94 protein-coding genes, 2 tRNA genes, 1 rRNA gene and 1 pseudogene are annotated in these 91,330 nt (G+C 38.5%); 16 read left to right on the top strand and 82 right to left on the bottom strand.

The annotated features are described in order from the left end of the window. The 3 genes from BLP50_RS11570 to BLP50_RS11560 form a co-directional block, all read right to left on the bottom strand. Positions 1-612, bottom strand: a 612-nt coding sequence (locus BLP50_RS11570; protein ID WP_090154902.1) for a hypothetical protein, incomplete at its 3' end; no start/stop codon positions are given. Positions 613-639: 27 nt separating this feature from the next. Then, positions 640-1,044 (bottom strand): hypothetical protein, encoded by a 405-nt coding sequence (locus BLP50_RS11565; RefSeq protein WP_090154900.1) that lies wholly within the window; start codon positions 1,042-1,044, stop codon positions 640-642. 239 nt (positions 1,045-1,283) lie between these two features. Beyond that, complete coding sequence (locus tag BLP50_RS11560; protein WP_090154898.1) at positions 1,284-2,459, bottom strand: iron-containing alcohol dehydrogenase; 1,176 nt, start codon at positions 2,457-2,459, stop codon at positions 1,284-1,286. 192 nt (positions 2,460-2,651) lie between these two features. On the opposite strand from BLP50_RS11560, the gene BLP50_RS11555 reads away from it, so the two are divergent. Continuing rightward, positions 2,652-3,578: an aldo/keto reductase gene (locus BLP50_RS11555; RefSeq protein WP_090154896.1), complete on the top strand. Its 927-nt coding sequence runs from the start codon at positions 2,652-2,654 to the stop codon at positions 3,576-3,578. Between the two features lie 83 nt (positions 3,579-3,661). Here the strand turns inward: BLP50_RS11555 and BLP50_RS11550 are convergent, their stop codons facing one another. From BLP50_RS11550 to BLP50_RS11520, 7 genes are all read right to left on the bottom strand, one after another. Then, complete coding sequence (locus BLP50_RS11550; protein WP_090154894.1) at positions 3,662-4,792, bottom strand: family 8 glycosyl hydrolase; 1,131 nt, start codon at positions 4,790-4,792, stop codon at positions 3,662-3,664. A gap of 6 nt (positions 4,793-4,798) precedes the next feature. After that, the gene (locus BLP50_RS11545) at positions 4,799-5,698 is read right to left on the bottom strand and encodes a carbohydrate ABC transporter permease (RefSeq protein WP_090154892.1); all 900 of its coding nucleotides are present in this window, start codon (positions 5,696-5,698) and stop codon (positions 4,799-4,801) included. A gap of 12 nt (positions 5,699-5,710) precedes the next feature. Then, positions 5,711-6,628 (bottom strand): ABC transporter permease, encoded by a 918-nt coding sequence (locus BLP50_RS11540; protein ID WP_090154890.1) that lies wholly within the window; start codon positions 6,626-6,628, stop codon positions 5,711-5,713. Positions 6,629-6,745: 117 nt separating this feature from the next. After that, entirely contained in the window at positions 6,746-8,416 is a 1,671-nt protein-coding gene (locus BLP50_RS11535) for an extracellular solute-binding protein (RefSeq protein ID WP_090154888.1), read from the bottom strand. Positions 8,417-8,556: 140 nt separating this feature from the next. Next, positions 8,557-10,140 (bottom strand): response regulator, encoded by a 1,584-nt coding sequence (locus BLP50_RS11530; protein WP_090154886.1) that lies wholly within the window; start codon positions 10,138-10,140, stop codon positions 8,557-8,559. After that, positions 10,115-11,746, bottom strand: coding sequence for a sensor histidine kinase (locus tag BLP50_RS11525; RefSeq protein WP_090154884.1), 1,632 nt, complete (start codon positions 11,744-11,746; stop codon positions 10,115-10,117). The genes BLP50_RS11530 and BLP50_RS11525 overlap by 26 nt, the downstream gene beginning before the upstream one ends. After that, positions 11,743-12,366, bottom strand: a complete 624-nt coding sequence (locus BLP50_RS11520) for a DUF624 domain-containing protein (RefSeq protein WP_090154881.1) — start codon at positions 12,364-12,366, stop codon at positions 11,743-11,745. The genes BLP50_RS11525 and BLP50_RS11520 overlap by 4 nt, the downstream gene beginning before the upstream one ends. A 228-nt stretch (positions 12,367-12,594) precedes the next feature. On the opposite strand from BLP50_RS11520, the gene BLP50_RS11515 reads away from it, so the two are divergent. The 3 genes from BLP50_RS11515 to BLP50_RS11505 are packed head-to-tail and all read left to right on the top strand — an operon-like array spanning position 12,595 to position 14,256. Continuing rightward, the gene (locus BLP50_RS11515; protein WP_090154879.1) at positions 12,595-13,482 is read left to right on the top strand and encodes a CPBP family intramembrane glutamic endopeptidase; all 888 of its coding nucleotides are present in this window, start codon (positions 12,595-12,597) and stop codon (positions 13,480-13,482) included. Further along, positions 13,439-13,873, top strand: a complete 435-nt coding sequence (locus BLP50_RS11510) for a LytTR family DNA-binding domain-containing protein (protein WP_176753769.1) — start codon at positions 13,439-13,441, stop codon at positions 13,871-13,873. Before BLP50_RS11515 ends, BLP50_RS11510 begins: the two co-directional genes overlap by 44 nt. Further along, positions 13,873-14,256 (top strand): hypothetical protein, encoded by a 384-nt coding sequence (locus BLP50_RS11505; RefSeq protein WP_090154874.1) that lies wholly within the window; start codon positions 13,873-13,875, stop codon positions 14,254-14,256. Before BLP50_RS11510 ends, BLP50_RS11505 begins: the two co-directional genes overlap by 1 nt. Positions 14,257-14,405: 149 nt before the next feature. Here BLP50_RS11505 and BLP50_RS11500 read toward each other — a convergent pair whose 3' ends face one another. The 19 genes from BLP50_RS11500 to BLP50_RS11410 all read right to left on the bottom strand — a co-directional run bounded on the left by BLP50_RS11500 (position 14,406) and on the right by BLP50_RS11410 (position 26,156). Beyond that, positions 14,406-14,837, bottom strand: coding sequence for a flavodoxin (locus BLP50_RS11500; RefSeq protein ID WP_090154872.1), 432 nt, complete (start codon positions 14,835-14,837; stop codon positions 14,406-14,408). A 24-nt stretch (positions 14,838-14,861) separates the two neighbouring features. Beyond that, positions 14,862-15,470 (bottom strand): DUF3793 family protein, encoded by a 609-nt coding sequence (locus BLP50_RS11495; protein WP_090154870.1) that lies wholly within the window; start codon positions 15,468-15,470, stop codon positions 14,862-14,864. 262 nt (positions 15,471-15,732) lie between these two features. Then, entirely contained in the window at positions 15,733-16,521 is a 789-nt protein-coding gene (locus BLP50_RS11490; RefSeq protein WP_090154867.1) for a class I SAM-dependent methyltransferase, read from the bottom strand. Between the two features lie 38 nt (positions 16,522-16,559). Further along, complete coding sequence (locus BLP50_RS11485; protein WP_090154866.1) at positions 16,560-16,943, bottom strand: VOC family protein; 384 nt, start codon at positions 16,941-16,943, stop codon at positions 16,560-16,562. A gap of 34 nt (positions 16,944-16,977) precedes the next feature. Beyond that, complete coding sequence (locus BLP50_RS11480; protein WP_090154864.1) at positions 16,978-17,163, bottom strand: hypothetical protein; 186 nt, start codon at positions 17,161-17,163, stop codon at positions 16,978-16,980. Positions 17,164-17,182: 19 nt separating this feature from the next. Beyond that, entirely contained in the window at positions 17,183-17,731 is a 549-nt protein-coding gene (locus BLP50_RS11475) for a putative ABC transporter permease (RefSeq protein WP_090154862.1), read from the bottom strand. Positions 17,732-17,785: 54 nt separating this feature from the next. Continuing rightward, a complete protein-coding gene (locus BLP50_RS11470) occupies positions 17,786-18,247 on the bottom strand; it encodes an HD domain-containing protein (protein ID WP_090154910.1) in 462 nt (153 codons plus the stop codon). A gap of 20 nt (positions 18,248-18,267) precedes the next feature. Continuing rightward, positions 18,268-18,708, bottom strand: coding sequence for a DUF5680 domain-containing protein (locus tag BLP50_RS11465; protein ID WP_090154860.1), 441 nt, complete (start codon positions 18,706-18,708; stop codon positions 18,268-18,270). Between the two features lie 45 nt (positions 18,709-18,753). Next, positions 18,754-19,563: a GNAT family N-acetyltransferase gene (locus tag BLP50_RS11460; RefSeq protein WP_090154858.1), complete on the bottom strand. Its 810-nt coding sequence runs from the start codon at positions 19,561-19,563 to the stop codon at positions 18,754-18,756. 105 nt (positions 19,564-19,668) lie between these two features. Continuing rightward, positions 19,669-20,415 (bottom strand): MerR family transcriptional regulator, encoded by a 747-nt coding sequence (locus BLP50_RS11455; RefSeq protein WP_090154856.1) that lies wholly within the window; start codon positions 20,413-20,415, stop codon positions 19,669-19,671. An 87-nt stretch (positions 20,416-20,502) separates the two neighbouring features. Further along, positions 20,503-20,673, bottom strand: coding sequence for a chorismate--pyruvate lyase (locus tag BLP50_RS11450; protein WP_090154854.1), 171 nt, complete (start codon positions 20,671-20,673; stop codon positions 20,503-20,505). An 18-nt stretch (positions 20,674-20,691) separates the two neighbouring features. After that, positions 20,692-21,138, bottom strand: coding sequence for a GNAT family N-acetyltransferase (locus BLP50_RS11445; RefSeq protein ID WP_090154908.1), 447 nt, complete (start codon positions 21,136-21,138; stop codon positions 20,692-20,694). 52 nt (positions 21,139-21,190) lie between these two features. Continuing rightward, positions 21,191-21,607 carry a hypothetical protein gene (locus tag BLP50_RS11440; RefSeq protein WP_090154851.1) on the bottom strand — a complete coding sequence of 139 codons (417 nt, stop codon included), beginning with the start codon at positions 21,605-21,607 and terminating at the stop codon, positions 21,191-21,193. A gap of 24 nt (positions 21,608-21,631) precedes the next feature. Further along, a complete protein-coding gene (locus BLP50_RS11435; RefSeq protein ID WP_090154849.1) occupies positions 21,632-22,099 on the bottom strand; it encodes an NUDIX hydrolase in 468 nt (155 codons plus the stop codon). A gap of 130 nt (positions 22,100-22,229) precedes the next feature. After that, positions 22,230-23,408, bottom strand: coding sequence for an iron-containing alcohol dehydrogenase (locus BLP50_RS11430; RefSeq protein WP_090154847.1), 1,179 nt, complete (start codon positions 23,406-23,408; stop codon positions 22,230-22,232). 91 nt (positions 23,409-23,499) lie between these two features. Next, a complete protein-coding gene (locus BLP50_RS11425; RefSeq protein ID WP_090154845.1) occupies positions 23,500-23,952 on the bottom strand; it encodes a GNAT family N-acetyltransferase in 453 nt (150 codons plus the stop codon). Between the two features lie 28 nt (positions 23,953-23,980). Next, positions 23,981-24,817, bottom strand: a complete 837-nt coding sequence (locus BLP50_RS11420; protein ID WP_090154843.1) for a histidinol-phosphatase HisJ family protein — start codon at positions 24,815-24,817, stop codon at positions 23,981-23,983. A gap of 9 nt (positions 24,818-24,826) precedes the next feature. Next, complete coding sequence (locus BLP50_RS11415; RefSeq protein WP_090154841.1) at positions 24,827-25,645, bottom strand: MBL fold metallo-hydrolase; 819 nt, start codon at positions 25,643-25,645, stop codon at positions 24,827-24,829. Between the two features lie 10 nt (positions 25,646-25,655). Further along, entirely contained in the window at positions 25,656-26,156 is a 501-nt protein-coding gene (locus tag BLP50_RS11410) for a GNAT family N-acetyltransferase (RefSeq protein WP_090154839.1), read from the bottom strand. 231 nt (positions 26,157-26,387) lie between these two features. On the opposite strand from BLP50_RS11410, the gene BLP50_RS11405 reads away from it, so the two are divergent. Both BLP50_RS11405 and BLP50_RS11400 read left to right on the top strand, forming a co-directional pair. Further along, positions 26,388-26,708, top strand: coding sequence for a hypothetical protein (locus tag BLP50_RS11405; RefSeq protein ID WP_090154837.1), 321 nt, complete (start codon positions 26,388-26,390; stop codon positions 26,706-26,708). Between the two features lie 102 nt (positions 26,709-26,810). After that, positions 26,811-27,098 (top strand): hypothetical protein, encoded by a 288-nt coding sequence (locus tag BLP50_RS11400; RefSeq protein ID WP_090154906.1) that lies wholly within the window; start codon positions 26,811-26,813, stop codon positions 27,096-27,098. Between the two features lie 32 nt (positions 27,099-27,130). On the opposite strand, the gene BLP50_RS11395 is transcribed toward BLP50_RS11400, so the two are convergent. From BLP50_RS11395 to BLP50_RS11355, 9 genes are all read right to left on the bottom strand, one after another. Further along, positions 27,131-27,655, bottom strand: a complete 525-nt coding sequence (locus BLP50_RS11395; RefSeq protein WP_090154835.1) for a nitroreductase — start codon at positions 27,653-27,655, stop codon at positions 27,131-27,133. A gap of 34 nt (positions 27,656-27,689) precedes the next feature. Further along, positions 27,690-29,111: an urease accessory protein UreH domain-containing protein gene (locus BLP50_RS11390; protein WP_176753768.1), complete on the bottom strand. Its 1,422-nt coding sequence runs from the start codon at positions 29,109-29,111 to the stop codon at positions 27,690-27,692. A 94-nt stretch (positions 29,112-29,205) separates the two neighbouring features. Further along, entirely contained in the window at positions 29,206-29,616 is a 411-nt protein-coding gene (locus BLP50_RS11385) for a flavodoxin family protein (protein ID WP_090154831.1), read from the bottom strand. 161 nt (positions 29,617-29,777) lie between these two features. Continuing rightward, a complete protein-coding gene (locus BLP50_RS11380; RefSeq protein WP_090154829.1) occupies positions 29,778-30,296 on the bottom strand; it encodes a hypothetical protein in 519 nt (172 codons plus the stop codon). Position 30,297: 1 nt separating this feature from the next. Continuing rightward, complete coding sequence (locus tag BLP50_RS11375; RefSeq protein WP_090154827.1) at positions 30,298-30,720, bottom strand: DUF4430 domain-containing protein; 423 nt, start codon at positions 30,718-30,720, stop codon at positions 30,298-30,300. A gap of 46 nt (positions 30,721-30,766) precedes the next feature. Continuing rightward, positions 30,767-30,997 carry a hypothetical protein gene (locus BLP50_RS11370; protein WP_090154825.1) on the bottom strand — a complete coding sequence of 77 codons (231 nt, stop codon included), beginning with the start codon at positions 30,995-30,997 and terminating at the stop codon, positions 30,767-30,769. A gap of 68 nt (positions 30,998-31,065) precedes the next feature. After that, positions 31,066-31,812 carry an alpha/beta hydrolase family protein gene (locus tag BLP50_RS11365; protein WP_090154823.1) on the bottom strand — a complete coding sequence of 249 codons (747 nt, stop codon included), beginning with the start codon at positions 31,810-31,812 and terminating at the stop codon, positions 31,066-31,068. 75 nt (positions 31,813-31,887) lie between these two features. Further along, the gene (locus tag BLP50_RS11360) at positions 31,888-33,330 is read right to left on the bottom strand and encodes a C40 family peptidase (RefSeq protein WP_090154821.1); all 1,443 of its coding nucleotides are present in this window, start codon (positions 33,328-33,330) and stop codon (positions 31,888-31,890) included. Further along, positions 33,327-34,202: an AraC family transcriptional regulator gene (locus BLP50_RS11355; RefSeq protein WP_090154819.1), complete on the bottom strand. Its 876-nt coding sequence runs from the start codon at positions 34,200-34,202 to the stop codon at positions 33,327-33,329. Before BLP50_RS11355 ends, BLP50_RS11360 begins: the two co-directional genes overlap by 4 nt. Positions 34,203-34,368: 166 nt before the next feature. Between BLP50_RS11355 and BLP50_RS11350 the strand changes: the two genes are divergently transcribed. Genes BLP50_RS11350 through BLP50_RS11335 form a run of 4 tightly spaced genes read left to right on the top strand, consistent with a single transcriptional unit; the run spans position 34,369 to position 38,226 of the window. Then, entirely contained in the window at positions 34,369-35,412 is a 1,044-nt protein-coding gene (locus BLP50_RS11350) for an iron-siderophore ABC transporter substrate-binding protein (RefSeq protein WP_090154817.1), read from the top strand. Then, entirely contained in the window at positions 35,409-36,407 is a 999-nt protein-coding gene (locus tag BLP50_RS11345; protein WP_090154815.1) for a FecCD family ABC transporter permease, read from the top strand. Before BLP50_RS11350 ends, BLP50_RS11345 begins: the two co-directional genes overlap by 4 nt. Beyond that, on the top strand, positions 36,404-37,423 hold the full coding sequence (locus BLP50_RS11340) for a FecCD family ABC transporter permease (protein WP_090154813.1): 1,020 nt from the start codon (positions 36,404-36,406) through the stop codon (positions 37,421-37,423). The genes BLP50_RS11345 and BLP50_RS11340 overlap by 4 nt, the downstream gene beginning before the upstream one ends. Next, positions 37,423-38,226 (top strand): ABC transporter ATP-binding protein, encoded by an 804-nt coding sequence (locus tag BLP50_RS11335; protein ID WP_090154811.1) that lies wholly within the window; start codon positions 37,423-37,425, stop codon positions 38,224-38,226. The genes BLP50_RS11340 and BLP50_RS11335 overlap by 1 nt, the downstream gene beginning before the upstream one ends. On the opposite strand, the gene BLP50_RS11330 is transcribed toward BLP50_RS11335, so the two are convergent. The 6 genes from BLP50_RS11330 to BLP50_RS11305 form a co-directional block, all read right to left on the bottom strand. Continuing rightward, complete coding sequence (locus BLP50_RS11330) at positions 38,214-39,380, bottom strand: PP-loop family protein (protein WP_090154809.1); 1,167 nt, start codon at positions 39,378-39,380, stop codon at positions 38,214-38,216. The genes BLP50_RS11335 and BLP50_RS11330 overlap by 13 nt on opposite strands. Positions 39,381-39,389: 9 nt before the next feature. After that, on the bottom strand, positions 39,390-40,022 hold the full coding sequence (locus BLP50_RS11325) for a precorrin-2 dehydrogenase/sirohydrochlorin ferrochelatase family protein (protein WP_090154807.1): 633 nt from the start codon (positions 40,020-40,022) through the stop codon (positions 39,390-39,392). Between the two features lie 13 nt (positions 40,023-40,035). After that, the gene (locus BLP50_RS11320) at positions 40,036-41,646 is read right to left on the bottom strand and encodes a spermidine synthase (protein ID WP_090154805.1); all 1,611 of its coding nucleotides are present in this window, start codon (positions 41,644-41,646) and stop codon (positions 40,036-40,038) included. Positions 41,647-41,750: 104 nt separating this feature from the next. Next, positions 41,751-42,188, bottom strand: coding sequence for a Fe-S cluster assembly scaffold protein NifU (nifU, locus tag BLP50_RS11315; protein ID WP_090154803.1), 438 nt, complete (start codon positions 42,186-42,188; stop codon positions 41,751-41,753). Between the two features lie 14 nt (positions 42,189-42,202). Further along, on the bottom strand, positions 42,203-43,408 hold the full coding sequence (gene nifS, locus BLP50_RS11310; RefSeq protein ID WP_090154801.1) for a cysteine desulfurase NifS: 1,206 nt from the start codon (positions 43,406-43,408) through the stop codon (positions 42,203-42,205). A 145-nt stretch (positions 43,409-43,553) separates the two neighbouring features. Then, a complete protein-coding gene (locus tag BLP50_RS11305) occupies positions 43,554-44,120 on the bottom strand; it encodes an ECF transporter S component (RefSeq protein ID WP_090154799.1) in 567 nt (188 codons plus the stop codon). Positions 44,121-44,241: 121 nt separating this feature from the next. Here BLP50_RS11305 and BLP50_RS11300 point away from each other — a divergent pair, with 121 nt between their 5' ends. Further along, positions 44,242-45,513, top strand: coding sequence for an aminotransferase-like domain-containing protein (locus tag BLP50_RS11300; RefSeq protein ID WP_090154798.1), 1,272 nt, complete (start codon positions 44,242-44,244; stop codon positions 45,511-45,513). On the opposite strand, the gene BLP50_RS11295 is transcribed toward BLP50_RS11300, so the two are convergent. Both BLP50_RS11295 and pgeF read right to left on the bottom strand, forming a co-directional pair. Continuing rightward, on the bottom strand, positions 45,504-47,675 hold the full coding sequence (locus BLP50_RS11295) for a zinc ribbon domain-containing protein (RefSeq protein WP_090154796.1): 2,172 nt from the start codon (positions 47,673-47,675) through the stop codon (positions 45,504-45,506). The genes BLP50_RS11300 and BLP50_RS11295 overlap by 10 nt on opposite strands. 27 nt (positions 47,676-47,702) lie before the next feature. After that, on the bottom strand, positions 47,703-48,524 hold the full coding sequence (gene pgeF, locus BLP50_RS11290) for a peptidoglycan editing factor PgeF (RefSeq protein ID WP_090154794.1): 822 nt from the start codon (positions 48,522-48,524) through the stop codon (positions 47,703-47,705). Positions 48,525-49,231: 707 nt separating this feature from the next. On the opposite strand from pgeF, the gene BLP50_RS11285 reads away from it, so the two are divergent. Genes BLP50_RS11285 through larC form a run of 4 tightly spaced genes read left to right on the top strand, consistent with a single transcriptional unit; the run spans position 49,232 to position 53,174 of the window. Further along, on the top strand, positions 49,232-50,362 hold the full coding sequence (locus BLP50_RS11285; RefSeq protein ID WP_090154792.1) for an aldo/keto reductase: 1,131 nt from the start codon (positions 49,232-49,234) through the stop codon (positions 50,360-50,362). A gap of 18 nt (positions 50,363-50,380) precedes the next feature. Next, a complete protein-coding gene (gene larE / locus BLP50_RS11280) occupies positions 50,381-51,199 on the top strand; it encodes an ATP-dependent sacrificial sulfur transferase LarE (protein ID WP_176753767.1) in 819 nt (272 codons plus the stop codon). A gap of 3 nt (positions 51,200-51,202) precedes the next feature. After that, the gene (gene larB, locus BLP50_RS11275; RefSeq protein ID WP_090154788.1) at positions 51,203-51,946 is read left to right on the top strand and encodes a nickel pincer cofactor biosynthesis protein LarB; all 744 of its coding nucleotides are present in this window, start codon (positions 51,203-51,205) and stop codon (positions 51,944-51,946) included. 16 nt (positions 51,947-51,962) lie between these two features. Continuing rightward, positions 51,963-53,174 (top strand): nickel pincer cofactor biosynthesis protein LarC, encoded by a 1,212-nt coding sequence (gene larC / locus BLP50_RS11270; RefSeq protein WP_090154786.1) that lies wholly within the window; start codon positions 51,963-51,965, stop codon positions 53,172-53,174. Here larC and BLP50_RS11265 read toward each other — a convergent pair whose 3' ends face one another. The 22 genes and pseudogenes from BLP50_RS11265 to BLP50_RS11160 all read right to left on the bottom strand — a co-directional run bounded on the left by BLP50_RS11265 (position 53,175) and on the right by BLP50_RS11160 (position 73,282). After that, on the bottom strand, positions 53,175-54,116 hold the full coding sequence (locus tag BLP50_RS11265) for a LysR family transcriptional regulator (protein WP_090154784.1): 942 nt from the start codon (positions 54,114-54,116) through the stop codon (positions 53,175-53,177). 2 nt (positions 54,117-54,118) lie between these two features. Further along, on the bottom strand, positions 54,119-54,889 hold the full coding sequence (locus tag BLP50_RS11260; RefSeq protein ID WP_090154781.1) for a tRNA threonylcarbamoyladenosine dehydratase: 771 nt from the start codon (positions 54,887-54,889) through the stop codon (positions 54,119-54,121). 133 nt (positions 54,890-55,022) lie between these two features. Continuing rightward, positions 55,023-55,892: a MetQ/NlpA family ABC transporter substrate-binding protein gene (locus BLP50_RS11255; RefSeq protein WP_090154779.1), complete on the bottom strand. Its 870-nt coding sequence runs from the start codon at positions 55,890-55,892 to the stop codon at positions 55,023-55,025. Between the two features lie 60 nt (positions 55,893-55,952). Further along, a complete protein-coding gene (locus tag BLP50_RS11250; protein ID WP_090154777.1) occupies positions 55,953-56,615 on the bottom strand; it encodes a methionine ABC transporter permease in 663 nt (220 codons plus the stop codon). A gap of 88 nt (positions 56,616-56,703) precedes the next feature. Next, a pseudogene (locus BLP50_RS11245) lies at positions 56,704-57,393 on the bottom strand (methionine ABC transporter ATP-binding protein); the annotation flags it as partial. Positions 57,394-57,757: 364 nt separating this feature from the next. Next, positions 57,758-59,278 (bottom strand): alpha-N-arabinofuranosidase, encoded by a 1,521-nt coding sequence (locus BLP50_RS11240; RefSeq protein WP_090154773.1) that lies wholly within the window; start codon positions 59,276-59,278, stop codon positions 57,758-57,760. Between the two features lie 123 nt (positions 59,279-59,401). Further along, a complete protein-coding gene (locus BLP50_RS11235) occupies positions 59,402-59,650 on the bottom strand; it encodes a DUF6171 family protein (RefSeq protein WP_090154771.1) in 249 nt (82 codons plus the stop codon). A gap of 38 nt (positions 59,651-59,688) precedes the next feature. Then, a complete protein-coding gene (locus BLP50_RS11230; protein WP_090154768.1) occupies positions 59,689-61,203 on the bottom strand; it encodes a sodium/proline symporter in 1,515 nt (504 codons plus the stop codon). A 24-nt stretch (positions 61,204-61,227) separates the two neighbouring features. Beyond that, positions 61,228-61,980 (bottom strand): amino acid ABC transporter ATP-binding protein, encoded by a 753-nt coding sequence (locus BLP50_RS11225; protein ID WP_090154766.1) that lies wholly within the window; start codon positions 61,978-61,980, stop codon positions 61,228-61,230. 28 nt (positions 61,981-62,008) lie between these two features. Further along, a complete protein-coding gene (locus BLP50_RS11220) occupies positions 62,009-62,665 on the bottom strand; it encodes an amino acid ABC transporter permease (RefSeq protein ID WP_090154764.1) in 657 nt (218 codons plus the stop codon). A 13-nt stretch (positions 62,666-62,678) separates the two neighbouring features. Beyond that, entirely contained in the window at positions 62,679-63,500 is an 822-nt protein-coding gene (locus tag BLP50_RS11215) for a transporter substrate-binding domain-containing protein (RefSeq protein WP_090154762.1), read from the bottom strand. Between the two features lie 173 nt (positions 63,501-63,673). Continuing rightward, positions 63,674-64,492 carry a phosphatidylserine decarboxylase gene (locus BLP50_RS11210; RefSeq protein WP_090154759.1) on the bottom strand — a complete coding sequence of 273 codons (819 nt, stop codon included), beginning with the start codon at positions 64,490-64,492 and terminating at the stop codon, positions 63,674-63,676. Beyond that, complete coding sequence (locus tag BLP50_RS11205) at positions 64,493-65,188, bottom strand: CDP-alcohol phosphatidyltransferase family protein (RefSeq protein ID WP_090154757.1); 696 nt, start codon at positions 65,186-65,188, stop codon at positions 64,493-64,495. It abuts the gene before it with no gap. Next, positions 65,172-66,218, bottom strand: a complete 1,047-nt coding sequence (locus tag BLP50_RS11200) for a lysylphosphatidylglycerol synthase transmembrane domain-containing protein (protein ID WP_090154755.1) — start codon at positions 66,216-66,218, stop codon at positions 65,172-65,174. Before BLP50_RS11200 ends, BLP50_RS11205 begins: the two co-directional genes overlap by 17 nt. A gap of 49 nt (positions 66,219-66,267) precedes the next feature. After that, positions 66,268-67,332: a tRNA 2-thiouridine(34) synthase MnmA gene (gene mnmA, locus BLP50_RS11195; RefSeq protein WP_090154753.1), complete on the bottom strand. Its 1,065-nt coding sequence runs from the start codon at positions 67,330-67,332 to the stop codon at positions 66,268-66,270. Between the two features lie 13 nt (positions 67,333-67,345). Next, positions 67,346-67,939 (bottom strand): HD domain-containing protein, encoded by a 594-nt coding sequence (locus BLP50_RS11190; protein ID WP_090154751.1) that lies wholly within the window; start codon positions 67,937-67,939, stop codon positions 67,346-67,348. 64 nt (positions 67,940-68,003) lie between these two features. Beyond that, positions 68,004-68,816 (bottom strand): TrmH family RNA methyltransferase, encoded by an 813-nt coding sequence (locus tag BLP50_RS11185; protein ID WP_090154748.1) that lies wholly within the window; start codon positions 68,814-68,816, stop codon positions 68,004-68,006. A gap of 12 nt (positions 68,817-68,828) precedes the next feature. Further along, positions 68,829-69,722: a DMT family transporter gene (locus BLP50_RS11180; protein WP_330386087.1), complete on the bottom strand. Its 894-nt coding sequence runs from the start codon at positions 69,720-69,722 to the stop codon at positions 68,829-68,831. Beyond that, positions 69,706-70,188: a hypothetical protein gene (locus BLP50_RS11175; protein WP_090154746.1), complete on the bottom strand. Its 483-nt coding sequence runs from the start codon at positions 70,186-70,188 to the stop codon at positions 69,706-69,708. Before BLP50_RS11175 ends, BLP50_RS11180 begins: the two co-directional genes overlap by 17 nt. Next, positions 70,175-71,236: a leucine-rich repeat domain-containing protein gene (locus tag BLP50_RS11170; RefSeq protein ID WP_090154744.1), complete on the bottom strand. Its 1,062-nt coding sequence runs from the start codon at positions 71,234-71,236 to the stop codon at positions 70,175-70,177. The genes BLP50_RS11175 and BLP50_RS11170 overlap by 14 nt, the downstream gene beginning before the upstream one ends. Positions 71,237-71,288: 52 nt before the next feature. Beyond that, entirely contained in the window at positions 71,289-72,647 is a 1,359-nt protein-coding gene (locus BLP50_RS11165) for a hypothetical protein (protein ID WP_090154742.1), read from the bottom strand. Between the two features lie 38 nt (positions 72,648-72,685). Continuing rightward, positions 72,686-73,282 carry a hypothetical protein gene (locus BLP50_RS11160; RefSeq protein WP_090154740.1) on the bottom strand — a complete coding sequence of 199 codons (597 nt, stop codon included), beginning with the start codon at positions 73,280-73,282 and terminating at the stop codon, positions 72,686-72,688. 286 nt (positions 73,283-73,568) lie between these two features. Here BLP50_RS11160 and BLP50_RS11155 point away from each other — a divergent pair, with 286 nt between their 5' ends. Next, entirely contained in the window at positions 73,569-73,961 is a 393-nt protein-coding gene (locus BLP50_RS11155; RefSeq protein ID WP_090154738.1) for a pyridoxamine 5'-phosphate oxidase family protein, read from the top strand. Between the two features lie 52 nt (positions 73,962-74,013). On the opposite strand, the gene BLP50_RS11150 is transcribed toward BLP50_RS11155, so the two are convergent. The 14 genes from BLP50_RS11150 to BLP50_RS11085 all read right to left on the bottom strand — a co-directional run. After that, positions 74,014-74,325 (bottom strand): YbjQ family protein, encoded by a 312-nt coding sequence (locus BLP50_RS11150; RefSeq protein WP_090154736.1) that lies wholly within the window; start codon positions 74,323-74,325, stop codon positions 74,014-74,016. Then, complete coding sequence (locus BLP50_RS11145) at positions 74,306-74,950, bottom strand: MerR family transcriptional regulator (protein WP_090154734.1); 645 nt, start codon at positions 74,948-74,950, stop codon at positions 74,306-74,308. Before BLP50_RS11145 ends, BLP50_RS11150 begins: the two co-directional genes overlap by 20 nt. A gap of 81 nt (positions 74,951-75,031) precedes the next feature. Then, a complete protein-coding gene (locus BLP50_RS11140) occupies positions 75,032-75,841 on the bottom strand; it encodes an alpha/beta fold hydrolase (protein ID WP_090154732.1) in 810 nt (269 codons plus the stop codon). Further along, entirely contained in the window at positions 75,822-76,637 is an 816-nt protein-coding gene (locus BLP50_RS11135) for a YhfC family intramembrane metalloprotease (RefSeq protein ID WP_090154729.1), read from the bottom strand. Before BLP50_RS11135 ends, BLP50_RS11140 begins: the two co-directional genes overlap by 20 nt. Before the next feature lie 109 nt (positions 76,638-76,746). Then, positions 76,747-79,947 carry a carbamoyl-phosphate synthase large subunit gene (gene carB, locus BLP50_RS11130; protein WP_090154727.1) on the bottom strand — a complete coding sequence of 1,067 codons (3,201 nt, stop codon included), beginning with the start codon at positions 79,945-79,947 and terminating at the stop codon, positions 76,747-76,749. Further along, complete coding sequence (locus tag BLP50_RS11125; protein ID WP_090154725.1) at positions 79,947-81,017, bottom strand: carbamoyl phosphate synthase small subunit; 1,071 nt, start codon at positions 81,015-81,017, stop codon at positions 79,947-79,949. The genes carB and BLP50_RS11125 overlap by 1 nt, the downstream gene beginning before the upstream one ends. A 144-nt stretch (positions 81,018-81,161) precedes the next feature. Continuing rightward, entirely contained in the window at positions 81,162-84,962 is a 3,801-nt protein-coding gene (locus BLP50_RS11120; protein ID WP_090154723.1) for a phosphoribosylformylglycinamidine synthase, read from the bottom strand. A 109-nt stretch (positions 84,963-85,071) separates the two neighbouring features. Then, positions 85,072-87,570 (bottom strand): ATP-dependent DNA helicase, encoded by a 2,499-nt coding sequence (locus BLP50_RS11115; protein WP_090154720.1) that lies wholly within the window; start codon positions 87,568-87,570, stop codon positions 85,072-85,074. A gap of 71 nt (positions 87,571-87,641) precedes the next feature. Next, positions 87,642-87,869 carry an HPr family phosphocarrier protein gene (locus tag BLP50_RS11110; protein ID WP_090154718.1) on the bottom strand — a complete coding sequence of 76 codons (228 nt, stop codon included), beginning with the start codon at positions 87,867-87,869 and terminating at the stop codon, positions 87,642-87,644. Positions 87,870-88,066: 197 nt separating this feature from the next. Beyond that, on the bottom strand, positions 88,067-89,293 hold the full coding sequence (locus BLP50_RS11105) for an EAL and HDOD domain-containing protein (protein ID WP_090154714.1): 1,227 nt from the start codon (positions 89,291-89,293) through the stop codon (positions 88,067-88,069). 133 nt (positions 89,294-89,426) lie between these two features. Continuing rightward, complete coding sequence (locus BLP50_RS11100) at positions 89,427-90,281, bottom strand: LysR family transcriptional regulator (RefSeq protein WP_090154712.1); 855 nt, start codon at positions 90,279-90,281, stop codon at positions 89,427-89,429. Between the two features lie 306 nt (positions 90,282-90,587). Continuing rightward, positions 90,588-90,658: transfer RNA gene (locus BLP50_RS11095), tRNA-Trp, on the bottom strand. A gap of 177 nt (positions 90,659-90,835) precedes the next feature. Continuing rightward, positions 90,836-90,908 (bottom strand) — tRNA-Ala (locus BLP50_RS11090). 119 nt (positions 90,909-91,027) lie between these two features. Further along, a 23S ribosomal RNA gene (locus BLP50_RS11085) occupies positions 91,028-91,330 on the bottom strand; the annotation flags it as partial.

Raw genomic sequence — 91,330 nt, 5'->3', positions numbered from 1 at the left:
CATATCTTTCAACTGATATTTTTCAGGCAAATATTTACCAAGTATCATTCCCAAATTTCCCGGTACTATAACTTCTACATATGTAATAGAAGTTCCTTCTGAATCCGGTTTAATAGCATATACTAATCCAAAATCTTTATCTGCGTCGATTGCAAGAATTGAATAATCCTCTGGTTCTCCTGACACATTAAACAGGCCTTTATATTGATCATGTTCTTTTTGATATAGTCGCTCCAATTCTGTTTCATATTCTTCTTGCGAATAAGTTACAGTAAGATACCCAACATATTGTGCGTCCCTAGGATTGTAATATGTAAAACTAAACTCATCTACATTCATTGAATCTGTAATTTGTTCTGGAAATATACTTTCATCCATTCCCCTTTTATTAGAATATTCATCTTCACAATTTACACCAATATAGTTTGTATAGTTTTCAACATCGGTATATGTGTGTTTTCTTGAGAACATTGCATCACCAATCAAAATAAACATTGCAATGAAATAACCGACTATTTGAAAGAGTATAAATAAGGATATGATACCCACTATAATTATTCCAACTTTAGCGGGTAGTGATTTATTTGAAAAAAAATTTTTTTCTTTACCCATAGTAACCCTCCCCTTCTTCATAAATTATTATGCTACTCCTAAATACCAAACAATATTATATGCTTCCACTCGTCCTGAATCTAAGTTGTCATCTAAATCAATTCCGTCTGCTCCATGATTAGCAATATCCAAAATTCCCTTTGCAGCAGCTCCTGCTCCTGCCACAACCGCTGCAAGAGCTGCCGGAACACCCAGATACAATATAACTGCATGAGCATGAATTTCCTTTGCAACATCTGTCTGGGACATATTTATACAATATCCCTGCGCCTTAAGGCTCTTTGCCTTTGTTAAACAAGCGCTTCTACTTAAATATGATACCGAATTTGCAAGATTGATGCCTTTACCTCCTTCTACATATTCCATAGTATTCTCGTCCATAGCCACATAATTAGATGGCATCGTTAATAATGTTGAATAAATTTTTTCCATTTTTTCTCCTTTTTTAACCTTTTTAAATAATCTCATTCGCGACTAAAATTACTCCATATATATATCAATGCATTTGATATCTAGCTCTTTAACCTCTCTTTCAATATCTTACTCATTTACTATAACATGTGCATCATCTATACAATATATAAATGTGATGAACAACGTTATTTTTGTGATAAACAACGTAAAAGGCAGGTGCTAAACGCACCTGCCTTATATTATTAACCGTTTTATTTTTAAACCATCATCTTATAAATCTTTGTGCAATCCTCTTCATTAAGCTTTATGAAGCCTTCGATTGTACCATCTCTTCCATCGCCTCTACAAAGGACATTTACAAGCTTTGGAATATCTTCTTCCTTTGCTCCAAGCTCTGCAAAATTAGATGGCATTCCAATTGAGATAAGGAACTTCTGGAGTGCATTAATTCCAGCAAGAGCTGTAACCTCTGGGTGCTCGAAATCCATCTGGCAGCCCCATACTCTAACAGCAACCTGAGCAAATCTCATTACATTGTGAGACATCTCATATTTAAATACTGCTGGCATTGTAACTGCAAGTCCTGCACCGTGAGCACAGTCATAAAGAGCTGAAAGCTCATGCTCGATTGAATGACTAAGCCAATCCTGGCTACGGCCTACGCCACACATATTGTTGTGAGCAAGTGTGCCAGCCCACATAATATTAGCTCTAGCCTCATAGTTGTTAGGATCTGCAATAACTCGAGGCCCCTCATGAACCATTGTAAGAAGCAGAGCCTCGATTAGTCTATCTGTAACCTCTACCTCTTTTGTATTTGTAAGGTAACGCTCATAAAGGTGAGCCATAATATCAGTAATTCCTGCCGCACTCTGATATGGTGGTAATGTCTGAGTAAGTGCAGGATTTAAAATACTAAACTTTGGACGAATAGCATCTCCGCTGGCACCTCTTTTAAACATACCCTCTTCCTTTGTGATTACTGAATCAGGGCTGCCCTCACTACCAGCCGCTGCGATAGTAAGAACTGTTCCTACGCTAAGAGCCTTTTCGATTCTCTTGCCCTGGTAAAAGTCCCAGAAATCTCCATCGTATACAGTACCAGCTGCAATAGCCTTAGATGAATCAATAACGCTTCCACCACCTACCGCAAGAATGAAATCAACATTCTCCTTTTTACATAGGTCAATGCCCTCATATACAAGTCCGCTTCTTGGATTAGGCTTAACGCCTCCTAATTCAACATAAGCGACGCCCTCTGAATCAAGAGACTTTTTAACTCTATCTAATAGACCTGAGCGAACCACACTTCCTCCACCAAAGTGGATAAGTACCTTAGTTCCTCCAAAACGCTTTACTAATTCGCCAGCTTGGCTCTCTGTGTCCTTACCAAAAACAAAACATGTTGGTGAGTAAAATTGAAAATTATTCATTAGTATCCCCTTTCCCCAAAAAAGTTAATCATAAAAAGAGTATATTTAGTATCTACCCTTATTTCTCATTAAAAATTGACTCTAATTTTATCAAATTTTGATATATGATAAATCAAATATTAAGAAGAATTTGATTCCTTGGTATTTGTATAATTAAATAAATGTTTGAAAATATTTAAGGAGGCAATATATATGAAAATGTTGGATGTAGTTAACGGCCCAAAGAATGCATCGAGAATCATCCTAGGCTGTATGAGAATGCCTGCACTCAATGTGGATGAGGCAGCAAAAATCATTTCTACTGCTGCCGAAAATGGCATCAATTTCTTTGATCATGCTACCTGCTACGGTGATGGTGAGGCTGAGAAAAGATTCGGTGATGCTTTTCCTCTTACAGGCTTAAAGCGAGAGGATGTTATCATCCAAAGCAAGTGCGGCCTACACTTTGATACAAAAGAATTTAACTGGACAAAGGAAGACATTTTAAAGAGCACAGACGAAATCCTTTCTCGATTAAAAATGGATTATCTGGATGCACTTCTTTTACATCGTCCGGATTTGCTATTTGATCCAGAAGAAGTTGCCGAGGCTTTTGACAAGCTCTACACCTCAGGCAAGGTAAGGCATTTTGGTGTAAGCAACGTAACACCTGGTCAGTTAGAGTTATTAAAGAAGTATGTTAAGCAGCCACTGGTATTTAATCAGCTTCAGTTCTCACTTGACCAGTCACAGCTTATCGATGCTGCCCTTTATTTAAACAACCTTACTACAGACCGCTCGACAAATAGAGACAATGGAATACTTGATTATTGCCGCCTTAATGACATAACAATCCAGGCCTGGTCTCCTCTTCAGATTGGCATGTTCCAGGGTTGTTTCATTGACCATCCTGACTACCAGGAGCTCAATGATGTGCTTGCAGAAATCGGCGCTAAATATGGTGTGTCTAAAACTGCCATTGCTATCGCATGGATTTTAAGACATCCAGCTAAAATGCAAGCCATTGCCGGCACTATGAATCCAGCTCACCTTAAGGAATTCTGTGATGCGGCAAAAGTAGATTTGACTCACAAGGAATGGTACGACTTGTACCTTGCATCAGGAAAGTTCCTACCATAACATATAACGACGAAAAACCACTATCTACCCCCATGTAAGATAGTGGTTTTTCTTTGTTATGGATAAATATTAAAAAATATTTATTACCAAATCTTATAGTTTCCGCTTAAAGCCATAAATGCAAATAGGTACAGGCAATTGTCATAGTAGCGTCTATCACCTGTTCTAAGTGGTGTGTTGTAAAAATCCTCCACCGCCTTAAGTGAATATTCGTTGTCTGATGCCAGTGAAGCCTGGGCTATTGTGGCTGTAAGTCCAACTGGATGTAGTGCTTTTCCCTCTACAATAGTTCCGTCTACTTCATAGATTCCTCTAGAATCTTTTTCTGGAAGTGAATAGAAAAATCTCTGTAGATTGTTGGCAGTCTCTTTCGACCATTTTCCAAATTCTGTATCCTTATCAAACCATTCATAGTTTAATCCGATATTTGCAATTGTCCTGTATGCATCACTGTAGAACCAGTCATGTCGACCGCCAAATGTACCTGGCTCAACTACGTGAGGAGTACCATCATAGTTTCCGTATTCTGGCGATAATCCTGTCTTTGGATGACATGACTTTTTCAGATACTGTCTGCTAGCCTCTGCTGCCTTAAGCCAAAAACTTCTATCTTCCTCGTAGCAGTTGTCTGCAAACAAAGTGTAAAAATGTGGAAGATGATATGATGCATCAGTAAAATCAAGTCCTGGGACAAATTTAATAAGGCCATCATCCGTCCACATATTATGACCGCCATACAGCTCTTCATGATGTATGCAGACTTTTAACAACTCCTTTGCCATATGGCTGTAGTTGTAAATGCCCTGACCATCACCCCATCTATGGCTGGCAAAAATAAGTGCCATTGCAAAAAATTCTTCGCCATCTGGAGCTGGACCATCTGCATTCTTCCTACCGCTTGGATCTACTGACCAGGCAAAATATCCTTTATTTTCACCATAGTCCATGTACATATTTGTCATGGCCCAGTTCCAAAGCTGGTCAAATTCTTTTTTCTTATCAAGCTGTACAGACATCATCATTCCGTAAGAAATGCCCTCGGTTCTCGTGTCCACATTTCCTGTGTCCACCAGATAGCCCATTTTTCCATCTGCTGTTGTCTCGTAAAACTTGTCTGGTCCATAAAATATTTCTTCAAAAATATCGTATAGACGTTTTTCTATCTCTTGCTGATTCTTACCGATTTCCAAAAAGACATTTCTATAATTTCTCATAAAATATTACTCCTTAACACCACCAAGGGTGAGTCCTGTTACAAAGTATTTCTGTAAAAATGGATAAATACAAACTATAGGGAGCATAGTAACAATTGTCGCTGCTGCTCTAATAGATGTAGGTGTAATAGAACCTTCCGAATTTTTCATGGCCTCAGCTGAAGAGCTTTGATTTGAAACTGATGAAAGAAGCTTCATCAATTCGTACTGCAATGTTGTATACTGTGTTGACATTCTGTTGTAAAGCATTGCATCAAACCAAGAGTTCCACTGAAAGACAGCTACGAAGAGTGCCACTGTTGCATAAACAGGCTTGCAAAGCGGTGATATTATTTTTAGGAAGATTGTTGTGTAACCTGCTCCATCCAACTGGGCAGACTCTTCCAAGCTATCAGGTATGCCCCTCATGTAGGTCCTTATTACTAACATGTTAAAAGCAGATATCATTCCTGGAATTACATATACAGCAAAACTGTTTGTAAGTCCTAAAGATTTATAGAGGAGAAAGGTCGGAATTAATCCACCATTAACATACATTGTTATAACCCAAAATAGTGATACTGATTTTGCGAAAATAAAATTCTTTCTACTTACGATAAATGCCAAAATTGCATTAGTAACAAGCGCAAGTAATGTTCCAATTATTGTTCTTAAAACTGTAATATAAGCACCTGTAATCAAATTATCCTTCTGCAAAACAGTAGTATAATTTTTCAGAGTAAAAACTCTAGGCCATAGATATATTCCGCCTCTAAGGGCGTCTGTTCCTTCGTTAAAAGAAATAGCAAGTGTATTTAAAACCGGATATAAAGTAACTATTACAAAGGCTATCATAAAAATGCCATTGCAAATTCTAAATGCTAAATCAGCGCCGGAAATTTTTTTACGTCTTCTCTTCTGTTCCATTCCTTTGCCTCCTTAGAATAATCTTTCTTCGCCATGTCTTTTAGCGATATTATTAAATACCAAAATCAAACCAATACTTACCACACTCTTGAAGATACCAGCTGCTGTACCTAGAGAATAGTCAGCCTGACTAATACCCCATTTAAGTACATAGATATCAATTGTCTGTGATACCTTTTGAACAAGTCCATTACCCAGCAAGTACTGAATTTCAAAACCTGCATTTAAGATATTTCCTACATTCATAAGAAGTAGAATCATAATAGTAGGCTTGATTCCTGGAAGTGTAACATGCTTAATTTTTGCCCATCTTCCAGCTCCATCTATAGCAGCAGCTTCATAAAGTGATGGATCAATAGAAGTAATCGCTGCTAAATATATAATTGCATTCCAGCCAGTTTCCTTCCAAACATTTGCGAAGGCAACTATAGGCCAGAAATATCCTTCATGTGCAAAAAAATCAATAGGTTTGCTTATAATATGAAAATTCATTAACAATTCATTTATTATTCCAGAACCAGAAAGTGCATCATGTAAAATACCAGTAACAATAATCCATGATAAGAAATGAGGCAAATAAGATATTGTCTGAACTACCTTTTTGCTGCCTTTTGTTTTTATTTCATTTAAAAGAATCGCAAATAGGATTGCCATAACAAAGGTACAAACCAAGTTGATAATACCCATTGCGAAAGTGTTTCTAATTACACGAATAAAACTCTCATCTTCAAATAAAAATTTAAATTTATCTAGTCCAATAAACTCTGATTTAAAAACTCCAAGCACTGGCTTATAATTCTGAAACGCCATTAACCACCCTACAAGTGGCACATAATAGAAAATAAATCCGTATAAACAAATAATGGCAGCCCATACGATTAGAACTCTTTGATGCTTGAATTCAATTTTACTTAATTTTTTGGTTTTCATGATTTAAACTCCCATCTTTTATAGCTAAAAATCCTTGTTTTAGGCTATAAATAGGTATAATAATGGCGGGCACAAAAGGATTATGCCCGCCATGGGTTTTTTAACCTATTACACCTTTTATTGATATTTAGCTGCCATTTCTACTCTTCGCTCAAGCTCTGTCTGCATTTCAGAGAGGAAGTCCTCAGGCTTGCACTCATTATATACTTTCATGTAATCTTCCCAACCTGCCTCGAAATTCTCAGCCATAACTACCTTTGGAAGATACTCATGCTTAACCTCACCGATCTTGTTCCAAGCAACACCACCTGGTGTTGATATTGTAAGAGTCTGAGAATATGAATACATTGGGTACCAAGGACCTGGTGCTGGAGATGTACCAAGCATCTCAACATAAGTCTTAACACCATATGCATCGAAGCACTTCTTTAAATTATCTGAAAGTCCATCATAGAATCCATTTTCCTGATTCTCAGGCTTCATCGCATTCTTTCCATCCTGGCTTGTACCATTAAACTGTGGGAAGTATGAATAGAAGCAAAGGTGAGCAGCCTTGTAAGAAGAATCTGCACAATTTGTTCTCATCTCAGGTGTTCTATAATATAAGCCATCATCGCCTACTTCATAATCAACGCCTTCAACACCCCAGAATCTAAGATCATGAACATCCTGAGCAAGCAAATCATTTACAAACTGTAAAGCACCCTCAACGTCAGGACAGCTTGTTGTAATTGCAAGACCTGAAGAAGCATTGAATGCTCCGCCTGAGTTGTGCCACTGATTTGTCATACCCTCTTCGATAGTGATTGGAAGTGGAACATACTCGCATCCCTGCTTATCAAGACCTGCTGACTTGATAGCATCTCCTGCTGTATTGTAGAAATCCCACCACTGATCAATCATACCAAGTACACGACCAGTAGAAAGCTTAGCAATATACTCATCATATGTCTGAGTAAATGACTCCTGATCTACGATGCCCTTCTTATACTCCTCATTAAGCTTCTCAAAATACTTCTTAGCTGTTGGAGTTGTATTGTAGTCAATTACTGTAAGTGTTTCAGGATCAACGATTACTGAACCATCATTTGGATATCCATCAAGGAACTGTGGAGCATTCTCTAAGCAGAAATATCTCCAGTCATCACAAAGGATTGTGTAAGGGATATTTGCTGTGCCATCCTCCATTGTTGGATTTGCCTCATTGTAAGATTCAATCAAATCAAAATACTGATCCATTGTATGAACTTCTGGATATCCTGCCCACTCTAATACTCTTGTCTGAATCCAGAAAGCCTCGTCATTGTGCTGACAAACTCTTTCCTCTCCATTAATCTTAGAGAACTGTGGAATCCAGTAAATATGTCCATCGCTCTGACGGAGCATATCCCATTCCTGATCAGTAAAGTAATTTCTGATATTTGGGTAATCATCATAGTACTCATCAATTGGAATAAGCGCACCAGCTTCATAAAGCTGAACTGAACTATTTCCACCATCGATAAAGTCTGGATACTCGCCACCGGCAATAAATGTACCAACTGCTTCCTCAGCAGACTGACCTGTAAGCCATGACTCTTTTACCTTGCAGCCTGTCTTTTCTGCAATGAGACCTTGGATCTCATTGTCATTATTAATCTCGTTTCCTGGAACAGCAAAAAAGGCGGTAAACTCCTTAATACCGTCTGCATTGACTGCACCGCCGCCACCTGCTGATTTGCCACATCCGGCAAACATAGATGAAAGCATGCCAGTGATTAATAAAGCACTAACTAATTTTTTCTTCATACAAAACCCTCCTGTTATAATCGGGAGCCCTCTCCCTAACCTATGTCAATATTGTATTTTTAATCTTCAAACAAAACATCCGATAAACTATAGAAAAAAAGGGGAGAAATTTTATATTTTCTCCCCGAATTTTTTTATATTTATCCAATATTTTTCTTGTATTTTGTAGGTGTACAGCCCTTTGCCTCAATAAATTTATTTACAAAGTAATCTGCATCCTTGTAACCTACTGATTCTGCTATCTCATATACCTTCATATCAGTTTTTCTAAGCAATTTTGCAGCCGCCTCAATTCGGGTTCGGTTTAAATAGTCTTTAAAAGAACAGCCGCATTTTTTTCTAAATAACTGACCTAGATAAGCGGAATTAACATAATATTTTTCACTCAAATCCTTAAGTGTTAAGTTGGACGAATAATTCTTTTTTATCTCATCTTCTATTTTTACTAAGACACTACATGATACGTTTTTACGAAGCTGACACAGGTACTCACTATAGGCATATGCCATCCTGCAAAGATGAGTCTTACTGCTTCGACTAATGTCTTCTTCAGAGGTACTCTCCGATATAATTCGAAGAATCTCCTCCTGATTGACCTCACTATCTAGCTCGCTTGCCAGATGAATAAGTTGGAACAGCAGATAGTTAACATTCAAATCGATTGTAGAGCCTGTCACTCCCATCTTTTGCATTTCTTCGTAAAAATCATCTACGCATTTACGAATATTAACATGCTCTCCTGTTTCAATTGCATTTATTAACATATCAAGCTGCTTTTTACATATTACAAGTCCAGCTTCATTCACCTTATATTCTTCTTCATAAAAATAAATATCTTTTTTAGCTCTAAATCCCTGAAGAGAACGAAGCATATTTGCTGTGCCATAGGATTTTGAAACATTTCTGATTCCAGACACCATCTTTCCCACCAGCATGGTGATAGATAAATTGGTGTTAGAAACAATATAGTTATAAAAGCCCCTCAGGTAGTCCTCCCTGGTCGACTTAATCTTTTGTGCCATAAAGCTACTATATACAAAGCCTATATCATATATCTGGCTATTATCAGAGACATCTCGAATGCAATACATGGCATCCTGCTTCAGATAATCAATCACTGCCTGATATATCTTATCAAGTCGCGTTCTCTTATCCTCGTCAGAGCACTCCTCTAGACAGCCACTATCATTTAACTGTATTTCCACATAGCATTTTTCATCATCCACAGGAACTTTATCTTCTATGTACTCTAGGTCATTTACGTCATATTTTCCGCTGAGCAAATGCATCAATGTGCGCTCCATCAATGCCTTTTCCCGCTTGATACCATTTTTCTCCTTGGATGTTTTTTGTTGCGCCAAATCTGTAATTTTCTTTAACAGGGATTTCAGTTGGTCCTTTTCAACAGGCTTTAAAATATAGTCCGTACAATGGTAATGAAGCGCCTGTCTGGCATACTCAAACTCTGCATACCCACTTAAGATAATAAAGTAGGTATCCAGGTTTAATTCCTCCCGGATTTTTTTCAACAACTCAAGTCCTGTCATTACAGGCATTTTAATATCTGCAATTATTAAATCTACAGAATTTGACTGTAAATACTCGTATGCTTCCTCACCATTTGAGGCAGTATGAACTTCAAATCCTGCCTTGTCCCAATCAATAAGAAGCTGTAACCCCTGTAAAATAAACGGTTCGTCATCTACCAACAATGCTTTTAACAACCCTATTCCCCCTTGACTTTACATACTTAACTGGAATACAAATCTGTACTAGCGTTCCAGTACCTACCTCCGAATCTAAATCAAATAACACCTCATCATCTGAAATCATTTTCAATCTAAGACAGGCATTTGCAATCCCCACTCTGCCTGAATCTTTCAGTGTGCTAATACTAGATGAGCGCATCTTATTTAAAAGGTCCAATCTAATGCTCTCATCGATACCATTTCCTGTATCCTCAACCTCCATGATCAGTGTATCTCTGTCAATATAACTTCTGACAAATATCCACCCAGGTGCTATCTTGCTTTCAATTCCATGAACACATGCATTCTCCACAAATGTAACCAATGACAGCTTTGGTATAAATAAGTTTTTGCATTCATCAGCAACATCTATTTCAAATGAAAGCCTGTCTCCAAATCGATATTTCTGTAACCGTAAATACGAATCGACAAACTCTATCTCTTTTTCGATTGTGATACTGTCCTCGCTCCACTCGGTGTACTGTCGCTGAAGCTTAGCCAAATGCCCCACCATTTCTGATGTTTCATTTTCCTGCTTAATCAGTGCATGCATCCTTATGCTTTCTAGTGCATTGAACAAGAAATGTGGATTAATCTGGCTATGAAGTGCCAGTAGCTCTGCATTTTTCTTTGCCATGACATTTTCCTGCTCTTTCAGCTTGGCCTGATAAGCAGCATATATTATTCCTGCAACGAAAAATGGCAAAATAATATTTACAACAGCAAGAAGTAAAAACTGATACCATCTCGCCCTCATTACACTGACAATGTCCTTGTTGTTATTTACAATTTCAATGTAGAGAGTCTGACCATAGACTTCCACCTGATCCACATAGGATGGATTAAGACCCGCCTTTAAACTGTACTTCTTGTTGACGTTACTATATTTTCCATTTGTCAAAAGGATTCTTTTATCGTCGCAAATATATGCAGGATTTCCGTAATTCAGATTGGCAATATCATTGTTGCACTTGCTGTAATCTATCGTGATAACAACAAAATTATCAGGATCTTTTCCGTAGTAATTTAGCCTTTGATAATAATAAATTTTTCTCTGATCATTCCCCTCAGGTGTCATGCGACTTCCAAAAACAAGGCCCTTATTTAGGTCTGTTTTTTTCATCCACTTATACCAATCCATGTCATAAGCCTGATCTATTTTTTGAAACTCAGCACCATTTGTAATAGTGTCATTGTCTATATAGAAAGTAAATGTCAGTCCTGACTGGCTCTCAACCATCTGTAAAAGCGTGTTGTCAAAAAAACTTTTTCTGGAATTGTAAAAGTCCAAATTGGATGTATATTCCTTAGTCAAAAAATTGTCCACATACATGCTGGTGTATATGGCATTGCCAAGCTTGGCCGCCTGATCAACCTGATTAAAAAAGGTATAATGAATGGCATTAGCTTGGTTCTCTAGCAAGTGTTCCTGCGCTGTCTTCTCATACCTGTATGCACTGGATACAAACATGCCATCCACTAAAAGCATTGGCAAAATAATAAATAATGTGTAAAAGATAAAGAGCTTTTTTGTGCTGGCGCGGTTTATTATTTTTCCAAATAAAGAACTAATTAGATTCATTGTTCGCTGTCCTTATATAACATCTCCAACTGCCCGTTAAATTCTTTGCTTATGTAGTACAAGGTCACTGTAGTTGCAAAAAGCCATATTGCAAGCCCCCACTGTATATACCACGCGCAAATTAAATATGGCAAAAACACAAAAATAGCAATTAAAACCATCCTAGGAAGGTTCACAAGTGCCATCAAAATAGATGCTTTAAATAGTTCCTTTAAAGTCACCTTGAATCTGGCTTCAAATACAAACATACAATAGCAGCTAGCCCAGACAACAAAGCTGATAATGCCAAGCATAACTTTTAATGGAAATGGCATACTCTGGCCTTTGCCGTAAAGTACGTTGTACCAATCAAACACCAGGATTACTCCTAGCACAAGAAATACCAGCCAGGCTGCTGTAACCTGAGAAAAGTTTTCCCTAAATGACTTGAAATAACTTTTTACTGCCCTTGGTTCTTCCCCTCTGGCAATTTTCATTGATGTATAAAATTTTGCAGTATGGGCTGCCCCCATTGTGATTATAGGTATAGATAAAAATAGAGTGAGCAGATTGATGATTATATAATCTGTAACCTTCCCCAAAAACTCCATCAATTCACTATCTGGACTGAAAATTCCCATAGCATACTACCTCCCACTTTATCCTAAGGATAAAAAAAATCCCCTCTCATATCTACCGACAAAATTTAAATATTAACAGGAAAAAGTATGGCATCTCCCATGGTTGCTCTAGAAAATTTGTATCTTGGTATAGCTATTTTGCATCTTGGTAGTAGAGCTCTTGATGACATCTTTTTCCTATGATAACTTCGAAAAAACAGACATTCAAAAAAGAAACGAGGTAGAAAAATGAACCACAAAACAATTAAAAACCCCTTATTTATGGTATTTACCATTTACATTTTTTACTATCTATTACACATTCTTGAATATTTTGTTCTAAGAACAGACCAAACCTGGGTTGGCGAAGCTATCATTCACAAGCTGCTGGGCATCATTATCATGGCCATCATAGCCTGCAAGCTAAGGATTTCAAAAAATGAAATCGGATTTAAAAACGGTAAACATTTACTATATATTTTACTCGGTTTAGCTTTTGGGTTGGGCGTATTTTTTATCGCATATGGGGCTGAATTTTTACTTTCACTAAATAATGGAAATTTTAAATCATTTGAATTGTATGTGAGTGCCTATGCAATCGATTCAAATATTGGCAATAGAACTGAACTAATCTTCTTTTTGATTTGCATCATTGGAAATGTAGTCAACGTAATTATGGAAGAAGGAAATTTCAGAGGTCTTTTTCTTAGAATTCTCGAGACTAAATATTCATTTTTAAAGTCCACTGTTATTTCTGCTATCCTATTTGGATTTTGGCATGTTGCCGGGCCTATTAGAAACTATGTTGATGGAAGACAAAGCCTTAAGGGAATGATTATAACCTCACTTTTTATGCTTGTGGTAAGTGCACTGGTTGGTTTAAAATTTACTATGTTGACAAAGATTACTGGAAGCCTATATATGTCTATGAGTGACCATTTTGTCAACAACACCATCGTTAATATTTTACATGTTGTTACAAATACCGGTGCCGATGAGCTGATGACAGTTAGAGTTTCCATTGCACAGACTGTCTCTTTCCTGTTGGTACTCATATGGTATTTCATGTGGAGCCGACAAAATGCAACTTACAATGAAAAACAGACAGGATATCGAGAATCCTGCAGTTACAATTGAGTATCGCGAACTGACAGAAAATGTCAAAAGAGTCTGCGACTTTGTCCGCGGAATTGACAAGACCATCCTCTGCAAAAAAGAAGGACAGTCCTACTCTATTTCTGCTGGTGATATCTATTACATAGAAAGTGTGGACAAGAAGACTTTTATATACGACAAATCAGATGTCTATCAGACTAATCTTCGTCTAATCGAATTAGATGAAATGCTTTCTAACGTTGGGTTTGTAAGAGTTAGCAAATCAACTATCCTCAATGTAGAAACACTTTCTAGCGTTAAGAATCTAGCCAACTCAAAGCTTGAGGCTGTGCTTACAAACGGTGAGCGAATCTGTGTAAGCAGAAAGTATCTCAAGGACATTAGAGAAGTGCTTATAAGGAGGAACCGATAATGCGAAAAAATATCCTTAATATATTTGCCATGACCGGAGTCACATTGGTTGTACTTTCTCTTGTGGCCCTTTGCTACAAGGCTTCTTTCCTCTGTCTTGATACAGTTTTCCAAGCGCTAGGCGTTAATGCACTTATCTATTTTGGAGTATATATCATTAACAAATTTGAGATACCATATTTTCTTTTGGAAACCACAATAAAACTTATTTATTCAATTGGGCTCATACTTGTCTTTGGGATGATTTTCGGCTGGTACGAAAGCCTTTCAGTTACAGTTTTGACAATCATGTCACTGGCCATACTTTTGATATGCACATTCCTTGATACCTTAAGCATCAATGGTGAGATAAACGAAATCAATCAATTGATAAAGGATAAATAGATTTTCTAATTGAGAAGCTTATTATAGCTTCTCTTTTTTTTTGCAAAAAAATTCCTCCAGGCACTGGCATACCTGGAGGCTGTAAAAGGAGTCTAATAACTTCCCTAAGAAACCCGGTTAGAAACTCAGGGAAAGGAAATAAGCTTTTATTAAATTGCAGCTAATGCTCTACCAAGCTCTTTGCAAGCTTCCTCAGCTGCTCCATCTGGAGCTTCCTGGCAGATAACGCCTTCGCCGCCAACTACTGTTGCGCCTGCTGCTGTCATACGATCAACCCAGTCGCGCATCCACTGTCCATCTCCCCAACCATAAGAGCCGAAAAGACCGATTGTTTTACCTGAAACAAAACCTTCCAAATCTGTTACGAAAGGCTCCATCTCACCTTCTTCAAGAACCTCAGCTCCCATTGCTGGGCAACCAAGTGCGAATGCCTTTGCATTCTTTAACTCATCTATTGAAGCATCGCCAACGTAAACAACATTTGCCTCTCCACCAGCTGCTGTAACACCAGCACCTACTGCATTGGCCATGCTCTCTGTATTACCTGACTGTGACCAAAAAACTACATTTACTTTACTCATGACATGTTTCTCCTTTGTCTTTGTTTAGCTTGCTAATGATGCACGGGACTGTTCACTAATAATCTGATTTAATGTATATCCCTTTGAAAGCATGCAAACCATATCATCTTTTGTTTCGTCGAAAAGTTCAAACAGCTGCTTTGTCCTATTAGCGTCCCCGTATACCTTCCAGTAACCAGCTATTAAGAACCCATCGCCTTCATTTTCGATGAAGCCCTTTACATCACACATTGGGTATCCCAAAAATGCGCCCATCTCGTGTGGAAAGTTCTTTCTGCTTTTTACGAAATCCTCATATCTCCTTTGGAATGTCTTAAGACAAGCACCAAAGCAATCAATGTCGTAATCATAAGAAGCAAGAAAACTTTTGACCTCATCTGATTTCAAGTAGCTTATAAGCATATCCCTCTTGAATACAAGGAACACAACTCTGTGCCTATCATACACTAACCGATACCCCACTAAACCGGTGTGACGTAGTATCACTCTAGCCTGCTCTTCTAAGTCCTTTGGGAGAATAAGAAGATTCGATGTCTTAAGTCCCGCTAGTGTAGGTGCACACTGTAGTACAATCTGAAGTTCAACCTTGCGCCTATCCATGGAACAAACTATCTCAAATACTTCTTCGCTCATAATCTACTCTCGTCATTTGTATTTCGTTAGCTCTTACTAACTGCTGTTATGATAATCTAACATTAGTTGCAAGTCAACAACTTTTTTTCTTTTGAGAAATCATATCAACAAGCCCTCTTGTTTTTCTTTTTTTGAGTGTAAATAGTTACTATTCACAGTAACTCTCCCGCATTCATAATGGAAATCTTTCAGACTTCTTTCTCAGTGCCAAAGCACTTAACATTAAAAAAGAGCTATCGCATTTGCGATAACTCTTTAACTACTATTTCACTTGTAATTCTGCATAGGAAATATAGTGCTTAACATTGAATCTTTCAGGGGCATTATTTTGAAGCATTTCCATATGCTCCTTATCCCAAAGAGGGAGTTTTTTCTCATCCATAGATGCACCCACACCTCGACACGCACGCATTCTCCCATGCCAGCCTTCTCTCGTAAATGGCACATCTACTCTGAATTCTTCTCTTTTTACCAGATCAAAATATGAATACAATTCCTCTGGTACAAAAACAGGTTGCACCTTATCCTTGCAGCCGGTCCATGTAGGATTATATTTTAATATTATCTCCTCACTTTTGCCTGCTATCTCATCCTCATATGGAAGCCATCCCATATATAAAATCAGGAGCTTGCCACCTGGCTTTAGCATCTTGGCAAAATTTTCAGGAAACACTTTGGCATTGAGATACCATATGCATTGGCACACTGTAATAACATCAAATGTCCCCGCCGGATAGTCCACCTCTTCTGCAGGGCATGCGTAAAAATCAATATCCATACCCTGCTCTGCTGCAAGCAATTTTGCCTGCTCTATTTGATTTTCAGAAATATCTGTACCTGTCCATTTGGCACCAAATCCATACATATTCCTAGGCAGAACTCCTGTACCAGTACCTATATCAAGCACACGCTGCCCATCCTTGCACAATCCCAAATCCAATATGCACTTATAAAACTCCTCGGGATAAATATCCCTGTACTTGGCATAATCCTTTGACGCCTTCCCCCAATCAAAAGGCCGCCCCGCATCAATACCATTGAGCTTGATCATCCTTCACCTCATACTTGTACGCTTCTGCTGCGCAGACTCTAGACTGTGATTTCTATCTGATTGCCTTCAATGCCTACAATACAGCTTTCATAGTAGCCATCGCCAGTTGTTCTCGGTCCGCTTACTACTTCATAGCCATCTTCCTTGAAACGTGCTGTAAGACTATCTACTGCCTCAGCACTTCCCAGCGAAAATGCAATATGAATATAACCAGTTCTATTAAGAGTTTTCTCTGCTTCTTCCATCTGAGGCTTTTTCATAATCTCAAGTCTTGCCCCATCATCAAAGCTTATAAAAAATGATCTAAAATCAGTATTCTTATTATGATAGCCATCATTTGATTTGCCATCTAAATACTTTACAAAAAAATCTCTAGCCCCCTCCAAGTCATTTACATACATTGCAATGTGTTCAATTTTCATTATTCTAGCCCTCTCCTTTTTATGATGTATATATTTAGTCTAAATCCTCAGGCCATTTATCGCCCACATCTAGACCATTTTCCACAAGCCACTGATCTTCCACTGTTACATAAGATTCATTCCCTAACTCATCCACCAGTGTTACTGATACTGTCGGCTTATTTTTGGTACTTTCCTCACAACCAAAATCCCCATCAAAAATATGCTTTATTACTTTCATCTTTGACCTCTATTTATATTTAGATATTGCTTCCAAGCCATATTCTGCTTATAAGATCTATTATAAACAATACCGTAAATACGATAAAAAATGTATTATGAATTTTAGAGGATCTATACTTATTTTGCAATTTAATTATTGCTGGCTGAATCAGACAAATTGCCACCCATATCATAAGTCCAAACATCAAATCTGGAACCAACGCAATTCGCCCCTGAAAATTCATAAAATATCCTGTGTAATCCCACATAGGAGTGCCTATTGTAGCATCAATAATATAGCTTGCCACAAGTTCCGCCACTGTGGCCACAACTGTGCCTACTATAAATACCCAAAGTGGCTTCTTTACTCTAAGAATCTTGAATATTCCAAGTATTATAAAAAATCCAAATCCATATATTGGCAACCATGGTCCAAATAGAAAGCCTCTATTAATAAATCCTCTATGGTGATATATCATACAGCACCACACTGATTCATATACCCATCCTAGAAAGCAATATAGCAGGAAATATTCCATATAATCGCGAAATACATTCCATAGTTTTATTTTCTTATCATTATTCATTTTTCTCCCCTTTTCATACAATATCTATATTCCTTTGCAGCTTTTTTTAACTCACTAGTTTAGTCCAAGTTCTTTGCATAGATTATCGTATCTTTGCTGCTCTTTTTCCTTCACCGGCTTCGATGAATCTTTAAAGCAATGGTCAATTACATCTGCATCTTTTAACAACTCATCCATCGGTGAGTCAACCACCAGTTTATCATCATGATGATATATCGCAGAGCATATTAAATCCGTCTCTTCGCCCGTTGTTATATTAAGCTTGCCTAAGATCTCTCTTGCTAAATCTGCACCTAAATGAGCATGGTCATCATAAGAACCACTTTTGTATGCATGCATATCATGAAGCATGGCTGCCATAGCTGCCAATTCTTCATTCATCCCACGCTTTTTTGCTAGAATTGTAGCCGCAAGGGACACACCGTAAAGATGTGCAGTTGCACTCCCCCTCTTATCTTCTGCCAGCATCAAAAGCTCATTATCCACATACTCTCTTAATGTTTTTAATCTACTCATAGTCCTCACCCATCTCTGCTTTATTCCACAAGTCCACCGTGGAAAATACATTCATAGATCTCTTCGCCTTTATATGAAATAGTTTCTCGTCCATTAAACCACTTATAATCTCCATCGATTTTGCAATCATAAGTGTAGTCACCGTTAATATATTTCTCCGGCCCTCTAAAAGGTTTATCCTCAGGAACTAAAAGCAGTGCCTCCTTCAAAAAATCTCCACTGAAATTATCCCCAGTTACTCTTCCAATATAATTCATACTCCAATATGGAGTATCCTTAATCCAGAGAGCTTCCTCTCCGGCGAATTTTCCTGTTCCAAGATAGGTGTCATAATACATATAATCGCCATCTCTATAAATCAAATCATGGGATTTCTCACGAGATGATGTTGTCTCTGCACCCTTGCCTGCGTATGTTGCCTTCTTCGCCCTAATTAAAAACTCCACCAATTCTTTATCCATTTTTAGCCTCCTCCTTGTTGCCTACAATCTTTTCTATTTATATTTTTATAGCTCGACTACAACTGATTCTCCTTTGGAACAATCTCCATTAAGCCATTGCCATTTTTCATGTAATTCAATTTTTCCATTATCTTTTATAGTTGGAACACTATGGCATTTTCCAGCTCGAATCTCGTCATCCAAGTTCAGATGCTCGTAATAGAAATCAAGCTCTCCTGCTGCATCAACTTTTCCAACCATAAAACCAGTCTTCACTTCCCCGCCAGAATATTCAGCAGAAAAATCTGTTCCACTTTGGTGATAGATAAACACTGTATTACCATCAACCTCACCATTTTCAGTATTGTTTAATGGCACAAATTTTTTCCCATTGTAATCTATCCTTGTCTCATTCTTAGACAGTGCCTTTTCCATTACTTCATACACAAGAATTACGTCGTTTTCCACTGGATATTTGCAGTGTTCAATTGTTTCATATCCACGGCTTGAATATAAGTGACTTGCTGGCAAAGATGCATCCAAAACTGCTGACGAATAATTCAATGAAATATTCTTTTCCAAACAATCCATAATGTATGAACCATACCCCTTTTTCTGATAGGCCGGTTCAATATATACTCTAGTAATATGATTATCCTTATAGCAGCCAGTTCCAACACACTTTCCATCTACCTGAAGAATCCCAACTAGCTCATCCTCAATATCTTTTAAAATGTTTTCTTTGCTATGTAAATCACTAAAAAAATCTACAACTTCCTTTGGATAATATTGGGGATAAATCTCCTTGATAGAAGACTGAACTATTCCAAATACTGAATCTAAGTCCTTAGTCGTAGCGCATATATATTCTTTCATAAGTCTATTCTCCTCAAGTCACATCTTTAAGCCATCTTATTCCCTGTATTTGAACCAGTTACTATAGCTATTTTGATATCTAAATTTTCCATTTTGTTGATGCCTCTAATTCAATATCATCGCTGCAACTACAAAAACTGCAGCAACTATAACCATAGATATTATTAATGCTTTAATTCTATTTTCTTTCACCCACTTATACTTCTTGCTAAGAAAATATAGTGGAATACTTAATATACCTTCAACTGCTGCCAGAGCTAGTATTCCACACATTCCAAAGATAAAATTTTTCACGGACCATTCATTTCTTATTAAACAATAGATACAGCCAATTAAACACATCAGTCCGCAAAATTTTCCTATATCACTTGCTGAATTATAAAGATTGCCGTCTCTATCAGTCCAACCCATGAAACTGAAAACAACTCTTTTTTCAGTCCTTACTATATCTTTTGCAATATCCATGAACTTGCCGCCTTTACGTTCTTCATCCTCGAGGATATTCCAGTACTTATCAATATCAATACGATTTTTATCTAATGAATCATCTTGAATTTTCTTTGTTAGTACAATTGCACCGTTAAGTTCTTCCATCTGTGTTTGAAGCTTATTTATATTCTCCGCTAAAACTTCCGGCAAATTTCGTGCTCCATCTAAGATATCTTCTACATCATTTACAGCAAGACCTATCTTTCGCAAAAGTATTATTTCTTTTAGACGCGATACATCATCAGCTGAATAGTCACGATATCCATTGCTCCCTCTAATAGGACTTATGAGCTTTTCCCTTTCATAAAATCTAATTGTTGCTCTCGGAACTCCTAACTGTTGCTCCACATCTTTTATAGTCATATCTATGTACCTCCATTGATTTTATGAAGCAACTATAAGGTATAAACAAAGTTTACAGTCAATCAAAAATCGCAAAATTTATACTGTTTATACAATAAAATACTGCATTAGCTCATATTTCAGATTAGTTCCTTCTTCTATATCAGCTGGAAGTAGTGCCCTAGCCACAAGTTTTAACTCGTCTGAATCAATATCTGTTCTTTTTAAATTCGCATAATCCCCGTCAATAGATACGACAGTGTAGTACCAAGTTTCCATATTCTTCTCCTTTTATAATTACTTTTCCATATATACAAAGACTAATTCATCATCAATCTTCTTTTCGTCAAATTCTTTATAACCTAGCTTCTTGTAAAGCCTAATATTATCAACACTCCTTGTGCTGGTAAAAAGCTCGTATCTACTATCAGGAAAACTTTTTTCTATTTCCGCTAATAATTTGCTTCCATATCCCTGACATTGATAATCAGGATGCACCATTAGCTTTCCAATATATACCGTGTTTTTCTCTTTTTTAGCTCTAACAGAGCCTACAATAACATTATCATCTGTGTGCATCTTCAAGATTATGCCATTGCTATATTCATCCTCAACCTCTTCAATAGTCTGCTTAAGTGGTGGAATATCATCTGTTCCAAATAGTGCAGCCTCGCTTTGATACGCCAAGTACTGCAACTTTAATATCTCATCTAAATCCTGTAATTCTGCTCTACTTATTTTCATTTTTTTGATCCTATAGCTCATTAAATCTAGTTTCCTTCAAATCCCAGACGCTCTACCATCTCTTTTCAAAGGCAATTCTCACCGCAGCAATAAAACCAATTATTGTCACGAGTGACATAACACATTTTTCAAAAACAGTACCTAATAACTGCTGAATAATTCCAATAAAAGATAATGGCAACAAGACAATCAAGAACACTGATACAACAATTCCCCAAAACTTATTAAACTTGATTGGGATAATCTGACTTGCAATTAACGTAATTACGATACTGATAAGTAAAATTATAATTGATGAAATTGAAGTCTGCTTAGCAACTTCAAAAGATTCTGACCGTCCACCATTTATCCAAAGGTATGGTAAAACTCCTGTAATCACTAAAATATGCACAATTATTGTAAATAGACCTATAGAAACAGAAATATATCCTGCCTTTTTTAAATTGAATTTTCTAATCCACGCTAACATATTAAACTTTCCCCTAAAAAGCTCTTATTTAACAATACAATCATTTCCACCAGCGGCCCAGTCTCGGATTGGGCGAGCATCAGGATAAAACAGTTCATCTGGAATTTCATTTCGTGCGAAGAAGCGATGCTCCAACACTTCAGAATCCTCATCTGAAATCACGCCTTCATATTCTGTGGCTCTAAAAATAACAGCTAACGAATATACCACATCGTCATTGGGATAATGTATGACTCTATCCTCACCCGAGTACAATCCAAAAAGCTCTGGGTTAAGCACATTTATTCCAACTTCTTCACGGATTTCTCGCTTTACGGCTTCAACATATGTCTCACAAGGCTCCAGTGCTCCGCCTGGTATACACCACTGACCATTATCGCTTCTCTTCTGTAGAAGAAGTTCACCTTTTTCATTCTCTAGGAGCAAACCGCAGCCCACACCTACAATTAAATCATGACCTATTACTTTTCTTAAGTCCTTAATATAATCCATATTCTCTATTCCTTTTATTTTTGATTCCTATCTAGCCTGCCAGTGCTATTCTTCTCTGTGTGCCATTCAAATCTCACTATTTAATACACATACCACTATTTTAGACCTCTTCTTACATGTATTATCGCTCCTACATACTTGCCTTATAAATTGCAAGCATATCTGCTTCATTAAGCACCTTTGCAGAGCCTTTTTCTCCGCCAACTCCGATAGCACATTTTTTTGCCATAAGGGCAAGCTCATCTTCTGTAGGGTTAATGCCTAATTCACGAAGATTTGTAGGCATCTCAATTTGTCTATAGAAATCCTCTACTGCATCAATTCCGCGAAGTGCAATTTCCTCATCTGAGCCGCTGTTTTCTACCTCCATGACATTTAATGCAAACTTCTTGAATCTATGCAAACAGTTCTTATATACATATCTAGCCCAACTGCCCCAGATAGCAGCAAGACCTGCACCATGGGCCACATCGTAAAGACCGCCAAGCTCATGTTCTAGCTTGTGAGTCATCCAGTCACCGCCATCATTACCACAGCCTGTAAGTCCATTATGGGCAAGACTTCCCGCCCACATAACTTCTGCTCTAGCATCATAGTTCTTTGGATCTTTGTATAAAATAAGGGCATTTTTCTTGACGGTGCGAAGAAGCCCCTCTGCCAAAGAATCTGTAATTTCCATATTTCCACCATTTGAAAAATATCTTTCCATGGTGTGCATCATAATATCAGTACATCCACATGCTGTCTGATAGTCTGGCAATGTCATAGTCAACTCCGGATTCATGATTGCAAATTTTGGACGCCCAAAATCACTGCTGTATCCACGCTTAACAAGACCATCCTCTTTAGTAATTACTGAAGAATCACTCATCTCGCTACCAGTGGCCGCAATTGTAAGAATTACTCCTACTGGAATACAGCCTTTTGCCTGTCTTTTATAATCATAAAAATCCCATACGTCCCCTTCGTTGGCTACGCCATATCCAATTGCCTTAGCTGAATCGATGGCGCTTCCTCCACCAACTGCCAAAAGGAAATCAACGCCTTCCTTCTTGCAAAGTTCTATTCCCTCGTATACTAAACCAAGATGAGGATTTGGAACTGCTCCACCTAATGTTACATAGCTAATTCCTGCTGCGTCCAAAGTGTCTGTCACCCTCTTTAAAAGTCCAGAGCGAACAACACTTCCACCACCGTAATGAATTAAAAGCTTTGTACCACCAAACTCCTTTACTAAATCAGCAACCTTTGCTTCAGTATTCTTTCCAAATACCACCTTTGTAGGTGTAAAATAATTGAAATCAAACATGTAAAAACCCTCCTCTAAAAATCTGTTTCCTCTTACATATTATTTTGTAACAACACAAGTAACAACCCCATTCTGTTATAAAAAACTCATGCTAAAGCTTATACTGCATAAAATTTCCGTTATGAATAAATCCATATGACGAGTACAGCTTCACACCCATATCTGAGGCAGTAATCTGTACTGTTCCGCAGCCATAGTTTCTCGCCTCTTTAACCACTCTATCAAGTAGCTCCTTTGCTATTCCTCGTCTCCTGTACTCTGGGTCTGTGTACATACTAGAAAGTAATCCCATCTTTCCAGAGGGACAACCAAAATATGGAGGCTTCTCTACAAATGACATTCCACTTGTTCCGATGATTTTTTCTCCATCAAAGGCTATCCAAGATACAAATGTCCCATCAGCCATATGCCTGTCATAATAATCTCTAAGAGCAGGTGCCAAATCAATCTCTTCCTTAGCCCCCTCCTCTCGAAGTTGCGTAATTCGCATTTGAATAAATGTTTCTAAATACTCTTTGCTAAGTCTCCTATAATCAATACCCATAAAACCTCCCATTTAAAAGCCATTAAATTTAAAGCAACCCAACTTGTTCCCACATACCCTCTTGTGGATTTGAGCTAAGTCGCGCAACATGGTCATAACCTAGAGATAATAAAATATCTTTGGCCTGTGAATACCCAGCGTCTAGCAGCTTAGCATCATGACAATCAGAATTGATAATCACTTCTCCTCCCCATTCTTTCCATTCCTTAAGCAAAAATGTTGCTGGATATGGGGCTTTCATATACCCTCTTGCCACGCCACCGGTGTTTACCTCAAGAAAAGCATTTGTTTCATACATATCTCTCAGCGCCTCAAGAGCCATTTTTCTATAGACCAAAGACTCTTCATCATATAGATGCAATATGGAATTGTTGTATCTTAATAAATCAAAATGCCCTATTATCGCAGGCTTAAAATCAAGCACATAATCTCTAAACAATGAAAAATATTGCTTAGCCATTTCTAGCCCACTGCCACCGCAGTATTCATCAATATATTTCTGAAGCTCCTCAGCTGCTCCATCAACCCCAACATAACTTCCATCTGGTTTCATAAAATAATGAACTGATGCAATAAAATAATCATAATCGGCTACATCTGAGCAACTATATAAATCCCGTTCAATCCCAAGATACACAGCCATCTTTCCCTTGTAGTCTTGCTGGATTTTTCTTATTTCTTTTTTATAATCACTTTCTCTGGATGGATTAATACAATGTGCCTCATCAAAAGTCTGCGGTGCATGAGATGTAAAACCAAGAGAAACAAATCCCAATTCACATGCCCTTACAGCTAGTTCCTCTGCCGTAGACTTTCCATCACAAAAAGTTGTATGTACATGTGCTGATGATAAAACCTCTCCCATACAATTCCCCTAAATCTCTATCTGCAGTCCCACTTTCATCTGTTCAATTCTATCCCCAAGCTGTTCCTTTAAAATTTTAAAGGCTCTTCCTCTAGTACAGTGTCCTGTACAAATATATTCTATTGATGTTTCTTTAATTGCAGTGGCTACATCTAATATTTCTTCATCAGTCTTGTTAAACAAATGAAAACCGCCAATATATCCATATATTTTCTTTTCAGGAAATGCCGCTTTCACCTCGTTAATGATATTTATAACCCCTCCATGTGAACAGGAATTAATAATCAATAATCCTTTATCTGTATCAACTACAAGACTTTGCTCATGGTCAAAATCATCAAAGCTCCATTTCCAGCCAGTCCTCCTATACATTTTTTCTCGTTTTCCAATGTTAGAAAGCCCCGCTGTAGTATGTGGCACTAGATATACTCCATCTGTAATTTCGTATAACCCTTCTACCTTCTCTATTCTATCTGCATAGTCCTCAAGCATTCTCTTTGGTATGCCAATATATTTCTTAAAAATGAATTCCTTATCATAACAATTTGCAGCTGTATTTTCTCTAACAAAAAGTTTTGCCTTTGAATTGTTATCAAAAAAACCAGGCATGCCGTTGGCATGATCATAGTGAGCATGACTAAGGACTGCATAATCTACCTCTGCAACATCTTCTCCCAGTCCTTTCATATTCTCAAGGAAAAGATTGGACCCGCCGGCATCCACAAGAATCTTCTTTCCATTATATTTAACAAGAAGGCTCAGTCCCCATTCACCACATAAATTTTCACTTGCTATATTGTCAACTATGACTGTTATTTCTGTTTTCATCTTCTATTACCTACAATTTTTTCTCCATCAAATCGAATCGACCCTTGCGCCAATCAGCAAAACCCCTGGCCTCATAGCCATTGTGGCGATACAAGTTTTGCGCAAATGGATTTTCTGTAAAAGTATCTAGTCTAACAGATTCATATCCCATATCCTTTATCTGGTTCTCGATGTGAATAAGAGCTGCCTTTCCTATGCCCTTATTCTGGAAACGTGGTGAAACGCAAAACCTATGCAATACATAGGCTGAGTTATCATCGTATTTCCAATTTGCATTGCCATACTGCTCGTCACACTCTCCGCTAATAACATATAAAGCAACTAAGTTATCCTCTTCGTATGCTACGTATAGTGTCTGTTTTTCTATATCAGATTCAAAATCTCCTCTAGCAGGATAGACATCATCCCACTGATAGATTTCATGTCTTTCCATTTCCTTAACTGCATCCCTTATCAATACACAAATATTGTCCAGATCACTCTTTGTTCCTAAGCGATATTCAATATTCATTTTTCCTCTCCTTGCAAGTAAATAGTCATACTATCAACTAATTAATTATGCTAATTGTATACTTTCCACCTACTAAAATAAAGATTAAATTCCCAATTATTATTAGTTCGAGTAATTGGTTGAAAATTTATTTTCTGTTCGATTGAAAAAAGAGAAAGCAGGGTGTATATTATTGATACAGATATAGAACATATTTTCGGAACTAATATTCGAAATTTCAGGAGGTTGCCTATGGATTACAAGATAATAGCTGTGGATTTCGATGGTACTCTCTGCTTTAGTAACTGGCCAGAGCTTGGGGAGCCTAATACCAGGTTGATTCAGTATCTTCAGGCTCAGCAGGCCGCTGGCAATAAAATTATCCTATGGACATGCCGAGCAGGCGATGCCCTGTCTTCTGCTCTTGATTGGTGTGTTGAGCAGGGGCTTTGTTTTGATGCTATTAATGACAATCTACCTGAGATTGTAGAGCTCTACGGTAACAATTCCAGAAAAATAACCTGTGATATTTATATAGACGATAGGAATATGCTGCCAGAGGCAGTGTGCTAGCTGCTTTCCTAATCTTGGTGAGCACAGCATGACGGCTACATATCTTCTATAGTTTCGATACTATTTTTACAAGAATGGAAGTGACCATACATGTACTACAAAATGAAAAATGTTTTTGACAATATAGATGTCATCTGCCAGATAAAATCAGATGGCTCCGCCATCCCACTGAAGTTCCGCCTTCAAAATGAAGACGGCCTATTTGAAACCTACTCTATCAAGACCTACAAGCCAGTCCCCAAGCAGGGGACCCGCACTACTAAGGACGGCATATACGTTAGCAATAGCACCGAGATATTTGAGTGTCGAGTGGTGATTTTTGGAACTGAGCGGACTGTGCGACTCTACTACAGTCCTAAAATAGATAATCGCTGGAAATTAGCAATATAATAGGCTGCCACTTCTGTGACAGCCTGTTATCATTAAATGCAATATACGAAATTTTCTTTTCTAGGAGCAGCATCCTTTGCTGGTTCTGCTGCATAGCCAATGGCACAGTGACCGATACCTTCGTAGTCACCTTCGATACCGAGCTTCTTGAGTATGTTCTTACCAAATTCTGATTCGAACTCTTCCTTAGCTCTATGGATCCAGATGCTTCCTACGCCTAGGCTTTCTGCAGCATTCATTAGATTGCCCATTACAAGAGAACCATCATATAAATAAGTTGGAACAGACTTGTTAGCAAGTACGATTAAGATAGTTGGAGCTCCGTAGAATGGATCAAATCCCTCTGGTGCACCAAAAATCTTAGCATTTTCCTTAGCAAGCTCGTCACGGAGTTCTTTATCAGAAACAGCGATGATAATAGCGCTCTGCTTGCCCATACCTGAAGCAGCATAAGTTCCTGCTTTAATAATCGCCTTTAAATCTTCTTCCTTAACTGCATCAGACTTGAACTTTCTGCAGCTTCTTCTAGATTCCAATACCTTTAATGTCTCATTCATTTTAAAATCCTCCTTTGAATATTCCATTAAATTCTTATACGTTCTGTCCACCATCAATTACATTAATTTTACCTGAAACCATTCCCATCCAGCATGTATAATCAACTGTACCAACATCTCCTGGGGTGAATTCAATTATATTTTCGCCAGGAACGAAATCATGGGAAAGCCCATATTGGTTCAGTATCATTCTGTAATTACATCCTGTAATACTGCGCTCATCAGCATTGATTGTCCATTTAACAGGTACTCCGCTATAAACAGTAATCTCTGGATAATATCCAAGCTCTAAATTACTCTTTACCTCCTGGTACGCTCCATCCTCAGATAGGACTGCTGTATTTAATAAACTATTGCTATCATCTGCTGCCTCATCCTCTACAGGTGCCTCCTGAGTTTCTTTTGATGCCACTTGATTTATTGAAGTAGCATTGACACCGGACAAATTAAGTCCTTGGGAAATCATAACAAAGCCAAGAACTGACACCAAAACAGCACCTGCATACATAACTGCCTTGGTATATTTCTTTCCAATAGCAGAAACTATAGTGCCAAGTCCCAGCATCAAAGGAACCGTTCCTACGCTAAACACAAACATAGAAGCAGCACCCACTATAGGATTGCCTGAACCTAAAGCAATAATCTGCATGGACTGCATTGGACCACACGGCATCAGTCCGTTAAGTAAGCCAATTATAAATGGTCTCTTTTCTGCAATCCTTTTCTTAGCAATGAAACCTGCCAATTTCTTTGGGAGTCTAATCTGCAAATATCTCAACCATGGAAAAAGATTGAGCATATTAATTCCCATGATTACCATAAGAACGCCGGCAAATATTTTTAATACTCCCTGTAAACCAGTAGATACTCCTACTCCATTTTGACCTGTAATAAGCATTCCTATACCGCCTAGAATAAAACCTATAACTGTATAAGAAACAACCCTGCCGGCGTTATACATTAGCGATGGCCATATAGCTTTAGAATCACTATTCCCAGAAATACTCTGTGACAAATTGATTCCACCGCACATGGAGATACAATGGACAGAAGTAAGCAATCCCACTACAAACAGCATGCCGTAACTCATACTCGAATCAGCAAGCTGGCTTGGAACTAGTAAATTCAACACTCCAAATCGCTGAAACAAAACATATAAGAGAATAATGAAAGAAAAAGTAGCAATGGTTCTTTCGAAATTAAATAACGTATTTTTCTCACTGACACTATACCCTAGTTGCTCAATTATCCTATTAATCTGCTTTAGGGATATTCTGTCAGCATCATAGGTCACGTCAGCAGTGCCCCGATTATAAGACACTCGCACCCTTTTTATTCCCCTTGTTTTAGATAGCTTTGACTCAATCTTGTGTTGGCAATTAATGCATGTCATCCCATCAATTGCTATTATCTTGTGTTTTACTTCCATAAGTAATTGGGATCCTTCTCTAGTCATTCTCATATACCCCCATCGGGTATATGAGTTGATATAAATATAGACCTACTGAACCAGTATGTCAATAGGTCTTGATTAAATTTCGCGCAATTTATTATCCAATAATCTTTTTCGCAAACTCAGCTGCTGCATTTGCATCGTCGGCATTTGGTCTGCCCTTGTGAAGTCCCTTGAACTCGCCCTTGCAATGGAACTCTCTCTCGTCCATTGGAATACCTACTTTGTCAGCCTCAGCCTTAACCTTCTTGTATGTAGAATTAAGCATTGCTGCTGAGCCAAAGTTAACAATCTTGCCAACAAGATTCTTATCTAGTGAAGCTACAAAGCTCTTAACCTCTGGATCAATGCTAAAAGCATAGTATGAATTTCCAAGGAAAAGAATATCTACCTGCTCAGTAATTGGCTCACTAATTGGCAAAGCATCAACTCCAACTACATTAGCAATAGCCTCAGCAAGTCTCTTAGTATTTCCTGTCTTTGTGTAATATCTAACAGCGCATTTCATGATTAGTCCTCCTTTAGATTTTGTATCATTATATTGCGTGCAATCTATTTTCTTTATAATAACTCCTATCACCTATTTTTGCAAGCCTATTTTTTTAGAATGTTCCGCAACAAAATAAAGGACTCTATGACTAGAATTTTTCTAATCATAAAGTCCTAAAATTAAAACCGTTTCATTACATTTCGTATTGGCTTGTACAGAACTAGCATTAAAACAAAATTTCCTACGCAGTGAATCATATCCCACATTATTCCTGCAATCCACCAAGGAAAGGCGGTGTTAAATCCTGCTGCAATTCCACCTGAGCTAAATCCTATGAAAAAATAGGTTATGGAACAAAGAGCTCCAAAACACAGGCCAAATATTCCTGAAAAAATTGCCCAGAATAATGCTGAATCTTCTTTTCGAAATAGCCAAGTCAAAAGCACAAGCAAAGGCCAGATGTATAGATACATTATCCACCAGGTATTCATGCCGTAGATAATGCCCTCTACTAAAATAAACGCTGGCACTACCGCTATAACCTTTCTTCCAAAATATAGGGTAAACATAATCAACCAAAATGTGGTCAACTCTACATTTGGCATAAAGCTAAGAACTGCCTTACATACTTCTATTACTGCAATCATGGCACCGATTAGTGCAATGTCTTTGGCAGAAAAACGAAACTTGTCTTCCATACTATTCAGCCGCTTCATATGACCAAGTATAAGTATCTCCATCAGTAACTGGCTGCTCTGTCACTCCATACTGACCATACTCACCATTTACATACAACGCCCAGTAAGCACCATCCTCTTCATAGATAGCCTGCTTGCCATTAATAACCTGCACCATGAGACCATAACCGCTATCCTTGCCGCTGAAAGAAAAGCTATCATCTGCCTCCGCCAAATCATCCATGGCATCCTTCAAATACTCAGCATCTGTATCAACATCATATTCTGTACTGTTTCCACTTTCATCTACAACCTCAATAACAATAGCCTTGTCACCGGCTGTACTCTTGGCTGGAAACTTGCCATATAAAAGTGCAAATGCTGCAATAAGCACTGCTAAAACTATGGCTGAGATAACTATCTTTTTCGTGCTATTATTTTTCACTTCAAAATTCTCCTTTGCTTAATTTCACAATGTCCCCATTGTAGCCTTAAGCATTTTCATTGTCCATACCAGTAGCATCATCCTCTTTGGCTTTGTTCTTCTTTTCATTCTGATAAACGCCATATTTCCAAAGGCAGTAAACAGCAATTGGAATACTAGCTCCTATTAATAAGCCCTCGAAAAAGCTTGGCATATCAATTGCCCCACCTATAGCAACAAGAGATGCTGCTACAATAAATCCTAGATAATACTTTGTTGCATTGTCCACTTTTTTCATTTTTTACCCTCCACTTTTGTTATTTATTGAAACATTAACTTACAACATACATTATATAACCCCATATATTACTTCATATCCTCAGCAAAAAACTGATATACCGCATCTGCCATCTCATCCATATGGCGTCCGTAGCAATGATCATCATCTTTTATTGGAACAAGCTTTGCGTTTTTATAAAGCTTTGCAGCCTTTTCTCCATAGAAAAATGGGACCACCTCATCTGCTTCACCGTGAACTATTAGAACCGGACCATTATATCTTGCAATCTCATCCTCCACATGAATTGTCTGAGCTACTCTAATATAATTTCCCGACAGATTCCAATCACCGGATGATACAGTCTCAGGAATATTGTTCACATCGAAGGTCTGATCTAGAACGGAGCCTTCTCGACAGATTTCAGGAATCATCCAAGCTGGTGATAATGGAATAATTGCCTTAAAAGCAGTGTTGCACATACCACCTATAAGCATTGTCAGAAGTCCGCCCTGAGAGTGTCCGCACAAATATAAATCTGTTACAAAATCTAAAGTCTTGGCATAATCAACTACAGCAAGAGCGTTTGTCACCCATTTATAAAGTGTGTGATTTTCAAACTGCCCATCACTTTTGCCATGACCATACATTTCTGCGCGAAGCACAGCAACCCCAGCCTTATTGATAGCCTTTTGAACAGCTACAATATGGTCCTCTTCCATGTGACCAGTAAAGCCATGAATCAGAATACAAAGAGGTCCCTTTTCAAACCCCTCTGGAAAATCCAATTTGGCATGCAACTTAATCCCGTCACAATCAATGTAAAATTCCTTCATTACCACCATTCTCCTTTTGCCTTTATTTCTAGTTTATTACATACACATATACGTATGTTACTATTAACTACCCCTCTAGTTGTTTGCAATCACCCATGGCATAACTACACCATTAATGTTTTCAAGCCATGTAGTTCCGTTTTTCCTTCTAACAGTAAGTGGTGTTACTGCTACTGTATTTTGAACTCGAACATCAAGATATCCTTCACTGTCAGCTGTTGAGCCTAATGCACTTATTACATAAGATGTGCCATTTACAGTGCCAAGATAAATCATAGTATGACCTGAAAAATAAAGAGGAGTTCCTGGTGTACAACCAGAAATTAATGCTGCCTTGCTTGCACTATCGTACTCGCCAACATTTACGCAAGTGCCAGGCACTTCCTTCTGCCAGTTAGTATTTCTAGGCATTTCTAATCCAAAGCACTTATAAACATTTCTAACAAATGCAGAACAGTCTACAGAATCAAGCATACCGCCCCATCCGTATGTATCTCCAAGATATTTAAAAGCTAAATCAACTGCATTAGCTGATGTCATAGGTAAATATCCCTCGTTTACATCTTTATTCTGAGCAATTAATGCAATCTCCTTAACGCAGCTTCCGTCTGCACCTCTAGTTGGAATATATACAACATAATTATTCCATGTTCCTCGCATTGAAATATTTCTAGGAATCTCTGATTCTGGAACTAATTTAAGAGTGGTTCCCATAGTCAACTTCACACCAGATACACTAGGTGCATAGTGTGACTCAGAAAGTGTGAAATAGTCTGTTGTTACCACAATAAAATCCTTGTTGGATACACCTGTCTGCCACATATTAAGCCACTCAGCCTTGCTACCGCAAAAAGCTAAATCGCTTGCAAGTACCCAACCAGATACGCTATTAGAATATCCCCAATAGAAAACCTTATCATTTATAACAGCTGTCTGCTTTACAATAAATGGCTCATTTACTCTAAGGCTAGATAAAGTAACCTCATCGTCTGAGTCTGTTTCATCATATCCAATATAATCAGCTGTAGGGATTGATTTGATTTGAGTCTGACTAACAGCAAGAGCATATTTAGGCCCAATTACTCCGTCCCAGCCTGTAGCTGAAACCAACTGGGAAATAGCCCCATAATATGTAGCTGTGTCTGTCTGAACGCCATTAACAAAAATAGGTTTCTCAGGCTTCTCAGAAATAATAGCGCTAGCAAGATTGCCTTTAAGCTCTGAGCTGTCAAAGCTAGCATCCATAGCAGTCAAATCGTTCATATGACAATCAGCTGCCTTTAATGCTGCACTATTAAAAGAATTTATTTGATTGGCATCCATTAAAACTGTGCCATTTGTATCGCCAGATAAATTATTCCAATATGTAGGATTACACATTTCCTGTGTAACTGAACTCTCTGTAGCTACCTCAGCATGAACAGCACTAGTACCTACGCTTGCTAACAATACTGCAGCAAGTGCTACCATAGATAGTGCCTTAACAATAGTTCTTCCATGTCTAGTTAATCTAGTCATAATACCTCCTTTTCCTTTACACGTAAGCTCCTATACTCCCCTGGAGACATACCTTTTTCGGCGCGAAATACTCTATTAAAGCTAGGGATACTTTGAAATCCCGCAAGCATCGCAACCTCGGTAAGTGGTCTATTGTCCAGACTCAACAGTTCTGTAGCCTTTTCCATCCTAATCATGTTTAGCCATTTGCTATAATTAGTGCCAGTAACTGTCTTGAATAGTCTGGAAAAATAATCCTTACTAATACCGGCCATCTTTGCCATAGTCGCCTGTGACAAATCGTCAGCAGTAAGGTTATTTTTAATGTAATCAGTAACTGATATCATACGTCGCATGATATCTTCATTATATCCATTATTATCTAGAGAATTAATTTCTGGGGCAAACTCATTTTTATGCTCATCTAGTGTAAGCATAAACTCCATAAGAAGCATGCAACATCTCAGCTCTTTATCAGATGAATCTGAAAAGAAAATGTCTCGCATCTTATGAACAATCTCCTGTAGCTGTAAAACTAACTGCCGATGATTATTTACGCAAAGCACATGAAGATTTCGATAAAAATGCATGATACGTTGAAGATCAAATAATGAATTCATAAAGGTATTGCTAAATTGAATAATTAACGCCTCCTCCAAATTCGTATCTACTACCTCATGCATCTCTCTAGGCCAAACCAATACAAAATCACCTGACACTAAATCGTAGGTATTTTGATTGACCATGAATATATGCCTATCTCCTGGCCCTACTAAAATAATCTCTCCATAGGAATGCCAATGCCTCTTGTAATTGCGACCTTGATTTCCCATGAAAATATTAATAGCGCCTACATCATGTAAGCCTTGCATTTCATACTGGCTAAAGTCCATCCCATAAACCCCACATAATAGATATATTGCCCTTAATTGTATTTTTTTTGCTGTATATTGTCAATTTTCCAGCTTTGGGGTTTGACCCCTCTAACTACAGTATGTTATATTAATCTGCGATTAGACATACCTAATTAGTAGGTAATTACAGGAGGAAAATAATTAAATGAAAAATAAACTACTTGCTCTTATGCTTTCTATTGCAACAATAGCAGTTGTATTTACAGGCTGTAAATCAGACACTGCTACTGAAAACACACAGGCAACAAACGAGGCTTCTGCATCATCAACATCTGATGCGCAGTTTCCTATCACAATAAAACATGCTTTTGGAGAAACAGTTATTGAGTCAAAACCAGAGAGAATCGTTACTCTCTCATGGGCAAATCAAGATGCTATTCTTGCACTTGGTCAGATACCTGTTGGTGTGTCTGCAGCAAACTATGGTCTTATGACAGACAACAAGCTTCATCCATGGACAGATGATGCATTTAAATCTCTTGGTGTTGATTCTCCTAATGTATTCAATGACGAAACAGGCTGGGATTATGAAGCTATCGCCTCATGTGAGCCAGACATTATTGTTGCATCATATTCTGGATTTACTGAGGAAGAATATAATTTGCTATCAGAAATTGCACCTGTTGTTCCTTACATTGAGACTGCATGGAAAACTGACTGGAGACAGCAAACTATCGTAAATGCCACAGCCATCGGTATGAAGTCAGAAGGTGAAGCACTTGTAGAACAAACAGATAAACTTATCAGTGAAAAGCTAAAGGAATACCCAGAACTGGAAGGTAAATCTGCCGGATATTTCTGGATTTCACAGGATGATATGAGCACATTCTATGCTTATCTTCCTAATGATCCTAGAGCATCTTATCTAAATGACCTAGGCCTTGCTACACCTGAGAGTATCCTCTCACTAGCCCAGAGCACAGAGGATTTTTCCGTAACTATATCAAGAGAAAATTGTGACCAGTTAAATGACGTAGATATCATGGTAGTATATGGCAATCAGGGTCTTCTTGATGCATTGCAGGCTGACCCACTTATGAGTCAGATTCCAGCTGTAAAAAATGGAGCTGTTGTACTTATTGATGAGGAATCAGCATTAGCTGCTGCAACAACACCTTCCATCCTTTCTATCCCATACGCCATTGATGACTATCTTGAAGTTTTAAGTGAGGCTGCAAAAAATAAATGATTAATAGAAAAATCCAACTAGCTTATATAATTGGAATAGCAATACTAATTCTCACTCTTTTTATATCAGTAACCTACGGTGTAAAATCCGTAGGTTTATCTGATGTTATAGAAGCTTTTTTCAATTCTAATTCCACAGATTACAATGTAAACATTGTTCAAGCCCGAATTCCACGGTCTGTTTTTGGACTTATAGCAGGAGCAGCCCTTAGCATATCTGGATTACTTATGCAGTCGATTACCAAAAATCCTATTTCCGACCCAAGTATTCTAGGTGTTAACACAGGTGCTGCTTTATTTATTGTTATAGGAATCGCATTTTTCAATATTCAATCAAAGCTTGCTTATATTGGGGCATCCTTTATAGGTGCGATTATAGCAGCCTTATTTGTGTACAAGCTGGCATCTGCAGGATATGGTGGCCCTACACCTATTAAACTTGCTATTTCAGGTGCTGCCACAAGTACCGCTCTATCTTCATTTGTAAGCCTTATCATCATGCCAAACTCAAGTGTTATGACCACATATAGATTTTGGCAAATAGGAAGCATCGGTGGAACATCATTTGATGATATTAAACTTGCTCTTCCATTTATCTTAATTGGAATAACCATCAGTCTTTTAATATCAAATAATCTCGATACTCTTCTTCTCTCAGAAGATACTGCTACTGCACTTGGTCTAAATGTAAATCGTACAAAAGCCATTGCTGCACTCTGCGGAGTTTTGCTATGCGCAACTGTAACTGCACTTGCAGGACCAATAAGCTTCATAGGACTAATGGTTCCACATATTATAAGAATGATTTTCTGCAGCAATCATTTACATCTAATAACCCTTAGTGGCATATACGGTGCCTCTATATTATTAATATCTGATGTGCTAGGTCGTATACTTGGTCGCCCTGGAGAACTTGAAACCGGAATTATGACCGCTATAATAGGAGGCCCTGTCTTTATCCTCATCATCAGAAAAGCGAAGGTACAAAGCTTATGAAAAACAACAGTCTCTTTGATGGAGTAAAAAGTCGAAGAAAAAAATATATTTTATGCTTGGTGGCCCTTGCAGTAATAGTTCTATTTCTCTTTTGCCTAAATATGACAATCGGTGAGAAAAACTTTACGCTCTTACAAGTTATAAACACACTAACCGGCCGTAGTACAGACGGCTCTTACTTAATTACCAAGTTAAGACTTCCCCGCTCATTGGCCGCAATATTTTCAGGTATAGCTTTTGGAGTGGCAGGAAATATTTTTCAAACTCTCCTGAGAAATCCTTTGGCTAGCCCAGATATCATAGGTGTCTCATCAGGATCAACAGCTGCCGCAGTATACTGTATTTTATTTCTAAATATGAACCGCGGCTTAGTGTCTATTGTTGCTGTTGTGGCTGGTGTATTGACATCTGTTTTAATTTACAGAATTGCCTTCATCAATTCATTTTCCGCCAACCGATTAATTCTAGTAGGAATCGGCGCTCAGGCAATTTTCACTGCATTCATAAGTTGGATGATTATGACCGCTTCTGAATATGATGTGCCCACAGCTATGAGATGGATGAATGGCAATTTAAATGGGATTGTCACAGATTCTCTGCCACTTTTGATTGTTGTTGTATTTACTTGTTTGGCAGCAATCATTTGTTTGAGGCACCCAATGATCTCCCTTACCCTTGGAGATTCCTACGCCACAATACTTGGAATCCATGTGAATCTAGTTAGAACAGCTCTTATAGTTTTATCTGTTGTTCTAATCGCTTTTGCAACAGCTATAACAGGACCTATTGCATCTATTGCTTTCCTATCCGGACCAATAGCAAAAAGAATCTGCGGTCACAACCAGGCCAATATTCTCTCCTCTGGGCTTGTGGGTGCCATCCTAGTTCTTGCGGGAGATTTTGTGGGTCAGCACCTTTTATACACTCGTTTTCCAGTAGGTGTTATAACAGGTCTTCTAGGTGGGCCATATTTGATTTACATTCTTGTAAAGCAAAATAAAGGAGGACAATTCTAATGAGTTCAAATACATTAATTGCAAAAGATGTTATGGCCGGATATGGTCAAAAAAATATCCTGCAATCAGTTAACATACATATTCCTGAAAATAAAATAAGCGTAATCCTTGGTTCAAACGGAAGTGGTAAATCAACTATGCTAAAGACCTTTTGCAGATTGATGGCACCATCTGCCGGTGTAATTACCCTTGATGGCACTCCTCTTGCTCAAATCAAATCAAAAGACATTGCCAAGAGTATTGGTCTTCTTCCACAGACCAGTATTGCCCCTGAGGGGATTAAAGTCGCTGAGCTTGTATCAAGAGGTCGCTATCCCCACAGGCAATTTATGACTGGTCTTACCAAGGAGGATTACAAGGCAATTGAAGAAGCTATGGAGGCTATGAAAATAACGGAACTTGCTGATAGAAGTATAGACGAACTTTCTGGCGGACAACGTCAAAGAGTTTTCATTGCCCTTGCCCTAGCTCAAGAGACAGATATTCTCTTTTTAGATGAACCTACCACTTATTTAGATATTGCTTATCAAATAGAAATATTAGATCTTTTAAAAGAATTGAATAAAAAAAGGGGAACCACCATTGTGATGGTCCTCCATGATATTAATCTTTCAACAAAATATGCTGATTATCTATTTGCAATGAAAGATGGAAAACTTATAAAACAGGGTACTCCTTCTGAGATAATTACAGACGATACTATCAAAGAAATATATGGAATCGACAGTGTCATTATTCCAGATCCTATTTCAAATAGTCCTCTTGTAATCCCAGTCAGCGCCCATGACAACTATTCATCATAGGTATCAAGGAAATGATGCTTAACTCCATCTTGCTTGTAGGCAATAACTGTAGCTAGATTAACATTTTCCACGCTGCGGAAAATATTGGATTCCACATAAGGATTAACCTTTTTAAGCTCAGCAATGAGATTTCTAGTCTCAAGTCTCTTTGATGCGCTGGTACCATCAACTGAGCAGCTGTCGCAAGTCTCAGTAAAGTGACAAGCACACTGCAGGAAGTGAAGGCCATTGTATCTCTGCCATGCGATAATATCATCCTGGCGAACCAGATAGAGTGGCCTAATCAGCTCCATGCCCTCGAAATTAGTGGAATGAAGCTTTGGCATCATAGTCTGCACCTGGGCGCCGTAAAGCATTCCCATAAGAATAGTCTCGATAACATCGTCATAATGATGGCCAAGAGCTATTTTGTTGCATCCCAATTCCTTGGCCTTAGAATACAGATGTCCTCTTCTCATTCTGGCGCAAAGATAGCATGGGTTCTTATCTACTGTATCAACCGCATCAAATATATCGCTTTCATACACAACAATAGGAATGCCCATAAGCTTGGCATTGCTCTCTATAAGTTGTCTATTTACCTGGCTATACCCAGGGTCCATTACAAGAAATGTCAGCTCAAAATTCACCTTCTGATGGCGCTTAATCTCCTGAAAAAGCTTTGCCATAAGCATGGAGTCCTTGCCACCGGAAATACACACGCAGATATGGTCTCCCTCTTTGATAAGCTCATACTGCTTGCAGGCTCTGGCAAATGGTGAAAAAAGAGTCTTGTGGAATTTCTTTCGAATGCTTTTTTCTATCTCAGCTGTCTTCTCAGAAAGCTCTGCCTCTCCCTCAGATTCCTGCTGCTCCATAAGTGCTGAAAGGTAGCTATTATATCCACCCTTTAAGCTAACAGCATCAAATCCCTCGTCGCAAAGAAGCTCAGCATCATCCACTGAAATCTGACCTCTTGTACAGTACAAAACAATCTTTTTCGATTTATCAAGTCTAGCTATGACACCCTCAAAATCCGTCTCAAAAAGCTCGTGAGTAATGCTGATGGCATTTGGAATCATTCCATATTTGAGACTGCCTTCATTTCGAATGTCGACTAATACATAACTCCCTTCTGCTAATTCTGTTAATTCCTTATAAGATATTTCTTTCATTATATTCCTCTACAAAGTCATACTAATGGCCCCAAGCAACTCTTCTATCTCCTCGTCTGTTGGGATGCCATCATAGCAAAGGGCATAGTCAATAAGCTGCTCGAATGCACTCTTGCGACTAGACTCCAGTGGGAAAAGCTCCTTGATTGGCTGACGCCAACGACCAAGAACTTCATTAAGTTCACCAAGCCTAGGTGTAAGTATTTCTTTTTCTTTATTCTTAAGATATTGAGTAAGGGCAGGGCTATTGCCTCCACTTGAAAATGCACCTACAAGATTCTGCTCCTTGATATAAGAAGGAAAAATAAAGCTGCATTTTTCCTGGTCGTCAACTACATTTACAGGTATTCCACCCTCTGAGCACATCATATAAATCTGCCCATTTAATTCATTGTCGCTTGTGGCAACAATAACCAATTTTCTATCTTGCAAATCAAATGGCGTAAACTCTCTCTGCTCAAGAAGCAAGTGATCCGTCTCCTCTGAAAGAGCTGCCAAATCCATTGAAATCTCTTTTGCAATAACATGGACTTTTGCGCCAAAATCCAGAAGAACGTTAACCTTTCTAAGGGCTACAGAGCCTCCGCCTATGATCAGACAATTGGCGTCTGTCAAATCAACAAACATTGGAAAATAAGCCATAAAATCCCCTCTCTTATATCAATTCTAAAAGTCCCGAAAGACCCTTATCCTTATATATTCTTTTATAATAATTTACTTCATCCACGATAATTTCGTCAATTATTTGCATACCTAGAAGCTCAACCGGAGCTTTGTCATCAGTCATAATCAAATCACCTGGATTGTACGCTTGCAACCCCTCATAGGACTTACCCATCATATATCGTAAATCCGAATCAGTCTCTCTATTAATAGCCCCTTCTAGATTAGCCACTATCTCCGAATTAAAGCTAGCGTATAAAACTCTGTTGCTCCATCCACTAACATCTGCTGTGTAAATGCATGGAAATACACTTCCTATAGTATCAGAAAGGTAATCATTAATATTTCCTGGGGTATCACTTCTCATATTAAGATTTACTACCATCACTCCATTTTCATCGAGATGGTCTGCTACCAACTGAAAGAACTCCTGGGAAGACATCTGAAATGGAATGGTAATATCCTGATAGGCATCCACCATAATCACATCGTATTTTTCATCAATAGCATTAAGATACGCCCTGCCATCGTATGTAACAACAGAAACATCCTCTGGCAGTTCAAAATACTTTGTGGCCAAATCGGTGATTTTTCCATCAATCTCAACACCGGTAATATCTACATTGTCAAAATATCTCTCACACTGAGTAGCAAATGTTCCACTGCCATTTCCAAGGATAAGTATCTTTAAAGGTGTCTCCTTCGCCTCTTCATTTGCCATATAAAGTGACGCCATGGCATAGTCGTAGTACAAGCCGGTAGGCCCCTTTTCCTTTTGGTATACCGACTGTACGCCAAACAACACATTGGTAGAAAGTGTCACCTGTTTATCGTCCTCATACACCTGCAGGTAGTTATAAATAGATTCACCCTCATAGTTAAGATTAGTCTGCCAAAAAGCAAAGCTATTGCTATGGCCAAGTAGGCAGCAGACTAAAAATAGCACTATGCTAATAGGAACCCTCTTGGCCTGTGAAAAATTTATCTTTGAACTTACAAAATATACAATGCAAAGCACTAAAAGTATTCCAGCAAAAATCAAGAATGTAACTGCTGTGCCCACTGCAGGAATACTAATAAATGTAGGCACGAAGGTGCCGATGATACTTCCGATTGTGTTGCTGGCATTGAGCTTTCCAACTACACTTCCGCTGTCATCCAAGCTATCCACAGAAAACTTTACAAGGGAAGGAGTAACTGTTCCCAAAAGAAATAACGGAAATACGAATAGCACCATGCAGGCAACAAATCCAGCAATAACAAGGAAATGATTGCTAACTGCAAAAATCAGAAGCGCCGATATTCCAATAATTATATATTTTCCAACAACAGGAATAAGTCCTATCCAAATGGCTGCTATCACAATCCTCTTATAAAGCTTATCTGGATTGGGATCCTTGTCTGCCATCCTGCCACCATAAAGGTTTCCAAGCGCCATGGCTATCATGATTGTTCCTATTATAATGGTCCACACTATTTGTGATGAACTAAAATAAGGCGCCAATAGTCTGCTGGCACCTAGCTCTACAGCCATAACTGACATTCCTGCGAAAAACTCTGTCAAATACAGGTAAATTTTATTTTTTAGTATTGGTCTTTCCATTATTGTCCCCCACCTTATAATTCAATTGAATTAATTATATGGTGTCCTCTATTCTATTGCAATAAAAAGGTCAGGAGGTATTTTCTCCTGACCACACCCTTTAGTTACTGTAAATGACAAGCTTCGCAGTCATGATCCTCTGGGAAATCAGCTGGATCATATTCGATTCCATTCTTGTCATAGTAATCCTTTACTGCTGACTTGATTGCCTCCTCAGCAAGTACTGAACAGTGAAGCTTGTGAGGTGGAAGTCCATCTAACGCCTCTGTAACAGCCTTATTTGTAAGCTGTAATGCCTCAGAAAGTGGCTTGCCCTTAATGAGCTCTGTAGCCATTGAGCTTGATGCAATGGCGCTACCGCAACCAAATGTCTCAAACTTTACGTCGTTGATAACCTGCTCGTCGTTAATCTTTAAATAGATTTTCATAATATCGCCGCAGACTGGATTTCCTACTTCTCCAACTCCATCAGCATCCTCTATAACTCCCACATTTCTTGGGTTTCTAAAATGGTCCATAACCTTTTCACTATAAAGTGCCATTTTTCATTTCCTCCTTATACTGCTTTATGCTCTGAAAAAACGTGTGGTCTCTTGCCAGTTGTTAAATCACCCCAGAATGGTGAAAAGCTTCTAAGATACTCTACAACCTCTGTTACAGATTTGATGATGTAGTCTACCTGCTCCTCATCTGCATCCTCTCCAAGAGAAATTCTAAGAGAACCATGAGCCACCTCATGTGGTCTTCCGATAGCAAGAAGTACATGGCTAGGATCAAGTGAGCCTGATGTACAAGCTGAACCTGATGACACTGCAATTCCCTTGTCATCTAAAAGAAGAAGCAATGACTCTCCCTCAATTCCCTCAAAGCAGAAATTAACATTTGACTTTACTCTCTGATGTCTGTCGCCATTGAGCTCTGAATAAGGAATCTTTGAAAGTCCCTCAATAAGTCTATCCTGAAGCTTCTCAAATTTTGCATTGTTCTCATCCATATGCTCAACAGCATCCTCAAGAGCTACTGTCATACCAACAATACCTGCAAGATTTTCTGTACCTGCTCTCTTACCTCTCTCCTGTGCACCACCATTGATGATGTTAGTAAGAGCAACACCGCCTCTAGCATAAAGCACACCAACGCCCTTTGGCCCGTGGAACTTGTGAGCTGAGATTGAAAGCATATCAATATTCTGCTCTACAACATTAATATGAATATGACTAACAGCCTGAACTGCATCTGTGTGGAAAAGAACACCCTTCTCCTTGCAAATAGCACCGATTTCAGCGATAGGCTGAACTGTTCCGATTTCATTGTTAGCGTACATGATTGTTACAAGAGCTGTATCCTCACGGATGGCATCTGCAACCTGCTCAGGTGTAACAACACCATTCTCATGTACATCAAGAAGTGTTACTTCAAAGCCTTCCTTCTCAAGAGCCTGAAGAGTATGAAGTACTGCATGGTGCTCAAACTTTGTTGAGATAATATGCTTCTTGCCCTTCTTCTCTCCAAATCTGGCAGCTGATACGATAGCCTGATTGTCAGCCTCGCTACCACCTGATGTAAAGTAAATCTCACGTGGCTTAGCGCCTAAGATTTTTGCAATTCTCTCTCTTGATTCCTCAAGAATCTCCTTTGCCTTCTGTCCTACTGAATATAAGCTAGATGGATTTCCATATACTTCTGTGTATATTGGAACCATTGCATCTAATACATTTTTACTAACGGCTGTTGTTGCCGCATTATCTGCATAAACAAACATTATCTCCTGTTCCTTTCACATTTTTTATCTTAAATATATTTACCTACTGGTTAAATATGTGATTACTATAAAAAGAATCGCCTATATAGTCAATAGGCGATTTCACTTTTTTTAATAGATGAAATATTTTATCAATAATAGCCTCTTATCGAGAAAGTTTAGTAAGCAAAGGATAGAGAACTGTGGAAATAATTACTCCAAAAACTCCCTGTATAATATTTGGAATCAAGCCTGCTGTAGCAGCCACAAATCCAGCTTGTACTGAGGAGCCATTTACAGTGGCAAGCATGAAAATTTCAAAAAGGAAATATCCAGCCACCATCACAGCCTCTCCTGTTATTCCTGAAATAATCACTGGCGCAGGATTGGTTTTTGAAGAAATAACCTTTTTCATAAAAACAAAAACAAAATACCCTACAAACGCAGTCAATGCCTTAATGACAAAAGTGGCAGGAACATAAATAAAATATCCGCCAATTAAATCAGAAAGAGCTGAACCAATGCCTGCTGCCAAGCCTCCCCAAATAGGCCCTAGTAAAAGACCCGATAACAAAACAAATCCGTCTCCTGGATGAATATATCCATTTGTCGGTGTTGGAACTTTTATAATCATAGTGCCCACACATGTAAGTGCAGCCATCAAAGAAGCAATAATCAAAGTATGAGTGGTTTCAGTTGCGTTAGTTTTTGTGCTGATAGATGTGTTTTTCATGATGTCCTCCATTTAAACTTTTTATTCGAAAGCACTTCCTAATCATTTATGTTAGCGGTATAATACCACCAAACTGATACTTAAAAAATACTCAATTTTAATTAATTTTTAGGGGACAGATATGAAGGTATACGAGAAAATCTATGACTATTATGTTAAGCAAATGAACGAAGGAGCCCTAAACAAAGGGGATAGAATGCCATCTCTTAGGGAGACGGAGCAGCTTCTTAGTGTTAGCCGCACCTCTGTAGAAACAGCATACTTGCAGCTGTCTGCCGATGGATATATTTACTCAGTGGAGAAGGTTGGCTATTTTATAACAGGTCTTTCGGCCACCATGAAGGACCGCGTTCAGGAAAAAGAAATTGAAAATATCAAAAAAGATACTGCCAAAATCCGCTATGACCTAGCTACAATCGGCGAAGATAAGCAGGTTTCTTGCCTTCCGCTTTGGACTAGATATATGAAATCCGCCCTCAGACAAGAGGAACGTTTACTATCCTATTCCGACAATCAAGGTGAAGAAGATCTTAGAGCAGAAATTGCAAAATATGTTAGGAAAAAAAGAAATATCATTTGCAGCGCAGATGACGTGGTAATCGGCGCCGGATTCCAAAGTTTGCTTACGATTCTAATTGCTCTTAATCCAACTGATAAGACTATATCTTTTCCTACAAGAGAATTTTCTGATGGTGCCAAGACATTTGAGATGGCTGGCTATCAGGTAAATTATAGAGATAAAAACAGTGCCCTCATATATGTCACCCCATCCTACATGACCAAATGGGGCCAGGTCATGACTATGAAGAGACGCCGCGAGCTTATCGACCATGCCTTCACCAATGACCACCTTATTATAGAGGATGACTATCAAAATGAGTTTGTATTTTCAACCACCCCTACCCCTAGTCTATATGCCGTGACTGGCGGAGAGCGAGTGGCCTTCCTTGGCTCCTTTTCAAGTGTCCTTCTTCCAAGCGTCAGAATCAGTTATATTATTCTTCCAAAGGACACCAAGAACCAGTATCAGGACATAAAAAAATATTTCAACCAAACCACCTCAAAGGCTGAGCAAATTGCACTTGCCCAGTTTCTTCGTGATGGCCATCTTAACAGGCACATAAAAAAAATCCGTAAACTACAAGAAGAGAAACGTGAACTAGCTCTTAGTGAACTAAGTAAACATTTCTCTTCTGAACAATTATTATTTGGCGATAGTGGAATGGAAATCGCCTTAAATTTAAAAGGTAAAAACCTATCAGATACGCTTCTAAAAAAAGGCATCAAGGTAAATACTATCAGCTCTACTGAAGATGGGGAAACTCTTCTTTTATCCTTCAGCAGAATTCCAAAGGAAGATATTCCTGCAGCTATAAAGGCCCTTTACTCCTGAATATAATTACTATTTGCTATCAAAATATATTGAGTAGAATCAGTTTTGGCAAATCCCATTGTAACCTGTCCATCGTTATCAGTGTATTTAACTATCTTGTCTACATCATCTGATACTAAAACTGGCTCATATGTATAGCGAATAGTACTAAAATAATATAATTCACTTCCCTTTAGATAATAAAATACTCCAGAGCTTGAGACTGATATGTTATTAATGTCCGAAGCTTCTTCATCTAAAACTCTATCTGTCGTTTCTGTCCTAGCCCATTTGTACAACTGATTATCAAGTTTGTACAGTACTACATCCTCTTTGGCATTAACAGCAAAGCAATCTACATTTGTACTTTCTGTAATCACATATTTGGTGGATCCACCAGGACCAAATTTCACTTCTACAAGCCCCTCATCTGACTGATATGTAACAGCTAATGCTTCGTCAGCTTTTGAAGCCTCGTAAATATTGACCTCAGATAATCCTGGCTCATCAATAACAGATAATTCTTTTGTAAATTTGTTAGCACAGTAGATTTTACCATCTACAGCTATATTGTTAACTATTATAGCGCTCTTATCATCAGAAATAATATACTCCGAATTATCGTTTATTGTCACATCATATGCTATATCTTCATCTCTTCCATCATAATATCTATGCAAGTGATTATTCTCATCCAAATAGAATGTACAATCTAAATCATAGGAAACAGAAAGTGGCTTACACTCCCCTGAAGCTATTGTTGATCTATTTTTTCCATCTCTATCGCACTGACAAAGTACTTTTCCCTCTTCAGTTTCTGCTAAATATAAAAAGCCCGCTTTGCTGCCCGCTGCATCAAAAACAAAGGATTCAACTTTAGAAACCACCATATATACATCATAGTCATCTTTATCGTATTTACGATATGTTAAATAACCGTTTTCACTTATATATGCAAGGTCATTTCCATCTGACAAAATCTGGAAATCCTTCACATTACTAGTCACCTTTTGTGGTTCTAAATTCCCATCTACCAGATACAACTCTCCATCTTGATAATAAGCAATCCTTTGGTGATTTATGTCCGATTTCACAACGGCATCTTCATTAATTTCAATGCTTTCCCCATCTGTGTTATAAATCTTGCCTAAGTCAGCGTAGACATATACAACTGGTTCTTCTTCAACTTGAGATGATGAGCTGGAACTATGCAAATTTAAACCATACATATTCTGTAATGACTCAAGATCAACATTATTATATAATTCCTGCTTAGCTTTCTCGTATTCATCTTCTTTATTATTTCTTGTGCCACTTATTACTAAGGCCATAATTATAAATGCAAAAAATAAAACCAGTGAAAATCCGGCCGGTTTAGAATCAACATCATCATTATTTTTCTTTGAATTATTGTAAGTTCCAGAATTGTATGTTCCAGAAGACTTTGCGGAGCCACTAAACTCATATTTATTTTCCTTATATCTGTATGGCTCCTCTTTTTTATCTTCTGCAGCTATAGAACTTGAAGTGACAGCAGCGGAATTATCTTCTTCATCATCGTCCTCCTCTGGATATGCTGAAACAATTGCATCAGAAATATTTGCAACAGCATCAGCTATATCCTCTTTCATATCATCCCCAACTTCTAACACGTCCTCAGCAATATCCTTCATAGCTTCGCTGAAAGTATCAAAAATAGAGATATTCTCAGATTCATCTTCTGATGTATCTGTTCTAGACTCAGCTACTGCAGGAGTTGGCGTCGCTGGCTCTGGCTTTACTGGCTCTGATTTATCTGAAGTTTCTACAATTGGCTGTTCTGATTCTGGCTTTACTGATGTTTCTACAACCTGCTTTTCTGGTTCTAGCTTTACTGCCTCTGACCCAACTGGAGTTTCTACAACCTGCTTCTTTTCTTCTAATTTAGCCTGCACATCTACAACTGATTGCTCTTCTGGCTTAGCTTGCGCCTCCACCTCCACTACTGTTTTCTTTTCTTCTGGCTTAGCTTGCGCCTCAGAAACCGGCTTTGCTGCAGGTGTCTCTTCCTCAGTGCCCCAATTGATTCCATAACTAGTTCTAGCAGGTGTATTTGAAATACTCCCTGTAAAATCAACTAGCTGTCCGCACTTAGGGCAGGCAATATGTCCATCTACAGGCGCTCCGCAATTTTTACAATTCATAAACAACATTCTCCCAAATAAACTAAACTACAATGAAATAAACGCAGCTAGGCTGCCTCGATTTGCTCCCATAATTCTGTGTGAGTAGAACAAATCTGGATTGCACCGAGTGCAGTAATCCGTAATTTCGATATTCTCCTCTGGCACTCCTGCTTCAAGAAAAACAAGCTTGCATGCAGCCCACAAATCAAGCATGTATTTATCTGAATCATCTGGATTAAAAACCGATGGTTTTAAAATCACATCTCTATTTTCTTCTCCAAATGCACCTACAAAAGCATCTGCAACATCAGCACTTACCTCGTAGCAATTTCTGCATATGCTAGGAGCTATACCACAGATTGCATCAGCTGGAACTGTGCCAAAATGCTCAGCCATTTTTTCAATAGTCACCTTGCCAATTTTTCCAACTGTTCCTCTCCAACCAGAGTGCGAAAGAGCCACCACTTCATGAACCGGATCATACAAAAAAAGAGGAACACAATCCGCATAAAAAGTAACCAGTGGCATGTCCTTTACATTTGTAATAAGCCCATCTACATCATCATAAGGAAGCGGTCTAACTATTCCATTTCCTGCATCCTTTTCATCCACCACAATTACATTGGTTGTGTGAGTCTGCTTTGAAAGGCACATACGCTCATAATTCATATCAAGTGCATTTGCAATTCGCTTAAAATTCTCGTGTACATTGGCATCCTCATCTCCACGATTGAATCCCAAGTTAAGTGAATCAAAAACACCATCACTCACTCCACCAATCCTTGTAGAAAATCCATGCTTCACACCTGCATTCTTAAACAAATCAAATGTCATAAAAGTCACGTTATTTTTTGTCTCTTTATTCATAGCATTGTCCTCGTCTATTTTTCTGCATATCTCATATGTCACTTATATCAATTTAAACCTCGGTAGTATAATAATACTTTCAGTTCAACATGTAAAGTATCTTTTTCTACTGCTTGCATGGGCTTTTTCATTTTAGGCAGTAGCTATTTTGAAAACTGCTACTGCTTAAATCTCATTTTTCTATATAGGCAGTAACCTTTTTCATTTTCACTACTGCCTATTTCCCATTTTTTCCCACAGGCAGTATCCTTTTTTCATTTTTCTACTGCTTATTTCCCATTTTCCCCCACAGGCAGTACCTTTTCCAATTTTCCTTACTGCTTATTTCCCATTTTTTTCCACAGGCAGTACCTTTTCCAATTTTCCCTACTGCTTATTTCTCATTTTCCTCCACAGGCAGTACCTTCCTCAAATCCTACTACTGCCTAAACTAAAAAAGTCTCCACAAGCAGTACCTTTCTCAAATTTCCCTACTGCCTAAACAAAAAAACATCCACTAGGCAGTAAAAACAATTCACCATATAGAAAACACGCGACAGAAGACCTCGCTGTCCATATCTTCAACCGCAAAAAATAATAAGCAAGACGACAACAAATGATATTCTTATTTAAATTTCCTATATGTTATACTTAAAACATATCTGGGCAGTAAACTGGCAAATACAAATGCCCATAAGACTATTGTATTTAAGTAAAAGGGGGTCACTATGGCAGAAAGATATTTCGGTGAAAGCACACCAAAGCTTGGATTTGGCTTGATGCGCCTTCCAAAGGAAAAGGACAATCCAACGAAGATTGATATAGAACGTACTAAGGAAATGGTAGACATGTTTATGAAGGCAGGTCTTACCTATTTTGACACCGCTTTTGTATATGATGGCGGCGAATCAGAGAAGGCAGCAAAGCTTGCTCTCGTAGATAGATATCCACGTGAGAGCTACACCTTAGCAACAAAGCTTGCTTCATTTGCTGCAACAGATGAGGCTAGCGCAAAGCAGGAGCTTCTTACTAGTCTTGAACGCACTGGAGCAGGTTACATCGACTACTATCTTCTCCACGCTCTTCAGGATGGCAACTATAAAAAATACGACGAATGGCATCTTTGGGATTATGTAAAGGAAATGAAAGAAAAGGGCCTGATTAAGCATTGGGGATTCTCATTCCACTCTACTCCAGAACGACTTGATGAGATTCTTACAGCACACCCAGATGCTGAGTTTGTTCAGCTTCAGATTAACTACGCTGACTGGAACAACCCAGATGTTCAGTCAAGAGCTTGCTACGAAGTCGCCAGAAAGCATGGCAAATCAATTGTAGTAATGGAGCCTATTAAGGGTGGCACACTTGCCAATCCTCCAAAGGCAGTTAGAGATTTGCTCACAAGTGCAAGGCCAGATTTAAGCGTAGCTTCATGGGCAATTAGATTCGTGGCATCACTAGATGGCATTATCACTGTACTTTCAGGTATGTCTACTGAGGAGCAGATGGCTGACAATCTTTCTTATATGGCAGACTTTAAGCCACTTTCAGAAGATGAAAAGAAAGTTATTAAGCAGGCGCAGGATATCTTGGATGGCATCGATTCTATCCCATGTACCTCTTGTCACTACTGTACAGACGGATGCCCTATGCAGATTCCTATTCCAGAGATTTTCTCTGCAAGAAATAAGCAGCTTATCTGGGAACAAAAAGAGGCAGGTCAGGCTGACTACGACAAGGCCGTATCAAATAAAGGAATGGCCAGCGCATGTATTCAGTGTGGTCAGTGCGAGGGTGTATGTCCTCAGCATATTGATATCATTAACAGACTACAGGATTGTGCAGCTGCATTTGAATAACACAAAAGGATTACAATCATGAGCGACAATAAACTAAATGAATTAAAAGCATACCTTAAGGAGAAAGGCAGTATCGCCATCGCCTATTCAGCTGGGGTGGATTCTACTTTTCTTCTTAAAGTAGCCCACGATACACTAGGGGATTCCTGCATAGCAATCACAGGAATCAGCGAAGTCTTCCCTCACAAGGAGCAGGATGAAGCTTCTGAATTCTGCAAAAAAGAAGGCATCCGCCAGCTTATCCTCTATCCCCACGAGGTGGAGGACGAAGAATTCGCCAAGAATCCTTCTAACCGCTGTTACATCTGCAAGCACATTCTCTTCTCTCGTATGAAAAAGATGGCTGCAGAAAATGGCATTGCTTACATTGCAGAAGGCTCTAACTTAGATGACCTAGGTGACTATCGTCCAGGGCTTCAGGCCATAAAAGAATTAGAGATTTTAAGTCCTCTTAGAGAAGTGGGATTGACAAAAGCAGAAATCCGTCAGTATTCCAAGGAGCTAGGTCTTCCTACATGGGACAAGCCATCGTTTGCCTGTCTTTCATCGAGAATTCCATACGGCGAGCGAATCACTCCAGAAAAGCTTGCAATGATTGAAAAAGCTGAGGATCTTATCTCCTCACTTGGGATTAAGCAGTTTCGTGTACGCATGCAAAAGGACACAGCTCGCATAGAGACTCTTCCTGAGGATTTTCCTATTCTACTTCAGGATGATAATCGAAACAGAATAATTACTGAATTCAAAAGCTTTGGATTCAAATATATATCACTGGATTTACAAGGATATCGTACAGGAAGTCTTAACGAAGTTCTATCATCAAAAAAGGATAATTAGACCATGAATGATGAAATCAAAGAATTATTAGAAGGTGTTAAAAACGGAAATATTTCTGTCGATGATGCCATGCACCAATTAAAAACAAAGCCTTTTAAGGACATCGGCTACGCTAAGCTTGATACTCACAGAGCCCTGAGAAATGGTGTAGGAGAAATCATCTATGGCGCCGGCAAAACACCAGCGCAAATAATTGGCATTATTGATACCATGAAGGAATCAAATCAAGATAGAATCCTCATTACTCGCATTTCACCAGAAAAGGCTGATGAAGTCAAAAATGTTCACGACCTTACCTACTACGAAGATGCAAAAATTGCCATCATAGGCGGCATGCCAAAGGCTAATGGCAAGGGCACAATTGTAGTAGCCACAGGAGGTACTAGCGATATTCCTGTTGCAGAAGAAGCTGCTCTTACAGCAGAGTTTCTTGGCAACAATGTAAAACGTATATACGATGTGGGAGTTGCCGGTATACATCGCACACTTTCCCACCTTGATGATATTGTAGACGCCAATGTAATAATTGCCATCGCAGGTATGGAGGGTGCTCTTGCCAGCGTACTTGGCGGACTTGCAGAATGTCCTGTAATTGCCGTTCCTACTTCTGTAGGATACGGTGCATCATTTGGTGGAATATCAGCACTTTTATCCATGCTGAATTCCTGTGCCAACGGAATCTCAGTGGTAAATATTGATAATGGTTTTGGCGCTGCCTACCAGGCTAGCCTAATTAACCATCGTTAAACTTATAGGAGGAACTATGAAGACTCTCTATATTGAATGTAAAATGGGTGCTGCTGGTGATATGCTTACAGCTGCTCTACTTGAACTAGTAGATGATAAAGATGAGGCTCTAAAGGAGCTTAATAAAATAGGCATTCCTGGAGTTACATATACCGCTTCTTCAGCGGAAAAATGTTGTATCAAGGGAACTCATGTCACTGTATCCATAAATGGCGTAGAAGAAGAAATAGAACACAGCCATCACGACGAACATGACCATAATCATGAACACCACCATCATTCTCACAGTAGCTTAGCTGACATTACCCATATCATAGAACATCTATCTGTTGATAATGAAGTTAAAAATCATGGAATCGAAATCTATAATTCTATAGCAGAGGCTGAATCAGCTGTCCACGGTGAGCCTGTCAGTGAAATTCATTTTCATGAGGTAGGCACTATGGATGCCATAGCTGATGTAATTGCCGTATGCTACTTGATAAATAAACTTCAGGTGGAGAATATCATCGTATCTCCTATCAATGTGGGAAGTGGAACTGTTAAGTGCGCCCACGGCATTTTACCTGTACCCGCTCCTGCCACCGCTCTACTACTAAAGGGTCTGCCAACATACAGTGGCACAGTAGAAAGCGAACTATGCACTCCAACTGGCGCTGCAATTCTCAAGCATTTCGGCAAGGAATTTAAATCCATACCTACCATGACGACTGAAAAAATTGGCTACGGTATGGGCAAGAAAGATTTCCCTGTGGCTAACTGTGTCCGCATTTTCCTAGGTGAGACCATAGGCTCAACAGATGAAATAATAGAATTAAACTGCAATATAGATGATATGACTGGAGAAGATTTGGGATTTGCTCTTGATGCCATCTATGAAGCCGGAGCTAGGGAAGCATTCTTCACATCTGTCCAGATGAAGAAAAATCGTCCTGGCGTATTGCTTACAGTTATCACAACTGCTGCAGAAAAGGATACTGTGGTCAAATCTATTTTTGCCAACACTACCACTATTGGCATTAGAGAAAAAGCATGTAATCGCTTTATTCTTGATAGAAAAATAGAAACTATTGATACTCCACTAGGCCCTGTTCGTGTTAAAAAATCAAGTGGCTATGGAGTCCAAAAATCTAAAGTAGAGTTTGATGATTTATCAAAAATCGCAAAAGAAAAAGGGCTTAGTCTTACAGAAGTAAGAACTGCCATAGCCCCTTTTATAAATGAGTAATTATCCTTCGTAGATAACAGATTTATCGATTTGCTCCAAAGCTTTGTGGATCTCCTCGATAAACTGCTCACCCATTTTACTCATTACACTATTCTTTTTAGTTACATATCCGATTTCCATTACACTGTTAGGATTCTCCTCATCTCCGCGATATGGCACAACGATATAGCCGTCGCCATTTAAATCGCCCCAGATGATTCCTGAGCATAGTGTATAACCATTGAGAGCCCGGATAAGATTAAGCATTGTAGATCTGTCTGTGACTCTCAATGTCTTTGGATAAAAGTTCTCGCTCAAAATCTCCTCTGCCAAAAATTCATTTTGGTCTCTCTGTTCAAAGAACATACATGGATATTCCTGCAAATCCTCAATACTAATAGAATCCTGGCTTGCAAGTGGATGGTCCTTCCATAAATAGACAAAAGCCCGGCACTTTATAAGTGTGTGAAATTCCAGTCCATGCTCCACAAAAAGCTTGTTCATGGCTCTCTTATTTCTCTCATTAATATAGAGAATTCCCACCTCACTCTTTAGAGAACTAACGTCATTGATAATATCCATAGTGGTAGTCTCTCTAAGAGCAAAATCGAAATCATTCATATCGTACTGCTTTGCCATATCAACAAAAGCACGTACTGCAAATGTATAGTGCTGTGTGGAAACACCAAACTTTCTCTTGTAATTACCCTCTCCACTGTATTTCTGCATTACAATATCGTATTGACGATAAAAGCCTCTAATGTCGTTAAGAAACTCCTCGCCCTCAGGTGTTACAATAACGCCCTTATTGGTACGCATGAAAATAGTGATGCCCACTTCATTTTCAAGCTCCTGAATTGCAGAAGTCAAAGTAGGCTGAACGATATAAAGCTTCTCAGCTGCCTTGTTCATTGAACCGCACTCTTGAATTGTAAGAGCGTATAAAACCTGCTGTAATGTCATAATTAAACTCTCCCTCCAAAACCGTTAGACAAATCCTTAATAACCTCACTTGCTAAAACAAGTCCTGCCACAGCAGGTGTAAATGCAATAGAGCCTGGTATATCTCGTCTCTCTGTACACTTGTGCTCTGCGCCTGGTGGACAAATACAATTAGTCCTGCAGCTAATAGCCATATCCTCAACTGGACGTGTTGGCTTTTCATCGGAAAATACCACCTTAAGGCTCTTAACTCCACGCTTTTTCATCTCACGTCTCATTACCTTTGCCAGTGGACACATGGTAGTCTTGTAAATGTCGGCCACTCTAAATCTGCTAGGGTCAAGCTTGTTGCCTGCGCCCATGCAGCTAATTACAGGAACATCAAGCTCCTTGCAACGCATGATAATTTCTATTTTGGCAGTAACTGTATCAACAGCATCTACTACGTAATCATATGACTTAAAATCAAATGTATCTGCATTCTCAGGAAGGAAGAAACACTTATGAACTGTAATATCAGCCTTTGGATTGATGTCTAACATCCTCTCCTTCATGACGTCTACCTTGTGCTTACCAACAGTACTTCTAGTGGCAATGATCTGTCGATTGAGATTAGTCAGGCATACCTTGTCATCATCCACCAAATCAAAATGACCAACTCCAGTACGAACTAGGGCCTCACATACATAGCCCCCTACGCCACCGATACCAAAGATAGCCACTCTTTTATTTTGTAACTCCTCCATTGCATCTTTACCTAAAAGGAGTTCTGTTCTCGAAAACTGATTTAACATTTTATTATCCTATCCTACAAAGCAAAAGCAGATGATATCTACCATCTGCTTTTAATCTCCTATCTAAATAATAGGTAATTATATATTATTTTCTTTGCAGTGATTTGTCAATTATAAGCTGCAATTTCACTAATTAAAATGGAACAACTGCACCGTCATAAGTTGACTCAATATAGCTCTTAACATCGTCAGATGTGAGAACCTCAACAAGTGCTTTGATTCCCTCATCATTCTCGTGACCTTCTGCAACAGCAATGATGTTAACGTATGTCTTAGCAGCCTCTGAATCTGCAGACTCGTAAGCGATAGAATCCTTTGATACAGAATATCCTGCCTCAAGTGCATAGTTACCATTTAATACAACAAATGCTACCTCGTCCTTTACACGAGCTACCTGAGCTGCCTCAAGCTCCTCAAACTTGATGTTCTTTGGATTCTCTGTAATGTCATTAACTGTAGCTGTAAGACCTGCACCATCCTTTAATGTAAGAAGACCATTATCCTGAAGAAGAAGGAGTGCTCTAGCCTCGTTTGTTGTGTCGTTTGGAATAGCAATTGTGTCACCATCTTCGATATCGTCAAGAGATGCCTTCTGACCTGGGTAGATACCAAATGGCTCATAGTGGATGCCACCTGCATTTACAAGGTGTGTGCCCTTCTCCTCGTTGAAGCTATCAAGATATGGTACGTGCTGGAAGTAGTTTGCATCAAACTCGCCTGAATCTACTACAAGGTTTGGCTGAACATAATCATCAAATACTGTAACCTCAAGCTTGTAGCCCTTCTCCTCTAAAAGTGGAGCTGCATACTCTAAAATCTCTGCGTGTGGTGTAGCTGATGCTGCTACTGTAATTGTTGTAAGCTCCTTGTTCTCCTCTTTTGCCTCTGTTGCCTCATCTGCCTTTGGCTGTGCATCCGCTGTAGCGTCGCTGCTTCCGCAACCTACTAATGCACCTATTACAAATGTTGCCCCTAAAATGCTTGCTAAAATTTTCTTTCTCATGTCTTTTCTCTCCTTTGTGTGTAAAATTTTAAGTAATATATTATCTCCCCTAATATACCCTTATGCTTTCTTGTGATTCAGTATTCTTGCTATGAACATTCCAGAGTTTGTAAATACCTGGAATAAAATAATAAGCAAGATAACTGTAACTATCATGATATCTGTCTGATATCTATAGTATCCGTACTGGACTGCTATATTTCCCAGTCCACCACCGCCTACGGTACCAGCCATAGCTGAATAACCAAGTACAGTACCTAAGGCTATTGTCGCGTTGGTGATAAGAGATGTTCTTGCCTCAACAAGAAGCACCTTAAATACGATTTGGATTCTAGATGCGCCCATTGATTTGGCTGCCTCTATAACTCCTGCGTCCACTTCCTTAAGTGATGACTCCACCATTCTTGCAATGTATGGAGCTGCTGAAATAACAAGAGGAACGATTGTTGCTGTAGTGCCGTATGACTTACCTACAATCTGTCTTGTAACAGGAATAAGTAAAATAAGTAAAATCAAAAATGGTACGCTTCGAACTACATTTGAAATTGCATCCAACACTTTATATAAAAATGGATTAGGCTTTAATCCGTTTTTATCTGAAGTAGTAAGTAAAATTCCCATTGGAAGTCCTAGAAGGTATCCAAAGAATGTGGAAACCACTGTCATGTAGACTGTCTCAAGTATTCCGTTTAATATCATATTTGTTGTAACACTATCCCACATAATCCTTTGCCTCCTTTCCTTCTCTTTGTTCTCTATTCTTTAACTCATTTTCCTTGTTCAGCCAAAAGAACTTGTCCTCTGGAAGATTAACTTCATCGATTCTTCCACTTTCAATAAGCTCCCCGTCATCGATGATTGCCACCTTATTACAGATGGCCTTTACTACTGACATCTGATGAGTAATAAGAACTATTGTGATTCCATACTCTCTATTAATCTCCTTAAGAAGTGTAAGGATTGATGCTGTTGTCTGTGGATCAAGTGCACTTGTTGCCTCATCGCAAAGAAGAATCTTTGGATTGGAAGCAAGGGCTCTTGCTATTGCAACTCTCTGCTGCTGTCCACCTGAAAGCTGCGAAGGATATGATTTAGCCTTATCCTCAAGCCCTACTTTTGCAAGAAGCTCAAATGCTTTTGCTCTGGCTTCTTTCTTTTTTACACCCTGAAGTGTAAGTGGAAATATTACATTATCAATGACATTCTTCTGCTGAAGTAAGTTAAAGTGCTGGAAAATCATTGATATCTCCTGCCGCTGTGCTCTAAGCTCAGCCTCATTAAGCTGTCCTAACTCCTTTCCGTAAACTATAACCTGACCACTAGTTGGTTTCTCAAGATAGTTCAAACATCGAATCAATGTGCTCTTACCGGCTCCAGACATTCCGATGATTCCGCAGATATCTCCGCTTTCAACATTCAAGTTGATATTTCTAAGTGCCTCAACTCTGCTGTCCTTGCTTTCAAAGCTTTTTGATAAGTTTTTAATTTCTATTGCTCTCATCTATAAATCTCCTTGTGCCATAACCTGGCAATAAAAAAACCATTGCCGCTTATAACTACTCCCAGGCAATGGCTTCTTAAGATATTGGCGCAAGACAATAAGCCATGCACCCTCGGCCCTTAATCACCTGGGAGAACAGCATTCGACGCATGCACATATTCATCATTGATGTACAATTTATAGTTCTCATTTGCCTTGCTCCTTTCTTAAATATTAAATAACAATTAAATAATCATATGTATTTGTTATAGGAATATAATAGTCTCCTACCGCTGTGAAATCAAATAGGCAAAAATTATAGCTAGCTATCAATTAAATTGATAACTAGCTATATCTGAAACACTATTATTTTCCTAAATTTAGGCTATTTATTAATTCTAATACTTACTACTGAGCAAGCTGGAATAGTAACATTGATTCCATTTACAGCCTTAGAGTAATCTGTAAACTCCTGCTCCTTAATTACCTCAGGATTTTCAAATGTATTGTGTGCATTCATAGCACCAGTTACAATAGATGCCTCACATACTGAATATGCATCTCCATCCTTTGTTAATTGAATCTCTATATTCTCTGTATCCTTAAGAGAGTTGTTTGTAAGAGTAATATTGATTACTCCATTCTCATCCTCAGAAACTGACTCAAATATCTTAGGAACTTCATTTTCTCCAGAACCCACTTTGCTAGAGTTAAGCAAATCGCTTCCTAAAAGTGTAGCCCCCTGATGATGACGATACATCTTGAATACATAGTATGTAGGAGTCTTAATCATCTTCTCACCTTCTGTGAGAACAACTGCCTGAAGCACGTTAACCATCTGAGCTATACATGCAAGCTTTACTCTGTCTGAATGCTTGTTGAAGATATTTAAATTCATACCAGCTACAAGTGCATCACGCATTGTATTCTGCTGATAAAGGAATCCTGGATTTGTACCTGGCTCTACATCTGTCCAAATGCCCCACTCATCTACCATCATGCCAATCTTCTTTTCTGGGTCATACTGATCCATGATTGCACCATGCTTTGTGATGAGCTCTTCCATGTAATATGATCTCTTAAGAGTCTTGTAGAATATTTCCTCTGTAAAATCAGTAGCACTTCCCTTGTAGTTCCAATCTCCATCCATCTCTGGAAGAGTATAGTGATGAAGTGAAAGACCATCCATAAATCCATGCTCTTTCTCAGGAGTACCATCGAAGCATGTATCAAGCACAACCTTGGTCCAGTGATAATCATCTACATTGGCACCACAAGCTATTTTTGCGATTGGCTTGTTGCCATCATAATTTCTAACATATGTCTGATAACGTCTGTATTCATCAGCGTAAAACTGTGGACGCATATTACCACCACATCCCCAGTTCTCGTTGCCTACTCCAAGATAATCAACTGTCCATGGCTCCTCATGACCATTAGCTTTTCTAAGATCAGCCATTGGAGAAACTCCGTTAAATGTCATGTACTCAACCCACTCACTCATTTCTCTCACAGTGCCTGAGCCCATATTCGCATTTACGTATGTCTTACATCCAAGCTGTCTACAAAGTTCAAAAAACTCATGTGTACCAAAGCTATTATCCTCAACAACTCCACCCCAATGAGTGTTGATCATCTTCTTTCGAGATCCCTTTGGGCCAATACCATCCATCCAATGATACTCATCCGCAAAGCATCCACCTGGCCAACGAAGAACAGGTATCTTCATCTCCTTTAAGGCCTCTACTACATCAGTTCTCATTCCATTTACATTAGGAATGTCGCTGTTCTCACCTACATAAAGCCCCTCGTAGATGCAGCGTCCCAAATGCTCTGAAAAATGTCCGTAAATTTCTGGAGCTATGGTGCTCTTTTTGTTTTCGTTATTGATAACTAATTTTGACATTATTCTTCTCCTTTTTTCCCTTATTATTTTCTTTTTACAATACCTAATTTCCTCCGTCAATAACATATCTTTTAATAAGCAAAAAATTGATAAAAAAAGGTAAAAATATCACTAAAAAATGCCCTACCATTTTTTGGTAGGACATTTTGATATTTTAGCTGCTGCGCGAATTTCAACATAACATCCACAGGACATGCAAGTACCTGCATTTAGCTTGTCGCATTCACCACATATATCTAGGCGTCTTTCGTATTCCTCGTCGGATACCATATCCGCCTCTTTTAGTGCACTTTTATATTTTTCTATCATAGCCATATCTGCATCAACCATATCGCGAAGCAGACATCGCACACAAACTCTTTTATCAATCATAGTTATTATGCATCTTTCGATTACTAATTATGACTATTTTACTTGATTGATTCAAACTCCTCAACAATCTCTTTGCTAGGTGCTTCAGTAGCAAGGCTTACTACCACGCAGAGGATAAGGGCAACGATAAATGCTGGAAGCAACTCATAGATACCAAAAACACCGCCAAGTGGCTTGATTAAAAACTTCCAAACAAAAATCATAATACCGCCACCAAGCATACCAGCGATAGCGCCATATCTATTAGCTCTCTTCCAGAAAAGAGCAAGAAGCATAATAGGTCCAAATGCAGCACCAAATCCTGCCCATGCAAATGATACAATACCAAACACTGAGCTGTTAGGGTCTCTTGCTATGATAACACCAATAGCTGCGATAATAACAAGAACTACTCTTGCCATTACCATCTGCATATGCTCAGAAAGCTCAATTCCAAATGTCTCATGGATTATATTCTCAGACACTGATGATGAAGCAGCAAGCATCTGTGAATCGCAAGTAGACATTGTACATGCTAAAATTCCGGCTAAGATAACACCTGCTAAAAGTGATGCTATAAAGCTGTGCTCTGCAAGAGTCTGAGCAATTACGATGATTGCTCTCTCTGGGTCCTGAAGCTCTGCCAAAGCACCCTTGCTAACCATAGTTCTTGCCATAACACCGATAAATATAGCTACGCCCATGGCGATAAATACCCAAACAGTAGAAATACGACGGCTGAGCTTGATCTTCTCTGGCTTCTCAATAGCCATAAATCTAAGAAGAATATGAGGCATACCAAAGTAACCAAGACCCCATGCCATTGTTGAAATAATAGTAATGATACCACCATAAGAAACTCTTGATGCTGTATCAAAATCATGTGTTGAAAGTAAGCTAATATATCCATCAAGTGATGTGGAATATGTGCTTACTGTCTGAAGGCCATCAACAGTAGAAAGTCCAAAGCAAACAACTGCAATAAGAGCAATAGTCATAATGATTGACTGGATAAAGTCTGTTACAGATGCAGCCATAAATCCGCCTGTAGCTGTGTATCCGATAATAACCGCTGCTGATGCAATCATTGCTACTGTATAATCAAGTCCAAAAAGTGATGAAAAAAGCTTACCACATGCAGCAAATCCAGAACCTACATAAGGAACAAAGAACACTACAATAATAAGTGATGATAAAAGCATAAGTATATGGCTCTTATCTCTAAATCTGTGCTCGAAGAAATCTGGAATGGTCACTGAATCATTTTTCTCAGAATACTTGCGAAGACGCTTAGCAACCAAAAGCCAGTTAAGATAAGTTCCAATACCAAGTCCAAAAGCTGTCCAGAATGCATCGCAAATACCAGTAGCGAAAGCAACTCCTGGAAGTCCCATAAGAAGCCATGAAGACATGTCTGATGCCTCAGCACTCATAGCTGTAACAAAAGGACCTAACTTTCTTCCTCCTAAATAATAATCACCTACAGTGTGATTCTCCTTGGCAAATGAAGCCCCCATAATAAGCAGTGCTGCCAAATAAACTACGATTGCAATAACAATACCTAGTGTAGCCATTTTTTCTCCCTTCTCTATGAAAATTTATTTTAAATAGTTAGCCAAAAACTGTCTCGTTCTCTCGTTAGATGGATTATCAATAAGCTGACTCGGTGTTCCCTTGTCTGCTATCACACCATTGTCCATGAAGATAATCTCATCAGAAACATCTCTAGCAAATCCAATCTCATGAGTAACTATAATCATGGTGGTATGCTGATCAGCTAGCTCCTTGATTACCTTAAGTACTTCTCCCGTAAGCTCTGGATCAAGAGCACTTGTAGGCTCATCAAAGCACAGAATATCTGGCTTAAGTGCTAGCGCTCTTGCAATAGCCACTCTCTGCTGCTGACCTCCAGATAACTGGTGAGGATAATTGTTCATCCTATCCTCAAGTCCCATCTTAACAAGAAGCTCCTTGCCAAGCTCCATAATCTCCTCGTCGCTCTTGCCATTAGCCTCAAGCTTTGGAGCAAGAGTCACATTTTCAAGAGCAGTATACTGTGGGAATAAATTAAACTGCTGGAAAACCATTCCAAAGTGGAGTCGCTTTTCTCTTAAATCAACTCCCTTTTCATGTCCTACTGCACCATCAAAAAGAAGATTTCCATTAACAGATATTGTACCAGCATCTGGTGTCTCTAAAAAATTAAGACATCTTAAAAGGGTAGTCTTACCAGAGCCAGAACTTCCTAGAATAGAAAGAGTCTGCCCCTTTTCCATTTCAAAACTAATTCCCTTTAAAATCTCCTGATTGTCAAAGCTCTTTTTTAAATCCTTAACTTCTAAAATCGCCATAGTCTATCTCTCGTCCTTATGAATTATCCTATTTGAAATAATCCAATTTCTTTTCAATATAGCCAAATAAAAGAGTCAAAACTCCACTGAATACAAGATAAAATGCACCTGTATAGAACAGTGGCCAAATGATTCCTGCACTCTTAATAAATCTCTCACCCTCCCAGATGATTTCATAGAAGGCGATAACTCTCGCAAGAGAAGTATCCTTAACAAGTGTGATAACTTCATTTGAAATAGGTGGAACAATTCTCTTTACTACCTGCAGAAGCACTATTTTAAAGAAAGTCTGCCCCTTAGTAAGTCCAAGAACTGCAGCCGCCTCATACTGTCCCTTTGGAATAGACTGGATACCACCTCTGAAAATCTCACTGAAATAACAAGCGTAGTTAATTACAAATGCAACAAGTGCTGCTGTAAATCTACCAGTGTCACCAGAGCCCCAGAAATTCATCCCGAAAAATATACCCGGTCCATAGAAAATAATGAGAAGCTGTAACATAAGTGGCGTACCACGTACAACCCAAATTATAAATCTGATTGGAAGTCTCACTATAGGATTCTTGTTCATAGAGCCAAAGCTAATAAGAAGTCCCAATGGAAGTGATAATAAAAGTGTTAAAATAAATAACTTGAGGGTTCCCAAGAAACCCTCAAGTAGTGATAATGTTACGTTTGCAAACATCTTAAATACCGTCCTACTGTTTTACGATAGCTGCCTGAACTCCGTACTCTTCGCCAATTGCGTTCATAGTGCCATCTTCGTAAAGTGCCTTGAGCTCATCATTAATATATGCTGCAAGGTCTGAACCCTTACGACATCCGATTCCGTACTCCTCGCTTGTAAGCTCAACTGTATATGTAAGATCTGGATAGCTTGTGCCCTCGCCTACCATAGCACCTGCCATTAACAAGTCGATGATACATGCATCTGAAGTACCAGCTGCAACTTCCATAACTGCATCAGCCTGTGACTTAACAGCTACATAGTCAAATCCGTTCTCTGAAGCTGCTGCCTCACCAGCAGAACCAGACTCTACTGCAAATGAAAGTGAAGATGCATCCTCTGCTGAAGTAATATCCTCTGCCTTGTCCTTAGATACTACAACAACCTGAGCATTGTTAAGATATGCATTAGTGCACTCCATTGCATTAGTAACTTCTGATGTAAGAGTCATACCATTCCAAACCACATCAATTGATTTATTATCAAGCTCAAGAATCTTGTTGTCCCAATCAATCTCAACAAACTCAACATCTACGCCAAGTGACTCAGCAACCTTTTTCGCCATATCAGCATCAAAGCCAATCCAGTTGCCATCGTCATCCTTATAATCCATAGGAGCAAAATCAGTGATACCAACAACTAATGTACCCTTCTCCTGAATATAAGCAACATCGCTATCTACTGTCTCTTCTGTAGCCTCACCTGTTGTAGCCTCTTCTTTTTTTGCACCGCAAGCACCAAAAGATGCAACCATTGCAACAGTTAATAAAGCAGCAAATAATCTCTTCTTCATCTATTTTCTCCTTATAGTTTCGTTAAAAATTACTTTATTACTTTAGCATACTAAACCGCTTATGTAAACATAATTTAATTTTTTATCATCAATTACATTTCCAAAACAAAAAACCTCCCACCTCTCTGTACCTACCAGAGAAGTGAAAGGCAATAATAATCTATTATATAGTTTTACGATATCGTAGTTCCTATTTGTTGACCTAAAACAACAGGAGTCTCCTCTCCCTTAGCAGATGCCTCAAGCAATTGCTCATCAATTACTGCTCTACCCGGTGGAACAAGCACTATGATAGTAGAGCCGCCATATTCAAAGTGGCCTTTCTCGCTGCCGCGAATTACCTCTTTTGCCATAGGCTCCTCGTTAACTATACGTCCTACAAGCATAGCACCAACTTCCATCTGTACGCATTTACCGAAATTCTCAGTATCGATAACTGTATACTCTCTTGCGTTTTGTACAAAAACAGGGCCTGCCTCAAGGGCTATAGGACGAACTGTGTGATATACTCCTGGGATTACTACATCTTGACTCTTCTTACCTGTTTCAAAATAGCTATATCTATGATAATGATTAACGCATAGACGATATACCAGACAATAGCCACCTTCAAAACTGTCTGCAAGCTCCTTATCCTTAAGCAAATCTCCTATTGTAAAAATGCTTTGCTTTACAGGGAAAACCTCTCCGTTTTTAATAAGTATCACCTTAAGTAATCCGTCACATGGAGTAATAAGATGATTCTCCTCTAAATCTACAGGTCTAAGTTCTGGCTTAATTCTTCTACAAAAGAAGTCATTAAAAGAACCTATATCATCTAAAATATAGTCATCTAAATTAATATTATTATTTTTTGCAAAAGGGCGAATTAATGCCTTGGAAATTTTGGAATCTAAAAGAAATCCTGAAAAATCAGAAATTGGTTTTGATATTAAGGGGCGAAGTATTATTCGCCCCAATTTTGTTTCATATAAAAAATCTAATGTACTCATTTACGAAAAGAATAAAATAAAAATAACTGCTACAAACTCAACTAATCCCACAAAGAAAATTCCGATAAACTGCTTAATGTTAGGCTTTGGTACCTTGAAATTGCCTATAAAGAGAAGGCTCATAATAAACAATACCCAGAAATAGAACATTGTAAGATCCGCTCTAACAAACCAATGAACTACAAGAGTAAGTGGAAATACAAGTGCTGCTACAGTAACTGGCATACCTGTAAAGTATTCCTTACCCTTGATTTTAGCCTCTTCTGCTCTCTCCTCTGTTGTAGAGTTGAAATACGCAAGTCTAATAAGTGCTGAAAGTACATAAAATACAGCAATAGAAATAAGAAGCACTAAAAGTCCCATGTGGTTTGGTATCTGCTTGTCAGTAAGTGAAAGCTCTGGAAGGCGTCCATTTACTCTAAGCTGTGCAATACCGATAGTTGCCGGAAGAATACCAAAGCATATTAAATCTGAAAGTGAATCGATTTGAATTCCAAAACGCTTCTCCAAATCAGTTCTGTTTTGTTTTGTTCTAGCAACCTTGCCATCAAATCCATCAAGCAATCCTGAAATCATAAGAAACAGTGTACCGCAGTATGGATGTCCCACCTCTGTCATTGTAAAAATAATTCCAAGCAAGCCTGAGCAAGTTGAAAGATAAGTTAAAATAACCGTGTAATCATAAACTCCTATCATATCTCTTCTTCCCTTTCATGTAACCAATCAGAGTAATCAAACCACTGAGAGTTACGCAAATATAAAATGTAATACCGCGGCTAATCATATCCAGCTCAAAAGCCGCATTCTTTGTCATAAAACTAGAGAATCCATAAATCATAAGATAATCAGCGATTCCCATAGCACCTGGAATAGGGACAAAGTTGTAACCTATTGTAATTAGGCACTGTTTAAAAAACAGCAAAACAGATTGATGCCTCTGACCGCCCAGTGCCATATATACCATTGAAGGCACTACAATCTGGCAGCTACGCTGAATCACATTCCAAAAGAACGCCTTAAACATAATTGAAGACTTGCCAGCAATAAGGCTAGAGCAATTCTCATAATCAATCTGTATTTTGTTAAGCCTCAGTAACCTACTGTCCAGCTTGTGAATAATCTTTTTCTTGTGCAGGAAGCGGAGAAGATTTGCCAGTGCGGTAAATACCTTTTCCCCTCTTCGCAAAACTGCCAAAAAGAAAATAACTAGAACTGTAAGCCCTATAGCTCCTGCCCCTATAAAAACCCTAGACCAAAAATTAAATTCAAAATATAGCTTAGGTGATACAATCACAGCTATTAAACCAAGAAAAATAATAGCCGCCGTGTACATCATTAAATTCACAACCAATGTAGCTGACGCTACGCCAACTGGTATGCCATCTCTCAACATGAAAAATGCGCTGGCAGGCTGACCACCTGTAGCCGATGGTGTGATGGCAGAAAAATAAATATCTGATGTACTGTAAAGAATGCCTTTACCTATACTTTTTTGGTATGAGATTTCCTTTAAAATCGAGCAAATCGCCACTGCTTCGAAAAAAACAAATAAAGTGGCAGAAATCATGGAGACAATAATCCATTTTTTATCTGCTCCCTCAATAATAGTAAGGAGCTTTTTTATAGACATGTCCTCACTCTGCTTAAGCACCGCCCATATGGTCAAAAGCGCCAAAGCCAAAGAAAAAATCATCCAAAATATTTTTTTCTTTTGAGAACCTTTCATTACAAAATATTCCTTATAGCTTTACTAAAACCCAAATTTATCACAGTGTTTAATTATATATTATTCCTCCTCCGAGAACAACCTCTCCATCATAAAATACAGCAGATTGTCCCGGTGTAATTGCCCTCTGTGGCTCATCAAAAATAATCTTTGCAGAAATAGGACCAGTTTTTTCTACCTGACATGGCTGCTCTGCCATTCTATAGCGAACCTTAGCCTTGCAAGAAAATCTCTCTGGAGTCTCATCTGGACCAATCCAATTTATATCCTTAACATACACGTCTCTTGTAAAAAGATCTTCATTCTTTCCTAACACAACCTTATTATTAGGAACGTCAAGCTTTGTCACATAAAGTGGATGAGCAGCAGAAATACCAAGCCCCTTTCTCTGACCGATTGTATATCCTACTATTCCCTTGTGCTGACCAAGCACATTGCCATCTGCGTCAACAAATTCACCTGGCTCATATTCCTTGCCAGTAAATCTCTTAAGTGCAGACACATAATCTCCATCTGGCACAAAACAAATATCCTGACTGTCAGGCTTGTTGGCATTGATAAAATCATTGCTCTCTGCAATTTTTCTAACCTCATCCTTAGTCAATTCACCAAGAGGAAAATCAGTGTGTGCAAGCTCCTCCTGTGTCATGTTATAGAGAACATAAGACTGATCCTTGTTGTCATCAAGTCCCTTTAAAAGCTGATATCCATTATCGCATTTACGGATTCTTACATAGTGACCTGTTACTACCTTGTCACAGCCAAGCTCCAGTGCTCTCCTATATAGCTCTGAGAACTTCATGTGCTTGTTGCATTGAATACATGGATTAGGTGTCATGCCATTTTCATAGCAATTAATAAAATCGTTTATAACTGTCTCTCTAAATCTATCCTGGAAGTTAAATGTGTAATGAGGCATGGAAAGTCGCCTTGCCACTGATTTAGCATCCTCTACATCATCTAAAGAACAGCAAGTGTTAGTGGCGCACACATTAATATCCTCGTTGGCATAGAGCTTCATGGTGCAACCAATACAATCATATCCTTTTTCTTTCATTAAAAGAGCAGCTACACTACTATCTACACCGCCGCTCATTGCAATAAGTGCTTTCATAAAAATCCTTTACTTATTCTGGTTTAATATTTCCATTTTCAATGTTGCGCTTGATAAGCACATCTACCACTTCATCAAACAATTTCTGAGAACCAAGTGCAGTCTTGCCCTGACGACCATAAACTAAAGATGCCTTAGCCTGATGCTCTCTCCAGTCAGCTCCACCATTGCTGTCATTAAGCATAAGTGGCTGTATATTGTCCATGGCGTGAGCAAATTTTGCCTCAGCAGTCTCATAGGCTTCAAACTCATCAAAAAGCCCCATGAGCTTTTCCTTTTGATCATCTGGCAAAATAGAAAAAATGCGTTCTTTTGCAGCATCCTCCCTGGCCTTCTGGGTCTTAAGCCCCTCTTCATCGTATGCATAGGTATCCCCTGCATCGATTTCCACTATATCATGAATCAAACACATGAGCATTACCTTTGCCACATCTATTTTCTCGTTGGAATACTCCTGCAATAGATAAGCCATAATGGCCATGTGCCAAGCATGCTCTGCATCATTCTCATTTCGACCGTGACCTGATATATGAGTCTGTCTGAAAATGTTTTTCTCTTTATCTATCTCAAGGGCAAAATCCATCTGCCTTTTCAATCGCTCATCCATTATAACGCCTCCCTATGAATATTACTTACAAATAATAATCCTTATATTTCTTAATAAATAATGATTATTTACAAAGCTCCCAAAATGTCACTGCACTTGCTGCTGCAACATTTAAAGAATCCACCTCATTGTGCATTGGAATAATAGAAACAAAATCAGACTTTGCTATTGTCTCATCCTTTATTCCAGTACTCTCTGTTCCAAATACCACTGCAAGCTTCTCCTGTGCCTTCAACTCTGGCGCAGAAAGGGGTATAGCACCTTCTTTAAGAGCCATAGAAACAACAGAAAATCCCGCCTCATGAAGAGTATTCATATAGTCTGAATCCTTTATAAAATATGTCCATGGCACCTGAAATACTGTCCCCATAGAAACTCTAGCAGCTCTTCTGTAGAAAGGATCTGCACTGGGATGGGTAAGAAAAATCGCCTCTATTCCAAGGGCTGCTGCACTTCTAAAAATAGCCCCCACATTGGTAGGATTCATCACATCCTCCAAAATAGCAACTCGTCTAGCCCCTACTAAAAGATCTCCTGCCTCTGGAAGATTAGGACGCTTACATGCAGCAAGCACACCTCTGGTCAGATTAAAACCTGTGATTTTATTAATCACATTAAGCTGTGCTATAAATACATCAATTTCTTCTAAATAGTCTCTAAGCAGACTCTGTACCACATCACTTTCAAAAGCCTTTTCTTCTACAAGAAACGCCAAAGGCTCCGCTCCTCTATCAAGGGCACGCTTAATTACCTCAGGTGTCTCTGCTATAAATGCTCCACCCTTTGGCTCAAAATAATGATAAAGCTGAGCCTCATTATATTTTGTAAACAACTCCACTCTATCGTCATTAATATCATTAATTCTAATTATTGCCATAATGATTTACCATTAATCTATCTTTCTATTTCTATTCCAACGAATCACCGCCACGGTGATGATAATTCCATATCCAACAAAGCTAAGTACCACTGGAATCTCTCCAAAAAATGCAAATCCAAGCAGTGCAGCAAATATTACCTGAGTGTAATCAAACACAGATATCTCTTTTGCAGGCGCATACTTATAGGCAGTTGTAATAGAAAACTGTCCAAGAGATGCTGCCACTCCAGCCATCACCAAAAATCCCAGTTGCTTTAAACTCATTGGAGAATAATCAAAAATTAAAAATGGTAAAGTTACAAGACACGAGAACAGTGAGAAGCTAGCTACAATAACAGGTGTCTTCACACCATTATTGCTTATTTTTCTAACGAATACGTATGCTGCTCCCGCTCCAAATCCTCCTATCAATCCCATAATTGCTGGGAAGAATGATGAGACAGCTCCTGTAGGTCTTATGATAAACAACGCCCCTATAAAAGCTATAACTGTGGTTATAATATCAAATTTATTTGGTATCTCTTTTAAAATAACAATCGAAAGTAGAATGGCAAAAAATGGAGATAGCTTATTTAGCATATTAGCATCTGCTATTCCAAGTCTATCTATGGCATAGAAATTACAAATCACTCCTGTAGTACCAAAGAAACATCTTAGAAAAAGTCCTAGCCTGTTGCCCTTTCCCACTACAATTTTTTCCTTGGAACGAATCATTACTGATACCGCTACTATAAGTGCAACACTATTTCTGAAAAACACCTTTTGCATTGTTGGAAGGTCTCCCGATATCCTTACAAAAAAGGTCATAAGAGAAAATCCAAATGCAGCCAGCAAAATAAAAATAATACCTTTAATATGATTTGTAGTCTTCATAATCTGTCCTATCTTATGCTTTAAATCCAAGTCTAATCATTCTCTCATCCAACTCATGGTACACAGCTTCTAACGGCCAAGGCAATAGTAAAATATATTCCTTATCCCTATCCTCCAAGCTATCTAGCCACGCCACAAACTCAGGATCTTTCCTATATAACTTCTTGCCGAATTCACATAATACGTATTTACGGTTTGAGTTATCAACAGTTTCTGTCACCCTTCTGAAACTAATCTTGCCAAATTCATCCTGCTCCTTCACAAAAGAAGCCTTCTCATAGGTGTCCCTTGGCTCTTCCAGGGAAATCTTTCCTGTATTTAAGAAATGTTCCCACATAAAATTGGCAATCTTCTCCTTTGACACAGGAAAATCCAGCTGCTCCCCAATCTCGCTTATGCCATATCCCTTGTCAGCCAAATGCCGAACAGCCCCACCAGCTGCTGCATCATTTATGAAATTAGATAAGGCCTTATTAAAATTTTTATTCTGATTCATTTGTTCTATCAATAACTATTTCATCAACACCTACAATGCAAGTATCATTATCGCATGAAACATAATATAAGTCATTACAATCAGATAAATCTATGTTAGAAATATTAGTTCCCTCTATTCTTAATTCCTGCAATGTGAGACCAATTCCATTAATTGCAGTAATATTAGAACAATCCAAGCAATATAATACCTTTATCTTTTCATTATTTGAAATATCAATATTTGAAATGTTTGTGTGCGATATATCTAATGATAATAATTCTTTATTATCACTAACATCTAACTTTTCAATATTTGTTCCCGAACAATTCAAATCTGTTAAATTACCTAGCACTGTTGTATCTATATAACTAATGCCTGTATCATATATAATCAGTTCTTCCAAATCACCATTGTTCGATACATCAATATCATTAATCTCAGTCTTATATGCACAAAGCTTCTTTAATTTTGTATTAGAAGAAATATCTATTTTTTCAATACTATTCTCGCTAATATCTAAATCTATGAGCTCACCATTATTAGATGTATTTAGTGACTTTATTTTCGTCTTTCCCACATTGATTGTTTTTAAATTCTTATTCTTTGAAATATCTATCTCTGTAATATTAGTGTTCGATAAATCTAAATATTCAAGCTCAGAAAAACTATTCAAATCAACAATTGACACCTCTGTCCCGTTGCAATCTAATTTCTTTAGCCCACGAAAAATCTGTATCCCTTCTAAACTTTTAATCTTGTTATAATCATAATCTTCCAAATATGCTATCCCATTTGCATGAATCCATTCAACATTCATGATTTCTTTTTGATTCAGTTTTCCATCTTTGTCTGTATCTATTTCTTCTTTTACATAATTTCTAAAAAATTCATCTGGAAAACTTGATTCATCAATCACTATATCTGAGCCCAAAACTGCAGTATCTATTGAGGACTCAGCATCTTTATCATTAGCAGAATCTTTATTTTCCTTCTCGACTTTTCCGCATCCAATAAAAAGAATTATTAATGAAAATAAAAGTATTACTCGCATAAATAATCTGTTCAATTATTCTTACCTCCCTTTCAGAAAAAGGGATGGCTTTTGCCATCCCCCAATGTTATTCAAAAATATATGTCTTAAAATCCACTCCAATTTCAATATCCGGATTTTTCTCTAAGCTCTTATAAGACATACCTCCGAAATCGAATATCTGCATCAAATTTCCTTCTTCATCGTATAAATAAAACATATATTTTGAGCCGCTAGTGACATAATATGATTTATAAAAAGGACGTTCTTGACTGTCATAATATAGGGTTCCTGAGGAATTATAGGTTCCATATTCCTCTGAATCTGAGCTATATTCCATCTTTACTATTTTCCCATCTTCTCTTATATATTCTTTTTCTTGGTAATCTAGCAGAGGCTTAATCTCATCTATGTACTGGTATTCTTGACCATCTATAGATTTTATTCCATCAAGGACCTCTATACCTTCTTGATATGGAATATATTTAGCCTCTTTTACAGCGTCACTAGTTGAATATTTAAATCCATAGGCCTCCTTAGGATACTCTGATTTACTATTGCTAACCAATGATACAAATACATTTTTATCTTCTACTTTTCCTACATAAACCTCAGCACCAGCGTCTTCAATCATCTCATATTGAGAATCATCATTATAAAAATATGATAAAAATTCCTCTTCCGCTGCTTTATCTGTTACCAGGGTATACATACCATTTTCTAAAGAAGAATCATCATCAAAATCATATAAATCTAGTAAACTTATGCTTTTGATATCTCTATAGTCTTGAAGCACTAGTTCGATTGGATCTCCCTCTGCTCCATATCCAGATCTGAAACAGGTAAGCCCTTTTCCTTCAGTCCAAACAAAAGTAGAATAAAAGCCGCTTTCTATAAGGGTGTTGTAAATATTACATCTACAAGTGCCATCCTCATTTGTTATTTCAACTTCTTCGCCATCATTATTTATCGTAGAATCCTCACTATCACATACTACGATTCCCTCTGAAATAAACTCATCTTCCGTTGGAACATCTTCCTGTTCTCTTATCGTTATTATCTTGCTATCTGTTACATAAAAGAAACCTAGGTTGAATCTATCTGTAACATCATAATAGTATCTGCCCGGACAATCAGCATACTGAATATTAATGGTATATACATCGCCATTATCATAAGTAGCCACCTGCTCAACTTTCATGTTGACCTCATCCACATCCTCTTCCAAGAATGCATTTACTGTATATGTAGGATTCTCTTGGGATGTATCAAAAAAGTAGCTATTTTTTACTTCAGATACAATCTCTTCCTTATTTTCTTCTGATTGCTTTTCTTCTACTACTTTCTCATTTTTATTGCTAATTGAATCTGTAGACTTGCCGCAGGAACACATAACCATAGCAACCATAAGACCAGCAACACACCATCTATACTTTTTATTTTTCATAGATATCTTTCCTAATAAAACCTAAATTATTAACGCAACTATTTTCCTGCTCCAACTGTTTCCAACTTACCGTCATACTCTGCAAGCATTTCTCTATAATCATTTTCATCTGCTGAATGGGAATCTATAGTATAAACAATACCATCCGTTCCATAATCCATTTGCAGACTATTTACAGTAGTTACATCTCCATCCTGCATCTTATAAATATTTGTATAGAAGCTTTCAGCACTATCGTACTCCTCGTAGATAATTCCTTCCTGCTTGATATATTGCACAGTACCATACTGGCCATACTGGCCTAATTCCTTTACATCACCTTCCATAATGGTGTAGACATTCACAAGATCATTGTGAGCTACTCCATCCCCAAACACTGCAAGTTCAGGAATATCATCTTCATCTAAATTAAAGTAACTATAATTTCTACTTCCTACATCAATTGTCTTAAGATAAATTGACTCATAATTAATTCCACTATATTTTCCACTAGCCTCAAGCTGCTCAATACTTATCTCTTTCCTTACTGAGTCATCATTATCTATAGTAGATGTATCAACTGCCGAAGTTTTTCCACAACCAGATAATAATACACCAATAAATAGTACTGCAAAAATCGCTTTTTTATTCATCATAACCGTCCTTCCCTTTAACTATTAATCACTAATTTCCCATAAAATCCACGCTTTATAATCTATAATCATATAAACGCATACACCGATATTAATTATACCAGTCTCCTTTATAGTTGTCTATAACTACTTTCAAATTATTGGTATAGTTTTTTATATTGGAATAATAATCAACACTTCAATTTATCATGTTTGCATAATCGTCCTATGAATTTTAGGGTTGAAAAGATTGCATGCAATTAATTATAATATAAGTGTTTAAGCATTATTCATTAAGGAGGTTTTCATTATGCAAGAAGTTTGCGAGTTTTTAAAGAAATGCGGTACATATTATTTAGCAACTGTAGATGGTGACCAGCCAAGAGTTCGTCCTTTCGGCACTATTCATATTTTCGAAGATAAGCTTTACATCCAGACTGGAAAGTCAAAGGACGTATCAAAGCAGATTCAGAAGAATCCTAAGGTAGAGATTTGCGGATTTGCAGAAGGAAAGTGGGTACGTGTTGCAGGCGAGCTTGTACGTGATGATAGAATCGAGGCTAAGGAGAGCATGCTTGATGCTTATCCAAATCTCAAGGCTATGTATTCAGCTGAAGATGACAACACTGAGGTTCTTTACTTCAAGAACGCTACAGCTACTTTCTCATCATTCACTGATGCTCCAAAGACAGTTACATTTTAATTAATGAACAACAAAGGGATGGCATTTGCCATCCCTAATTATTTATCTAGTTCTATAAAAACTTTACTGCAGTTCCGTATGCAAGCACCTCTGCTGCACCCTGCATAACAGATGAAGATGCATATCTAACTCCTACGATAGCATCAGCCCCAAGCTGCTCTGCCTCATCTACCATTCTCTTTGTGGCAATCTGTCTTGCCTCTACAAGCATTTCTGTATAGCTTGAAATCTCACCACCAACAAGAGTCTTCATTCCAGCCATAAAATCCTTACCAAAGTTTTTAGACTGTACTATAGTACCCTTTACCACACCAATAACCTCAAATTCCTGTCCTGGAATTGTCTCAATACTTACGAGCTTCATTAATCTCTCCTCCATCAATTTCTTTTAATCTCTGTCTAAGTGCTAGCAAAACTCCAACAATCATAGACACAAACAATAATACCATAACTACAACTAATCCTATAGGGGTCTCCTCATCTGCACTTTTCGTCCAGCACATAAACACTATCATAAGGATAAAAAATATGATGCTAACCCCTGCTGCAATAATTGGGCCTCTTTTGGTCTTCTTTATATCTGTTTTATTTACATCCATAAATCTGACACCTCCCCTTTCTAGGTTTCTCATATTTTCTAGATAAGAGTCTGCCTGTAAATCATCAAATTGAACATTTTCAGCCATTATTTCCCTGCACATCTCTTTCATAATATCCAGTTCCTTTTGGCGATGTGTAAAATGGGAAATGTGCCTATCCAGACAATCTACCATGGATATCTCTCCTACTTCCAATTTCCGAATCTCATCAATTGGAACATCCAGACTTCTAAGTAGCTTTATCTTATTTAATAGATCCACATCCTTAAGAGAATATTCTCTATAACCATTGTCTCTATTTCTCTCAGGATTAATCAATCCCTGCTCCTCATAGAAGCGAATATTTTTTTTAGTAATTCCAACTAGCTCTTCAACTTGATTGATTTTCATGCTTTCTCCCTAGATTTTTTATTGGACTTGGCCTTGTCTATGGCTATAATATAAAGCTTCCACCAGCTGGAAGGTCAACACTTATTTTAAAAAATCTTCAATTATTTTATTTACTTCCTCTGGGCAATCCGTATTTGCGTTATGACCAGCGCCTTCTATCCAATGAATTGGTAGATTCGATTTCTTATGCCAAGCTCTATTATATCTTTTGGTGGACCCAGCCATATCCTTTGTGCCGCATATAAGTTCCGCCGGACACTTTATGTCATAAGGAAGCTCTTCTTCTACTGCCTCCACTAAAATCTTAAATCCACTGCCTGCAAGCCTAGCATATCTTTCCTGATTACCATCATAGGTCATCATGAATTTTCTCATCAACTCACGCCCATATTCAGAAGTAGCAACGCCCTTTGTTCCCTGTCTAATCAGAGTCTTCCATGGATAATGACGATAGACTGGCGTCATCCTATGTAAGAGCCAAAGCTCAATTCCTGTATAATACTGCTTCTGCAGCGGAGCTGAGTCAATAGAAATGAATCCTACTATCTTTTCTGGGAAAAGCTGCATATACATCTGTCCCAAATATCCCCCCATTGACTGTCCCACAATTACAGGCTTATCAAAACCATTTTCCATAAGAATTTCATCTAGCCATCTCACCTTATCGGCTAAAGAAAAATCCAACTCAAATGGATAGGAAGATGCATGAGCCGGTGGGTCCCATACAAACACTGGATACTTACCTTCGAAATATTCTATCTGTTTATCAAACAGTCTATGATCAGTAGTAAGCCCCGGCAGAAATACTATCTGCTTATCTTTATTGTCCCCATCTGGATTTATCCAATAGTGAATAGCTCCACATCTTGTTTTATAAACTCTCTCTTTCATAATCCTGCTCCCTATTGTCGGTTTTTTCACCTTTATATTTTTTATAAACAAATATAGAGATTAATGCAACAATAATAAATAGTATAACCTCAAGCATAAAAACTGAAATCTGAGCACCGAGAAAAACAGTTATAAAATCAATACCTGCATGAATAACAATAGATAACAGTAAAAGCTGAATCTTACTGTCTACTACTGCCCTATAAACAATATATGACAAACATATATGTAAAGCTATAGCTATAATGCGTTCCACGCCTGCCATAAAAAATACTGTCGGATGCAGTGTCCATAATAAGGAAACCTGATTCAGGGTATCCTCTTTCATTTTATCATCAAGCATAGAAAGTGAAGCTTCAAAAGTTCCTGCATTAATCATAAATGAAGTTAAAAGATTCGAAATGTAAGTTATGCCAACAAGTATAATTGCTTCTATTCCACCATGGCCAACTCCATACATAAAGGCATTTTGTTTTCCAAGACTATGTTTCTTAAATAAATTCATAGAAACAAAACGTCCCACTTCTTCAAAAATACCTGCTGCAAGTCCACCATAAACTGCCTTTAATAATACATTCCCAGCAAAAACATTACCTAGGCGTCTCAGCATTACAATATGCAGAATCTGCTCCAAAACAAGTGCAAATATTACAAATGTAACTGCTCCAATTACAACCCAAATCCAGTTTGCTTTTAGTTTCACCCTTCCATATATCATGAGTCCAATTGGTAATCCAAATGCAATAACCAGTGAAACACACATTCCTACAAGTGATGCTACGGGTACTGTTCCCATATCTCATTACCTCCCAATGTAATTATTCTTAGACTAGGCCATGTCTTTGAATAAAATATAAACCTTCCACATAGTGGAAGGTCAATATTTTTTAATTAATTATATTAAATTATATAGTTGCCACATCTACAAGTGTGTACTCTGTAGTTGCAGACTCAAGAGAAGTTGCAAGAGCAACTGCAGTATCCATAGCTGTGATACAGTTGATACCTGTCTCGATTGCATTTCTTCTGATAAGGAAACCATCTCTTGTCTTGTCGCCATGTCCCTGAGTAGGTGTGTCGATAACAAGGTCGATCTTGTGACCAAGAATAAGGTCCATTACATTTGGTGATTCCTGTGTAATCTTGTTGACACGAAGTGCATCTACACCGCCGTCCTGAAGGAACTTAGCTGTAGAGCGTGTAGCGTAAATCTTGTAACCAAGCTTTTCAAATCTCTTTGCTACCTCAAGTGCCTCTGGCTTGTCAGCATCCTTTACAGTGATAATCATCTGCTTATGCTTTGGAAGAACAACTCCCGCGCCAAGGAATGCCTTGTAGAGAGCCTCTTCAAATGTCTTAGCAATACCAAGACACTCACCTGTAGATTTCATTTCAGGTCCAAGGCTTATCTCAGCACCGCGAAGCTTCTCAAATGAGAACACTGGCATCTTGATGGCAATGTAATCTGCCTCTGGCTGAAGACCTGGCTTGTATCCCATATCTGTAATCTTGTGACCTAAGATAGCCTTAGCTGCAAGGTCTACGATTGGAATACCTGTCACCTTACTGATATATGGAACTGTACGAGAGCTTCGTGGGTTAACCTCGATTACATAAACCTCTCCATCCATGGCGATAAACTGGATGTTAATCATACCAAGTACGTGAAGAGCCTTAGCAAGTCGCTCTGTATAGTCTACAATCTTGTCCTTGATATCCTGTGTGATTGTATGTGCAGGATATACTGAAATACTATCACCTGAGTGGATACCAGTACGCTCGATATGCTCCATGATACCTGGAATCAGGATATTCTCACCATCGCAGATGGCGTCAACCTCGATTTCCTTACCCTGTAAATATTTGTCTACAAGGATTGGGTGATCCTGAGCAATCTGGTTAATGATGTCCATGAACTTCTCGATTTCCTCGTCATTGAATGCAATCTGCATACCCTGACCACCAAGAACGTACGAAGGACGTACAAGTACTGGGTAACCAAGTCTGTTCGCAACTTCCTTAGCTTCCTCAGCTGTAAATACTGTTCCGCCGGCTGCACGTGGAATCTTAGTCTTCTCTAAGATTTCATCGAAGAGCTCTCTATCCTCTGCTGCATCTACATCCTCAGCCTTTGTACCAAGGATTGGCACACCGATTTTCATAAGGTGCTCTGTAAGCTTGATAGCTGTCTGACCACCGAACTGAACGATTGCGCCGTCTGGCTTTTCAAGATTAACGATAGACTCTACATCCTCATTTGTAAGAGGCTCAAAGTAAAGCTTATCAGCAATATCAAAGTCTGTTGAAACTGTCTCTGGGTTGTTATTTACGATGACTGTCTCCCAGCCCTCTTTAGCAAATGCCCATGTAGCGTGAACTGAACAGTAGTCAAACTCAACACCCTGTCCGATTCTGATAGGACCAGAACCAAGTACAAGTACCTTCTTGCGTCCGCTAGTCTCAGCTGCCTCATTCTCGCTACCGTAAACGCTATAATAGTAAGGAGTCATAGCGTCAAACTCTGCTGCACATGTATCAACCATCTTGTATGCTGCTACAATGCCATTGTCATAACGCATCTTGCGAACTTCTTCCTCTGTCATCTTGCCATTTAAATCAGCGATGACATTGTCAGGGAACTCAATTCTCTTAGCTTCCTTAAGGAGCTCTACTGTAAGTTCCTCATTAGCAAGACGCTGCTCCATCTCAACAAGGATTTTAATCTTATCAATGAACCAGATATCAATCTGAGTAATATCATGAATCTTTTCGTATGATACACCTCTACGAAGTGCCTCAGCGATACAGTAAATTCTTCTATCATCTACAACAGTAAGTGCCTCATTAAGTTCCTCATCTGTCATATCGCAGAAGTCATAGCTCATAAGAGAGTCAACGTGCTGCTCAAGTGAACGGATGGCCTTCATAAGGGCACCTTCGAAGTTGTTGCAGATGGACATTACCTCACCAGTAGCTTTCATCTGAGTTGTAAGCTTTCTAGTTGCAGTAATGAACTTATCAAATGGAAGTCTAGGAATCTTTACTACACAGTAGTCAAGCATTGGCTCGAAGCTGGCGAAAGTCTTCTTAGTAATTGCATTTGGAATCTCATCAAGTGTGTAACCAAGGGCAATCTTTGCAGCTACCTTAGCAATTGGATAACCTGTTGCCTTTGAAGCAAGCGCTGATGAACGAGACACACGAGGATTGACCTCGATTACGCAGTACTCAAAGCTCTCTGGATGAAGAGCATACTGTACGTTACATCCACCTGTGATACCAAGCTCATCGATGATACGAAGAGCTGATGTACGAAGCATCTGGTATTCCTTGTCGCCAAGTGTCTGTGAAGGAGCAACTACGATAGAATCACCTGTATGTACACCAACTGGATCAATGTTCTCCATGTTACATACTGTGATGCAGTTGCCTGCTGCATCTCGCATTACCTCGTACTCGATTTCCTTCCAACCTGCGATACATCTCTCTACAAGTACTTCGTGTACACGAGAAAGTCTAAGTCCGTTTGTAAGAATCTCAACTAATTCTGCCTGATTGTGAGCAATACCACCGCCAGAACCGCCAAGTGTATATGCAGGACGAAGTACTACAGGATATCCGATTGTATTTGTGAATTTGATACCATCCTCTACTGTATTTACTACAAGGGATGCTGCTACAGGCTCACCAAGCTTTTCCATTGTATCCTTGAATGCCTGTCTATCCTCTGCTCTAAAAATTGTCTCAGCAGTTGTACCGATAAGCTTAACTCCCTGCTCAGCCAAGAATCCTGACTCAGCAAGTTCCATACCAAGGTTAAGTCCAGCCTGACCTCCAAGAGTAGGAAGAAGTGAATCTGGCTTTTCCTTAATAATAATCTGCTTTAAAACATCTACAGTAAGAGGCTCAATATAAACCTGATCTGCGATTTCTTTGTCTGTCATGATTGTAGCTGGGTTTGAGTTAACCAAGCATACCTCCATGCCCTCTTCCTTAAGTGAACGGCAAGCCTGAGTACCTGCATAGTCAAACTCTGCTGCCTGTCCGATGACGATAGGACCTGAGCCAATCACCATTACCTTTTTAATGTCACTTCTCTTTGGCATTATTTCGCTCCTCCCATCATTTCAATAAATCTATCAAACAAGTATCCGCTGTCCTGTGGTCCTGGGCATGCCTCAGGATGGAACTGAACAGTGAAAATGTTCTTTCCAGTATACTTAAGACCCTCGTTGGTTCCATCATTAACATTTACAAATGCTGGTGTTGCAACCTTAGGATCAAGCTTGTCTGTATCTACAACATAGCCATGGTTCTGAGAGGAAATATATACTCGACCGGTCTGTAAATCCTTAACAGGGTGATTTCCTCCTCTGTGTCCATATTTAAGCTTGTGTGTATCTGCACCTGTTGCAAGTGCCATAAGCTGGTGGCCAAGGCAAATTGCAAATATTGGTGTATCGCTTTCGTAAAGCTTTCTAATCTCATCTATGATAGGTCCACAATCCTTTGGATCTCCAGGTCCGTTTGAAAGCATAATTCCGTCTGGATTAGTCTTAAGGATTTCCTCAGCCTTTGTGTGAGCTGGATAAATAGTAACCTCACAACCTCTATCATTAAGAGATTTTGCAATGTTCTTCTTTGCACCAAAATCTAAAAGTGCAACCTTTTTACCGGCTCCCTTTAAAACTGTCTTCTCTGAACAAGTAACCTTTGAAACTACATCACCTGTAGCATAAGCCTGAAGCTTTGGCTTAATTTCTTCAAAATTGAAATTCTCATTTGTAGTAATCATTCCGTTCATTGTACCACGATCTCTGAGAATCTTTGTAAGTGCTCTAGTATCGATACCAGCGATACCTGGAATATCGTGCTTTACTAGAAAATCTTGGATAGTTCCCTTGCAACGGAAGTTAGAAGGAATTCTGCTTAACTCTCTAACGATAAATCCGTCTGGCCAAGGTCTGCCACTTTCCATATCATCAGTAATACCATAGTTGCCAATCAGTGGGTATGTCATGCACACTGCCTGCCCTGCATAAGAAGGATCTGTAAGTACCTCAAGATAACCTGTCATTGATGTGTTGAATACTATCTCGCTGACAACTTCTCTTGTAGAACCAATACTTGTTCCTTCAAACACTGTACCATCTTCCAAAATCAAAAATGCTTTCATCTTTCCTCTTTTCTACCCTTTTACATTTTCTCCTGCTTCTGACTAGTATTTTCATAAGCAGAAGCTATCTATCATCTACACAGAATCCATCCGGTTCTATGTTTTGTAAAAATCCAAGGTAGAATATACCTTGGATTTTACGTTTTACTTAAAGTAAGCTACACCAGCTTCGAAGAGTCTCATATCCTGCTCACCGTAAATGTTGAGAGCTACGCCCTGTCCTTTACGCTCAGCATGGCACATCTTACCAAATACTCTACCATCTGGGCTAGTAATACCCTCGATAGCACAGTAACTTCCATTGATATTCCACTCTTCATCCATTGTAGGATTACCATTTTCATCAACGTACTGTGTAGCCACCTGACCATTTTCAAATAGCTTCTTAAGCCACTCATCAGAAGCGACGAAACGTCCCTCACCATGAGAAGCTGGAGCACAGTATGTCTCGCCAAGGTGTGCACCTGCAAGCCATGGAGACTTGTTGCTGACTACCTTAGTGTAAGCAATCTTAGAAATGTGACGTCCGATTGTGTTGTATGTAAGAGTTGGAGCATCCTCTTTCTGTGTATGAATCTCGCCATAAGGTACGAGACCAAGCTTGATGAGGGCCTGGAAACCATTACAGATACCAAGCATAAGTCCATCTCTATTATCAAGAAGACCGTGAATAGCCTCCTTCATTTTTTCATTTCTGAATGCAGTTGCAAAGAACTTTGCAGAACCCTCTGGCTCATCACCAGCTGAGAATCCGCCAGGGAACATTACAATCTGTGACTGAGCAATAGCTCTTGAGAACTCGTCAACTGATTCTCTGATATCCTCTGCTGTCTGGTTCTTGAATACCTTAACATTTGCAATAGCACCAGCATTTTCAAATGCTCTAGCAGAGTCATATTCGCAGTTAGTTCCTGGGAATACTGGAATAAATACTCTTGGCTTTGCAATCTTGTTCTTGCAAACGTAGAAGTTCTTAGCCTCATATACACCTGTATCTACAAGTGAAGTATCCTCGTAGCTACGTGTCTTAAATACCTTTTCAAGAGTACCTGTCCAAGCAGCAAGGGCCTCATCCATAGAAATCTTTGTGTCTTTATATGTAAATGTGCTATCAGCTGTAACTTCACCAACTTCATAACCGCAATCTGATAATCCGCGCTTCTCAAGCTCTTGGATAATTGCCATTGCGCCATCCTCAGAAACTTCTACGACAATGTCACCGATGACACAACCAAAGAGAAGTTCTGTCTGACATGCATCATGAAGCTTAACACCGAATTTGTTACCAAATGCCATCTTTGAAACAGCTGGTACAAGTCCGTATGCATCAAGTGCATAAGCTGCCTTAATGTTTCCAAGCTCAACCATCTGTCTAACAACTTCAAAGATAAGTTTTGCCTGATCGTAATTAGGCTGATCATAGTTGTCGCGGAGAACTCTAAGTAAGTAAAGCTTATCCCCTGCTTCCTTTAACTCTGGAGTAACAATATCCTGCTCCTTAGCTACATCTACAGCAAATGAAACAAGTGTTGGTGGAACATCAATTTCATTGAATGTACCTGACATTGAATCCTTACCACCGATTGATGGAAGTCCAAACTCCATCTGAGCCTTATATGCACCAAGAAGTGCTGCAAATGGCTGGCTCCATCTCTTTGGATCCTCGCTCATTCTGCGGAAGTACTCCTGGAATGTAAATCTAATCTTCTTGTAATCACCACCTGTTGCAACGATACGAGCAACTGACTCTAAAATTGCAAGCTGTGAACCATGGTATGGTGACCATGAGCTGACATATGGATTGAAGCCATAAGCCATCATTGTAACTGCATCTGTATTGCCATCAGCAACTGGTACCTTAGCTACCATTGCCTGTGTCTCTGTAAGCTGATACTTACCACCGAAAGGCATAAGTGTCGAACCTGCTCCGATAGAGCCGTCAAACATCTCTACGAGACCCTTCTGTGAGCAGACATTTAAGTCAGCAAGTGTATCTAACCAAGCAGCCTTAAAGTCGCCATTTTCAATATCCTTAGCAACCTTTTCAATACCAATCTTGTCAGTATATTTATTCTGATTATCAGGAAGCTCTACGAATACGTCTGTCTCCTGATGTGCACCGTTTGTATCAAGGAAAGCACGAGAAAGATTGACAATCTCCTTACCTCTCCAGTTAAGTACAAGTCTAGGCTCCTCTGTTACAATAGCAACCTCGATTGCCTCTAAGTTCTCCTCTGCTGCATACTGAAGGAACTTGTTAACATCAGCAGGAGCAACAACAACTGCCATTCTCTCCTGTGACTCAGAAATAGCAAGCTCTGTACCATCAAGACCTGCATATTTCTTAGGCACCTTATCAAGGTTAACCTGAAGACCTGGAGCAAGCTCACCGATGGCAACTGAAACACCACCTGCACCAAAGTCATTACACTTCTTAATTATATAAGAAACTTCTTCTCTTCTGAAAAGTCTCTGAATCTTTCTCTCTGTAGGTGGATTACCCTTTTGAACCTCAGCACCACATACTGCAGTAGACTCTGTATTGTGAGCCTTAGAAGAACCTGTAGCACCACCGATACCATCACGACCTGTACGTCCACCGAGGAGGATGATTCTATCTCCTGGATCAGAGTTGAGACGCTGAACAGCACGTCTTGGAGCAGCACCCATTACAGCACCAATCTCCATACGCTTAGCAACGTAATCTGGGTGATAGATTTCCTTAACATATCCAGTAGCAAGACCAATCTGGTTACCATATGAGCTATATCCATGAGCTGCCTCACGAACAAGCTTCTTCTGTGGAAGCTTTCCTTCCATAGTATCCTTAACAGATACTGTAGGATCAGCGGCACCAGTTACACGCATTGCCTGATATACATAAGTACGTCCTGAAAGTGGATCTCTGATTGCACCACCAAGACAAGTAGCAGCGCCACCAAATGGCTCAATTTCAGTAGGGTGATTGTGTGTCTCGTTCTTGAAGTTGATGAGCCACTCCTCTTCTGTACCATCTACATTGATAGGTACAACAATTGAGCATGCGTTAATCTCATCTGACTCTTCCTGATCTGCAAGCTTGCCGTCAGCCTTAAGACGCTTCATTGCAAGGAGTGCAAGGTCCATAAGACATACGAACTTGTCATCTCTATCCTTGTAAAGTACCTTGAAGTTATCAAGATAATCATTGTAAGTATCCTCGATAGGAGCTCTGTAGTAACCATCAGCAAATGTGACATTCTTAAGCTCTGTAGAGAAAGTAGTATGTCTACAATGGTCAGACCAATATGTATCTAATACCCTAATTTCAGTAACAGTAGGGTCTCTATGTTCTTCATTGGAAAAATAATTTTGAATGTGAAGGAAATCCTTAAATGTCATAGCAAGATTTAAGGAATCATATAACTTGCGTAAATCTTTCTCAGCCATAGAAATGAAACCGTCAAAAGTATTGACATCGGCTGGCTCTTCGAAATTATCAGATAGAGACTCTGGCTTTTCAAGTGAAGTCTCTCTAGAATCAACTGGATTAATACAATGCTCTTTAATAGCATTAAATTCATCGTCAGAAATGCTACCCTCAATAACATAGGTAGTTGCTGTGTGAATAGTTGGATTTTCATTTTCATTTAAAAGCTTCATGCACTGCTCAGCAGAATCAGCACGCTGATCAAACTGACCTGGCAAAAACTCAACAGAGAAGACACGACCATTATAGTCAAATGACTCCTCATAAACATCATCAACAGGCGGCTCCGAAAAAACGGTCTTAACAGCCTTCTTAAAGACCTCATCAGAAACATCCTGAATGTCATAACGAATCAGAACCCTGACTCCTGTAACACCCTTGATACCCAAATAGCTTCCTATTTCGGAAAACAGTGACTTAGCAGATACTGCGAATTGTGGCTTTTTTTCGACGTAAATTCTTCTTACCTTGCCCACATTACACCTCCGTGATATTTATTTAGACTCCTCTGGGACTGATTAGTCATCTCATATCCCACAGTTGTAGACAGTATAACACAAAAAATTCACATCTCCTAATAGTATTTTAGCTTTTTTTCTCCCAGAAATTCGTCAATTTTACCGAAACATCATCTACAGTTGTAAATGCAGCATCATTCCATTCTCGGGGAAAAGTCTTTCTATAGCTTGAAAATCTGAATCTTTCATCTAAAAGAGCGATTACTCCTACATCCTCCTTTGTGCGAATAAGTCTTCCAGCTGCCTGAATCACCTTGTTCATTCCAGGATAAAGATAGGCATATTCAAATCCATTTTTACCATATTCATCAAAGAAATCTGACATAAGCTTTCTTTCATTGCCCACCTGTGGCAATCCAGCTCCAAGCACTATAACTCCAATAAGCTTTCCACCGACTAAATCTATTCCCTCTGAGAAAATGCCACCAAGGGTACAAAAGGCCACCATAGACTTGTCCCTTTGCTTTTCAAATTCTAGCAAGAAATCCTCTCGCTCCTGCTCTGTCATTTTCTGTCTCTGCACTAAAAGCTCTACATTATCAAATTCTTCTTTATATGAAACTTCTGAATCTTCCCGCTCTATTTCAGATATGTTTTCCCATGCAAAATCACCCTGCTCAGAAAAATCATTTTCCATAAGCTCCACATACTTTTGCCTAATATCCTCAATGAATTTATAGGAAGGTCCAAAGACCATATAATTGCCTTGCTTTGCACTTACAATACTTTGAATATATTTCGCGAACTTAGTATACTCGTCATCGCCTCGTCTTGTATATTTACTTGTAACATCGGTACCAAGTAACAACAGTCTATTCTTTTGATCAAAAACTGAATCTACATATATAGCGTAAACATCCTTATCGTTGCACAATAAGTCCTTGTAATAATCTATAGGAAGAAGTGTTGCACTAAAATACACTGATGCCCTAGCTAGTCTAAGTCTATCCTGCAGCTGTGCAGATGGGTCAATACAATAAAGATGTAAATTAAAATTCTTATCCTCATCAAAATCACAGTATATTCTGTAGTGGGCACTATCCTGCTGATAAGCTATAGCTGTAAAATTTCTCAATCTAAAATAAAAATCAAGGACCTCATCCTGGTAAATGCCAAATTTTATTTCCTTTTTGAATAGCTGCTCAAATATCATCTGAAGATTATCGCATGCATAAACCAATGTATCGATATCTTCTAGGACAGTAATGTCACTATCGCAGAGTCTTTTATACTCAAGCATAATACGATTGCATTTTTCCAGCGCATTGGTAAGCTTTCTACTAACCGGCTTAGCATATCTTTTAATAGAAAGAATCTCCTCTTTGATTAGAGTCTCGGAATACATCTCTCTAGCTCTATCTACCATATTATGAGCCTCATCAACTAGGAAAATATGCTCGCCACTTTTGCCTTCTGCAAAAAATCTCTTCAGATAAACATTTGGGTCAAACACATAATTATAATCGCAAATAATTCCCTCGCACCATGTACTCACATCAAGCGCCAACTCAAAAGGGCACACCACGTACTCCTGAGCGTATCCCAGGAGTATATCTCGTGTTATTACTGTCTCTTTAGTAATAACCTCATATATTACATCATTTATTCTGTCAAAATGACCCCTTGCATATGGGCAATAGTCAGGATTACAATCTGCCTCATCACATAGACACATCTTTTCCTTGGCGGTAAGCATTATTGTCTTGCCCTCGTAACCGCCTTCAACTAGCAAACTATATGCATCTCGAGCCGCCAAAGCCGTAGCCGTCTTGGCTGTAAGATAAAAAACTCTCTCTGCTAAATTCTGTCCTAATGCCATCACAGCCGGAAACACATTGGCAATAGTCTTTCCTGTACCAGTTGGAGCTTGCATAAAAAGAGTCTTCCTTCTATAAATGCTACGGTACACATCAGCGACAAGCTTCTTTTGTCCATCTCTGTAATCATAAGGGAACTGCAAGCCTTGAATGGAATCAATAAGCTCCTTCTTATGATAGAATTGAAAATCTGCCCACTTTTTAAATATTCCAATTATAGTTAAAAACCATTCTTCTATCTCTTCATATGTATATATTTTATTAAAGTATTTGATTTCCTCTGTCTCAAGACTCACATAGGTCATCTGAACCTCTATGGTCTCAAGCTCATATTCCTTAGCCACAATATAGGCATAACACTTAGCCTGAGCCTCGTGCACTAGAACCGGCTTTTCAAAGGTCATGACATCCATATACATGCCCTTTATCTCATCAACTGTAGCAGTGACTACATCGCCATTTTCATCTCTATCTAATACTAGTCCATCTGCTCTTCCCTCAAGTCCCAGTATGTAATCGTCGTACTCTATAGCATATTTGAGAGGAACTTCTGCACTATAAAATGGACCCATAGAATTTTGAATCTTTCTATGGATCCTACTACCCTCCTGCATCGCTTCAAATGGGTCAACAGAGCCTCTTCGGTTATCAATGTCGCCCTCTCTCAGCAGAAACTCAACCAAGTTTCTAACGGAAATATTAATTTGTGCCTTTTCTCCCTCAGGAGTAACTAATCTAGATACTTTCATTTCGAATAAAATAAAGTTTTGCAAAGCAAAAGCCTGTGATAATCACAGGCTTTATTATACATTATTCTATTCTACGCAACAACGAACTTTTCAACTTCATTCTTGAAGGATGCATATACATGCTCAGAAACATGAACATCCATCTCGCGCTTAATACCCATAGCTAGCACACCAAGAAGCGACTTACCATCGATATATACAACGCCACTATGAAGATCAACCTCGCCGCCGCACTCTGATGCTGCTTTTACAAACTCTTCAGCATCTTTAGTGTTCTCAAGTCTAATTTTAAACTTCATAATAACTCAACTCCTATAAACTATAAAACATACCTAAAAAAAGCACTATAAATTTATATCATCATTATAGGAGTATGTCAATCTAATTCGAGCCCACAATTATCAATTCGTGCACTAAAAGACGTAAAAATTGTTTTTTATCCAAAACAAAGCCCCGTGGAAGCACCCACGAGGCTAAATAAGACATTTTTATTTAATTAATGTTCTATAAACATATTGCCATACCACTTCAATGCCTCTACATAAGCATCATATACCACATGCATTTCTATGTCATGAAGCACCATTAATCTAGAAACTTCCTGCCAGTCACCAGCTTCATAGCTAAGTAAGAAGTCTAGCTGTGGTGCAAAAATACCATCTCCGCTGACAAGGGCCTTCTTGATTTCATTGCTAACACCTACCTGTGTAAGAGCCTCTTCCATTGGCATATCAAGAATCAAATTCAAGAGTGAGAACAATCCCATAAGGAAAAGCTCATCCTTGCGCATTGCATAATCAAATGCTATTGCAAGATTCTCTGCAAACCTAGCTCTAATCAATGAAAGACGAGTGATTTCATTTGGCTTACCAGCTGCAAGTCCGTTAAACAATGTAGTGTTCAACCAACGTCTAAGCTCTCGCTGACCTAAAAGTGCTGTAGCCTGCTGAATAGATCTAATATTTGAATTAAGTGTCAGTTTATTGGCAATTTTTAGAAGCTCTATAGAAAGAGCCGGGTCTTGACCAATTACATTGGCTACATCCTCTAGGTCAAAGTCAGGACGATTAATCACACTCATAAGCTTCATGTAATTCATCTTGATAGGTGTAACCTCTGTATCCTGAGTATTAATAGGAATTCTGAAGAATGTTCCCTCAAAAATCTTAAATAAACCAGAATCCTTAGCTACATCGAATTCTTCCTTAGAATGTAAATTCTCTGCACAGAAATCTATACTAGGCAAAACCTTTCTGAAAGCCTTTGCCTGTTCTACCACATCACCTGTGTCACTATTAACAAGGAATAAATCAAAGTCCTTAAGTAAGGTCTTATAGTCCTCAACATTAGCAAGTGGCAAATCCTTAATTGCAAGCTTAAATCCCTTATTTTTAAGGTCCACAATTCTCTTGTTATAAGAATCCTCTGGCTTAATAGACTGATCAAGAAGAAGCATTATTCTTCCGTGAAATCTAGTGAGCTGCTGCTCTATATTTGAAAACAAAGAAATATTATTAATTGGAATAATAATACTGCAATTATCAATTAAATCCGACTCTGAAATACTGTCAAATACTTCGATTCCTACGATAGAACCGGCCCCATCATACTTACCAGCTCCAAGTAAATGAGGATGTTCAAACATGTTCTCCTTTTGGGCATACAAACAATATGATGCCACTGACATGTCTTCATAAAAAAGTGGTACTAGTGTAGCAAGCATAATCCTTCTCCTTTTGTCTGTAAAAACACCTATTAAAATCCCCTTCAGCCAATGTTTTAAATTGTCTGAATATTTAAAAATATTATATCACTAAGATTATCTATATTCAATGAATCATGTCTCATTTTAGACACTATTTAATAAACGCAATCAACTTTTTAGCCAGCTCTACATCTGCTCCATCCTCGCGATAAATGCCGTATACATCCCAAGAATATTCACCCTTGAGCTTTACCGCTCTAACATCATCAGAGTCTGGTAAAATTTTTGGAGAAACACCAAGACCAACACGATTTTCAACTAGTCTGAAAATAGAGAATCCTTCATTAACATTACCCACTATGTTAGGATGGAATCCATTCATATGACAAGCTGTAAGAAAATCCTGATGAATTCTATATCTGCTAGCCATAGAGATAATTTTATCTCCTTTAATTTCCTCTACGGAGATTTCTTCTTTATCAAAAAGAGGATGTCCTCTATATACATATAAGACCATATCCTCAGATTTAATAAGTTCCCCCTTGAGGCGATTATCTTCAGGAGCGCCAATAGCAAATCCAAAGCCTAATTCCCCATTAAGAACTCGTTCCTTAACCATAGCATTATCCTGCTCATACCAGGCTCCGACGATTGCTGGATTCTCATCCATGAACTTCTGAATCTTATTTATATCAATAACCCTAATTGAGCCAGACGCAAATCCAATCTGAAAACGCTTTTCTCGGTTGCGAACATTCTCAAGATTAATCATTAAATCCCGAAAACTTTTCTCTAGCTCAAGACATTTTTCGTAAAACAAAATCCCTGCATCAGTAGGCAAGAATCCATCCTTGCTTCTGATAAACAACGGTGTATCCAGCTCATCCTCAAGATTCTTGATTAACTTTCCTAACCCCTGAGGAGACATGAATAATTTCTTAGCAGCTGGAACAAGATTCTTTTCTTCATAAAGAACCTGAAAGCACTTAAAATTCTTAGTATTCATTTCCCTATTATTATTCTCCCTATAATATTTCGCTATAAATAGCTTATATTTTATTATATAAAAAAAAACCCCTTTGTAAAATCGAATTTTACAAAGGGCCTATTATAAAAATAGGGGAGAAATGATTAATAGGGTGTTAATCATAATCAGCCGTAGGGGTTGGCTGATATAATGCGTTTGCACATTTTCATTATATGTAATAATTGTGAAAAAAAGAATAAACAATTAGTTTCTCATCGGAAACTTTTGCTTTCTTATAACGCAATAAAAAAGCTGTAAGCTACATAGCTTACAGCTCTAGTCAAACAGGGGATGAGAGAATCGAACTCCCACCAAAGGTTTTGGAGACCCCTATCATACCATTTGACCAATCCCCTAAATCGTAAGCGAAAAACCTAAAATTAATTTAAGTCCTTCACCCACGCGACTCAATGATAATATCACAATATGTAGTCGCTTTCAATAGAAAAATCACAAAAACTTCACATTAATTTAAGTTTTTTCAAAGTGACTTTCATAAAAAAAGTTCTTGCAAAATTCTGCAAGAACTTTAGTGGAGACGGAGAGATTCGAACTCTTGACCCCCTGCTTGCAAGGCAGGTGCTCTCCCAACTGAGCTACGCCCCCAAATAAGTTACTTTATTAAGAAAAATAGCAAGCGTTAATAAATGCTTGCTACCTTTATTTTATAGCAACCTCAAAACTTCACACAGTAGGACTTAGTATCCTATTCGCTAAACATCTTTTAGAATAAACCTTCGATCTATTAGTATTCATCAGCTGAATGTGTTACCACACTTACACCTTGAACCTATCTACCTTATCGTCTTTAAGGGATCTTATCTCCTTGAAGGAGGGGATATCTCATCTTGAGGGGGGCTTCACGCTTAGATGCCTTCAGCGTTTATCCCGTCCAGACTTGGCTACTCAGCTATGCCGTTGGTCGACAGCTGATACACCAGTGGTCCGTCCACCCCGGTCCTCTCGTACTAGGGGCAGCTCCTCTCAAATATCCTCCGCCCGCGCCGGATAGGGACCGAACTGTCTCA

The organism is Pseudobutyrivibrio sp. AR14 (assembly GCF_900101325.1).
Taxonomy (GTDB): domain Bacteria; phylum Bacillota; class Clostridia; order Lachnospirales; family Lachnospiraceae; genus Pseudobutyrivibrio.
Note: the sequence above shows the minus strand (reverse complement) of the source record. Positions and strands in the feature narration are given on the sequence as shown.

Bases quoted from the DNA above. Each gene is read 5' to 3' on its own strand.
- BLP50_RS11455 (WP_090154856.1), bottom strand. From the start codon at position 20,415: ATGACTATAAAAGATGTGGAGCAACAGTTAGGAGTTCCGAGAGCAACA.
- BLP50_RS11565 (WP_090154900.1), bottom strand. From the start codon at position 1,044: ATGGAAAAAATTTATTCAACATTATTAACGATGCCATCTAATTATGTG.
- BLP50_RS11110 (WP_090154718.1), bottom strand. From the start codon at position 87,869: ATGAAGTTTAAAATTAGACTTGAGAACACTAAAGATGCTGAAGAGTTT.
- BLP50_RS11165 (WP_090154742.1), bottom strand. From the start codon at position 72,647: ATGAAAAATAAAAAGTATAGATGGTGTGTTGCTGGTCTTATGGTTGCT.
- BLP50_RS11235 (WP_090154771.1), bottom strand. From the start codon at position 59,650: ATGATTGATAAAAGAGTTTGTGTGCGATGTCTGCTTCGCGATATGGTT.
- BLP50_RS11435 (WP_090154849.1), bottom strand. From the start codon at position 22,099: ATGGATTATATTAAGGACTTAAGAAAAGTAATAGGTCATGATTTAATT.
- BLP50_RS11265 (WP_090154784.1), bottom strand. From the start codon at position 54,116: ATGACATTACAGCAGGTTTTATACGCTCTTACAATTCAAGAGTGCGGT.
- BLP50_RS11350 (WP_090154817.1), top strand. From the start codon at position 34,369: ATGAAAAATAAACTACTTGCTCTTATGCTTTCTATTGCAACAATAGCA.
- BLP50_RS11500 (WP_090154872.1), bottom strand. From the start codon at position 14,837: ATGAGTAAAGTAAATGTAGTTTTTTGGTCACAGTCAGGTAATACAGAG.
- BLP50_RS11230 (WP_090154768.1), bottom strand. From the start codon at position 61,203: ATGGCTACACTAGGTATTGTTATTGCAATCGTAGTTTATTTGGCAGCA.
- BLP50_RS11145 (WP_090154734.1), bottom strand. From the start codon at position 74,950: ATGAAAATCAATCAAGTTGAAGAGCTAGTTGGAATTACTAAAAAAAAT.
- BLP50_RS11520 (WP_090154881.1), bottom strand. From the start codon at position 12,366: ATGGGAATTTTCAGTCCAGATAGTGAATTGATGGAGTTTTTGGGGAAG.
- BLP50_RS11175 (WP_090154746.1), bottom strand. From the start codon at position 70,188: ATGAATCAGAATAAAAATTTTAATAAGGCCTTATCTAATTTCATAAAT.
- BLP50_RS11355 (WP_090154819.1), bottom strand. From the start codon at position 34,202: ATGGACTTTAGCCAGTATGAAATGCAAGGCTTACATGATGTAGGCGCT.
- BLP50_RS11425 (WP_090154845.1), bottom strand. From the start codon at position 23,952: ATGGGTATTGATTATAGGAGACTTAGCAAAGAGTATTTAGAAACATTT.
- BLP50_RS11255 (WP_090154779.1), bottom strand. From the start codon at position 55,892: ATGAGAAAGAAAATTTTAGCAAGCATTTTAGGGGCAACATTTGTAATA.
- BLP50_RS11460 (WP_090154858.1), bottom strand. From the start codon at position 19,563: ATGAAAGAATATATATGCGCTACGACTAAGGACTTAGATTCAGTATTT.
- BLP50_RS11135 (WP_090154729.1), bottom strand. From the start codon at position 76,637: ATGGGAACAGTACCCGTAGCATCACTTGTAGGAATGTGTGTTTCACTG.
- BLP50_RS11160 (WP_090154740.1), bottom strand. From the start codon at position 73,282: ATGATGAATAAAAAAGCGATTTTTGCAGTACTATTTATTGGTGTATTA.
- BLP50_RS11305 (WP_090154799.1), bottom strand. From the start codon at position 44,120: ATGAAAAACACATCTATCAGCACAAAAACTAACGCAACTGAAACCACT.
- BLP50_RS11380 (WP_090154829.1), bottom strand. From the start codon at position 30,296: ATGGAAGACAAGTTTCGTTTTTCTGCCAAAGACATTGCACTAATCGGT.
- mnmA (WP_090154753.1), bottom strand. From the start codon at position 67,332: ATGAAAGCACTTATTGCAATGAGCGGCGGTGTAGATAGTAGTGTAGCT.
- BLP50_RS11555 (WP_090154896.1), top strand. From the start codon at position 2,652: ATGAAAATGTTGGATGTAGTTAACGGCCCAAAGAATGCATCGAGAATC.
- BLP50_RS11390 (WP_176753768.1), bottom strand. From the start codon at position 29,111: ATGACTAGAGAAGGATCCCAATTACTTATGGAAGTAAAACACAAGATA.
- BLP50_RS11505 (WP_090154874.1), top strand. From the start codon at position 13,873: ATGCGAAAAAATATCCTTAATATATTTGCCATGACCGGAGTCACATTG.
- BLP50_RS11495 (WP_090154870.1), bottom strand. From the start codon at position 15,470: ATGAGCGAAGAAGTATTTGAGATAGTTTGTTCCATGGATAGGCGCAAG.
- BLP50_RS11225 (WP_090154766.1), bottom strand. From the start codon at position 61,980: ATGGCGATTTTAGAAGTTAAGGATTTAAAAAAGAGCTTTGACAATCAG.
- BLP50_RS11345 (WP_090154815.1), top strand. From the start codon at position 35,409: ATGATTAATAGAAAAATCCAACTAGCTTATATAATTGGAATAGCAATA.
- larE (WP_176753767.1), top strand. From the start codon at position 50,381: ATGAGCGACAATAAACTAAATGAATTAAAAGCATACCTTAAGGAGAAA.
- BLP50_RS11295 (WP_090154796.1), bottom strand. From the start codon at position 47,675: ATGAATTGTAAAAATTGCGGAGCGCCTGTAGATGGACATATTGCCTGC.
- BLP50_RS11115 (WP_090154720.1), bottom strand. From the start codon at position 87,570: ATGAAAGTATCTAGATTAGTTACTCCTGAGGGAGAAAAGGCACAAATT.
- nifU (WP_090154803.1), bottom strand. From the start codon at position 42,188: ATGGCACTTTATAGTGAAAAGGTTATGGACCATTTTAGAAACCCAAGA.
- BLP50_RS11370 (WP_090154825.1), bottom strand. From the start codon at position 30,997: ATGAAAAAAGTGGACAATGCAACAAAGTATTATCTAGGATTTATTGTA.
- carB (WP_090154727.1), bottom strand. From the start codon at position 79,947: ATGCCAAAGAGAAGTGACATTAAAAAGGTAATGGTGATTGGCTCAGGT.
- BLP50_RS11100 (WP_090154712.1), bottom strand. From the start codon at position 90,281: ATGAATACTAAGAATTTTAAGTGCTTTCAGGTTCTTTATGAAGAAAAG.
- BLP50_RS11190 (WP_090154751.1), bottom strand. From the start codon at position 67,939: ATGGATGAGCGATTGAAAAGGCAGATGGATTTTGCCCTTGAGATAGAT.
- BLP50_RS11205 (WP_090154757.1), bottom strand. From the start codon at position 65,188: ATGATAGGAGTTTATGATTACACGGTTATTTTAACTTATCTTTCAACT.
- BLP50_RS11240 (WP_090154773.1), bottom strand. From the start codon at position 59,278: ATGTCAAAATTAGTTATCAATAACGAAAACAAAAAGAGCACCATAGCT.
- larC (WP_090154786.1), top strand. From the start codon at position 51,963: ATGAAGACTCTCTATATTGAATGTAAAATGGGTGCTGCTGGTGATATG.
- pgeF (WP_090154794.1), bottom strand. From the start codon at position 48,524: ATGAATAAAGAGACAAAAAATAACGTGACTTTTATGACATTTGATTTG.
- BLP50_RS11325 (WP_090154807.1), bottom strand. From the start codon at position 40,022: ATGGCTTATTTTCCAATGTTTGTTGATTTGACAGACGCCAATTGTCTG.
- BLP50_RS11365 (WP_090154823.1), bottom strand. From the start codon at position 31,812: ATGAAGGAATTTTACATTGATTGTGACGGGATTAAGTTGCATGCCAAA.
- BLP50_RS11335 (WP_090154811.1), top strand. From the start codon at position 37,423: ATGAGTTCAAATACATTAATTGCAAAAGATGTTATGGCCGGATATGGT.
- BLP50_RS11395 (WP_090154835.1), bottom strand. From the start codon at position 27,655: ATGAATGAGACATTAAAGGTATTGGAATCTAGAAGAAGCTGCAGAAAG.
- larB (WP_090154788.1), top strand. From the start codon at position 51,203: ATGAATGATGAAATCAAAGAATTATTAGAAGGTGTTAAAAACGGAAAT.
- BLP50_RS11440 (WP_090154851.1), bottom strand. From the start codon at position 21,607: ATGTTAGCGTGGATTAGAAAATTCAATTTAAAAAAGGCAGGATATATT.
- BLP50_RS11510 (WP_176753769.1), top strand. From the start codon at position 13,439: ATGAAAAACAGACAGGATATCGAGAATCCTGCAGTTACAATTGAGTAT.
- BLP50_RS11535 (WP_090154888.1), bottom strand. From the start codon at position 8,416: ATGAAGAAAAAATTAGTTAGTGCTTTATTAATCACTGGCATGCTTTCA.
- BLP50_RS11475 (WP_090154862.1), bottom strand. From the start codon at position 17,731: ATGAATAATGATAAGAAAATAAAACTATGGAATGTATTTCGCGATTAT.
- BLP50_RS11285 (WP_090154792.1), top strand. From the start codon at position 49,232: ATGGCAGAAAGATATTTCGGTGAAAGCACACCAAAGCTTGGATTTGGC.
- BLP50_RS11430 (WP_090154847.1), bottom strand. From the start codon at position 23,408: ATGTTTGATTTCAATTATTTTACACCTACAAAGGTGGTATTTGGAAAG.
- BLP50_RS11550 (WP_090154894.1), bottom strand. From the start codon at position 4,792: ATGAGAAATTATAGAAATGTCTTTTTGGAAATCGGTAAGAATCAGCAA.
- BLP50_RS11360 (WP_090154821.1), bottom strand. From the start codon at position 33,330: ATGACTAGATTAACTAGACATGGAAGAACTATTGTTAAGGCACTATCT.
- BLP50_RS11420 (WP_090154843.1), bottom strand. From the start codon at position 24,817: ATGGGAGAGGTTTTATCATCAGCACATGTACATACAACTTTTTGTGAT.
- BLP50_RS11560 (WP_090154898.1), bottom strand. From the start codon at position 2,459: ATGAATAATTTTCAATTTTACTCACCAACATGTTTTGTTTTTGGTAAG.
- BLP50_RS11445 (WP_090154908.1), bottom strand. From the start codon at position 21,138: ATGAAAATAAGTAGAGCAGAATTACAGGATTTAGATGAGATATTAAAG.
- BLP50_RS11415 (WP_090154841.1), bottom strand. From the start codon at position 25,645: ATGAAAACAGAAATAACAGTCATAGTTGACAATATAGCAAGTGAAAAT.
- BLP50_RS11210 (WP_090154759.1), bottom strand. From the start codon at position 64,492: ATGAGTACATTAGATTTTTTATATGAAACAAAATTGGGGCGAATAATA.
- BLP50_RS11405 (WP_090154837.1), top strand. From the start codon at position 26,388: ATGGATTACAAGATAATAGCTGTGGATTTCGATGGTACTCTCTGCTTT.
- BLP50_RS11480 (WP_090154864.1), bottom strand. From the start codon at position 17,163: ATGAAAGTAATAAAGCATATTTTTGATGGGGATTTTGGTTGTGAGGAA.
- BLP50_RS11545 (WP_090154892.1), bottom strand. From the start codon at position 5,698: ATGGAACAGAAGAGAAGACGTAAAAAAATTTCCGGCGCTGATTTAGCA.
- BLP50_RS11260 (WP_090154781.1), bottom strand. From the start codon at position 54,889: ATGTTAAATCAGTTTTCGAGAACAGAACTCCTTTTAGGTAAAGATGCA.
- BLP50_RS11155 (WP_090154738.1), top strand. From the start codon at position 73,569: ATGCAAGAAGTTTGCGAGTTTTTAAAGAAATGCGGTACATATTATTTA.
- BLP50_RS11385 (WP_090154831.1), bottom strand. From the start codon at position 29,616: ATGAAATGCGCTGTTAGATATTACACAAAGACAGGAAATACTAAGAGA.
- BLP50_RS11300 (WP_090154798.1), top strand. From the start codon at position 44,242: ATGAAGGTATACGAGAAAATCTATGACTATTATGTTAAGCAAATGAAC.
- BLP50_RS11250 (WP_090154777.1), bottom strand. From the start codon at position 56,615: ATGTGGGATAGTGTTACAACAAATATGATATTAAACGGAATACTTGAG.
- BLP50_RS11200 (WP_090154755.1), bottom strand. From the start codon at position 66,218: ATGAAAGGTTCTCAAAAGAAAAAAATATTTTGGATGATTTTTTCTTTG.
- BLP50_RS11340 (WP_090154813.1), top strand. From the start codon at position 36,404: ATGAAAAACAACAGTCTCTTTGATGGAGTAAAAAGTCGAAGAAAAAAA.
- BLP50_RS11470 (WP_090154910.1), bottom strand. From the start codon at position 18,247: ATGAGTAGATTAAAAACATTAAGAGAGTATGTGGATAATGAGCTTTTG.
- BLP50_RS11215 (WP_090154762.1), bottom strand. From the start codon at position 63,500: ATGAAGAAGAGATTATTTGCTGCTTTATTAACTGTTGCAATGGTTGCA.
- BLP50_RS11140 (WP_090154732.1), bottom strand. From the start codon at position 75,841: ATGAAAGAGAGAGTTTATAAAACAAGATGTGGAGCTATTCACTATTGG.
- BLP50_RS11185 (WP_090154748.1), bottom strand. From the start codon at position 68,816: ATGGCAATAATTAGAATTAATGATATTAATGACGATAGAGTGGAGTTG.
- BLP50_RS11330 (WP_090154809.1), bottom strand. From the start codon at position 39,380: ATGAAAGAAATATCTTATAAGGAATTAACAGAATTAGCAGAAGGGAGT.
- BLP50_RS11410 (WP_090154839.1), bottom strand. From the start codon at position 26,156: ATGAATATTGAATATCGCTTAGGAACAAAGAGTGATCTGGACAATATT.
- BLP50_RS11125 (WP_090154725.1), bottom strand. From the start codon at position 81,017: ATGAAAGCATTTTTGATTTTGGAAGATGGTACAGTGTTTGAAGGAACA.
- BLP50_RS11105 (WP_090154714.1), bottom strand. From the start codon at position 89,293: ATGCTTGCTACACTAGTACCACTTTTTTATGAAGACATGTCAGTGGCA.
- BLP50_RS11485 (WP_090154866.1), bottom strand. From the start codon at position 16,943: ATGAAAATTGAACACATTGCAATGTATGTAAATGACTTGGAGGGGGCT.
- BLP50_RS11515 (WP_090154879.1), top strand. From the start codon at position 12,595: ATGAACCACAAAACAATTAAAAACCCCTTATTTATGGTATTTACCATT.
- BLP50_RS11220 (WP_090154764.1), bottom strand. From the start codon at position 62,665: ATGTTTGCAAACGTAACATTATCACTACTTGAGGGTTTCTTGGGAACC.
- BLP50_RS11320 (WP_090154805.1), bottom strand. From the start codon at position 41,646: ATGGAAAGACCAATACTAAAAAATAAAATTTACCTGTATTTGACAGAG.
- BLP50_RS11540 (WP_090154890.1), bottom strand. From the start codon at position 6,628: ATGAAAACCAAAAAATTAAGTAAAATTGAATTCAAGCATCAAAGAGTT.
- BLP50_RS11525 (WP_090154884.1), bottom strand. From the start codon at position 11,746: ATGAATCTAATTAGTTCTTTATTTGGAAAAATAATAAACCGCGCCAGC.
- nifS (WP_090154801.1), bottom strand. From the start codon at position 43,408: ATGTTTGTTTATGCAGATAATGCGGCAACAACAGCCGTTAGTAAAAAT.
- BLP50_RS11465 (WP_090154860.1), bottom strand. From the start codon at position 18,708: ATGGATAAAGAATTGGTGGAGTTTTTAATTAGGGCGAAGAAGGCAACA.
- BLP50_RS11490 (WP_090154867.1), bottom strand. From the start codon at position 16,521: ATGATCAAGCTCAATGGTATTGATGCGGGGCGGCCTTTTGATTGGGGG.
- BLP50_RS11400 (WP_090154906.1), top strand. From the start codon at position 26,811: ATGAAAAATGTTTTTGACAATATAGATGTCATCTGCCAGATAAAATCA.
- BLP50_RS11150 (WP_090154736.1), bottom strand. From the start codon at position 74,325: ATGAAGCTCGTAAGTATTGAGACAATTCCAGGACAGGAATTTGAGGTT.
- BLP50_RS11450 (WP_090154854.1), bottom strand. From the start codon at position 20,673: ATGGAAACTTGGTACTACACTGTCGTATCTATTGACGGGGATTATGCG.